The sequence below is a fragment of the Mesorhizobium sangaii genome (assembly GCF_014207355.1).
In the GTDB taxonomy this organism is placed as follows: domain Bacteria; phylum Pseudomonadota; class Alphaproteobacteria; order Rhizobiales; family Rhizobiaceae; genus Mesorhizobium; species Mesorhizobium sangaii.
The window spans coordinates 796,002-910,622 of record NZ_JACHEF010000001.1; the positions used below are offsets into that span (position 1 = coordinate 796,002).

Sequence of the window (114,621 nt, forward strand, 5' to 3'; positions counted from 1 at the left end):
GGACGGAAAACCGTTTCACACTTTTCCTGGAATTGCTCTCTTTGTTTAACGCAATTCCGGACGGAAAACCGTTTCACACTTTTCCTGGAATTGCTCTCTTTGTTTAACGCAATTCCGGACGGAAAACCGTTTCACACTTTTCCTGGAATTGCTCCAATCGATCGCGCGCTGCTGCCTGCAAAATCAAACGGCGCCAGAAGGCGCCGTTGATGTCGATCCGATCTGGCGAGCCGCGATTACCGCGCCTTGCGCTTGCGGCCGAGACCCATCTTCTTGGCAAGCTGGGACCGCGCAGCAGCATAGTTGGGTGCAACCATCGGATAGGTCGGGTCGAGGTTCCACTTTTCGCGGTACTGATCCGGCGTCAGGTCGTAGTGGGTCATCAGATGACGCTTCAGCGACTTGAACTTCTTACCGTCTTCAAGGCAAACGATGTAGTCGTCATGAACCGAGCGCTTCGGGTTGACTGCCGGCTTTTGCTTGTCGGCAGGCGGCTGTTCGGCAGTTCCACCCACGCGCCCGAGCGCGGCATGGACATCGGATATCAGGTTCGGCAATTCGCCGACCGGCACGGGATTGTTGCTGACATAGGCGGCCACCACATCGGCGGTCAATTCGATCAGCGCATCGCTGTTTCTGGAAGGTGTTTCGACAATATCCATGGTCATCTGGCCCCAACAAGAGTTACGTCAGTGTGCGCCCTTTTTTTCAGGCAGGGCATCGCGCGAATTTTATGCAGGTAGAGCTTCTGCGATTCGTGTCGCGTGCACATCAATGACCCTGCTGACCAAGTAAGTCAATTCGGTCTTTGCGCTATATTGAACAATGTTGATCAATTATTCCCGAATTAGCTTCAACCTTTCGTGCATTGTGTAATTTTTCGATATTTCGCCCGCCAACCAGCAACCGCTGACGCAACGTCAGTTCGTCGTTACATTCGCGATAACTCACAAAGCAGCTTTCAATGCTTGATTTTGCTTGGCTATCTCGCGGGCAAGCTTGGTTGCCCACACCTGCCCACAAAACCGCAGGTTGCCGCATGTCCTGCGCAAGCAACCAGGCGACATGCCCGTCATGTCAACTGACTCGGATCAGTCGCCGCCAAGTCAGTCAATGCGGCGTGATGTATTTGCCATAGGCCCAGCCGGTGACGAAGTTGCCGTTCTGGGCAGGGTCGTGCCAGACTTCGCACCAACGATAGCGAACCGTGTGTTCCTGCTTCCACGCCGGCTGATTGGCGATGTCGAGCAGGTTTATCCCGCCGGTGCATCGTCCGGTCATCTGCAGAACGGTTCCGTTCGGATACGCCGCCTGTTTCTGGGATGTGCCCGAGGGGTATTTGCGCACATTGAGCGTGTCACCGAACGGCACGTTGGCCACTTGCCAAGCCGCGAATACGGTCGCATGAGACTTGCCTGTAGAAGCCAGAGTGAGCGAAGCAACAGCAAAAACCGCAGCGGTCCGAGAATAAATATTCATCATCTCTCCTCCCGGCCCATCACCTGGAGCCGACACACCCTTAAGCTGTGGCTCTTGAACCCGCCCTGATGGGCGTGTTCATTCGCCATTCAAGATACTTCCCCCATTCGAGATGCTTCCCCATTCAAGATATCGGCAAAGCGAGACGCAATGACCAAGACTTCCGCATTTCCGCACGTCAGCCCGCCAGCGCCCGAGAAACGGCCAGTTTCCGATACGCATCACGGCATCACGCGAACCGACGACTACGCCTGGCTGCGGGCCGACAACTGGCAGGAGATGTTCCGGGATCCGTCATTGCTCGATACGGGGATCCGCGCCGAGCTCGAGGCCGAGAACGCCTATCAGTCGAAGCTGATGGCCGACACGGCCGAGTTGCAGAAGCAGCTTTTCAAGGAAATGAAGGGTCGCATCAAGGAAGACGATTCCTCCGTGCCGATGAAGGACGGACCCTATGCCTATGGCTCATCCTTCAGGCTTGGCGGCGAGCAGCCGCGTTATTTCCGCATGCCGCGCGATGGCGGCGCAGAGCAGATCCTGCTTGATGGCGACGCGGAGGCGGCGGGCAAGGCCTATTTCCGTCTTGGCGGCGTCGATCATTCGGCTGACCATCGCAAGCTCTTGTGGGCATTCGACGACAAGGGCTCCGAATTCTACACGCTTCGCGTGCGCGACCTTGACGATGGCAAGGAGCTCGCCGACCAGATTCCCGACACCGGCGGTTCAGGCGTCTGGAACGCCGGCGATGACGGCTTCTTCTACACGCGCCTCGACCCCAACCACCGCCCGTCCAAGGTGCTGTTCCACGCGCTTGGGCAAAGCCCTGAAAGCGACCGGCTAATCTATGAGGAAACCGATCCCGGCTTCTTCATGAATGTCGACGGCACCCGCAACAACGAATGGATCATGATCGGCATCAACGATCATGAGACCTCGGAATACCGCCTGATGCGCGCCGACGACCCGTTTGCCGAACCCAAGCTGGTCTCGCCACGCGAGATCGGCCTCCAATATGATCTGGAAGAAGGCGGAGACATCTTCTTCATCCTCACCAATGCCGACGGCGCCAAAGATTTCAAGATCATGACCGCGCCGGCGAACGACCCAGTGCGCGCCAACTGGCAGGAACTGGTGTCGCATGAACCTGGCCGGCTGATCCTGTCGGTGATCGGCTTCAGGGACCACATGGTCCGGCTCGAACGATGGGAAGGCCTGCCGCGCATCGTCGTGCGCGACCGCAGCAGCGGCGAGGAGCATCTTTTGTCCCTCGACGAGGAGGCCTTCTCGCTCGGCCTGTCGGGCTCCTATGAGTACGACACCGAGATCATGCGCTTTTCCTATTCGTCGATGACGACGCCGGCCCAGGTGTTCGACTACAATATGCGCACCCGCGAGCGGGTGCTGCTTAAGACCCAGGAAGTGCCTTCGGGCCATGACCAGGATCACTATGTCACCAGGCGGCTGATGGCGCCCGCCGCCGATGGCGAGCTGGTGCCGATCTCGCTTCTCCACCACCGTGACACGCCGCTGGATGGATCCGCACCTTGCCTGCTCTACGGCTACGGCTCCTATGGCATCACCGTGCCGGCCGCATTCAACACCAACTGGTTCTCATTGGTCGATCGCGGCTTTGTCTTTGCCATCGCTCATGTCCGCGGCGGCAAGGACAAAGGCTATGGCTGGTACGATGACGGCAAGCGGGCGCACAAGATGAACACGTTCACGGATTTCATCGCCTGTGCGCGCCACCTTGTTGCCGAGCGCTACACGGCGCATGACCGCATCGTCGCGCAAGGCGGCTCGGCCGGCGGCATGCTGATGGGCGCCATCGCCAACATGGCGCCGGACTGTTTTGGCGGCATCGTCGCCGAGGTGCCCTTCGTCGACGTGCTCACCACCATGCTCGACGCCAGCCTGCCGCTGACGCCGCCGGAATGGCCGGAATGGGGCAACCCGATCGCGTCCGCCGACGATTACCGAACCATCGCCGCCTACTCGCCCTACGACAATGTCGCCGCGCTCGACTATCCGCCGATCCTGGCGCTGGCCGGTCTCACCGATCCGCGCGTCACCTATTGGGAACCGGCCAAATGGGTGGCACGGCTGCGCGACCGCAAGAGCGGCGACAATCCCGTGCTGTTCAAGATCAACATGGATTCAGGCCACGCCGGCGCTTCCGGCCGGTTTTCGCGACTGGAGGAGATCGCCTATACTTATTCCTTCGCACTGAAGGTGATGGGCAAGGCGCAGCTTACAGGAGAGATTCGCCAATGATCGATCTGTCAACATTGACAGCCTACATCGCGGTTGTGCTCGGCTTTGTGTTCATTCCAGGCCCAGCTACCCTGCTTACCGTCGCGCGGGCAACGAGTTCCGGAACGAAGGTGGGCATTGCGACCGGTGCCGGGATCGCGGCCGGCGACGTGGTTCACACCGTCATGGCCATGGTCGGCATATCGGCGATCATCGCCACTTCGGCGGCGCTGTTCAGCATCGTAAAGTACATAGGCGCCGCCTACCTCGTTTATCTCGGCACTCGCGCGATCCTCGAGAAAACACCGGCCAACCCGGCTGCCGGCGCGCTTGCCATCTCCGCCGGCAAGGCGTTTCGACAGGCTATCCTGACCGAAGTGCTCAACCCCAAGACCGCGCTTTTCTTCCTTGCATTCCTGCCTCAGTTCGTGCGGCCTGAAAACGGGTCGGTGATGCTTCAGTTGACCACACTAGGGGTGATCTTCGTCATGCTGGGTCTACTCAGTACGGTCGTCTTTGCAGTCAGCGCCGGTCGGCTTGGCACTTTCCTGCGCCAAAATCCGAGAGTGCTCAAGTGGCAGGGCAAGATTGTCGGCGGCATCTACTGTGCTTTGGGCGTCCGTCTGGCTTTGCAGCAGCGCTGACACCCAGCGAGGTGTCTGCGCTGCGCCGCCGGCCGCTCATGGTCATCATTTTTTGATTTGCGCATGGTTCCCTTCCAACGCATCTGTTCCAGCTATGTGGAGTGGATTTTCCGCTCGCAATTGCAATGGCTGCGCGCTACCCAATGCGCGGCTTCTGAGAGGCCACCACAGCCCCAATCGCGTAAAGGTCCATTATGCTGCTCGTCGACGTCTATCTCGACAAATCGCCCATCCAGGGCATCGGCGTCTTTGCCAAGAACCGCATTCCCCGCGGCACGCGGATATGGAAGCTCGATCCACGGTTCGACCGGCTGATCAAGGTCGAGACCTATGAGGGCGAGAGCGGGCCGGTTAAGAGCTATCTCGACCGCTATTCCTATCCCGACAGGCGCGACCCGAACTTCATCGTCTTCGAAGCCGACGATGCGCGCTACATGAACCATGCCGACGAGCCGAACTGCGACGTCTCCTCGCCCGAGGAAAGCTTTGCGTTGCGCGACATCGCAGCCGGCGAGGAGCTGACCTGCAACTACAACCATTTCTTCGAGACGGGCTTCGACTTCCTCGGCGACCGCCACCTGACATCCGACGGCTAGAGCACCTGACGAGAGTTATGCGGCGCGCTTCGACTGTTGTTCTAATGCACGTCGTTGACTTAAACCGCCGCGCAGTCTTGGGCGATGTGTGTCAGTTCGCCGTCTTCTTGCGCGCCGGATAGCCGTTTGGATGCGGCGGGACCGCCTTGAGATAGGCGGCGATCGCCGCACGATCCCCCGCGGTCAGTTCGGCCATGTTCTTCTGCACGTCGACCATCGCGCCGCCGACGGCATCGAAATCGGGCGTGAAGCCGGTTTCAAGATAATTGGCGACGTCGGCTTCAGACCAGTTGCCGATGCCGCCCTCGCCCGATGTGATGTTCGGCACGACGCCGCTGCCTTCGGCCGCCACGGCGCCCGCCAGCCACTCGCTCTTCTTCGTCCCGCCCGCAAAGTCGCGCGGCGTGTGGCATTCGCCGCAATGGCCCGGCCCCTCAACCAGGTAACGACCGGCCATCACCGGATCAGGCGTGCCTTCGGGGAGCGAAACAACCGGCTGATCGCTGAGATAGAGCCGTTTCCAAAGGCCGATGCCGCGACGGATGTTGAACGGGAACGCCAACGAATTTCCAGGCGCCTTGCCCGCGACGGCCGGCAGCGTTTTCAGGAAGGCATAGAGATCGGCAATGTCGGACGGTTTCATGCGTGCGTAGGACGCATAGGGAAACGCCGGATAAAGATGCTCTCCCGACGGCGATACCCCCTTCAGCATGGCATTGGCGAGGTCCTCGACCGACCACGCGCCGATGCCGTCCTTGGGGTCCTGCGAAATGTTGGGCGGCACAAAGGTGCCGAACGGCGTCTTGAGCGCGAGGCCACCCACCAGTTGAAGCCGCGCATCGCCCTGCGAACCCGGCTTTGCGTGGCACGAGGTGCAACCACCGGCATAGAAAATGCGCTTGCCTCGGGCCGCATCCCCAGGGTCGAGCTTGGCCAGGGTCCCGCTGTCGACCCTCACTGGCGCCGACAGGACCCACCCTGCAACCGCGCCGACGCCGCCCAGAACGACGAGGGCGCCGACGAGCTTTTTCAGCCGGGGCATCGCCCGCTATCAGCCCTTCTTCACTCGATAGGTCTGGTGGCAGGTGCCGCAATTGGACGCGATGGTGTCAAACTGCGTCTTCAACGTATCGACATCGGCAGGAGCGGCAGCGGCCGCGGCCTTGACGTCGGCGATAAATTTGTCGTTGGCGGCCTTGAAGCCGGCCATGTCTTCCCATATCTTCGGCGCAGCCGTGGTGTCGCCCGTGTCGCTGCCCGCCGGGAACAACGCGTCGACATCGACTTTCTCGGCATTCGCTTGCAATGCCTGCAGCGCAGTCAGCACAGCGGCGGCATCATAGGGCTCCTCGCCCTTGACCACTTTCGACAGGCCGCCGACGATCTTTCCACGCTCCTTCATCAGCGCCTGCCGATCGAGGATCGGGTCGGCAAAGGCCGCCGACGCCGCGAGGGCGAGCATTGAGATGGCGATGACAAGCTTTCTCATTCATTTGGCTCCGTGATGAAGGTATTTCGGGGATGAGGGCATTTCGGGACAGGACGCTAACGGATGCGACTGGCGGAATATTCCATTCGCCTCGGATGATTTTGCTGCGCCACAGCAAAAGAAAAGCCCCGGGGTGCCGGGGCTTTTCTGGAGATCGATCAGGACATCAATCGGGTCGCGCCCAAAGGGACCCGAACGACGCGGCTTGGGTCCTTGTTTCGTGCATGTCGTTGTCCCAAAACCGCTCCGCACTTTTGGGCGACATGAGTCAGGCCTTTTCGTACAGCTCGAGCACATGATCCCAGTTGATCAGGCTATCGACGAACGCCTCGAGATATTTCGGCCGGGCGTTGCGATAGTCGATGTAGTAGGAGTGCTCCCAGACATCGACGCCGAGGATCGGCGACGCGCCATGGACGAGCGGATTTTCGCCATTCGGCGTCTTCGAGATCGCCAGCTTGCCGTCCTTGACCGACACCCAGGCCCAACCGGAGCCGAACTGCGTCGTGCCGGCGGCGATGAAATCGGCCTTGAACTTGTCGTAGCCGCCGAGATCGCTGTCGACTGCCTTCTGCAGGGCGCCGGGCAATTTGTTGCCGCCGCCGCCTTTCTTCATCCACTTCCAGAAATGGATGTGGTTGTAGTGCTGGGCGGCGTTGTTGAAGAGGCCGGCATTCTTGCCGAACGACTGCTTGACCACCTCTTCGACCGACAGATCGCCCATGCCGGCTTCCGCGGCCAGCTTGTTGCCGTTGTCGACATAAGCCTTGTGGTGCTTGTCGTGGTGATATTCCAGCGTCTCTTTCGACATGTAAGGCTGCAAGGCCTCATAGTCGTAGGGCAGAGCGGGCAATTCAAAAGCCATGGGTAGTACTCCCTCGTGGAAAAATCCGGTGTCGATACCGGAGTAAGATAGGTCTGGATTGAGCTGGAACAACTCCGGAATGAAGCGCCGGTTCCTTTCTAAGCGGGTTGCGGAAGCCTGTCACACGGTTTTCCGACAACGAACCCCGCAGCGACAAAAAGGCCAGGTCGGACGCGTCAGCCAGTTGACGTCGAATGCGCCCAATCCCAATAGAGCTCGCGCGCCTTCTTGGCCACCGGCCCGGGTTGCAGGTTGCGCTCCTCGATGCGCGTGATCGGCACCACCTTGGAATGGTTTCCGGTCGAAAAGATTTCGTCCGCTTCCAGGAAATCCCGTATCGACAGCGTCTTTTCGGTGGTCTTGAAGCCATACTCGCCAAGCAGCGTCATGGTGCGCGAGCGGGTGATGCCGGACAGGAAGGTGCCGTTCGGCGCCGGCGTCAGCACATGGCCATCCTTGACCAGGAAGATGTTCGACGTTCCGGTCTCGGCGACGTTGCCCAGCATGTCGAGCACCAACGCATTGTCGAAACCGCGCATCTTGGCTTCGAGAATGGCACGGCCGTTGTTGGGGTAAAGGCAGCCGGCCTTGGCGTTGGTCGGCATGGTTTCGATGGTCGGGCGCCGGAACGGCGACACGGTCACCGAAAAGCCGGTCGGCGGGATCATCGGCGACTCATAGAGGCAAAGGCAAAAACGGGTCGAGGCGGGATCGGCCGGCACGCCCATATAGCCGCCATGCTCGGCCCAATACATCGGCCTGATGTAGACGGCAGTCTTGCCATCGAACTTCTTCAACCCGTCCCAGGTCAGCCCGACGATCTTGTCGGCGGTCATCGACGGCTTGAGGCCGAGCGCGATCGCCGAGGAATTCACCCTGGCGGCATGGAGCTCGAGGTCGGGTGCGACGCCTTCGAACCAGCGGCCGCCGTCGAACACGCTGGTGCCAAGCCACATGGCGTGGCTGCGCGGCCCCAGAATGGCGACGTTGCCCTCGTGCCAATCACCATCGACGAAAGTCCATGTCGCAGATAGTGCCGCAGCCGCCAGTGTCATCGCGTTGTCCAGTCCCGATCGATCTCGTGTGGCAGCCATTGGAAGATGCTTTGGCGGGCGCCGTCAACCGGCATTGCGGAGTTTTGTTGAGGCCAGCGGCGCGTGTGCGGTGCAATCAAAGCTTGCACCTTCTCGCGCCTCGCCTCAAAACTGTTGCCATGCAATACGCCGCCTATGTTTTCGACGCCTACGGCACTCTGTTCGACGTGCATGCCGCCGTGCGCCGTCATGGCGACCAGATTGGGCCTGACGGCCAATTGTTGTCCGAAATCTGGCGCGCCAAGCAGCTTGAATATTCCTGGGTGCGCACGCTGATGGGCGCCTATGCCGATTTCTGGCAATTGACGGAACAGGCGCTCGATTTCGCCTTGCGCAAGGTTCCCTCGGCCGATCCTGGCCTCAGGGCCAAACTGCTGGACGCCTACTGGCGGCTGGATTGCTATCCCGAAGTGCCGGCCGTGCTCAAGGCGCTCAAGGCTTCGGGAGCGAAGCTGGCGATCCTCTCCAACGGCTCGCCCGAAATGCTGCAGGCGGCGGTCAAGTCCGCCGCGCTCGATCAGGTTCTGGACGACATCTATTCGGTCGATACGGTCAGGCGCTTCAAGACCGATCCGGCGGTCTACGACATGGTCACCACCGGCTGGCGCCTCTACCCCAACGCGGTTTCCTTCCAGTCCTCCAATCGCTGGGACATCGCCGGTGCGACCAAATTCGGCTTCCGCACGGTTTGGATCAACCGTTCCAACCAGCCGGAAGAGTACCGGGACTTTCCACCGGCCCTGATCCTGCCTACGCTCGAAGCATTGGTGCCCGGCAGCTAGGTTGCAAAGCTGTGTCCCTGACGCCACAGTGGCGGCGCAGTCACAGCTTCGCCTTTGTTTGTCCACGTTCGGGCCAGAATCGGAACCGCCTATCGCGCCGGGTGTTGTCAGACACCCACGCAGCAGTCGGCGTTTCACGCTTTGTTGCGATTTGACACCTAAAGAAGGCAACCATGTCCATAGCCGAAATCGAATCCTTTCGCCTGAGCCGTCGCGGCTTTCTCAACGCCGCTGCATTGGGCGCCGCTTCGATCGCGGTTTCCGCATGCGCCACCACCGGGCCGGAACCGGTCGAGCCGCCACCGCCGCCAACCTATGTCGAGCCGCCGCTGCCCGACTACGCGACGATGTACGCGGCCGTCAGCGATGGCGGCTTCGACCTTCCGCCAATACCGTTCGAGAGGATCGATCCGCAGTTCCTGCGCCAGATCGTCCCCGATCCGACCGGACAGAAGCCCGGCACCATCATCGTCGACACGACAGGGCATCATCTGTATCTCGTGCGCCAGGGCGGCCAGGCGATCCGCTACGGCGTCGGTCTCGGCCGCGCCGGCTTCGAATGGTCCGGCGACGCCGTCGTCCAGTGGAAGCAGAAATGGCCGAAATGGACGCCGCCGGATGAAATGGTCGCCCGGCAGCCGGAACTGAAGCCATACAGCGCCGACAATGGCGGCATGCCGGGCGGGCTGAAGAATCCGCTCGGGGCGCGCGCCCTCTACCTCTTCCAAGGCGACGTCGACACGCTCTACCGCCTGCACGGCTCACCTGAATGGAAGTCGATCGGCAAATCGGTCTCGTCAGGCTGCGTGCGCCTGATGAACCAGGACATCATCGATCTCTACGACCGCGTGCCTTCGAAGACGCCGGTGATCGTGACCAGCGACGTCAGCCAGCCGATGGTGGCAACGGCCAACCGCCGGGCCATTCCGATCGACGCCGGCGTGCCGGACGGATCGGTCCTGCTCGGGCCGGTGAAAGCCATCACCAACTCGATCTTCTGAGCCGCGGGGTGCGTGGCGGAAGGGCCATGCGAGCATCGTGCGCATTTTCGGACGTGCAGGTTTTGACGAAGGCCGTCAACCTGTCGGGGGTGCCGCGACGCCGGCGTAGTGGCTTCCCAATTGCCAGAAGGGCGGCGAGAACCGCCCGCGCTCCTCTTCAACGAGACTGAAACCCGCCCCGCGGATCAAGAGCAACGGATCGCGATTGAGGTGGCAGCCGCCGGCGATCCGCCCCCACAGCCTGTTGAGGCGCTCCTGCCATCTGCGGCAACGCGGCTCCTCGGCCTGGCCATGCTCGATGAAGATCAGCCGACCCGTCGGCTTCAGGATGCGTCGGATTTCGGCCAGCGCCGCCTCAGGATCCGGAATGGTACAGAAGGCATAGGTCACGACAACCGTGTTGGCGAAGGCGTCGGCCAGCGGCAGGCTTTCGCCGCCGGCCCGGAGGCATTCGACATCGAACGGCATGGAACGGCTCTTCGGTCCGGCCAGGCCGAGCATCGTGCCGTCCGGATCGACGCCGACCAGCCGCTCCACCCTGGCAGCGTCGTAATAGGGAAGGTTCAGGCCGGACCCGAAGCCGACTTCGACGACAATGCCCTCTGCCCGCGGGATCATTCGCCTTCGCATGTGCGCAAATGTGTTGGCCGAACAGCCGGCATGGACGACGTAGGGAGCAATGCAGCGTGCATACCAGGAGAGACAGGTTTGGCACATGGCTTAGCCTCCTTGCCTTGTGTTCTGAGCGCCGACACGGCCCAGAAAAGCGTCCACCGCCGGCGCCACGGTGTCGACATCGAGGAAGGCCGTGACATGGTTCTTGCCCGCGAGCGGCAGAAACTCGCCGCCCGCCAGGTCCGCGAAATTCCGGACGGGCTCGCAACGGGGATCGAGCGTGCCGCTGATTGCCAACACCGGTATCCCCAGCCCCGCGAAGGCCGCCGAGAAATCCAGCCTGTCCTTGGCAAGGCTTGCTTGAACAGCGGTGAGATCGTTGGCCCGGATCCGCCGGCTTGCGGCCTGCGAAAGGTCGGGGGCCAGTTGCGTCAAGAAGGCGAGCCAAGTCTCGAAGTCATTCTTGAGCGCCGCTCGCAGGGAGGTGAGATCCTCCGCGTACGGATGCGCGCCATTGACGATCAGCGCGCTGACGCGGTCCGGGTGGTAGAGAGCCACGGCCAGCGCGACCACGCCGCCCATTGAATGTCCCATCAGTGCAGCATGCTCGACACCGGCACGGTCGAGCACGGCAACGACATCTGCTGCCCGCCTGAGCCCGGAATAGGCGATCGGATTGTGAGGCTTTCCGCTCCGGCCATGGCCGCGGCAATCGATGAGGATCAGCCGGCGCCCGCGCCGCAGCAGTTGGTCGACGTAACCCGCCTCGTGCCAGGACTCGCTGTTTTCGGTCACGCCATGCAGCAGTACGAGCGGCTCGCCGCGACCCAAGTCCTCGTAGGCGATAGAGATGCCGTCCCTGACAACAGCCTCGGACGTGCAATGATAGGCGAGAGTATTGACCAGTGACATTTCTCGCTCCAAGGGAGTTTCCTGATTGGGCCCAATCGGCCCGACCTCCCGGGGTGGATAGGATGCCGGCGTCCCCTCGACGTCCCCGCGCGGCCGCATACGGATCGATGGAGCGATTGGAGTTCCGACTTCTGGGTTTTCCTGAGTTCCGTCTGAACGGGCGGCGGGTGGAACTTGCCTTGCGCAAGGCGGCAGCGCTCCTCATCTACCTCGCCGAGGCCGCCGGGCCTGTGGCGCGTGAGGTCGCAGCCACGCTTCTGTGGCCCGAAACCGACGAGGAAGCCGCACGCGCACGCCTTCGGCGCACGCTGTATAAAATCCGCATCGCGTTCGGCAGCGAGGTTATCGCTACCAGCGGAACATCCCTAAGCCTGCACCCGGCGCTGTCCGTTGAGGTCGACTCCAAGGTTTTCGAGCATGCCTGCAATGTCGGTCCTCTCGACGGGGCAGCCGACATGCACGAGGGCGACTACCTCGCCGGCTTCTCCGTCCCGGATTGTCCGGAATTCGAGGAATGGGTCTTCTTCAGGCGCGAGGCCCTGCGCAGCCGGCTGGTGCAGGCGCTGGAGCGGCTCATCGAAGCGAAGATCGCTGCCGGTGAGCCTCGCAGCGCGGTCGTGCATGCGACGCGCCTGACGGGACTGGACCCTTTGAGCGAAAGTGCGCACCGTCACCTGATCGGTGCCCACCTTGCGGCCGGGGACAGGGCGGCAGCCGAGCGCCAAAGGGAAACCTGTGTTCGATTGCTGCGGGAAGAACTCGGCATAACGCCGGACCCAGCCACGCTTGCCCTGCTGCGCGAGCCATATCACGATGCCGCCCTGGACGTGCCCAGAACGCGCTACGTCGAGGCGGACGGCATCCATATCGCCTACCAGATCGTTGGCAGCGGTCCGATCGATATCGTGCTTGTTCCGGGCTTCATTTCGCATGTCGAGCGGATCTGGGAAGACAGAAGCTGCCGCGCCTGGATCACCGCGGTTTCGCGTCTCGGCCGCCTGATCCTTTTCGACCGGCGAGGCATGGGACTTTCCGACCGTGTCGGTGCCCGCCCGACCGTCGAAGCAACGGCGCAGGATATTCTGGCGGTCATGAACGCGGCCAGCAGCCGTAGGGCCTTGCTCATCGGCGCATCAGAAGGTGGGCCGGGTTGTGTCCGTTTTGCCGTAAACCACTCCGATCGCCTGATCGGTCTTGTTCTCTGGGGGTCCCTTGCGAAAGGCAGCCGCGCGCCCGACTATCCGTTTGCCCTGACAGTCGCGCAATACGATCTGTGGAAGCAACGGCTGCTTGCCAGTTGGGGTGGCCCGGCGGAAATCGAAACTTTCGCCCCGAGCCTGGCCGCAGACCGCCAGGCGCAGACCTGGTGGGCTGGGTTGCTCAGGGCAGCCTCCAGTCCCGGCGCGGTCGCGGGCCTACTGGAAGCGCTGCGTGATACCGATGTCCGTCATCTCCTTGCAAAGGTTTCGGCAAGGACGACGGTTCTGCACCGTTCCGGCGACCGCGCCGTTCGCATCGAAGCCGGGCGCTTCCTGGCGGCCAACATCCCAGGCGCGAAGTTTATTGAGGTTGCCGGTAACGATCACTGGTTCTGGGTCGGCGACCAACAGCCGCTGCTTAATAGCATAGGCGCGTTTTCACGACGTAGCTGATGGCCCAGCCAAGGGCGCGCACTGCTGGGATGATCGGTCCTGCTCGGGCCAGTGAAAGCCATCACCAACTCGATCTTCTGGTCCCGAGTCAGCGTCGCTTCTCTTGGACAGGTGCAAAGCAAGCAGCCCACCGGCATCGGCTCAAGGCACGTTAAGGCAGGGAAGCGGTGGCGAACCGGATGCTCACCTGCCCCTGGACAGGCTGCCCAATATGCCGCGCACGATCGCCCGGCCGACCGACGAACCCACCGAGCGCACCACCGACTTGATCGCGGCTTCCGCCACCGTCTGGCGATTGGACGGGCGCGGCGCCGGCGCTCGCCTGCCACCCGATTGCGGTGCCGGGTCGTCATTGCCGAAGCCGGGAATGGTCCAGCGCGAACCGCCGCTTCCCGCCTGCTGAGCCTGCTCTTCGGCGTCCTGCGCCTCCCTGGCCTTTTTCTGCAGCATCTCGAAAGCCGATTCGCGATCGATGGCCTGATCGTACTGGCCGGCGACCGGGCTTTCCTGGATCAGCTTTTGCCGCTCGGCAGGCGTGATCGGGCCGAGGCGCGAGGCCGGCGGGCGGATCAGCGTTCGCTGCACCATGGACGGAACACCCTTGGTCTCAAGCGTCGAGACCAACGCCTCGCCGGTGCCGAGCTGGGTGATCGCGGTGGCGCAATCGAAGTCGGGATTCGGCCTGAAGGTTTCGGCCGCGGTCTTCACCGCCTTCTGCTCGCGCGGCGTATAGGCGCGCAGCGCGTGCTGCACCCGGTTGCCGAGCTGGGCGAGAACGGTTTCTGGAACATCCAGCGGGTTTTGCGTAACGAAATAGACGCCAACGCCCTTCGAGCGGATCAGCCGAACCACCTGCTCGACACGATCGATCAGCACTTTCGGCGCGTCCTCGAAAAGCAGATGCGCTTCGTCGAAGAAGAACACCAGCTTCGGCCTGTCGGGATCGCCGACTTCCGGCAGCACCTCGAACAGCTCCGACATCAGCCACAGCAGGAAGGTCGCGTAGAGCCGCGGATTCATCATCAGCTTGTCGGCGGCAAGCACGCTGATGGCGCCGCGTCCGTCACGGGTTGTGCGCATGATGTCGGCGATGCGCAAGGCCGGCTCGCCGAAGAAATGCGCCGCACCTTGCTGCTCGAGAACCAGCAACGTGCGCTGGATGGCTCCCACCGAGGGCTTGGTCACATTGCCGTAACGCGAACCCAGTTCGTCGGCGCGCTCGGCGATGTTGGCCAGCAGCGCCTGCAGGTCCTTCATGTCGAGCAGCAGCAGGCCTTCCTCGTCCGCCAGGCGGAAGGCGATGTTCATGATGCCTTCCTGCGCCTCGGTCAGGTTCATCAGGCGCGACAAAAGCAACGGCCCCATTTCGGAAACTGTGGCGCGGATCGGATGGCCCTGCTCGCCGAACAGATCCCAGAAAATGACCGGAAATTCCTGGAAGTCATAGGGGTCTAGCTTGACCTGCTCGGCCCGCTTGACCAGAAAATCCTGTGCCGTGCCCATCATGGCGATGCCGGACAGGTCGCCCTTGATGTCGGCGCAGAACACCGGCACGCCGGCATTGGAAAAACCTTCGGCCAGAATCTGCAAGCTGACGGTCTTGCCCGTGCCGGTGGCGCCGGTCACCAGCCCGTGACGGTTGCCATATTGCAGCAGCAGGTGCTCGGCACGCTGATAGCTGTCGTCCGGCTTGCGGCTGGCGCCGATGAAAATGCTGGTGTCGTCAGCCATATGTCGGGTCTCCGCAAACTGATGTGTTTAAAGCCAGTGGGCTTGCCGCAGGTATAGTGAGGCCCTTGCACAGCGACAATGCCAATCGTTCAAGTGGGGCCAATCGTTCAAGTGGGGCAAATCGTTCAAGTGGGGCCAATCGTTGGAGTGGGGCCATTCGTTCAAGTGGGGCCAATGGTCGAAATCGGCTTTTTGGAACTTGCGGATTTTGCCGGTGTTTGGCAATCGTTCATGGTTCGTCCATCCACGCTACCTATATCTGATGGATTGAATTCCGACCCTGAAAGCGCATTGCATTGCGATATCGGACCGTGGACCGTAGACTGAACTGCTCCAGGCTGGTGCGGCCGCATGAAAGTGAGGAAGACGGATGGGCGCCGGAGCCTTGATCCAGGACGTTGAACCCGAGAATGCCGAGCGCCAGCGATGGCTGGCCCTGGCGGAAAAGGCGTTGGCTGGCGCATCCTTCGAGGAAAAGCTGGTCTCGCATACCGACGACAACATCCGCATCGAACCGCTCTACGACCGCAGCATCGCAGCGGAACCGATCGTGCGCGCAAACCCGAAATTGCCCTGGATCGTCAGCCAGCGCATCGATGATCCGGATATCGAGCGCGCCAGAGCCCAGGCCCTCGAAGACGTAGCGCAAGGCGCGACGGGATTGTCGCTTGTCTTCGAAGGCGCACCGAACGCATTCGGCTTCGGCCTGCCGAGAACGGCGCAGGCGCTGGAGACGGTGCTGGACGGCGTACCGCTCAATCGCATCCAGGTCCGTATCGATGCACATCCCTGGAGTCGCGCCGTGGCCGACTGGCTGGTGGCGTTCCTGAGCAAGCGCCGTTCGGATCCGGCAAAGCTCAACCTCTCCTTCGGCATCGATCCGGCGGCGATCTTCGCCGGAACCGGCCGGCTGCGCATGTCGATCGAGGCGCTGCGGGCCTCGATGCCGCAGTCGCTGGCGCATTTCTTCTCGATGGGCGTTCCGGGCGTGCTCCTGGAGGCGGACGGGCGCGTGTTCCACAACGCCGGCGCCACGGAGGCGCAGGAGCTTGGCATCATGCTGGCTTCTGCCGTGTCCTACCTGAGAATGTTCGAGACGGCGCGGCAGCCGCTTGTCTATGCGGCACCCCATATCGGCTTCGCGCTCAGCGTCGACCAGGACCAGTTCCTGTCGGTGGCCAAGGTGCGGGCGCTGCGCAGGCTTTGGGCACGGGTGCAGGAGGCCTGCTCGATCCCCAACTCCACGGCCAATATCCATGCCGAGACGTCGTTTCGCATGATGACGGCCATGGATCCGGAGACCAATATCCTGCGCACCACAATTGCCTGCTTTGCCGCGGCATCCGGCGGCGCCGATTCGATCTCCATCCTGCCGCACACGATCGCGCATGGCTTGCCGGCGGGTTTTGCCCGCCGCGTCGCCCGCAACGCCCAGCTGATCATGGCCCATGAAAGCCATATCGACCATGTCGGCGACCCTGCCTATGGCTCCGGCGGGGTCGAAGCGCTGACCGCGCAACTGTGCGAGATGGCGTGGGCGGAACTACAGACAATCGAGGCCGAGGGCGGCGTCTTGTCCAGCCTTCAGGACGGACACATCCAGAAGCGCGTTCACGCCGCGGCGGCGCGACGCAACGCAGCCTACCGGGCTGGCGAGCGGGTCATCATCGGCACCACGCTCTACCCGTCGAAAAGCGAACGTCCCGTCGAGACGCTGGCAGCGGAACGGCGGCCCGCCTTCAGCGAAGGCGTTGCCGTGTGCGAACCGCTGTTTCCGGTCCGCATCGACCAATCGATCGGAGCTGCCTCTTGATCCCTGATTTCAGCCAGGTCGGCTGGGCACCGCCACGCCGTGCACCCGTCGAGGTCAAAGGCCAGCGGACGACGCCGGAAGGCCTCATCGCCAAGCATCTGTACAACCAAGGCGACCTCAAGGGGTTGCCGCATCTTGACACATATCCGGGCCTGCCGCCCTTCGTGCGCGGTCCCTACCCAACCATGTATGTCCAGCAGCCCTGGACGATCCGGCAATATGCCGGCTTTTCGACGGCGGAGGAGTCCAACGCTTTCTACCGGCGCAATCTTGCCGCCGGCCAGAAAGGACTGTCGGTCGCCTTCGATCTCGCCACGCATCGCGGCTATGACAGCGACCATCCGCGTGTCGCCGGCGATGTCGGCATGGCGGGCGTCGCCATCGATTCCATTCTCGACATGCGACAGCTCTTCGACGGCATTCCGCTCGGCGACATGACAGTGTCGATGACCATGAACGGCGCGGTGCTGCCGATCATGGCGCTTTACATCGTGGCGGCGGAAGAACAGGGCGTTGCGCCGAAGGATCTCGCCGGAACCATTCAGAACGACATTCTGAAGGAGTTCATGGTCCGCAACACCTACATCTATCCGCCGAAGCCCTCGATGCGGATCGTTTCGGATATCTTCTCGTATACGTCGAAGAACATGCCGAAGTTCAATTCGATCTCGATCTCCGGCTATCACATGCAAGAGGCCGGGGCGACGGCCGACCTGGAACTCGCCTATACGATCGCCGACGGCATCGAATATGCCCGCGCCGGCGTTGCTGCGGGCCTGGATATCGACCGCTTCGCGCCGCGCCTGTCCTTCTTCTGGGCGATCGGCATGAACTTCTTCATGGAAGTCGCGAAGCTGAGGGCCGCGCGCCTGTTGTGGGCGACCTTGATGGCGAAGAATTTTTCGCCCAAGGACGAGCGATCGCTGTCATTGCGCACCCATTGCCAGACCTCGGGCTGGTCGCTGACGGCGCAGGACCCCTACAACAACATCATCCGCACCATGATCGAGGCGATGGCGGCAACGCAGGGCCATACGCAGTCGCTGCACACCAATTCCTTCGACGAGGCGATGGCGCTGCCGACCGACCATTCGGCGCGGATTGCCCGCAACACCCAGCTGATCCTGCAAAAGGAATCCGGCACCACGCGCATCATCGACCCGTGGGGTGGTTCGGCCTATCTCGAACGGCTGACGCATGATCTGGCGGCGCGCGCGCTTGCCCATATCGAAGAAATCGAGGCGCTCGGCGGCATGGCCGCCGCGACCGAACAAGGCATTCCCAAACTGCGTATCGAGGAAGCGGCGGCCCGCACACAGGCACGCATCGATTCCGGCGAGCAGATGCTGGTCGGCGTCAACGCGCATCGCCCCGAGACCGACATCAAGGTCGACGTGCTGAAGATCGACAATGCCGAAGTCAGGGCGCGGCAATTGTCGAAGCTGCAGCGGCTGAAAGGCACACGCGATGTCGGCGCGGTCGAGAGCGCGCTCGATGCACTGACCCGTGCCGCGGAAGGCAACGAAAACCTGCTGGAGTTCGCCATCCGCGCCGCGCGCGCCAATGCCACGGTCGGCGAGATCTCGTTCGCCCTGGAAAGAACCTTTGGCCGCCATGTCGCGACGGTACAGACGATCTCCGGTGTCTATCGAAAGGCACTCGGCGACAATTCCGTCGTCGAAGGGCTGCAGGACAAGCTTGAAGCCTTTAAGAAGAAATCCGGCGGCAAGCCGCGCATCCTCGTTGCCAAGATGGGACAGGACGGCCACGACCGTGGGCAGAAGGTCATCGCCACCGCCTTCGCCGATCTCGGCTTCGACGTCACCGTCGGTGCGATGTTCCAGACACCGGATGAGATCGCCAGGCTGGCAGTCGCGCATGACGTTCATATCATCGGCGCCTCATCGCTGGCGGCGGGACATCTGACGCTGATCCCGGAATTGCGCGACGTGCTGAAAAAGCTCGGTCGCGGCGACATGCTGATCGTCGCCGGCGGTGTCATCCCGCCACAGGACTATGACGCGGTCCTTCAAGCCGGTGCGTCGGAAATCTTCCCGCCGGGCACGGTCATTCCGGAAGCGGCCGATCGCTTGCTGGACCGTCTGCTGAAGGCCTGACGCGGGCTGTTATAATATCTGTTGCAACACAAATCGGCCGTGTTATGATCGGCGTAGCAACAGGATGATCCATCATGAACACAACCATTCGCAAGATCGGCAATTCCGAAGGTGTTATCCTGCCCAAGGAGTTGCTTGAACGTCTGAATCTCAAAGCCGGCGACCAGCTTCAGATTCTCGAAACGGATAAGGACATCGTCCTCAAGGCGGTGGACGACAGTTTCGAGCGGCAGATGGAAGCAGCTCGCAAGGTCATGGACAAGTACAAGGTCGCACTACAGAAACTCGCCGAATGAGCTGGGAGTTTCTGTCACGTCGCGCAGTCGAAGCGATGCATGCCGAGCAATTGCGCAGGCACGGCGGAGCGCAAGGTTTGAGAGATGAAAATGCTCTCGAATCGGCGCTCGCCCGCGCTGAAAACAAGGCGAACTTTGGGGACCCGTCGGTCGAGGATCTCGCCGCTGCCTATGTCTTTGGCATTGCCAGAAATCATGCCTTTGTGGACAGCAACAAGCGTACTGCCATCGTGGCCGCCGGCGCATTTTTGATTGTGAACGGCCATGTTCTGACAGCCGACAACGGGACGCTTTACGAATTCGTCATGGCCGTCGCTTCCGGCGAAATCGATGAAGCCGGAGCCGCGGCTTTCTTCCGCGACCATGTCGTCAAGCTCGAAGACTAGCTGTCCGAGAGCTTGACGATCTCCCATTCCTTGTCGTTGACCACAGCGACGTCGCCAACCTTCTTGCCGAACAGGGCGACGGCCATCGGCGACACATGGGAAATCGTGCCCTTGGCCGGGTCAGCCTCGTCCTCGCCGACGATTTTCCAGTGCACCTTCCTGCCGTCATCGCCCTCGAGCGTGGCGCCCATGCCGAAACGAACCAGGTCGCTCCCCGGCTCCGGCACGGACAGCTCGGCGCTTTCGCGCCTGGCGGTCCAATAGCGCAAGTCGCGCGACACAACCGCGATGCGCTCGCGGTCCGCCTTCCGTTCGGCTTTCGCCAGTACGTCGCGCAGGTCGGCCAGATTCTCCTCGATCATCGCCAAGCCGCGCTCCGTCACCAGGTTGCGGTGCTGGCTGATCGGCCGCTCGCCGACGCCGGCAATGGCGTTTTCGCTGTCTTCCTCGCGTGTGAAAGCTCTGCTCATCCGTTGAACTTAGGCGCGGAGAGCCTGCACGACAAGCCATTGTCGCTGTGCTGGCGAGGAGCGACAGATTGTTTGGCACGATTCCTGCGGTGTCGGGGTTGAACGACAGGATCCTGTGCCGATGTTGAACAGACGAAAGCTGCTAACCGGAACCGCCGGCTTTGCCGTCATGGGTCTCTCGCTTGGCAGGGCGGCGGCCGCCGGCCTGACCGGCATCGAGAAAGCCTCCATGCGGGGTTCGATCAACGCCACCGAACTTGGCGTCTCACCTGGCACCTTTGACGATCAGAGCAAGGCCTTCGCCAAGCTGCTGCGCGACGCCAACGAGCGCGACATGCCGGTGTTCCTGCCGCCCGGCACCTATGTCGTTTCCAACCTCTCGCTGCCCAGCCGCGTGCGTCTGTCCGGCGTGCCGGGCGCAACGCGGATCGTCTATGGCGGCGATGGCCATTTGTTCATGGCCGAACAGGCCGACCATATCGAACTCAGCGGGCTGGTCTTCGACGGCAGTAACCGCTCGATGGGCGACTACGCGCAAGGATTGCTCGATCTGCGCCGGGTCGCGCACCTCATTGTCGACAATTGCCAGATAACCGGCAGCGGCAAGAACGGATTGGCCTTGGAACACGCGGCGGGCCGGGTCGAACGCTCGGACATATCAGGGGCTGCCGATGCCGGCATCTACTCGGTCGAGGCCGATGGGTTGGCCATCACGGGCAACACCGTGTCCGATTGCGCCAATGGCGGCATCCTGGTGCATCGCTGGCAGGCGGCGGAAGACGGCACCATGGTCACCGGCAACCGTGTCGAACGTATCCAGGCACGCAGTGGCGGAACCGGGCAGAACGGCAACGGCATCAACACCTTCCGGGCCGGCAATGTCGTCATCTCGGGCAACATCGTCTCGGACTGCGCCTTTTCGGCGATCCGCGCCAACAGTGCCAGCAATCTACAGATTTCCGGCAACACCTGCTCGCGCTCGGGCGAGACCGCGGTCTATTCCGAATTCTCGTTCGAAGGCGCCATCATCAGCAACAACATCGTCGACGGCGCCGCCAACGGCATCTCGATCGTCAACTTCAACGAAGGCGGCCGCATGGGCGTCTGCGCGGGCAACATCGTGCGCAATCTGTCGACCAGCGGTCCCTACCCCGCCGACCCGCCCGGCTTTGGCGTCGGCATCGGCGTCGAAGCCGACACGACCGTTTCCAACAATGTCATCGAGAACGCGCCGCTCTATGGCATGCAGATCGGCTGGGGGCCGTACCTGCGCAATGTCGTCGCCACGGGGAACATCATCCGCAAGGCTGGAACCGGCATCGTCGTCAGCGTGGTCGAGGGCGCCGGCACGGCCGTCATCTCGGACAATGTCATCGACGGCGCGCTGAACGGCGCCGTCGTCGGCCAGCGCTGGGCCGAGCCGGCGACAAGCGACCTGACATCATCGGACAAGAGCGGCTATGCGCACCTGACCGTCGAGCGCAATCACGTCAGCTGAATGCTGGACTTTTAGTCCAAGGCCACTGTGGGCCTGAGCGCCCCGACCTTGACGCCAATCCGGCTCTTAATCGGACCGTTGGCCAGTTCGAGCAGCTTCGCCGCCAAAGTCTCGTCCGCGCGCAACAATTTGGCAAGAACGGCGGCAACCATGGCTTCGCCGGCGCGGCCGGCGCCATCATCGCATTTGAGTGCGATGCCGAGGCCAAGTTCCGGAATTGCGGCACAGTGAACACCCTCGGCGCCGCCTTTCGCAAAAATCCGCCCTGGTGCGGCTTCCATCAGCGCGACGTCTTCGCGGCCGGTGCCGGCGACAAAGAACGGTTCTGCCATGCAGGCGGTCAGCAGACGCTTTGCGGCCTTGGCTCGCTCGGGGCCAAAACCATTTGTCGTGACCATCCGCGCAAAGCCGAGGGCGAAGCTCCTCAGCGGCACTGCGTAGGTCGGGATCGAGCAGCCATCGGTCGCTCGTTCATCAACACCATGGACAGCGCCCGTCACGGCCTGCATGGCGTCGCGCACCATCTCCTGCAAGGCGTGCCCCGGCTTGACATAGCCGCGGTGCGCAATGCCGGTGTGGACGCAGGTGCAGAGGAAGCCGGAATGCTTGCCGGAGCAATTGTTGTGGAGCGCGTTCGGCGAACCGCCGGCGCGGGCAAGCGCAATCTCCGCGTCATGACTGGAGGGCCAATGCGCGCCGCATTCCAGTGCTGACCCGTCCAGCCCGGCCCTGGCCAGCATGGAACGCGCCAACTCCACATGCGCCGGCTCGCCCGAATGGGAGGCACAGGCAAGCGCCAGTTCGCGGTTGCCGAAGCCATAGGCGTCCGCTGTGCCGCTTTCGACCAGCGGCAATGCCTGGATCGCCTTGACCGCGGAGCGCGGAAACACCGGCCTCGAGGTGTCGCCGATCTCCAGGACCGGCTTGCCGTCGGCATCGAAGACCGCGACTGCACCGCGGTGGGCGCTCTCGACGATCGCGCCGCGCAAGACTTCGATCAGAACCGGATTTGTCATGAACCCTCCCGCAAAATCAACGTGTTACAGCGTCCATTGCGCGCCTCAAAAGGCGCGCGGCGCTGTAATGCGGGCGGTTTACCTGATCCGGTCGAGAATGGAAACGTAGTTGGCGACCGCCGCGCCACCCATGTTGAAGATGCCGCCAAGTTTTGCCTCCGGCACCTGGATGCCGCCGGCTTCGCCGACAAGCTGCATGGCGGTCAAAACATGCATGGAAACACCGGTGGCGCCGATCGGATGACCCTTGGCCTTGAGCCCGCCCGATGGGTTGACCGGCAGGCGGCCATCCCTGGCGGTCTCGCCGCTCATGGCCAGCTTTGCCCCCTCGCCCGGCTTGGCCAGGCCCATCGCCTCATACTCGATCAGTTCGGCAATGGTGAAGCAGTCATGCGTCTCGACGAAGGACAGATCGTCGAGCGACACGCCGGCATTCTTCAGCGCACGGGTCCAGGCCTGTTCGCAGCCTTCGAAGGACAGGATGTCGCGCTTCGACATCGGCAGGAAATCCTGCACATGCTCGTTGGCGCGGAAGGCAACGGCGCGGCGCATCTTCAGTGCCGTCGCGGTGTCGGCAAGGACAAGGGCGGCGGCGCCGTCGGAGACCAGCGAACAGTCGGTGCGCTTCAACGGACCGGCAACGAAGGGGTTCTTTTCGCTTTCCTGGCGGCAGAACTCATAGCCGAAATCCTTGCGCATCTGCGCGTAGGGATTGTCGACGCCGTTCTTGTGGTTCTTGGCGGCGATCATAGCCAGCGCGTCCGACTGGTCGCCATAGCGCTGGAAATAGGCCTGCGCGATCTTGCCGAAGACGCCGGCGAAACCCGCCGGCGTATCGCCGTCCTCAGGCAGATAGGAAGCCTTGAGCAGGTTCTTGCCTATCTCGGGACCAGGGGTCGTCGTCATCTGCTCGGCACCGACCACCAGCACGATGCGGGCAGCGTTGGCGTCGATGGCGCGGATGCCTTGCCTGACAGCCGCCGAACCGGTGGCGCAAGCATTTTCGACGCGTGTCGCCGGCTTGAAGCGCAGCCGGTCGTCGGCCTGAAGCACCAGGCTGGCGGTGAAATCCTGCGCCGAAAAGCCGGCGTTGAAGTGGCCGAGCACGATCTCGTCGACCTCGTCCGGGCCGATGCCGGCATGGTCGAGCGCGTCGGTCGCCACCTTGACGATCAAGTTTTCGAGCGTCTCGCCCTCAAGCTTGCCGAAGCGCGAATGCGCCCAGCCAACGATGCATGCGGTCATGGCGGTCTCCATCCTTGGCGCCAGCTTAGCATGAGGGCTCACGGCGCACTTCAGCTTTATTGTTCAAATATAAACAATCATGCCCACACCGGGAAGGGCCGGAACCGGACAATCGCTTGGTGCAGGCTAGCGGGCGCCGATTTTTTTGTTGATTGACCCGTCAATAAAAAATAATCCTGCTTCAAAGGACCCCAGCGAGATGCCGAAAGTCGGAATGGAACCCCTGCGCCGCAAGGCGCTCATCGACGCGACGATCTCGGCGATCGGCGAACGCGGCTCGCTCGACGTGACCATGTCCGAGATCGCCGGCCGCGCCGGCGTGTCCTCGGCCCTTGCCCATCATTATTTCGGCGCCAAGAACGAGCTTTTGCTGGCGACGATGCGCCATATCTTGGCCGAATTGACCATCGACACGCGGCGCGCCCTTGGTGCCGCCAGCAGCCCGCGCGAGCGCGTTTCGGCGGTCGTGGCGGTCAACTTCTCCGAGCTCCAATTCCAGCCGGAAACCATCGCCGCCTGGCTCGCCTTCTATGTCGAGGCGCAGAAATCGGCGGCGCTGCGGCGGCTGCTCAAGGTCTATGCGCGGCGCCTGCACTCCAACCTGTTGAGCGGGCTGACCGGCATCCTGCCGAGAGCCGAGGCCGATCGCGCTGCCGAAGCGACCGCGGCGCTGATCGACGGGCTCTACATCAGGCGGGCGCTGAAGGACGGCGTGCCCGACGCCGCGACCGCGATCGCGCTGGTCGAGGACTATCTCGAAACGAAACTCGGTGGACGGCAGACACGGTGACAGCCAAGCGACCCAATTTCCTGATCGTCATGGTCGATCAGCTCAACGGTACGCTGTTCCCGGACGGGCCGGCGGACTTCCTGCATGTGCCGCATCTCAAGGCCCTGGCCGCCCGCTCGGCGCGTTTTGCCAACAACTACACCGCATCGCCGCTTTGCGCGCCGGGGCGGGCCTCGTTCATGAGCGGGCAGTTGCCGTCTCGCACCGGGGTCTATGACAATGCCGCTGAATTCGTCTCGTCGATCCCGACCTTTGCCCATCATCTGCGCGCCGCCGGTTACTATACCTGCCTGTCGGGCAAGATGCATTTTGTCGGACCGGACCAATTGCACGGCTTCGAGGAGCGGCTGACCACCGACATCTATCCGGCCGATTTCGGCTGGACGCCGGATTACCGCAACCCCGGCGAGCGCATCGAATGGTGGTATCACAATCTCGGTTCGGTGACCGGCGCCGGCGTCGCCGAGACCACCAACCAGATGGAATATGACGACGAGGTCGTTTTCCTGGCCACGCAGAAACTCTATCAGCTTTCGCGCGAGCAGGACGATGCAGACCATCGGCCCTGGTGCCTCACCGTTTCGCTGTCGCACCCGCACGATCCCTATGTCGCGCGCAAGCAGTATTGGGATCTGTACGAACACTGCCAGGCGCTGGACCCGGAAACCGGGTTCATCGCGCAAGACGAGCAGGACACGCATTCGCAGCGGCTGTACCACGCCAGCGATTATCCGTCTTTCGAGATCACCCCTGAACAAGTGCGTCGTTCCCGGCGCGGCTATTTCGCCAACATCTCCTATGTCGACGACAAGCTCGGCGAACTTCTGGACGTCCTGGCGCGAACCCGCATGCTCGACGACACCGTCATCCTGTTCTGCTCGGACCATGGCGACATGCTCGGCGAGCGCGGCCTGTGGTTCAAGATGAGCTTCTTCGAGGGCTCGGCGCGGGTGCCGCTGATGATCGCCGGCAAGGGCGTTCGCGCCGGACTGATCGAAGCGCCCGTCTCCAATCTCGACGTGGCGCCGACGCTTTGCGACCTCGCCGGCATCGACATCGGAGCGATCGCGCCGTGGACCGACGGCCAGTCGCTGCTGTCGCTCGCCAATGGCGGGCGACGCGCCGCGCCTGTGTTGATGGAGTATGCGGCGGAGGGCTCCTGCGCGCCACTCGTTGCAATCCGCGACGGCAGATACAAGTTCGTCCATTGCGAGCTCGACCCGCCGCAACTGTTCGATCTCGAGGCTGATCCGCTCGAGCGAGACAATTTGGCCGACGACCGGGCCAATGCGGACTTGGTGGCGGCATTCATGGGCAAGGTCCGCGCGCGCTGGGACATGGCCGGCTTCGACGCCGCCGTGCGCGAAAGCCAGGCGCGCCGCTGGGTCGTCTATCCGGCGCTGCGCAACGGCGCCTATTACCCATGGGATTTCCAGCCGCTCCAAAAGGCGTCGGAACGCTACATGCGCAATCACATGAACCTCGACAATCTCGAGGAGAGCAAACGGTATCCACGAGGCGAATGATGGCAGACCTTTTCGTCCCTTCTCTCGACCATCTCAGGCAGGCCTATGCCGTCACCTCGCGGGCGACGCAGATCACGCCGCTGCTGGAATCGGCGGCACTCGCCCGAGAGACGGGCGCCGCCCGCGTCTTCATCAAGCCGGAATCGCTGCAATGGGCAGGCTCCTTCAAGATACGCGGTGCCTATTGGCGGCTGAAGCAGCTTTCGGCCGACGAGGCGAAGAAAGGCGTCGTCGCCTATTCCTCCGGCAATTTCGCGCAAGGGCTGGCGGCCGCCGGCCAGGCGCTCGGCATTCCGGTCACCATCGTCATGCCGATCGATGCACCGGCCGCCAAGCGCGATGCCACGGCTGGCTATGGCGCCCGCGTCGTGCTGACCGATCATGGCGAGCGCGCGCGTGAGGAAGTTGCCGCCGCCAAGGCGCGCGAAATCGCGGAGACCGAAGGGCTGGCCCTGCTGCATCCGTTCGACGATCCGGAGATCGTCGCCGGCCAGGCAGGCGCCGGCCTCGAAGCCCTCGACCAGCTTGCCGCCAAGGATGCCAGCGCCGACCTTTTGTTTTGCTCGGTCGGCGGCGGCGGACTGATCGGCGGCGTTTCGCTCGCCTTTCATTATCTGTCGCCCGCCACCGAGATCATCGGCGTCGAGCCCGAAGGTTTCAACGGCATGGGCTCGTCACTGGCGCATGGCAGCATCGAGACGATGCCGATCGGCCCGAAGTCGATCTGCGACGGACTGATGTCACGACGGCCCGGCGATGCGCCGTTCGCGGCGGTCAAGACCGCCGGCGTTCGCGGCATCACCGTCGACGATCAATCGGTGCGGAGCGCCATGCGGATCGCCTTCGAGCGCATGAAGTTGGTGCTCGAACCGTCGGGGGCTGCCTCGCTGGCGGCGCTGCTCGGCGGCAAGGTGGATGTAAAGGGCAAGACCGTGCTCGTGATGGCAACGGGCGGCAACGTCTCGCTCGCCGATTTCATCACGCATATGAACGATGGGCTGAAATGAACCATGCTTGAAGCGGATTTCGTCATCATCGGCTCCGGCTCGGCCGGCTCGGCCATGGCCTATCGGCTGTCCGAGGACGGCAAGCATTCGGTGATCGTCATCGAATTCGGCGGCACAGATATCGGGCCGCTGATCCAGATGCCGTCGGCGCTGTCGATCCCGCTCAACATGAGCCTTTACGACTGGGGCTTTGCCAGCGAACCGGAGCCGCATCTGGGCGGCCGCGTGCTGGCGACGCCGCGCGGCAAGGTGATCGGCGGTTCGTCCTCGATCAACGGCATGGTCTATGTGCGTGGCCATGCCCGCGACTTCGACCATTGGGCCGAAGAAGGTGCGACCGGCTGGGGCTTTGCCGACGTGCTTCCCTACTTCAAGCGCATGGAGGACAACGACGGCGGCGAGGAAGGCTGGCGCGGCCACGGCGGGCCATTGCATGTACAGCGTGGCTCGCGATGCAATCCGCTTTACGGCGCCTTCGTCGAGGCGGGCCGCCAGGCCGGGTTCGAACTGACCGACGACTACAATGGTTCCAAGCAGGAAGGCTTTGGGCCGATGGAGCAGACCATCCGCGGCGGCCGTCGCTGGTCGGCCGCGAGCGCCTATCTGAAGCCGGCGCTGAAGCGCAAGAATGTTAGCCTGCTCAAGGGTTTTGCCCGCCGGGTGATCATCGAGAATCAACGCGCCATCGGCGTCGAGATCGAAGCTCACAAACAGATTCAGGTCGTTAAGGCACGACGTGAAGTGATCGTCGCCGCGTCGTCGATCAATTCGCCGAAGATCCTGATGCTGTCGGGCATCGGTCCAGCCGAGCATCTCAGGGAAAACGGCATCGCCGTGGTGGCCGACCGGCCCGGTGTCGGCCGCAATCTGCAGGACCATATGGAGCTCTATATCCAACAGGAATCATTGCGGCCGATCACGCTGAACTCGGTGCTCAACCCGTTCTCGAAGGCGCTGATCGGGGCGCAGTGGCTGTTCTTCAAGACCGGGCTTGGCGCCACCAACCATTTCGAGGCGGCTGCCTTCGTGCGCTCGCGCGCCGGTGTCGACTATCCCGATATCCAGTACCACTTCATCCCGGCGGCGGTCCGCTATGACGGCAAGGCAGCGGCGAAGTCGCACGGGTTCCAGGCGCATGTCGGGCCGATGCGGTCGAAGTCGCGCGGCTCGGTGACGCTGCGCTCGCCGGACCCGAAATCGAAGCCGGTGATCCGCTTCAACTACATGTCGCATCCTGACGACTGGACCGAGTTCCGCCACTGCATCCGGCTGACCCGCGAGATCTTCGGCCAGACGGCGTTCGATGGCTACCGGGGCAAGGAAATTTCGCCGGGCAGCCATGTGCAGTCGGACGACGATCTCGATGTCTTCATCCGGGATCACGCCGAGAGCGCCTACCATCCTTGCGGCACCTGCAAGATGGGCCGCGCCGACGACATGATGAGCGTCGTCGATCCGGAATGCCGGGTCATCGGTATCGACGGCTTGCGCGTCGCCGATTCCTCGATCTTCCCGCGCGTCACCAACGGCAACCTCAATGCGCCGTCGATCATGACCGGCGAGAAGGCTTCCGACCACATTCTCGGCCGCACGCCGCTGGCGCCGTCCAACCAGGAACCATGGATCAATCCGCGCTGGCAGGCGTCCGACAGATAGAGCATGATCCGGCGAACGTTCCGCCCAAGCGAAGACGATTTGGAGACCTCCATGCGCGCCCAGCCCACGGCATCGCACTATGTCAACGGACGCTACATCGACGATGAGCAAGGCGCGCCGCTGCCGGTCATCTATCCGGCAACCGGCGAGACGATCGCCATGCTGCGCTCGGCGACGCCGAACGTGCTGGAACTCGCCGTCGAGGCCGCACGGGCCGCCCAGCCCGCATGGGCGCGGCTGAAGCCGGTCGAGCGCGGACGTATCCTGCGCCGCGCCGCCGACATCTTGCGCGCCCGCAACGCCGACCTCGCTCGCATAGAGACGCTCGACACCGGCAAGGCGATCCAGGAGACACTAGTGGCGGACGCGCCGTCGGCCGCGGACTGCCTGGAATATTTCGGCGGCGCGGTCGCCGCCTACAATGGCGAGGCGATAGATCTCGGCGGGCCCTTCGCCTACACCCGACGCGAGGCGCTCGGCGTCTGTGTCGGCATCGGCGCCTGGAACTACCCGATCCAGATTGCCGGCTGGAAATCAGCACCGGCGCTGGCCATGGGCAACGCCATGGTGTTCAAGCCGTCGGAAAACACGCCGCTTTCAGCGCTGGCGCTGGCCGAGATCTACAGCGAGGCCGGCCTGCCCGATGGGCTGTTCAACGTCGTGCAGGGCTATGGCGATGTCGGCGCCGGGCTTGTCGGCCATGACGTCGTCGCCAAGGTTTCGGTAACCGGCTCGGTGCCGACCGGGCGCAAGGTGCTGTCGCTGGCCGGTTCGAAGATGAAGCACGCGACGATGGAACTCGGCGGCAAGTCGCCGCTGATCGTCTTCGACGATGCCGACATCGAGAATGCCATTGGCGGCGCCATGCTCGGCAATTTCTATTCGACCGGCCAGATCTGCTCCAACGGCACGCGCGTCTTCGTGCAGAGCGGCATCCACGACCGGTTCGTCGAGCGCCTTGTCGAGCGGACCAAGAAGATCCGCATCGGCGATCCGCTCGACCCCGAGACCCAGATGGGCCCGCTGGTCTCCAAGGCGCAGCATGAGAAGGTGGTCGGCTATATCGCGGTCGGCAAGCAGGATGGCGCGACGCTGGTCTGCGGCGGCAACGTGCCTTCGCTGCAGGGTTTCGACGGCGGCTTCTTCGTCGAACCGACCGTTTTCACCGGCGTCACCGACTCGATGCGCATCGCGCGCGAGGAGATTTTCGGGCCGGTGATGAGCGTGCTGAAATTCGACGGCGAGGACGAGGTGATCGACCGCGCCAACGACACCGAATTCGGCCTTGCCGCCGGCGTCTTCACGCGCGACCTGCCGCGCGCCCACCGCGTCATCGCCGAACTGCAGGCCGGCACCTGCTGGATCAATGCCTACAATCTGACGCCGGTCGAAATCCCCTTCGGCGGCTTCAAGCAGTCCGGTATCGGGCGGGAGAATTCGCTGGCCGCGCTGGCGCTCTATTCGCAGCTGAAGTCGATCTATGTCGAAACAGGGGACGTGGCGAGCCCCTACTGAGCCCAGCCTACGTCGCCTTTTGCGCCGTGCTGTCCAGATACTGGGTCAGCGCACAAACCAGGTGATAGAAGATGCTGGCCGGCACATCGGTCGCCAGCGAGCGGCCGCGTTCATCGATGCGGTCGATCCACAGGCCGAGCGGCGCCGGGTCGATGTGCCAGCGGAACAGGCGGCCAACGCGTTCCTCGATTTCGGGCTTGAGGTCGGGCCCGCCCGAGCCATCCAGCGCAATTGCCGCCTTGACCGCTTCGGCCTGCGGCCAGCTGCGGGAGACGCGGTCGAGCGGCAGGCCTTGCCTGGAGACGGCGCCATAGGCAAGACCAGTGGCGCGGTTGAGGCCGTTGGCGATGGCCGAGGCATAGAGTTTTCGGGCGAAGCCGCTTAAATCCGCCTGGCCGCTGCGTCCGGCGAAATCGACCAGCAGCGAGGCCCATTCGAAATGGTGGCCGGGCTCGGTCCAGGCCCCCTTCTCGCCGGCGGACGGTTTCCATTCGGCATCGAAATATTCGCCGAGGGTCCAGCTTTCGGCATCGAAGAAATGGCTGCGGAACAGTTCGATGATACGCGCCGCACGGCGCAGATGGGTGCGCTCGCCGGTCGCCTGATACCAGGCGAGAAAGGCCTCGAGCAGATGCATGTGCGGATTGGAGCGTCGCTCGCCCTCCCCGTCCGACGTCTCGAGGAAGCCGGTCAGGCGGCTGTCCTCGAGATATGTGTCGAGGAAAGCTAAGGTTTCCTGACCAAGCCGCAAGGCGTCGGGATTGCCCGACATATGCGCGTGCGCGAGTGCCAGCAGCACGCAGGAATGATCGTAGGCATCCTCGGTGGCGTCGGCGACGGAGCCGTCGACGTTCAGCGTGCGCACCCAGCCGCCTTTGTCGGTGCGGCCATTTTTGGCCACGAAGTCGATGCCGTGGCTGATCAGCCGGTCGGCCGGACCGTCCCAGCCGCGCGCTTTGGCAACGGCGAAGGCATAGACCTGCCTTGCCATGGTGCGCATGCGCTTGGGCTTCATCAGCGGCGAAGCATCAAGGCCGAGCGCTTCGTGAAAACCGCCATGGCGCTCGTCGACGCCCGATGTCGACCAGAGCGGCAAGGTCTCCTGAAACAGCCAGTGATGCACGCGCCGCCGCCAGGCGCCGCTTTCGATGACGCGGTCATGCGCCGGTGTGAACCGGGTTTCCAGCCGGCCCGATCTCTCGAGCTGTTCGACGATCTTCTTGACGTGCTGGCTGTGGCTGACCGGGGCGACGAAGGTGGCGTCTGATGTCGAGACGATGGCAACGTCCTTCATGCCGATCGCCGACAGCAGCCGGCCGTCGCTGCGGATGTAGGAGTTCTCGCAGTCGATGGCGACGACATCGCCGATGACGACATTGCCCTGGTCGTCGGCGGGGCCGACATCGAGCAGCGACTGCCAGGAGCCGAGATCGTTCCAGCGGAAGCCGGCCGGCACCATGGCGATGTCCTTTGCCCGCTCCATGATGGCGTAGTCGATCGAGTTCGACGGGATGGCTCCATAGAGTTCGAGCGGCATATAGAGACCGGACAGATCCGATGTCGCCGCTCTGTAGGCCGCTTCGGTGGCCTGCCAGATATCGGGCTGGAACGCCGCGAAGGCGTCGCGCATGGCGCCGGCGCGAAACAGGAAGATGCCGGTATTCCAATAGAAATTTCCGGCCTGGAGATAGTTTTGCGCCGTCGCAAGGTCCGGCTTTTCGACGAAGCGCGACACGTCGAAGGTGCCGCCACTTTCGGCCGCGACTTCGATATAGCCGTAGCCGGTCTCGGGCTGCGTCGGCTTGACGCCGAACACCACCAGCCGGTCGGCGCGCGCTGCCTCGGCGCCGGCTTCGACACTCTGCCAGAATTGGCGCGGGGTGTTGATCTCGTGATCCGACGGCACCACCAGCACCAGGCTGTCGCCGAATTCGGACAGCGTGCGCAGCGTCGCCAGCGCGACGGCGGCGGCGGTGTTGCGGCCGGTCGGCTCGAACAACGGCCCGCCGCCGGCGAGATCGAGGCCAGCAAGGTCGGCGCGGACGCGGTCGGCATGGCGCTCCGAGGCGATCAGGAAGATGGGCGTGTCGCCCTCCGGCCGCGCCGTCAGCCGGCGCAAGGTCTTGGCCAGCATCGAGCCATCGCCAGACAGATCGTGGAACTGCTTGGGGTTGTCCTCGCGCGACAGCGGCCAGAGCCGCGAGCCGATACCGCCGCTCATGACAAAACTAACGATCCGATCGGTCATTCGGGTCTCGCGCTCAGAGGCAATTTGGCCGGTGCTACTACACAAGCCTTAAGCGGTGTTTATCCCATTGGAAATGCGTTTGGATGCGAGCTCGATAAATGCGCTGACCAGGGGCGAAAGGTGGCGGCTGCTCGGATAGAGGGCATGCAGGCCGCCGGCCGGTGTCGTGTAATCCGCGAGAAGGCGCTGCAGTCGCCCCTCCTTGATCAGCCCTTCGGCCATCGCCTGGGGCAATTGGGCGATGCCGAAGCCGGCGAGCGCGGCCGCAACGACCGCCTGCATTTCATTGGCGGCAAAACGCCCTGTCACCATGACCGTTTCCTGGCCGTGGGGCCCTTCCAGCACCCAATGGGCACCAGAGGCCGAAGTGCCTGCGATGACGCATTGATGGTGCGTGAGGTCCGCCGGCCTTTGCGGCGTGCCGTGCCGCGCGAGATAGTCCGGGCTGGCGCCGAGCAGCCGGTGCGTGGAGCCGAGCTTGCGGGCGATCAGCGTCGAATCCTGAAGGACCCCAGTGCGGAAAGCGAGGTCTATGCCGTCCTCGACCAGGTTGAGCCTGTCGTCGGTGAGGCGGAGCTCGACATTGGTCTTCGGATACAGTGCGAGAAAGTCGACCACGGCGCGGATGAGGAAATGGCCGCCAAAACCGACCGGGGCCGAAATGCGAATCGTGCCCGACGGCTCCGCCCTCGCCTCCGCCAGGCGCAGATTTGCCTCCTCGATGGTGCGCAGGCCTTGGCTGCTCTGCTCATAGTAGAGACGCCCGGCATCCGTCAGGTTGAGGCTACGTGTGGTGCGCTGCAGCAGGCGGACGCCGACTTCGCGTTCGAGCGCGGCAATGCGGCGGCTGACTGTCGTCTTGGGCATGGCGAGCAGGCGCGCGGCAGCAGTGAAACTGCCGGCTTCGACGACGCGAGCAAACACGACGATATCGTTGAGATCGATCATTGTATCTAAGATTGGGACGATGTTTCCCAATTATAGCCAATTATGCATCAATGCGGAAGATCCTAACTTTGCTGCAGCCAAACAAGAAGGAACACACACCATGGCCAGCAAACGAAACATCCTGGTGACCGGCGCGACAGGCCAGCAAGGCGGTGCGGTTGCACGCGCCGTGTTGTCCAGGGGACATCGCGTCAAGGCACTGACGCGCCAGCCCGACAGTGAAGCCGCACGGCAACTGGCGTCTGCGGGCGCCGAGATCGTGGCCGGTGATCTCGCTGACGCGGCCTCCGTCGTGAGGGCCGCAAAAGACGTCGACACCATGTTCCTGATGGGCAACAGCTATGAGGCAGGCATGCAGGAGGAAACCCGTCAGGGGATCATCGCCGCCGACGCGGCCAAGGCTGCCGGCGTCGGACATTTGATCTATTCATCCGTTGCCGACGCCGACAAGAAGACCGGCATCCCACATTTCGAAAGCAAATATCTGGTCGAGAAACATATCGTCGGGCTCGGCATCCCCTACACGATCAGCGCGCCGGCCGCCTTCATGGAGAATGTCGTCGCGCCATGGTCGATCGGCGCGCTCAGCCAGGGCACTTATGCCTTCGCGATGCCTCCCAAACGCGTCCTCCAACTGGTCTCGCTGGCGGACATCGGCGGCTTCGTCGCCGCCTTGGCCGAGCGGCGAGAACAGGTGTTCGGCAAGCGCTTCGATTTCGCCGGGGACGAATTGTCAGGCGAAGAGCAAGCGAAAATCCTGTCCGAGGCCATCGGTCGCCCGATCCGCTATCAGGAAATCCCGCTCACCGTGGCCCGCCAGCAAATCGAGGATGCGGCCCTGATGTTCGAATGGTTCGACCGCGCCGGCTACGACGTCGATATCGCCGCCTTGCGCAAGGATTTCCCCGAGGTCCGCTGGCACAGTTTTGCCGACTGGGCGCGAGCGTTCGACTGGACCGCCCTGGGGCAGACCGCTTCCGCCGGCTGAGTACCCTGTCCCTGACAATCGCGAAGTGACTAGATCCTGCAGCTAGAAAGTCTGGTTGTAGGCGCCGACTTCGGGGCTGCGTCGCAGCACGGCGTCGACAGCGTCGAACATCTGCCGGCGGCGCTGCGACGACACCGGGCTTTCGACGACGACGACAAGCTCCGGCTTGTTCGACGAGGCGCGCACAAGGCCCCAGGTGCCGTCCTCGGCGACGACACGCACGCCGTTGACGGTGATCAGATCAATGATCTTCTGGCCGGCGAAGCTTACGCCATCGCGCTTCATGGCTTGAAAATCGGCAACCACCCGCTCGACCACGCCATACTTCACATCGTCGGCGCAGTGCGGTGACATGGTCGGCGTGCCGAAGGTCAGCGGCAGCGCCCGGTAGAGGTCGGCCATCGAAATGCCGGGACTGCGATCCAGCATCTGGCAGATGGCGATGGCCGTGACCAACCCGTCGTCATAGCCGCGCCCGATCGGTGGATTGAAGAAGAAATGGCCTGACTTTTCGAAGCCGGCGACGGCGCCGAGCTCTGCAACGCGGCGCTTGATGTAGGAGTGGCCGGTCTTCCAATAGTCGGTGACGGCGCCGTTGGCGCGCAGCACCGCGTCGGTGTTGAACAGGCCGGTCGACTTGACGTCGACGACGAAGGTCGAGCCCGGGTGGAGCAGCGAAATATCGCGCGCCAGCATGACGCCGACCTTGTCGGCAAAAATCTCGTTGCCTTCATTGTCGACGACGCCGCAGCGGTCGCCATCGCCGTCGAAGCCGAGCCCGACATCGGCGCCCGTCTCCAGCACCTTGTCCCTGATGGCATGCAGCATCCGCATGTCCTCGGGATTGGGATTGTAGCGCGGGAAGGTGTGGTCGAGTTCGACATCGAGCGGGACGACCTCGCAGCCGATGCGCAGCAAGGCTTCCGGGGCAAAGGCGCCGGCGGTCCCATTGCCGCAAGCGGCGACCACTTTCAGCTTCCGGGTGATGCGCTTGTCGCGGGTCAGATCATCGAGGTAGGTCGCGCGGAAATCGCGGACGAAGTCATAGGAGCCGCCGCCGGCGAGGTCGAAGTCGCCAGCCAGCACAATGTTCTTCAAGGAACTCATCTCCTCCGGGCCGAAGGTCAGCGGCCGCGCCGCGCCCATCTTGACGCCGGTCCAGCCATTCTCGTTGTGTGAGGCGGTGACCATGGCGACGGACGGCGTATCCAGTGCGAACTGGGCGAAATAGGCCATCGGCGACAGCGCCAGGCCGATATCCCTCACCCTTGCACCAGCGGCCATCAGGCCGGTGACCAGCGCCAGTTTGATCGACAGCGAATAGGAACGGAAATCGTGCCCGGTGACGATATCGGGTCCGGCGCCGAGACGGCGGATCAGCGTGCCGAGCCCCATGCCCAGCGCCTGGACTCCGATCAGATTAAGCTCCGGCGGCTGCGTGGACCCTGCATGACCGAACCACCAGCGCGCGTCGTATTCGCGAAAACCCGACGCCTTGATCAGCGCCTCGGTTTCGAACTCGAAGCTGTTGGGGCGGGCTTCGCCAACGATTTTTGGGGGCAAGACAGCAAAGCTCCAGGCGGCAGAAATACGATCCATCCAGGCGGGGATTTAGCACACAAGGCTTTAAGCCCGGTTTATTCCGGGTGGAAATCCGGGCTTTCCGGGAATGCCCAACGAAAGACGACAAAATGCGACAGAACCACTGCCATTGCCGCTTGCAGGAACGAAGTGCGGCGGCTATAAGCCCGCGGTCTGGTCACGGAGTGTAGCGCAGCCTGGTAGCGCACCTCGTTCGGGACGAGGGGGTCGCAGGTTCAAATCCTGCCACTCCGACCAGAAAAAACAATGTGTTAGCGCATCCCGACTTTGGCGCCCCCACCGACAGCCAGCAGCGTTCAAAATCGATTTCGCGACTGAGCGCGTTGTCGAGCGAACTGGTGAAGCCGTACGGCCCTGCCGATCACCGAATCGATGAGCGCACGATCCTTGTCGACATAGGCCTGCAGGGCCTTCTTCACGGTTTCAAGCGGGCCGGTCATGGCTGTAGGTTCAATTGGCCGTCTTGTTCGCCTGTTGTCTCACTGCATCTATCAAGTCTCGTGTCGCTTGAGCAACCTTGGCAACTGGTAGTCGATGAACGCAGTAGACGCCGCCCGGGTTGTCGGGTTTGCACAATCCGGGCGCAACACACTGGCAAGGCAACGGCGGCTCAACGGTGCGGTGAAGCACCCCAAAAGGCCCCCAGATGTCGGGGGGCGTCAGGCCATACAGGCCCACAACTGGAGTTCCGACTGACGCAGCCATGTGCATTGGGCCGCTCTCGTTTCCCAGAAAGATAAATGCATCCGAAAGCAATGCTGTTAGTGTCTCAAGCGAGGCTTTGCCAACAACGCTCACCAATGGTGACACTGCCACATTCAAGATAGCTTGCGCGGTTGCGCTCTCATCAGGTCCACCAATCAGCAATGACCGCAGGCCCTTGGTTGCATAAACCTCGTCGATTACTGCAGCGAACCGTTCAGGTTGCCAACACCGCCCTTCGAACCTTGCTCCAGCGTGTACTGCGACGAAAGCCTTTACGGCCAGATTGCTTTGCGCCAGAATCTGGGTAGATGCGCTTCGCCCGACTGGTGTGGGTTCTAGCCTCGGTGTCACTTCTCGCAATTCTATCCCAAGCGCTTCAAGCGGGGACAGATATCGGTACAAGTAGTGCACGCCTCCATAGCCGAAGGTTTCAGCAAATATATTAGCAGGCTGAACTTCCCAAAATTTCAGGGGCTTTTCCGGGGGATTGTAACCAACGCGCAGGGGGGCGCCGATTGACCTGTGCAGTATCCGTGATGTCTTCGAGTCAGTTAAATCAATGGTGAGATCGAATTTTCGGCGGCGCAGGTCAGCGACCAGGCTTGAATATTCCTTCACTCGCTGAGGCAGACTTCTACCAGCACCTCGACGGTCGAATCCGATAGCCTCGTCTGCGATATTCTGGCTGACTACGAAGTCTCGCAGGCCAGAAGCGCAAAGCATGGCTATCGCAGCGTTTGGGTAAGCGAGGCGCAGATTTCGCACGAGCGCCGAGGTCAGAATGACATCCCCGATGTACTTCGTCTGAATAACGAGAATGGACTTGATAGCCAGCCGATCAGCCATCGAGATATTCAGCACATCGACCTCACGAAGGGCGGCGGGTCAAATTGGTCATTGGTGGGCGCCCAACGTCCAATCGAGCTCACGGTTCCGGCTAATGGATATCTCTCTTTTCGTCAGCGAAGCAAGGTCGTCTGTCGTCGTCATGGCATCTGTCCCTGCCACAAGGGCAATCCACTTTCTGCCGCGAAGTCCCTATCCTCTGCGTAGATTGGCTCGCCTCTTTTCACCACCCGTCGAAGCAAATCCGCATCTTCGTCGGCATGATATCGAAAGGCATTTCGGGTGTCGTATCCATGCCCGGCTTGGGACAGGGAAAACCCGCTGACGACAACAGGAGCGAAACCGGCGAAACGCGCCAGCATGATCGCGAAGGCTCCGGTGGAGATTTTCCGGTGCCAGCCGCGGGACACATGATATTTGCCGCTAAGCCGCCAGACGATGTTGGCAAGCTGCCATTTGGTAAGCGCCTGCAAGGTGTCATAACGATAATCAAAGGTGCGACAACCGGCTTCCAGCTTGTCCTCAACGTCCGGCCAAACCGGGACGATCAGATGCTTTGCCTGCCGTCCTTTCAACAAATCACGCTTGTAAAAATCCTGCTCGTCCTGGCCGACCAAAATGCCGCGGCGGATCAGGGCGATGTCGGGAACTGGTAGACCGAAGGTTTCCGCCAAAAGCTGGGAAGCATTGACCGTCACCAGTCCCCAATCGGCATCATGTCCCTGCGGGAGGCGAAAATTCGGCGCTGCCCCCATCACCAAGGCGGGGCCCGTGACACTGGGCAAGCGAAGAATTGGCTTTGAGAAGGTTGGCAAGAGATCTGAAAGCGGAGTTTTCATGCGGGAATCTGAACCGCATGTTCCTCAAACGCGCGCAGAATGCTCTCTTCTCGGCTCCACAATTCGTCCCATTGCGTAGCGCCGGACCAGCCAGCAAACCAAGGACCGCCGAGCGTATAGTGCGCCAGCGAGACATCGGCGGGGTCGAGTTCGGTAGCCGAAGCCCCTACGAGGTAGTTCCATGCCAGGGGCAATTCCCCGATCTCATGGTCCTCAAGCCATTTGAAGGCGTGGAGGTCACGTCCGGGCCACGTATTGAGCATCTCGTTGGTCAGCCGTTTGTTGGCCGGATGATCCAGATTCCACAAAACGACCGACGACCAGTTTTTGCGGCGATAGAACGTCTGCGTTTGCCCGTCCATCTTGACCGCTTCGGATTCGCGTTGCTGGTGCTTAACCGCCATAATCGCGTAGGAAGGATCGACCAGGTCGAGCAGCTTGACTGGATCCTTCAGAAACAGGACGTCACAGTCGCAGAACATGGCCCAGCCGCCTTGCCTCATAAACGGAACGGCAAAGCGCGATATGGCAAACTCGGTCGACATCGGCGCCTCGGAAATCGGGCACCAGAGCTTGCCATCACGTACCACCATCGGTCGCTTCATGATTCCTTGGGCTTCAAGGTCTTTGAGCACGAGTGGCTGTATCTGCAACGGCGTGCTTGTCCGCCGGTAGGCGCTCCATCGCGCTACGTCTAGAACTCGGGATTCGCGTGGGTCATACCCAATGTAGATTGGTATCACGTGGCAGCTCTATAATTTGATGTGAATTTACGCGACTTAAGCATGGCAGCACTGCAAGCGGAAGACCCGAAGTACGGCCGATCAGTTCGTCGCGGTGGCGACCGTCCACGGTGAACGGCACCCCACTGCGCTATCGGGAAGGTCTCGACGTAGAAGCGGGGCCGCAGCCTCCGCGTCCTTGTCGTACCAGAGGCGAATCGCGGAATCACCTTGAAGAAAAACTTCGCTACCCATACCATATCAGGCCATGGTGAAATCTGATCAGGAGGTCAGTGGAATCGGTCGGGTTTTTGAGCCAGTGCAAGATAGGGAGGATAATCATGGCTTCCGAAGTACAGGCCAACAATGGCGTTAACGTGGAGGCGCTGCTCGCCGCAAAGGAAGCGCTTTCCAACGCTCCGGAAGCCGCGCAATTCAAGTGGCGCGCGGCTTGCGAATGGAAGGATGGCACCCACAGCCACTCGACGGTCGAGAGCTTCTACGGTCTCGGCCAGGACCAGCATCGCAAGACCACGTTCGCATTCGATGCCGACCATCCGGAGGTCTTCGCTTCCTTGGATAAGGGCGCCACGCCCGTCGAATACGTGCTGGTCGGGTTGGCGAGTTGCCTGACCGCCGGCATCGCCGCGGTTGCCCAGAACCGCAACATCCAATTGAAGTCGGTGAAGGCGACCATCGAAGGCGACATGGACCTCGCCGGCATACTCGGCATCGATAGCGACGTCCGCAACGGCTTCAGCGGCATCACGGTGAAGTACAACATCGACGCCGACGCCAAGCCCGAGGACATCGAGGCTCTCGTCGCTCAGTCGCAGAAGCGATCGGCGGTTTATGACATTGTCACCAATCCGACGAACGTCACGGTCGTGGTGAATTGAAAGGCACTTCGAGCCGTAGACTCTGAGAGGGCGCGATTAGTTCCGTCACCACCGTGATCGTCGGTGCAGGGCACGCGGGGCTCGCGATGAGCCGCTGCCTCGCGGAGCGTTCGATCGACCATGTACTGCTGGAGCGCGGCGAGATTGCCCATACCTGGCGCACCGAGCGGTGGGATTCGCTGCGGTTGCTCACCCCGAACTGGCAGAGCCGGCTACCGGGCTTCCGCTATGATGGCGACGACCCCGATGGCTACCGGACGATGCCAGAGGTGATCGATTTCCTTGGGGACTATGCCAAGGCGATCTCGGCTCCGGTCAGAACCCACACGACCGTCACCTCGGTTCGCAGCGACGGGGCGGGATATCTTGTGCGCACGGATCGCGGCGAGTGGCGGTGCCGGACCGTGGTGCTGGCGTCGGGCGCGTGCAACATCGCGCGCCTGCCCGATTTCGCCGTCCGCGCGCCGCCGTCGATCACCATGCTGACGGCGCAGTCCTACCGCAATCCGGGTCAGGTCGCCGACGGTGGCGTGTTGGTGGTGGGCGCGTCGGCGAGCGGCACCCAGATCGCTCAGGAACTGCAACGTTCGGGGCGCCAAGTGACCCTGTCGGTGGGCGAGCACATCCGGGCGCCCCGCGTCTATCGCGGCAAGGACCTGGAGTGGTGGATGGACGCCGCCGGCGTGCTCGACGAGCGCTACGACGAGGTAGACGACATCAGGCGGGCACGACGGGTTCCTTCGCTGCAGCTTGCCGGCACGCCCGACCGCACCACCCTCGACCTCAATTCGCTGGTCCACCTCGGCGTCCGGCTCGTCGGTCGTCTCGCCGGCATCACCGAAGACGGCAAGGCCCAGTTTGCAGGGTCGTTGCGCAACATGTGCGCGCTTTCCGATCTGAAGATGGCCCGGCTGCTCGACCTCATCGACGAATGGGCGCGCGACAACGGCCTGGACACGACGGTCGGGCCGCCGGATCGCCCGCCGCCGACCCATGTCGAGGACAACCCGCCGCTCGGCCTCGACCTCGCCAGCGGCGCGATCAGGACGATCATCTGGGCCACCGGCTACCGTCCGGACTATTCGTGGCTGGAGCTGCCGGTCCTCGACCGCAAGGGTTACGTCCGTCACGACGGCGGGGTTGCTGAACATCCGGGCATGTACCTGATGGGGATGCAGTTTCTGCGCCGCCGCAAATCTGCGCTGATCGATGGCGCTGGCGACGACGCGCGTGATCTCAGCGCCCATCTGGCATCGTACCTGGGGTAGAATTCAATCCAAGACCAGGGGCGGTTGCCGCGACACCTCCGAATTCGGTGACCTGCAATCATATTCCCAGGTGCAACTTCGGCTTCCAGAAGGGGCGGAACAACTCGATCTTTGGACAGCGGTTCATTACCACTTTCAAGCCTGCTTCCTCCGCCAACCGGGCGGCAGCGTCATCGCGCACCCCAATCTGACCCCACAGAACCTTGGCATTAATGGCGATGGCCTCCTCAGCAACGTCCAACAGATCTTCGGAACGGCGAAAAACCTCAACCATATCCACAGGCCGGTCGATGGCCGCCAGCGACGGGTACACCTTAAGCCCTCGAATTTCATCCAGGCCGGGACTGGGGTTGACGGGGATCATATCGTAGCCGATCTCGTGCAGCACCCGGAGTACACCATAGGAAAACTTGGTTTTATCGGGGCTGGCCCCCACCATCGCGATGGTTTTGACCGATTTCAGAATTCCTTGCAGATAAGCCTCCGGATAGGGCTCATCATGGTTCATATGGGTCATTTCTCTTCGTCCAACGGGGTCGCAATATCGGCTTTCAATTCATGCGCGGCCAGGGGGTCAAGGAAGGGGTTGCGGTAGAGCTTGTCGTGGCTTTCAACGCCGACCTCCAGCGTGCAGTCGCTCAAAGGGCGCGCGACGCAGAGGATTATGTAGCCATTGTTGATCTGGCGGTTGTTCAACGCCCGCTGCGCTTGTTGATTGACTTTGCCGCTGATTATTTTGGCCGCACAGCTTATGCAGCCGCCATACTGGCACCCATAGGGCAGATCCACGCCCTGCTCGCGCAAGCTTTGCAAGAGGGGCTTGCGGTGATCGACGTCAAAGGCCGCACCGCCTTGATTGGCGAGAGTGATGGTGAAGCTGGTCATACCCAGATGTCGCTCGTGCAATCACCGCCGGGATAACGGGTTTCGTGGCAGCGGCTTGGTCCATTTGGTTCCTTGCCAAAATCGACAACAAATCGCGGATCGATTTCCATGCCGCCGTTTTCCGTATCGCAGTTGACCATCAGCATGCATCCGCCATTGGTGCGGATTTCCGGATAGAACTGGTTGTCCCAGGTCGAGAAAAGTGAGGTCGTCACATACAGGCGCTTGCCGTCGAGGCTGAGCTGGATCATCTGGGGCCCGCCAGTCACTTTCACGCCATTGACCTCAGGCGCACGGCCGAGAAGTCCGCCCATCCACACTTGTCCGGTAAGCTTGGCATTGTGAGGGTCCGAGATGTCGTACTGACGGATGTCGCCGTGCAACCAGTTGCACAAATAGAGGTATCTATCGTCCATGCTGAGCAGAATGACCGAGATCACGCCCGGTATCGGGATCGGCCATTCGGGATGCGGCTCATTGTCGACATCAATAATTTTTTCCCATTGCCAAGCGCCCGCCGCATCCTTCCACCAATGGATGATATTTGCTGAAAGGGCCGCGCCAACAAAGCCGTGACTGCTATCGGGATTGTGGTGGAACCGCACTTCCAGTGGGATCAGGCCATCTTCTCCGAGATAGAATGTTTGCTTCGGCTCCTTCTTTTCAAAATCCCAGAAATGGATCTCTCGGCCATATTTCAGATGGCCAACCTCTTCCAGGTCAAAGCCCGGCATGAAGGTGTTGGGAGCGGCCCACTCCGAACTGACCATTACGTTGTGTCGCGGCTGGTACCAGAAGTCATAACCAAACTTGATGCCGCCCATGGAGTTTTCCCAACGGCCGACGATCTCGAACTCCTTGCTGAGCTGCAAATAGCCGCCGGGGGCATTGCCCTGAGCGTCGCCAAGCATGGAAACGATGATGTCCGAGCCAAGGCAATGCACCGTGTGCGGTGCCGACAAGTTGGTCCTGGTTTTGATGTCAGCGCCGCTTATGACTTTGAATAGTGTCGGATTGCGAGGATCGGTACCGCAATCGACAATGTGCAGGTTGGACGAGCGCACACCCGGCACAATCAAATACTTCCGCTCCATGCTCGCATCGCCATGGCACGACGAACAGGCATTCCAGCCCGAGTGATGAAGCTCATCGCCAATGCCCGGCATTTGCAGGCGTGAAATCACTTGGCTGTAGGTCGAACTCTCGGGGTCGACATCAATGGTGCACAAATAGTCCGGCTTCTGAATGCCCGTGCCGGTGTAGATGGCAATCGTATAGAGCAGCTTTTCGCGAGGTGCGGTCATCGCCTCGGCTGGAGAAGCATAGCCCGGTCCGCAGCAATGATTGGTCATGGGTGGGTCCCCAATTTGAACAGATCACTGGCCAACCCCAAAGGGTCAAGCTGGAATGTTAGTGCATGCTTGGCTTTGGCGCTACGGCCGCGGTGGCTGCCTGGGGACGGGACACAAAGATGGACAGACGTCGTCAGCGGTGACGGGAAGCACCGGAAATCCGAGCTTTTGCTGGCGGACCCGCTCGTTCGGTCGCAGGTTCAGATCCTGCCACTCCGACCAGAAAAGACAACGTGTTAGCGCATCCCGACTTTGGCGCCCCATGAACTCCCTGCCATCGTGTGGACTTCGGCCGATAGCGGCGCTTTTGCTGTGTCCGCTTCGACTGATCACATTACGATTAAAGGCCGACGGGCCGACGAAAATCGACGGGCACAGACCTCGTCGCGTTTATCGAAGGCCAAAAAAGCTCAATATCGCTATCACGATGACCACTGCTCCAACGAGCCAAATGATATTGTTCATGATCGTTCTCCTGTTGCCTGGGGAAGCCCGCGCCTCTGGAGGAGTATGCGGGCCGACCAGCCTTTGTGCCGGCTAGTCGTCGGCAGACGCCGAGCCACGGTGCCTGCTGTGAGAAATAGAACTGTTAGCCCCGCCTAATGTTCCGTCGCCTAGGGAGATGAAGCAAAGACCTGTCGAATTGCTATTACATTAGCCGCAGAGCATATTTATCCTGACGCTGGCAACGGAATGCCGGTCAGGTCCGGAGCCATCATGCGCAGGTTCGTTCTGACGACGGCAGTTGCGCTTGCCTGCGGCTGCTCGCCCTCGCAAGCAAACGACGAGCGGTCATGCAAGATAGTGGCGGCGGCAGCGCGGCTCTCTGGAAAGACCAACTGCGGCGAAGGTGATGTCGTTATTATCTCTGGCATGAGCGCCAAGGAACTGCCGGGGGCAGTAGCCAGATATTGCGATTTTTGGGGGCAGATCGTTGTGCTGCCCGACGTGAGCGAGACTGACGCGTCGAGACGCATCGTTCTTTGCAAGTACCATCAGCGAGAGGCCGCCCCTTCTCAGCCCTAGGCGATGCGATCGCCCGTATTTCGACTTGCCGCAAGTGTTTCAGGCCCAAGAAGGCCGGAACCAAAGTGATCATAGGCAGTTATCCAAACGAAGGGCTAACTTCAGGAAATGGATAAACTGCAATGAAAACAATGATCATGTGCGCGTTGGCGCTTTCCATCGGCTTGCCGGCGATAGCTTCGGCAGCCGAGGCCGATGTGGTTATCAGAACCCACCATCGACACCACAACAGCGTCAGGATCATCAACGAGGACGGTCAGCGCTTGCATCACCGCCGCCATGGCGAAGTTGCGTTCTACGATCATGGCCGCCGGCATCATTATCGAGACACCGTCGTTGTAAGGCGACATCATCGCCCAGATACGGTCGTCGTGACGGGCTCCGTTTCCACTCACCGTCACTACCGTCACCACCCCGTGGTAATCGAAAACGACGGCTACTGATCGCCCGCCGCCTGCCTAACCGCACACTAAAAGAAAGCCCGCCCCAGCGTCAGCCGGGACGGGCTTTCCCGTTTACCAGTCATTGTTTTAGTGCACTCGACGGACATCAACTTCGAGTGACCGAGAACGTTCCTGAAATTTGCGGGAACCCCCGTGTGTTCTTGGGCGATGGGTTCGGCTCTGCGATGGGTTCCGCAGCGATCGGAAACTTTGACGAAGATGGCCGTCGGCTCTAGGTAGTTCGTTGCATATGATAGAGCCAGTGAATGGCGATGCCGGGGTGAGGACATGAATCTGATTTCTACGACAGCCTCGCCACCGGTCCTTGTGATTACCCTATTTCTGGTCGCCGGCTGTTCCTCGATCGGCCGATCCGTCGATCCGGCGAAATACGACAGCATGAGCTGCACCGAGCTCAACAGGGCGCTGGGCGGCGTCGCTCGTGACATCTCGCAAACCGCGGTCACCCGCGGCAAGGTGGCCAACGCCAGCGTCCCGCGCTGGCTGCTGGGCGGCGCACGCGTGAAAACCGTGGTCACCGACCGTGAAACGGCCAGGATCGACCGCCTGAAGCAGCAGGAAGAGGCTCTCGTCAGCGCCAGGGCACGCAGATGCACCTTGCCATCGCAGTGAGCTTGAGCCTCAGGCGCTCAGTCTGAAGCGTGTGACGTCGATCGCTGCGGCCATCAGCGTCTGTGTGTAGGCGTGCTGGGGATTGCTAAAGATCGCCTCCGTCGGCCCCTCCTCAACGATCTTGCCTTGCTTCATGACGATGATGTAGTCGGCCATGGCGCGCACGACCGAGAGATCGTGGCTGATGAAGAGGTAGGACAGTTCGTGGTCGGCCTGCAGCTTGCGCAACAGTTCGACGATCTGCTTCTGCACCGAGCGGTCGAGCGCCGAGGTCGGCTCGTCCAGCACCACCAGCTTGGGCTTCAGGATCATGGCCCGGGCGATGGCGATGCGCTGCCGTTGCCCGCCGGAGAATTCGTGCGGGTAGCGGTTGCGGGCGTTGGGATCGAGGCCGACTTCGTTCAAGGCCTCGACCGCGCGTTGATCGCGCTGCTTGCCCGACAGGTTCGGCTCATGCACCAGCAATCCTTCGGTGATGACCTGGCCGACGGTCATGCGCGGCGACAGCGAACCGAACGGGTCCTGGAAGACCAGCTGCATCTCGCGCCGCAGCGGCCGCATCGCCTGTCGGTTGGCAGTGGAAATGTCGCGATCGCCGAAACGGATGACGCCATCGCTCGGCAACAGCCGCAGCAAGGCGCGGCCGAGCGTCGATTTGCCCGATCCGGATTCACCGACAATGCCGATGGTCTGGTTGCGCTGCAGCCGGATCGAGATGTGGTCGACGGCGCGCAGCATCAGCGGCTCGCCAGCAAGAAACCCGCCGCCGATCCTGAATGTCACTTCGACATTCCTGCCTTCGAGCACCACCGGGGCACTGGCGGGCGGGGGCGCCTTGCTGCCGGTCGGCTCGGCCGCCAGCAGCATTTTCGTATAGGCATGCTGCGGATTGACGAAGATGGCCTCCGCCTCCCCCTCCTCGACGACCTCGCCCTGGCGCATGACATAGACGCGGTCGGCGAAGCGCCGGACGATGCCGAGATCGTGGGTGATGAAGACGATCGCCATGCCGAGCTTGCGTTGCAGCTCGGCCAGAAGCATCAGGATCTGCGCCTGGATGGTTACGTCGAGCGCCGTTGTCGGCTCGTCGGCGATCAGGATGTCGGGGTCGTTGGCAAGCGCCATGGCGATCATGACGCGCTGGCGCTGGCCGCCCGACATTTCGTGCGGATAGGATTTCATCCGCCGCTCCGGATCGGGGATGTGCACGAGGCGCAGCAGCTTGAGCGCTTCTTCGTGCGCCTCGGCGGCATTCAGGCCCCGATGCCGGCGAATCGGTTCGATCAGCTGGTTGCCGATCGAATAGAGCGGATCGAGCGAGGTCATCGGCTCCTGGAAGATCATGCTGATCTTGGCGCCGCGGACCTTGTTCAGTTCGGATTTGCTCAAGGTCAGAAGGTTGCGGCCGCGATAGTCGACACTGCCGGTGGCTTCGCCATTCGATGCCAGCAGGCTCATCGCCGCCATCATCGTCTGGCTCTTGCCGGATCCGGATTCGCCAACCACGGCAACGGTTTCGCCCGCATCGACGTGGATGTTGATGCCCTTCACCGCCTCGACCGCGCCGTCGAGCGTGCGGAAGCGGACGCGCAGGTCCTTGACGCTGAGGATCGTTTCGGAAGCAGCCATCTCAGCGGTCCTTGGGGTCGAGCGCGTCGCGCAGGCCGTCGCCGACGAAATTCAGGGCGAACAGCGTCGAGACGAGGAAGAAAGCGGGAAACAGGAGCAGCCAGTTGGCGGTGCCGATGTTCTTGGCGCCGACCGAGATCAGCACGCCCCAGCTGGTCATCGGCTCCTGCACGCCGAGCCCGAGGAACGACAGGAAACTCTCCAGGATGATGACCTGTGGCACCAGCAGCGTCATGTAGATCACCACGGGACCGAGCAGGTTGGGAATGACGTGGCGCAGCAGGATGCCGCGCTGGCCGACGCCCATGGCTTCCGCCGCCTGGACATATTCCTGGCGGCGGATCGACAGCGCCTGGCCGCGCACGATGCGGGCCATGTCGAGCCACAGCACGGCGCCGACGGCCAGGAACATCAGCACGAAGTTGCGGCCGAAGAACACCACCAGCATGATGACGAAGAAGATGAACGGTAGCGAATAGAGCACATCGACGATGCGCATCATCACCTCGTCGACCTTGCCGCCGGCAAAGCCGGCCGCAGCGCCGTAGACCACGCCGATGACCACCGCCACGACGCCCGCGAGCAGACCGATGGCCAATGAGATGCGCCCGGCCATCAGCGTGCGCGACAGCAGATCGCGGCCGGTGTTGTCGGTGCCGAACAGGAAATACTGCTGCTTGACCGAGGCGCTCATCGTCACTTCGAGCCCGTCTGGCGACTTGCTCTCGATCTTGGTGTCGTCAAAGGCGTCGGAACGGTCGAGATAGCGGATGTTGCGGTCGTCGATCGGCTTGGTCGACTTGACGGTGACGAAGACCTGATTGCCTTCCTGCCGCCATTCCTTGATGTCGACCCGCATGCGCTTGATCGCTTCGGTGAGCGCCGTCTCGATCATCTCGGCCTTGGGATAGGGCGACAGGCTTGGCGGCATGCGCACATAGTCGGCATAAATGGTTGTGTATTGATGCGGTACGAACCAGGGCCCGAACACGCTGACGACACCGATCAGGGCAAGGTAATATAGACTGAACATGGCGGCGCGATTAGCCTTGAGGCGCGCCCAGGCATCTCCCCAGAGCGAGCGGCCGATGACGGCGGGAGCCGTGGCTGCAATGTCAGTCATAGCGCACCCTCGGGTCGACGACCGCGTACATGACGTCGACGATCAGGTTGAAGACGATGGTGAAGATGGCGATCACCACCACCGTTCCCATCACCAGCGTGTAGTCGCGGTTGAGCGCGGCATCGACGAAATAGCGGCCGACGCCCGGAATGGAGAAAATCGTCTCGACGATGACCGAGCCGGTCAGCAGCGCCGCGGCTGCGGGGCCGGTGAAGGAGACGATGGGCAGGATGGCGCCGCGCAGCGCGTGCTTGACCACCACCGACCAGTCGGACAGGCCGAGGGCGCGGGCGGTGCGGATATGATGGGATCGCAAGGATTCGATCATCGAGCCACGCATGAGCCGGGCGACGATGGCGATCTGCGGCAGAGCGAGCGTCAGCACCGGGCCGACCTTGTTGATGAAGGCGCCATCGCCCCAGCCGCCGATCGGCAGGAGCTTCCAGGTCAGCCCGAACAAAAGCTGGATCACCGGTGCGATGACGAAGGTGGGGATGGTGCTGCCGGCGGTCGCCAGCGCAATCACCGTATAGTCGCCAAGCTTGTTCTGGTTGAGCGCGGCAACGGTGCCGAGCACGGAACCGAGCAGAAGTGCAAGGAAGAGCGCCGAGGCGCCGAGCTGAACCGAAATGGGCAGGCCCTTGGCGAACAGCTCAGTGACGGTGAAATCCGGCATGTTGTAGCTCGGGCCGAAATTGCCGCGCAGCAGATTGCCGAGATAGTGGACAAATTGCAGCCAGAGCGGGTCGTTGAGGCCGAACTGGGCTTCGAGATTGGCCCTGATCTCGGGGCTTAGTCCCCGCTCCTGGTTGAAAGGGCCACCTGGCGCGACGCGCATCAGGAAAAACGCCATGGTCACGATGACGAACAGCGTCGGAATGGCGGTCAAAAGCCGCCTTAATACATATCGCAGCATCGGTGCCCCGCTTGATCCAGAGCAGCGCGCGTCCATTTGGACGATTGCGCTCTAGCTTTCAAATCTTCGCACCGACATGCCGAAAATCGATTCCGGTTCCCGGGCCGATGCGATGGCAAACCAGCGCCGCCGCGCATTGGATGCGCGGCGGCTTGGCCAGGGATCAGTCCTTGCTGACGAAGCGCGACGGATGCACATCCATCACGTTGTCGACGAAGCCATGCAGCTTCGAGGAAACGATATCGTGGTAGCTGTAGTAGAGGAGCGGAATCTGGCCGACGTCGTCGACGAGGATGCGCTCGGCGTCGGCGAGTTCCTTCATGCGCTCTTCGGGCTTGCCGCCGGCGGCGGCAGCCTTGTCCATGGCCTCTTCGTATTTCGGGCTGTTGTAGTTCGAATAGTTGTTGCCGCTCGCCTTGCGCGAGATGCCGAGGAAGGTTTCCGGATCCTTGTAGTCGGCGATCCAGGCGGCACGCGCCACGTCATAGTTGCCCTTCTGCTCGAGGAAGGAATAGTGGGTTTTGGTGTCGGTGTTGAGCAGGGTGACGTCGACGCCGAGCGGCTTCAGCTGTTCCTGTATGGCGACCGCGGTGTTCTTGTGGTTTTCCGAGGTGTTGTAGCGGATCTCCATCTTCAAGGGATGCTCGGGCGTATAGCCGAGTTTTTCGAGGACCTTCTTGGCCGCGTCCTCACGGTCGATCTGCGGCATCTCGGCATACTTGGCCATTGCCGGCGTGTAGCCCTCAATGCCGGGAGGCACCATCGAATAGCCAGGCAGCATCGAGTTCTGCCAGACCTTTTCGGCGATGAAATCGCGGTCGATCGCCATTGAGATGGCGTTGCGCAGCTCGACATTGTCCCAAGGCGCCTTGTCGGTCTTAATCGCGTAATAGTAGGTGCCGAGATACGGCCCGACGTGGATCTGATCGCCAAACTTGGTCTTGAGGTCGGCGAGCTGTTCCGTCGGCAGATCGTCGTAGCTGTCGAGTTCGCCAGCCTCGAAGCGCTTCATCGCCGATGAGCGGTCTTCGGTCGGAATGTAGTTGACCACGTCGAACTTGACGCTCGCGGCGTCCCAGAATTTCGGATTCTTGACCAGCTTCATGTGGTCGTTGGGAACCCACTCAGCCAGCGTATAGGCGCCGTTGGACACCAGATTGCCCGGCTTGATCCAGTCGGCGCCGAGCTTTTCGATGGAGGCCTTGCTGACCGGATAGGTCGCCTGGTGGGTGAGCATCTCGAGGAAGTAAGGCGTCGGCGCCTTCAGCGTCACCTCCAGCGTGTTGGCGTCGATCGCCTTGACGCCCATGTCCTCCGGCTTGCCCTTCTTGGTGTTGACTTCCTCGGCGTTCTTCACAGGATAGAGCATGGAGGCATATTCAGCGCCGGTCGCCGGATCTTCCAGGCGATGGAAGGCGTAGACGAAATCATCTGCCGTCACCGGGCTGCCATCCGACCACTGGCCGTCCTTGCGCAGCTTGAACGTATAGACGGTGCCGTCGTCCGATACAGTCCAGCTCTCGGCGGCACCTGGAATGAGGTTGGCCTTCTGGTCCTGCATCACCAGGCCCTGGAACAGGTCGCGCAAGACATTGGCTTCATAGACGGTCGAAGTCTTGTGCGGATCGACCGATTCCGATTCGGCGGCGGTGCCACGGTTATAGACGCTCTCGGCGAAAGCCGGCGTGTAGAAGGTGCCTGCGGCCAGCGTCATGGTGGTGGCGAACACAGTCGCCTTCAGCATGTTTTTCAGCATGAAGTTCTCCCTGTCGGCGCTGCCGTCGGCGCGCCCTTAAGTGTTGACGCCCCGGAGCCGATGTCTGACCCCTTTGAGCGCGCCGCCGGTTCCCTTCCTGCGGCTGGTGCCCAGACACTAACGCGGAGAATTTTTATTTCAACAGACTCTCTGGGTCACCCAAAGTAAGGCGGGACGAAAACTGTGTCGTGACGGCCGAAACACCAGCCGAAACCAGAAGCTTGACTTGGTTTCCTCACCTCGACGCCATTCTTCACCGGGAACATGTGGCCGCGCCAGTTTGCCGGAATGTGTTAATGCGTTCTTAAGCAACCAGAGGTTACATTACGGCTACCTTCTATACGATTCTATCTCAGACGCGTGGCAGTCATGAGTACCCGGTCAAGTAAATCAATAAGAATCCGGCAGATAACACGGAACTTTCAAGAAGAATCCGGTACTTCGGCGGTTGAGTTCGCCCTGCTCTCGCCCATCTTCATCCTCCTGCTGCTCGGAATGGTTGCATACGGTATATATTTTGGCGCCGCCAATTCGATCCAGCAGATCGCGGCGGATGCGGCCCGCACCGCAATTGCCGGACTGAACCAGACCGAGCGCCAGACGCTGGTCGCCAGCTTCGTGACCAACAATGCCGGCGGATATCCCTTCGTGGATGCCAGCAAGTTGACCTACCAGGCCAACGACAGCACGGCCGACGGAAGCCAGTTCGTGGTCTCCATACAGTACGATGCCCGCAACCTGCCGATCTGGAATCTCTTCCCGGGCATCGCCATGCCGGGCAACACGATCAAGCGTCAGTCAACGATAAGGGTCGGGGGCATCTGAATGCTGCTGCGGGCCTGCAATGCGATCGGCCAGCTCGCCCGATCGATGCTGGCCGACAGACAGGCTAATTTCGCCGTGATGACGGCCTTGAGCGCGCCGGTCGCGCTGGCGCTGGCTGCGGTGGCCATCGACGAAGCCTCGATCTATGCCGAGCGCCGCGAAGCCCAGGCAATGGTGGACCTTGCCGCGATCACGGCCGCATCGAACATCCCGAACGTCGACGCCGCTGTCGTGACCACGCTGACCGACAACGGCATGCCGGGCATAGTCGTTCAAGGCTCGGGAGAAACGATCGCGCCGGCCGTCGGCAAAACCGTCGTGTCGGTCACGCCCGGGCGCTACGCCGCATCAACCGCCACCGTCAGCCAACGCTTCCAGTCCGGCGTAACGCCCTACAATGCCGTCCACGTCACCCTGAAGAAAATCCCTGCCCGCTATTTCGCGAGTTCGCTGCTCCCCACTCCCGTCATCGGCACCGAGGCCACCGCCAGCATGACACCGCAGGCGACGTTCTCGGTTGGGTCGAGGTTGCTCAGCGTCAACGGCGGCATTCTCAACGCGCTCCTCAGCGGGCTGCTCGGCGGCAACATCTCGCTCAGCGTCATGGACTACAACGGGTTGATCTCGGCCGATGTCAGCGTGCTCTCGTTCATAGACGGGCTTGCCACACAATTGAGCCTGACCGGCGTCACCTATTCGGACGTGCTGGCATCGAAAGCGACCGTCGGCCAGATCGCCACCGCCATGGCCAACGTGCCCGGGCTTGGCAATACGGCCAAGGTGGCGCTGCAGTCGATCGCGTCCAAGTCGACCAGCACTTTCAAGATCCCGCTCAACAAGCTCGTCGATCTCGGCTCCGTCGGCAGCCTGGCCCTCGGGCAAAGGCCAGCCGGCCTTGGAGTGGACGCCAGCGCCATGGGCATGCTGACCGCTGCCGCCGTGCTGGCGAACGGCACCAACCAGGCCCAGGTCAATCTCGGAGCCACCGTACCCGGGCTTCTGTCCACCGCGCTGACCATTGCCATTGGCGAGCCGATGCAATCCTCGCCATGGCTTGCGGTCGATGGCATCGGAACCGTGGTGCGCACCGCCCAGACGCGCATCAAACTTGTGGCCAGCGTCGGTGTCGGCACGCCCGGTCTCGGCGGCGGTATCAGCCTGCTGGCCGTCAATCTGCCGCTCAATGTGGAAGTCGCCTATGCCGAAGCCAAGCTGACCGACATCACCTGTCCGACCGGGCCTTCCAGCATCAATGTTTCCATGGCCGCGCACCCGGGTATCGCCTCGCTGCATCTGGCCAACAGCAACAGTTCAGGCTTGGGCGACTTCAGTCAGCCGCAGACGTTCACCGACGCAGAGATCGCCGATGTGAGCCTCCACCTGCTGCTGATCAACATTCCGCTGATACAGGTGATGGGTTCCGCCGCCACCGCGATCACCAACAACAGCCCGACGACGCTGACCTTCAATGCGACCGACATCGCCAACAAGACGGTCAAGACCGTTTCGACGCGCAACATCTCGCAGTCGCTGACCACGTCGCTGGTCGGCAACCTGTCGCTTTCGGTCAATGCGCTCGGTCTCGGGATCGATCTGACCGCCCTGCTCGCAACGGTCAAGCCAGCAGTCGTGGCCGTGCTGAACGGCGTAACGGCGCCGGTCGACGACCTGCTCTACAACGTGCTTTCAGCGCTTGGCGTCGGCGTCGGCCAAGCCGATGTGCGCGTCACCGGTGCGACCTGCGGGCGCGCGGTTCTCGTTCAATAAGGCATTTGCAGCCCAAGTGGATCACTTGCGTCGCAAGCGGCGGCTGAGACGCCAAATCAGCTCAGCTGACCAAGGAAACAGCCAATCGCCGACAGCGAGATCTGGCCCTCTTCAACAACCCCGGTGCCACCGTCAATAGCCACGACAGCTCCGGTGTCCAGCGGCAACGGCCAATACGCCGGCTCCTCGGCGAAGTTGAAGACACAGAGAAGTTTCTCACCGCCGTCTTCGCGGATGAAGGCGAGAATTTCGTCTTCCGCGTCGAGAAACCGGATCGAACCGCCGACCAGTGCCGGATGGCCTCTGCGCAAAGCGAGCATGCTCCGATAGAAGGCGAGCACCGAGGCCGTGTCGGCGTTCTGGACGTCGACCGCGCGGGCGCGATGGCTGGCCGGTATAGGCAGCCACGGCTTGCCGGTGGAGAAGCCCGCATTGTCGGCACCGGCCTCCCAGACCATCGGCGTGCGACAACCATCCCTGCCATTGACGCCTGGCCAGAAGCGGATGCCGACGGGATCGCGCAGATCCTCGAAGGCGAGTTCCGCCTCCTCCAGGCCGAGTTCCTCGCCCTCGTAGAGACAGATCGATCCGCGCAGGCAGGAGAGCAGCATGATCGAGAATCTTGCGACCGTGTCGGGATCGCTGCCCGGCCTCGTCCAGCGGCTGACATGGCGCACCACGTCATGGTTGGAAAACGCCCAGCAGACCCAACCGTCGGACACGGCTGCCTCGAAGGCTTCGACGCAGCCCCGCACATGCGCCGCCGAGAACTGTGGGCCAAGCAGGTCAAAGGTGTAACACATATGGAGCTTGTCGCCGCCGGTGGTGTAGGCGGCGAGCGTCTGCAGCGAGCGGCCTTCATCGCCAATTTCGCCGACGGCGGCGCGGTCCTCGTACTCGTCGAGCAGCGCCCTGAAGCGCTTGAGGAACACCAGGTTTTCCGGCTGTGTCTTGTCGAACAGATGTTCCTGGTAGAGGTAGGTGTTGGTCTCGCTGTTGGTGCCGGCGACGCTCGACGCCAAGGGTGGATTGCTGCGCAGCCAGCGGTCATGGACATAGTAGTTGACCGTGTCGAGCCGAAAGCCGTCAACGCCACGCTCCAGCCAGAACCGCACCGTTTCCAGAAGCGCGTCCTGGACCTCCGGATTGTGGAAATTCAAATCCGGCTGAGAGGCGAGGAAATTGTGCAAGTAATATTGCCGGCGGGTCGAATCCCACTCCCAGGCCGGGCCACCGAAGACAGAGAGCCAGTTGTTGGGCGCGCCGCCATCGGGCTTGGTATCGGCCCAGACATACCAGTCGGCCTTGGGGTTGTCGCGGCTGGCGCGGCTTTCGACGAACCATTCGTGCTTGTCGGATGAGTGCGACAGCACCTGGTCGATGATGACTTTCAGGCCGAGCCGGTGCGCCTCGGCGACCAGCGCATCGAAATCCTCCATGCCGCCGAACATCGGATCGACGGCGCAATAGTCCGACACGTCGTAGCCCATGTCAGCCATCGGCGACTTGAAGAAGGGCGACAGCCAGATGGCGTCGACACCAAGCGAGGCGACATGCTCCAGACGGTTGGCGATGCCGCGTAGATCGCCGCTGCCGTCGCCGGTCGTATCCTGGAAGGAGCGCGGATAGATCTGATAGATGACGCAGCCACGCCACCATCCGATCCGGTCACCTGCCGCCATTGCGCTTCTCCCTTGTGCCGGCCCGTGCGGCTGCGCGTTCGATCATGAAGATCACCGTCCGCCCCGATACCGGCCGCTCGATGTCGGCCGCCTCAGCCGTTTCGATGGCCGGCTCCCAGAAAAATCCCTCGCGCTGCGGCAGCGTGAACATGCAGGCCCGACGATCGCCGTTGACGAGCACCGCGAGACGGCGTTCGTCATCGGTTGCGCCCCCCAGGATCATGACCAGACGGTGCCGCAGCGGATCCTGCCAGCTGTGTTGGTCGAGCGGCGAGCCTGTTTCGGTCAGCCATGCGACGTCCGGCATGTCGGAATCAGCTGGTGGCTGGCCCGTGAGAAAGCGCGCATCGGAGAGTGCCGGCACCGCTCGGCGCAGCGTCGAAAGCAGCGCCGTGTAACGCTCCAGCCCCTGGTCGCGCCCTGCCCAGTCGAGCCAGGTGATCTGGTTGTCCTGCGCATAGGCGTTGTTGTTGCCCTTCTGGCTGCGGCCGAATTCGTCGCCGGCCGTCAGCATGATGGTGCCGCGCGAGGCAAACAAGGTGGCGAGCAGCGCGTGCTGATCGTTGAGGCGCGCCATGGCTACGGCCGGCTTGTCCGCATCACCTTCTACGCCATTGTTCCAGGACAGATTATCATTGTGGCCGTCCCGGTTCTGCTCGCCATTGGCCTCGTTGTGCTTGCGCTCGTAGCGTACGATGTCGGCCAGCGTCATGCCATCATGGGCGGCGATAAAATTGACCGCGCGGCTGGCGCTTTGTCCGTTCGTGGCAAACACATCGGACGAACCGGCGAGCCGGGTCGCCAGTGCACCGACCACGCCGGCGTCGCCGCGCCAGAAGCGTCTGACGTCGTCGCGATACTTGTCGTTCCATTCGAGGAAAGGCGGCGGAAAGTTGCCGAGCTGATAGCCATCGGGACCGATGTCCCAAGGTTCGGCGATCAGCACGCGATCGGCCAGCAGCGCGTCCTGGCCCATTGTCTTCAGCAACGGCGCCTCGGCGTCGAATGTGCCTTCGACGCGTCCCAGAATGGGCGCCAGGTCGAAACGGAAGCCATCGACACCGGCATCCCGGACAAAATGGCGAAGGGTGTCGAGGACCATTTCCCCAGTGATCGGGTGGTCGCATGCCACCGTGTTGCCCGTCCCGGTGTCGTTGACCAGCCTGCCGTCCGGCGTGTGCCGGTAATAGGCCTGGTTGTCGAAGCCGCGTAGCGACAGCGTTGGCCCGAGCCGGTCGCTCTCGCCGGTGTGGTTGAAGACAAGATCCAGAATGACGCCGATGCCGGCCTGCCGCAGCGCGGCAACCGTGTTTCGCAATTCCATGATGCCGCCCGGTGCAAGGCGTGGATCAAGCGCCATGAACGTGACGGGATTGTAGCCCCAGGCGTTGCGCAGCCCGAGCGGCGGCAGGTGCCGCTCATCGATCGACGCCGTCACCGGCATCAGTTCGACGGCACTGACGCCAAGCTTTTTCAGGTGCTCGATAACCACGGGATGAGCGAGAGCAGCGACCGTGCCTCGCAACTTCTCCGGAATGTCCGGATGCAGCATGGTGAAGGCGCGCACCGGCACTTCGTAGATCAGGCCGCCGGGCTGGAACAGCGGCGGCACAGCCGGCACGGGTTTTGGCAAGGCTGCGGCAACCGCCTTCGGCATCAGCGGCGCGGTATCGAGGCCCTCGCCCCGGCGCCGGGTCAACCGCCAGTCATAGGCGTACGGCCTGTCGATTTCGAGGGCGTAGGGATCGGTCAACAATTTTTCGGGGTCGAACCACAGGCCGCGATCCGGCGCATAGTCGCCATCGGCGCGAAACCCGTAGCGGATACCGGGGCCAAGACCAGCGACGAAGAGCGCATGCACGCCGTCGCCTTCGGGCTGTAGCTCAAGCCTTTCGATTTCCCGGTTGCCCTGGTCGTCAAAAATCGAGACCCAGAGCCGGCGGGCGGCTTGCGACCATGCGGCAAAGCGAATGCCGCCCTCCGAAACAAGTCCGCCAAATCGCGGCCGCTGATCGGCCGGCATCGCAGATTTCATTAAGTGATGACACTCGGCTTGGCGCGGCCGGTATGGCTGCGAATCCCGGCAATATCATCGGCCGCCGATATCAGATCGGCAAGGGCGGCCTGGGTATCGAGATCGTGCCGCGACTTGTCCGGCTCGTAGCGCTCGATATAGACGCGCAAAGTCGCGCCCGACGTGCCAGTGCCCGAAAGCCGGAAGACGACGCGCGAACCGCCCTCGAACAGCACCCTTATGCCCTGGTGTTCGCTGGTCGAACCATCGACCGGATCGTGATAGGCAAAGTCGTCGGCACTGGCGATCGTCATGCCGCGCACCTTGGTCCCCGGCAATGAGCCGAGCTTGGCGCGGAGTTCGTCGATCAGCGCGTTGGCACGGTCACTCTCGACCTCCTCATAATCGTGGCGCGAATAGTAATTGCGGCCATAGGTCGCCCAATGCTCGGTGACGACCTGCTTGCAGCTTTCGCCGCGCGCGGCGAGGATGTTGAGCCACAGCAGCACCGCCCACAGGCCGTCCTTTTCGCGGACATGGTTGGAGCCGGTGCCGGCACTTTCCTCGCCGCAGATCGTCGCCATGTCGGCGTCGAGCAGGTTGCCGAAGAACTTCCAGCCGGTCGGTGTTTCATAGATGCCGATGCCGAGTTTTTCGGCGACACGATCGGCCGCGCCGCTGGTCGGCATCGAGCGGGCGATGCCCTTCAGGCCTTCGCTGTAGCCGGGCGCCAGGCGGGCGTTGGCGGCAAGCATGGCGACCGAATCCGATGGGGTGACGAAAATGCCCTTGCCGATGATCAGGTTGCGGTCGCCGTCGCCATCGGATGCGGCGCCGAAATCCGGCGCGTCCGGCCCCATCATCTCGTCATAAAGATGCTTGGCATGGACGAGGTTCGGGTCCGGATGGTGACCGCCGAAATCGGGCAGCGGCTTGAAGTTGCGGCAGGTGCCGTTGGGCGCGCCAAGCCGGTTTTCCAGGATCTCCTTGGCGTAAGGGCCGGTCACCGCGTGCATGGCGTCGAAGCGCATGCGAAAGCCGTATTTGAAATTGGCGCGGATGGCGTCGAAATCGAACAGGCTTTCCATCAGCTCGGCATAGTCGGTGACCGGATCGATGATCTCGACCGTCATGCCGCCGGCCTTGACCGTGCCGATCTTGTCGATGTCGATCGCCTCGATATCGGTGGTCTTGAAGCTCGCAATCGTCTTGGTCTTTTCGAAGATCGCGTCGGTCAGCTTTTCCGGCGCAGGACCGCCATTGCCGGCATTGTACTTGATGCCGAAATCCTCGTGCGGGCCGCCCGGATTGTGGCTGGCCGACAGGATGATGCCGCCGAAGGTCTTGTATTTGCGGATGACGTGCGAGGCGGCCGGCGTCGACAGGATGCCGCCCTGCCCGACCATCACCTTGCCGAAGCCGTTCGCGGCGGCCATGGCGATCGCCTTCTGGATCACCTCGCGGTTGTAGAAGCGGCCGTCGCCGCCGATCACCAGGGTCTTGCCCTTGAAACCGTCGAGCGCGTCGAAGATCGACTGGATGAAGTTCTCGGCGTAGTGCTCCTGCTGGAACACCGGCACCTTCTTGCGCAGGCCCGACGTACCGGGTTTCTGGTCGGAATAGGGTTTGGTGGGGACGGTCCGTATCATGCTTCAGGCAACCCTTTTCGAAAGCAGCAAGCGATAGAGTTCGACATATTTTTCGGCGCTCTTGTCCCACGAGACATCGGCTTTCATGCCCTGGCGCTGCAACGATTCCCAGACCGCCGGGCTGGCATGTGCGTCGACGAGCCGGCGAATGGCATGCAGCAAGGCGCCGGCATTGTTGGGCGCAAACTGGAAGCCGGTCGCGACGCCTGCCGAAACGGCAGCCTCGTTGGCATCGATGACCGTATCGGCCAGGCCGCCGGTGCGGGCAACTAGCGGCACGCAGCCATAGCGCAGGCCGTAAAGCTGCGTCAGCCCGCAGGGTTCGAAGCGCGAGGGAATGACAATGGCGTCGCAGCCGCCTTGCATGATGTGCGACAGCCCTTCGTCGTAGCCGATGACGACGCCGATGCGGCCGCGATGCCTGGCCGCGGCGGCAAGCAGCGCGCCTTCGAGGCCGGCATCGCCCGAACCCAGGATGGCCAGCCGCGCGCCCCTGGCAACGATGCCGTCGACGACCATCGCCAGTATGTCCATACCCTTTTGCCAGGTCAGGCGGCTGATGACGCAGACGATCGGGCTGTCGTCGCGCTCGAGGCCGAAGCGATCCTCCACGGCAGCCTTGTTGGGCGCGCGCGCCTTCAGCGTCGCCGCCGTATAGGCGGAGACCAGATGCTTGTCTGTTTCCGGGTCCCAGATGCCGGTGTCGATGCCGTTGACGATGCCATAGAGATCGCTGGAGCGCATGTTGATGAGGCCGTCGAGACCCATGCCGAATTCCGCCGAGCGGATCTCCTGCGCATAGGTCGGGCTGACGGTGGTGATTGCCCAGGCTGCCTGCAGCCCGGCCTTGAGGAAGCCGACGCCGCCATAATATTCGACGCCGTCGAGCGCCATCGCCACCGCCGGCAAACCAAGTTCGCCGAAGATGCCGGCGCCGAACTGGCCCTGGAAGGCAAGGTTGTGGACGGTCATCATCGAGGGGACGCCGACCGCCTTGCCGTAGCGCATGTAAGCCAGCGTCATCGCCGACTGCCAGTCATGGGCATGGACGATGTCGGGCTGATAGCCCGAGATGGCCCCGCCGGCGATGTCACCGCCGACCTGGCTCAGTGCCGCAAAACGTCGCCAATTGTCAGGCCAGTCGACGCCGGTCGCATTGCCATAGGGGCCGCCGGGACGGTCGAACAGATGCGGTGCGTCGAGCACGAACAGTTCGAGCCCGGCGAGCTGGACGGAATGGACGGAAGCCTTGGCGCCCTGCAGCAAGGGATATTGCAGAACGGCCTTCTTTTTCTTGAAGGCCGCCATCACGGTCGGAAAGCCGGGAATGAGCGTGCGCATAGTCACGCCCTTGGCCGCCAGCGCGATTGGCAGGGCACCGGTTACGTCCGCAAGCCCGCCGGTTTTGATCAGCGGAAAAATCTCGGGCGTGACCGACAGAACCTGCATGCGCCTACAATCCGATCCTGTCTGTCCTAGAGCCCTTTGTCTTGACCCAATTCCGGACGGAAACCCGTTTCACACTTTTCCTGGAATTGCTCTAAAGCGCCAGCTTGTCGATCATATCCTGGGTGACCAGGCAGATGCCCTTTTCAGAAACACGGAAGCGCTTGGCGTCGAGGACGGGGTCTTCGCCGACCACCAGCCCTTCCGGTATCCTAACACCATGGTCGATGACGACGCGCTTCAACTTTGCGTTCCGACCGACATGAACGTCGGGCAGCATGACCACTTCTTCCAGCGTCGAATAGGAATTGATGCGCGCACCGGTGAAGATCAGGCTTCTCTTCAGCGAGGCCCCCGAGACGATGCAATCGCCCGAGACCAGCGAGGAAACGGCGGAGCCGCGGCGGCCATCCTCGTCATGCACGAACTTTGCCGGCGGCTTCAATTCGGCATAGGTCCAGATCGGCCAGTCGCGGTCGTAGAGGTCGAGCTCCGGCGTCACGTCGGTCAAATCGATGTTGGCTTCCCAATAGGCGTCGACCGTTCCGACATCGCGCCAGTAGGCCTCGTTCTCGGCGGTCGAACGGACGCAGGACTTGGCGAAGCGGTGGGCGATCGCCTTACCGTGCTGGACGATGTAGGGAATGATGTCCTTGCCGAAGTCGCGGCTGGAGCCCGGCTCGGCGGCGTCGCGCCGCAGCTGCTCCATCAGGAACTTGGTCTTGAAGACGTAGATGCCCATCGACGCCAGGGCGAACTCCGGCCTGTCGGGAATGCCGGGCGGATCGGCCGGCTTTTCGACAAAGGCGATGATGTTGTCCTTGGCGTCGACATGCATGACGCCGAAGCCGACGGCTTCCATGCGCGGCACTTCGAGGCAACCGACAGTGACGTCGGCATTGGCGTCGACGTGCTGGCGAAGCATCAGCTCGTAGTCCATCTTGTAGATGTGGTCGCCGGCGAGGATGACCATGTATTCGGGCCCGTAGGCCTCGATGATGTCGATGTTCTGGTAAACCGCGTCAGCCGTACCTTCATACCACTGCGTTTCCGAGACGCGCTGGCTGGCCGGCAGGATGTCGAAACTCTCGTTTCGTTCGGGCCGCAGGAAGTTCCAGCCCCGCTGCAGATGGCGGATCAGCGAATGCGCCTTGTACTGGGTGGCGACGCCGAGGCGGCGAATGCCGGAATTGAGCGCGTTGGAGAGCGCGAAGTCGATGATGCGCGTCTTGCCGCCGAAATAGACGGCCGGCTTGGCGCGTCGGTCGGTCAGCTCCTTGAGGCGGCTGCCGCGGCCGCCGGCCAGTACATAGGCCATGGCATCGCGCGCCAGCGGCTGGGTCCGTTTCAACTCTGCCATCTCTACCCTCCCAAGTTACTCAGTCTCGACATGTTACCCAGTTTCGGGGCTCAGTCCGCAACCAGTTCGAGCATGATTGTCGACAGCGGCGGCAGAAGCATCGTTGCCGAGATGCCTCCTCCCTCCGCCCGCGCCTCGACCATGCCGCCATTGCCCTTGCCGGAACCGCCATATTCCGAAGCATCGGTGTTGATGATTTCGCGCCAGTTTCCGGCCGTGGGCAACGGCACGCGATAGTTGTCGCGCGGCACCGGCGTGAAATTGCAGATGACGGCCACCGGGCTGCCGCCCGGTGCGCTGCGCAGCCACGCAAAAACCGAATTCTGGCTGTCGTCGACGATCAGCCAGGAAAACCCTTCCGGTTCGCAGTCGCGGCCATGCAGCGCCGGGCGCGAACGGTAGAGATAGTTGAGGTCGCGCACAGTCTGCCAGACACCGCGATGCGGGCGGAACTCAAGCAGGTTCCAGTCGAGCGCGCGTGCCTCGCTCCATTCGCGGCGCTGCGCGAACTCCTGCCCCATGAACAGCAGCTTCTTGCCGGGATATCCCCACATGAAGGCGTAATAGGCGCGCAGCGTCGCGAATTTCTGCCAGTCGTCGCCGGCCATCTTGCCAAGCAGCGTGCCTTTGCCGTGCACGACCTCGTCATGCGAGAGCGGCAGCACGAAATTCTCCGAGAAGGCGTAGGTCAGGCCGAAGGTGAGATCGTTGTGGTGGTGCTTGCGAAAAATCGGCTCCTTGGAGAAATACTCCAGCGTGTCGTGCATGAAGCCCATGTTCCACTTGAAGCCGAAGCCCAGCCCGCCTTCATGCACCGGTGCCGAGACCTTCGGCCATGAGGTCGATTCCTCGGCGATGGTCATCACGCCCGGATGGTGGCCGTAGACCTCCTTGTTCATCTTCTGCAGGAAGGTGACCGCCTCGAGGTTCTCGCGGCCGCCCTTCTCGTTGGGGATCCATTCGCCCTGCTTGCGCGAATAGTCGAGGTAGAGCATCGAGGCGACAGCATCGACGCGAAGCCCGTCGACATGATATTTCTCGGCCCAGAACAACGCGTTGTTGACGAGGAACGACACCACCTCGCGGCGGCCGAAATTGTAGATCGCGGTGTTCCAGTCGGGATGAAAACCCTTGCGCGGATCGGCGTGCTCGTAGAGCGCGGTGCCGTCGAAATGAACAAGGCCGTGCTCGTCGACCGGAAAATGCGCCGGCACCCAGTCAAGAATGACACCGACGCCGGCGCGGTGGGCGCCATCGACGAAGCGGGCAAAGCCGTCCGGATCGCCGAAGCGGGCCGACGGCGCATAGAGTCCGGTTGTCTGATAACCCCACGACGGATCGTATGGGTGTTCGGAGATCGGCATGAACTCGATGTGTGTGAAGCCGGTCTCGACTGCATAGGGGATCAGCCGGTCGGCCAGTTCATCCCATGACAGGAACGTACCGTCGTCGCGAAGCTGCCAGGACCCGGCATGGACCTCGTAGATCGAGATGGCTTCGCGCCGATGATCGGCCTTGCGCCAGTAACTGCGATGGGCCTCGTCGCCCCACGGATGCGCCGGTGGCACCGCGGTCACCGAGGCGGTCGCCGGCCGCAATTCGGACTTGAAGGCGAACGGATCGGCCTTCAGCGGCAGCCTGACGCCATCGGGGCCGATGATCTCGTATTTGTAGGGCCGGCCGGCGCCGATATCGGGGATGAATACTTCCCAGATGCCGGTGTCGCGGCGGTCGCGCATCGAATGCCGGCGGCCGTCCCATTCGTTAAAATCGCCGACCACCGAGACGCGCCGCGCATTGGGAGCCCAGACGGCGAAATGCACGCCCGTGGCGCCCTCGTGCTCGATGACATGCGCGCCGATTTTGTCGAACAGCCTGAGATGCGAGCCCTCGGCGATGTAGTAATCATCCATCGGCCCGAGCACCGGACCGAACGAATAGGGATCCGTCAGCCACCAGTCGCCGCCGGCGTTCCTGGCATGATAGCGCAGCGGCTGACGCTTGCGGATCGACAGCTTGCCTTCGAAAAACCCACCGTCGTCGCGCCTCGACAGTTCACCGGCGATGTTGCCGGTCAGCGTATAGGCGGTGACGAACTCCGCGTGCGGGACAAAGCAGCGGGCAAACAGGCTCTTGCCGACCTCGTGGACGCCAAGGATTGCGAAGGGATCGCCATGCGTGCCGGCAACAATCGCCGCGACATCGCTGGCTGCCGCCAGTCCGTCCGGCCCGCTTGTCGCAGCGGTCGCGCGCGGCTTCTTCATCAGGCAGCGTCCCTCCCCGGGTACCAAGCGTTTTGTTTTAGGGGTGTGCATTTCACACCCCGGGACCACATTGTTCGCGGCCTTATGCAATCACATCAGACAGGCACGTTCCAGATTTCTTTCGCATATTGGCGGATCGTGCGATCGGAGGAGAACCAGCCGACACTCGCTACGTTGCGGATTGCCTTGGCGTACCAGTCGGGACTGTTGCGCCAAACGGCATCGACTTCGCGCTGCATCGCGGTGTAGGCGTCGAAATCGGCGGCGACCATGAACCAATCGCTCTGATAGAGACCGTTGATCAAGTCGCGGTAACGCTCCGGATCGTCCGGCGAGAAGACGCCCGACGATACAGCGGCCACTGCCTGCGCCAGTTCGGGCGATGCTTCGATCACAGCGCGCGGGTTGTAGCCATTGTTGCGCCGCTCGGCGACCTCGGCCGTGGTCAGGCCGAAGATGAAGATGTTGTCGTCGCCGACGCATTCCTTGATCTCGACATTGGCGCCGTCGAGCGTGCCGATGGTCAGCGCGCCGTTCAGCGCGAACTTCATGTTGCCGGTGCCCGACGCTTCCATGCCGGCGGTCGAGATCTGCTCGGAAAGGTCGGCTGCCGGCATCATGATCTCGGCCAGGCTGACATTGTAGTTCGGCACGAACACCACCTTCAGCAACCCGCGCACGGCCGGGTCGCGGTTGATGACCTTGGCGACGTCGTTGGCGAGTTTGATGATCAGCTTGGCGTTGTGATAGCTGGGTGCCGCCTTGCCGCCGAAGAATTTCACGCGCGGCATCCAGTCACGCTCGGGGTGCGAGCGGATCTGGTCGTAGAGCGCAATCGCTTCGAGGATGTTGAGGAGCTGGCGCTTGTATTCATGAATGCGCTTGACCTGGATATCGAACAGAGCCGAGGGATCGACCTTGATGCCGAGCCGGTCGGCGACGAGATTGGCCAGCCGCACCTTGTTGGCACGCTTGACGGCGGCGAACTTGTCGCGAAAGTCGGCATCGTCGGCGAAGGCATCGAGACCCTTGATGGCGTCGATGTCGTCGAGAAAGCGGTCACCGATCGCCTCGCGGGCGAGCGACGTCAGCCCGGGATTGCACTGGATCAGCCAGCGCCGCGGCGTGATGCCGTTTGTCTTGTTGTTGATGCGGTCGGGGTAAAGCCTGTGGAGGTCGGCAAACACCGTCTCCTTCATCAATTCCGTATGCAACGCCGAGACGCCGTTGATCGAGTGCGAACCGACAAAGGCCAGGTTGCCCATGCGCACCCGGCGGTCGCCGTTTTCCTGGATCAGCGAGATGCGGCTGATCTGCTCATCGGAGAACTGGTTGGAAGCACGCGCCTCCAGAAGCACCTCGGCGTTGATCGCATAGACGATCTGCATATGACGCGGCAAAAGCCGCTCGAACAGCGGCACCGGCCAGCTTTCCAGCGCCTCGGGCAGCAGCGTGTGGTTGGTGTAGCCGAAGGTGCGCTTGGTGATGCTCCAGGCCTGGTCGAAATCCATGCCGTGGACGTCCATCAGCAGTCGCATCAGCTCCGGCACCGCGATGGCCGGATGGGTGTCGTTGAGATGGATCGCCGCCTTGTCGGGCAGCGACAGCAGATCGCCATACTGGCTGAGATGACGTTGCAGGATGTCCTGCAACGAGGCGGTCGAGAAGAAGTACTCTTGCCGGAGCCGCAGCTCCTGCCCGGCCTTGTGCGAATCCGCCGGATAGAGCACGCGCGACAAGGCATCGGCCTTGTTGCTTTCGGCGAGCGCGCCGATGTGGTCGCCGGCATTGAACTTGTCGAGCAGGATCGGATCGACCGGCATGCCCGACCACAGCCGCAGCGTGTTGACCCGGTTGGCCCGCCAGCCAACGACTGGCGTGTCATAGGCGACGGCCAGGACGTGCTCGGTCGGCTTCCAGACATGGCGCTCGAGCCGGCCGTCCTTCGAGGTGATCGATTCCACCGAACCGCCGAAACCGACCTCGAAGGAGCGTTCGCGGCGTTCGAACTCCCAGGAATTGCCGTGATCAAGCCAGGTCTCAGGCAGTTCGACTTGCCAGCCGTCGTGAATCTCCTGGCGGAACATGCCGTTGGCGTAGCGGATGCCATAGCCATGCGCCGGAATGTCGACAGTTGCCATGCTTTCCATGAAGCAGGCCGCGAGCCGGCCGAGACCGCCATTGCCGAGCGCCGCGTCGGGCTCGAGCGCGGCGATGAGGTCGAGGTCGACCCCAAGCGACGACAGCGCCTTGCGCATGTTGTCCATCAGGCCGAGATTGGAGAAGGCGTCGCGCATCAGCCGGCCGATGAGAAACTCCAGCGACAGGTAATAGACGCGCTTTTCCTGCTGAGCGTAGGCCTCCTGTGTCGCCTGCATCCAGTGATCGACGATGCGGTCGCGCACGACCTTGATCGACGCGGTCAGCCAGTCGTGCTGCGTGGCAACGGAGGTGCCCTTGCCGACCCGGTATTTGAGGGCCATCAAGACTTCTCTTGCGAGCGTCTCAGGGTCAGGATTTTCGAGCAGTGGCGGGAGGGGTTCGGATGTCATCGCGCTCGTCATACTGTCTCTCGTGCGGTTGCCATGATCATAACGGCTTTCATAGTTCCTCCCAGCCTATGCTAGCCGATACCGCCGCATGTTCAATCGATTTAGATGAGCCTGCTCCAGCTTACCCTGCGGCAATTTGACAATTCAGGCCGCCAGCGCCGCCTCCGGTGGGGCCTTCGCTCCCGTCATGAAGGCGACGGCGTCGGACATCGTATATTGCTTGGGATCGATGACGGCGAGGCGACGGCCGAGGCGATGGATGTGAATGCGGTCGGCCACTTCGAAGACATGCGGCATGTTGTGAGAGATCAGCACGATCGGCAGGCCGCGTTTTTTCACATCCAGGATCAGTTCGAGCACGCGGCGGCTCTCCTTGACGCCAAGGGCTGCCGTCGGCTCGTCCATGATCACCATTTTCGAGCCGAATGCGGCGGCGCGTGCCACCGCCACGCCCTGGCGCTGGCCGCCTGAGAGCGTCTCTACCGCCTGGCTAATGTTCTGGATGGTCATCAGGCCCAGTTCGGTGAGCTTGTCGCGGGCGCGCTTTTCCATTGCCGGACGGTCGAGCATGCGCAGCCATTGTCCCATGAAGCCCGGTTTGCGGATTTCGCGGCCGAGGAACATGTTGTCGGCGATCGACAGCGCCGGCGACAGCGCCAGATTCTGATAGACGGTCTCAATGCCGGCTTCGCGGGCCTCCATCGGCGACTTGAAAGCGATAGGTTTGCCATCGAGGCGGATCTCGCCCTCATCGGGCGTGACTGCACCGGAAATCGCCTTGATCAGCGACGACTTGCCGGCGCCGTTGTCGCCGATGACGGCAAGGATTTCGCCCGGATAGAGGTCGAAGTCGGCGTTGTCCAAGGCGGTGACGCGGCCATAGCGTTTTACGAGCCCGCGAGCGGTGAGAATCGGTTCCTGAGCCTGGGTCATGCCGATATCTTCCTGATCCACTGGTCGATGCCAACCGCCACGATGATAAGGGCGCCGACGGACAATTGCGTCCATTGCGGATCCGTGCCCCAGAGCCTCAGACCAAGCGCAAACACGCCGACGATAAGGGCGCCGAAGATGGTCCCGAGAATGGAACCGCGCCCACCGAACAGCGAGGTACCGCCGATCACCACGGCGGTGATCGAGTTGATGTTCTCGAACTGACCTGCTTGTGGCGAAACCGATCCGATGCGTCCAATCAAGGCCCAGCCGGCAATGGCGCAGATGATGCCTGTGAGGGTATAGACTGCAAGCAGCATCCGGTCGACGCGAACACCTGACAATTCGGCCGCCTCAGGGTCGTCACCCACCGCATAGACATGCCGTCCCCAGGCGGTGTGGTTGAGCACGTACCAGGCGATCGCCGCCATGACCAGCATCAACAGCACGCCATAGGTGAACACGGCGCCGCCGACCTTGAACGAATTGCCGAAGAACTGCAGCAACGGTGCATTTGTTTCGAGATCCTGGCTGCGGATGGTCTCGTTGCCCGAATAGATGAAGTTGACGGCCGCATAGATCGACCAGGTGCCGAGCGTGACGATGAAGGGCGGCAACTTCACCCTGGCGATGAGGATGCCGTTGATAAAGCCGCACAGCGCCCCGACCAGAAGCCCGACGGCGACGGCAACCGGGGCCGGGACGCCGTAATGCATGGCGAACTGACCCATGACGACCGAGCTCAGCACCATGATGGCGCCGACGGACAGGTCGATGCCGGCGGTCAGCACCACGAGAGTCTGGGCGATGCCCACCATGCCGGTAATCGCCACCTGCTGCAGGATCAGCGTCAGAGTGAACGGCGAAAAGAAACGTCCGCCGACGACGATGGCAAAAAGGATCACCGAAAGGAGCAGGATGATCAACGGCACCATGGCCGGGCTTTTATGCAGCCGATGCTGGATGCTCTCCAGCGGCGTGCGCGAATGGGTATCGAAGGAAGCGACGCTGGTGTCGCTTGCGGCCAAAGTCTTCTCGAACTCCTGTGCTCCGCTGGCCTTGGTGGTTTCAACGCTCAAAACGGCCTCCCGCCTTTTGCACGAGGCGGCTGTGGCCGCCCCGCGCATTTCTTCTTATCGTTGTCTCAAGATTGAGCCGATCGGAGGGTCAAATCAACCCCAGCACTTGGCGAGGCCTGCCTTGGTGTCGATGGACTCGATGCCGGCTGCCGGTTTGTCGGTGATCAGCGTCACGCCGGTGTTGTAGAAATTCAGGCCGGGCGACGGCTCGGGCTTTTTGCCACTATCGGCGAAGGCTTTGATCGCCTCAATGCCGAGGGAGGCCATCAGCAGCGGATATTGCTGGGAGGTGGCTCCGATCACACCCTCGGCAACGTTCTTGACGCCGGGGCAGCCGCCATCGACGGAAACGATCAACACGTCCTTTTCTTTGCCGACCGCTTTCAAAGCCTGATACGCGCCGGCCGCTGCCGGTTCATTGATGGTGTAGACGACGTTGATGTCCGGATCCTTCTGCAGGCAGTTCTCCATGGCGGTGTGACCGCCATCCTCGTTACCGCTCGACAGATCGTGGCAGACATTGCGCGCATCGGTCTCGTCACCGATCTTCTTGGGATCACCGAGGTCGATGCCGAAGCCCTTCATGAATCCCTGGTCGCGCTGCACGTCGACCGATGGCTGGCTGGCAATCAGGTCCATGTAGGCGATATGGGCGTCCTTGGCCTTGTCCCCCAAGGTGACCTTGGCCCAGGAGCCGATAAGCTCGCCGGCCTTGAAATTGTCGGTTGCGAATGTCGCGTCCGCCGCGTCGGCCGGCTCAAGCTGCGTATCCAGCGCGATCACCAGCATCCCGGCATCACGGGCCTTCTTCACCGCCGGCACGATTGCCGCCGTGTCGGTGGCGGTGATCAGAATGCCCTTAGCGCCGTCGGCGATACAGGATTCGATCGCCGCAACCTGACCTTCATTGTCGCCTTCCGCCTTGCCGGCATAGGACTTGAGATCGACGCCGATTTCCTTGGCTTTCGCCGTGGCGCCTTCCTTCATCTTGACGAAGAACGGATTGGTGTCGGTCTTGGTGATCAGGCAGGCGCCGACACCTGCCGCGGATGCGGACGACGCAAACGCCATCAGACCAAGCGCGGCAGCGGCAAACACGGTCGATTTCAGAAGTTTTGTATTGGTCACGACTTTCCTCCCAATGGAACCATTCCGGATGCCGGCCAACCGGCATCTACAGCGCATCCTACGAAATTCTCCCAGCGCGGACGCCACCCCAAGAGACACTAGAGCGAAGGCTCTGTCAATAATTAAATCACTCTTATTTATTATTGACAGCCTTGCTTCGTTCACCCATTCTGGCCCAAAAGCATTGCCGGGAAACGACGGGAGGAACAGGGTGGAGACCGCCATTGCGAGGCACGGTTCGCCCGAGGTGAATGATAGCCTCATTCACCGTGGCACCAACCAGAGCGGCATGCGGGACCACAACGAGCGGTTGGTGCTCTCGCTGGTGCGCCAGCACGGCAGCCTGGCGAAGTCCGACATCGCCCGCATGACCGGGCTTTCTGCGCAGACGGTTTCGGTCATCATGCGCGAACTGGAGGAAGAAGGCCTTCTGCTGCGGCAGGCGCCGTTGCGCGGCAAGATCGGCCAACCCTCGATCCCGATGGCGCTCAATCCCGACGGCGCCTACTTCATTGGCCTGAAGATCGGTCGCCGCAGCGCCGAACTCGTGCTGATCGACTTCCTTGGCCAGGTCCGTTCGATGCTGCAGCATTCCTACCGCTACCCGGCGCCACGCGAGACAGTGGAGTTCGTCACCACCGGCATGAAGAAGATGCGTGGCGAGCTGACGCCCGCACAGGACAAGCGCATCGCCGGTTTGGGCATCGCCATGCCGTTCGAATTGTGGAACTGGGCCGATACCGCCGGCGCCCCGCGCGATGCCATGGACGAATGGCGTCATCGCGACATAAGGGCGGACATCCAGGCACAGTGCGATTTTCCGGTTTACCTGCAGAACGATGCGACTTCGGCCTGCGGCGCTGAACTCGTCTTCGGCCAGACCGGTGCTGCGCGCGACTTCGTTTATTTCTACATCGGCGCCTTTGCCGGTGGCGGCATCGTGCTGAATGGCCGGCTTTTCGGCGGGCCAACCGGCAATGCCGGAGCACTCGGCTCGATGCCCGTGCCGGGGCCGGATGGCAAGCCGACCCAGCTGATCGACGTGGCGTCCATCGCCATGCTCGAAAAGGCTCTCAATGCGCGCGGCGTCGAAGCTTCGCATCTGTGGACATCGCCGGAAGACTGGGGCGAGATCGGTCCCGAACTCGATGACTGGATTGCCAGCGCCTCGCGGGCGCTCGCCTATGCCATCGTTGCCGCGTCCTCGGTCATCGATTTCGAGGCAGCGGTGATCGACGGATGGATGCCGAAGGCAGTGCGCCGCCGGCTGGTCGACGCCATCATCGCAGCCATCGCCACGATCGACGGAGAAGGCTTGAAGCTCCCTGCCGTCCGCGAGGGAACCGTCGGCATCCACGCACGGGCGCTCGGTGGCGCCAGCCTGCCGCTCTCCGAACGCTTCCTGATCGGTTCGACGACTATTTCCAGGAGCGCCTGATGCTGATCGGAATCCCGGCGCTGCTTGGTCCGGAGCTTCTGGCGACATTGCGCGCCATGGGCCATGGCGACGAGATCGCGATTGTCGACGGAAACTATCCGGCAGAAGAGCAGGCAAACCGGCTCATCCGAGCCGACGGTCATCATCTCCTGCCGGTGCTCGACGCGATCTTGAGCGTCCTGCCGGTCGACGATGCCGTGCCAGAGGCGCTGTTTCGCGCCTCGGTCAAAGGTGATCCCTCGCTTGCCGATCCCGTGCATCACGAGATCGAGGCGCTGTGCGCAAAACGCGCGCCCGGCCGCAAGGTGGTTGCGCTGGCCGGCGCCGACTTCTATGCACGGGTCAAATCGGCGCATGCCATCGTCGCGACAAGCGAGCCGCGGCTCTACGCCAACATCATCATCCGCAAGGGCGTGATCTATCCGCCGGAGGCCAGGAAGCCATGATCCTCTGCTGCGGCGAAGCCCTCATCGATATGCTGCCGCGCATGACGACCAACGGCGAGCCGGCCTTTGCCCCCTATGTCGGCGGCGCCGTCTTCAACACGGCCATCGCGCTCGGGCGGCTGGGGGCGCCTGCCGGGTTCTTTTCCGGCCTGTCGTCGGATCTGTTCGGCGGTCAGTTCAGGGATGCGCTTGGGGCGAGCAAGGTCAGCTCCACCTATGCACACACTTCGACACGGCCAACGACGCTGGCCTTCGTCAAGCTGGACAACGGCCAGGCGACCTACACGTTCTATGACGAAAACACCGCCGGCCGCATGTTGACCGTCGACGATCTGCCGCAGCTCGGCAACGAGATCGAGGCCATGCTGTTCGGCGCCATCAGCCTGATCTCCGAGCCGGCCGGCAGTGCCTATGAGGAGTTCATGCGGCGCGAGCATGAAAGCCGCGTCATGATGCTCGACCCCAACATCCGGCCGAACTTCATCCCGGACAAGGCCAAGCACCTCAGGCGCATCCGCGCCATGATGGCGATGGCCGATATCGTCAAACTGTCGGACGAAGACCTGAACTGGTTCGGCGAAGCCGGCTCGCACGAGGATGTCATCCGCAACTGGCTCGACCGCGGCCCGAAGCTGATCGTCGTCACTCGTGGCAGCGAAGGCGCCATCGGCTACACCAAGGAACACGCCGTCACGGTGATGACGGAAAAGGTCAAGGTGGTCGACACGGTCGGCGCCGGCGACACATTCAATGCCGGCATCCTCGCCTCGCTGCAGGAACAAGGCCTGCTGACAAAGACGGCAATCGCCGGCCTTTCGCAGGACGCCATCGGCAAGGCACTGGCGCTTGGCAACAAGGCAGCGGCCGTGACCGTGTCGCGGGCCGGCGCCAATCCGCCCTGGCGGCATGAGATCGCCTGACTAGGTCGCGATGGCCTCAGGACAGATCAGTCTTCTCGATCACTTTATGTTTCGCAGGGCCGATCTCAGGGATTATCAAGGTAGGATCGGGCCCGACGAAGGCCGGATTTCCGGCATCTCGCGAAGACACGCCGGAAAATACAGGTAACAGACTGCGACACTTGCGCAATTCGCGGTTTTGCTGCCGCGGCTTTCTCGGCCGGCGCAACTCTGATACCAGCGGCCGGTTATCTGGCTAACCCGTTTTGAGGCCGACATGCAGTTCATCGATCTTGGCGCGCAGCGCGAACGAATCCGCGACCGACTGAAGGCCGCGATCGACCGCGTCGTCGAAGAAGGCCGCTATATACTCGGCCCGCAAGTCACGGAATTCGAGAACAAGCTCGCCGCCTATGTCGGCACCAAGCATGTCGTGGCTTGCGCCAACGGCACCGATGCGCTGCTGTTGCCGCTGTTTGCGGCCGGCGTCGGACCGGGTGACGCCGTGTTCGTGCCAAGCTTCACTTTCGCCGCCACCGCCGAAGTGGTGGCGTTGGCCAAGGCAGAGCCGGTGTTCGTCGATGTCGACCCGCATAGCTACAACATCGATATTGCCAGCCTCGAGGCGGCCATCGCCATGATCAAGAAGGAAGGCCGGCTGAAGCCGAAGGCGATCATTCCCGTCGATCTGTTCGGCCTTGCCGCCGATTACGATGCCATCATGGCAATCGCCAACCGCGAAGGGCTGATGGTGATCGAGGATGCCGCCCAGTCGATGGGCGGCTCAAGCGACGGCAAGATGTGCGGCTCGTTTGGCGCGGTCGGCTCGACCAGCTTCTACCCAGCAAAGCCGCTTGGCTGCTATGGCGACGGCGGCGCGATGTTCACCAATGACGATGCGTTGGCCGAGCAGCTCAGGTCGTTTGCCTTCCACGGCAAGGGCGAGACGCAGTACGACAATGTCCGCGTCGGCATCAATTCGCGGCTCGACACCCTCCAGGCGGCGATCCTGATCGAGAAGCTGGCCATCCTCGAAGACGAGATGGTGGCCCGCCAGGTGGTGGCCAACCGCTACGCCGAAGGGCTTGGCGACATCGTCACCGCGGCCCGCAATCTGGACGGCAGCCGATCGGCCTGGGCACAGTATGCGATCGAGACGCCCAAGCGTGACGGACTGAAGGCGCATCTCGGCGAAAAGGGCATTCCGTCGGTCATCTACTATGTGAAGCCGCTGCATACCCAAGTCGCTTATCGCGACTACCCGCGCACGCCGACCGGCCTTGCCGTGTCGGAGGACCTGCCGAAGCGGATCCTGTGCCTGCCGATGCACCCCTATCTCAGCGAAGCCGACCAGGACCGGATCATCGAGACCATCCGCAACTATATCGGCTCGAATTCGGCGCAGGCCGCAGCCGAGTAAGCTGCCGGCCCGCCTCAGCTGCGGCTGGCCTCGCCTGCCTTGCTGCTGGCGCCAACCTTGCCACTGGCAATGAAATGCGGATTGGCGAAATCTGCGTCATCGCTCTGCTTGCGCTTGCCGTAGACCAGGGGCTGGCCGTCCAGCGTGCGCGTCATCCCGCCGGCCGCGCGCAGCACGGCATCGCCCGCCGCGGTGTCCCATTCCATGGTGCGGCCGAAGCGCGGATAGACATCCGCTTCGGCGCTGGCGAGAAGACAGAATTTCAAGGACGAGCCGACCGAGACGATCTCGGCAGCACCGAGGTCGCGAATATAGGCTTCGGTTTCCGGCGTGTTGTGGGAGCGGCTGGCGACGACGGCCAATGGTTCCACGGCCGTCCGCACCGAGATCGGCCGGCGGGCTGTGACCTGGTAGTCGTCGTCGACCTCGATGGCTTCCGCCCTGCCTGGCCGGCCCGAGAAAAAACGGCCGCTGCAGGGCGCGAAGACGACACCGACTTCGGGTACGCCATGGCGGACCAGCGCGATGTTGACGGTGAAATCGGTGCGGCGGTTGACGAATTCCTTGGTGCCGTCGAGCGGATCGATGAGAAAGAAGGCCCCGTCCAGGTCCGGCGGCACGATGCCGGCGGATGCTTCCTCCTCGGCCACGCAGGGGATGTCGGGAAATGCGGCCCGCAGTCCGGCGAGAATGATCTTCTCGCTCTCGCGGTCCGCCTCGGTCACCGGCGAGGCGTCGGACTTGCGGTCGACCGCGCAGCCGGCATGGAAGACACGCATGACCTCGCGTCCGGCGGCCAGGGCCAGCCGCTCGAAGATGTCGAGCATCAGCCTGTCGTCAGATGCCGCCGCCGTTGTCGTATTGGTCTTCGGCAATGTCGCGCTCGTTCAGCCAGTGTTCCAGGGCGTCTACCATCTGCTCGGCTGATTTGCCGAGCGTCTTCAGATGTATTTCCGGTTTTTCCGGCGCTTCGTAGGGTGAATCCACGCCGGTAAAGTTCTTGATCTCGCCATTCAGTGCGCGGGCATAGAGGCCCTTCGGATCGCGCCTGGCGCATTCCTCGAAGGGCGTGTCGACAAACACCTCGATGAATTCGCCGTCGGCCATCAATTCGCGCGCCATGCGCCGCTCGGCGCTGAACGGCGAAATGAACGAGACAATGACAATCAATCCGGCATCAGCCATCAAACGCGCCACTTCGGCGACGCGGCGGATGTTCTCGACGCGATCGGCGTCGGTAAAACCAAGATCGCGGTTGAGACCGTGACGGACGTTGTCGCCATCCAGGATATAGGTGTGGCGGCCGGTGGCGAACAGCTTCTTTTCGAACAGGTTGGCGATGGTCGACTTGCCGGAGCCCGACAGTCCGGTGAACCAGAACACGGCGGGCCGCTGGTTCTTCATGTCAGCGCGGACGCGCTTGCCGACATCGAGCGATTGCCAATGGATGTTCTCGGCCCGGCGCAGCGAGTGCAAGATCATGCCGGCGCCGACCGTGGCGTTGCTGATGCGGTCGATCAGGATGAAGGCGCCAGTGGTGCGGTTCTCGGCGAAGGTATCGAAGGCGATCGGCGTCCGCGTCGAGATGTTGCAAATGCCGACTTCGTTCATGTCAAGCGACTTGGCCGCCTCATGGGCGAAGTCGTTGACGTTGATCCGGTACTTCAGGTCGGTGACGGTGGCGCTGGTCTGATCGGTCTCGGTGCGCAGGATGTAGGAGCGGCCGGGCAGCAGCGCATGCTCGTCGAACCAGACGATGTTGGCGGCGAACTGATCGGCGACCTGCGGCCGCGCGGCCGGCGAAACCAGCATGTTGCCGCGTGAGATCTCGACCTCGTCGTCCAGAACCAGCGTGATGGCCTGGCCGGCGGCGGCCCGGGCTAGGTCGCCGCCATAGGAGACGATGCGCTTGACGCGTGAGGATTTGCCGGACTTGGCGACGACGACCTCATCTCCTTGTGCAACCGAACCGGACGCGATCGTGCCGGCAAAACCGCGAAAGTCGAGATTGGGGCGATTGACATACTGGACCGGGAAACGGAACGGCAATTCGACCACTGCTTCCTCGACCGAGACGGTTTCAAGATGCTCGATCAGCGTCGGACCGGAATACCATGCCATGCTGTCCGAGCGGCTGGTGACGTTGTCGCCGTAGCGGGCGGACATCGGGATCGGCACGATGGTCTGGAAGCCGAGATCCCGCGAGAATTGCCCATAGGCCTCGGTGATGCGTTCGAAGACCGCCTGGTCGAAGCCGACGAGATCGATCTTGTTGACGGCCAGCACGATGTGCCGGATGCCGAGCAGCGAGGCGATGATCGAATGGCGTCTCGTCTGCGGCAGCACCCCTTGCCGGGCATCGATCAGCACGATGGCCAGGTCGGCGGTCGAGGCGCCGGTCGCCATATTGCGCGTGTATTGTTCGTGGCCGGGCGTGTCGGCAACGATGAACTTGCGCTTCGGCGTGGCGAAAAAGCGGTAGGCGACGTCGATGGTGATGCCTTGCTCGCGCTCAGCCTCGAGACCGTCGACCAGAAGCGCGAAATCGATGTCGTCGCCGGTCGTGCCGTGCTTGCGCGAATCACGCTCGAGCGCGGCGAGCTGGTCCTCGAAAATCTGCTTGGTGTCCGACAGCAGGCGGCCGATCAGCGTCGACTTGCCGTCATCGACGGAACCGCAGGTCAGGAAGCGCAGCAGCGATTTCTTCTCCTGCGCCGCCAGATAATCGCGGACGCCGTCGGTGGGTGCGAGGCTCTTTGCCATGATGTGGCGCATGGTCAGAAATACCCCTCGCGCTTCTTCTTTTCCATCGAGCCGGCTTCATCGCGATCGATCAGGCGACCCTGCCGTTCGGAGGTGCGCGCGGTCAGCATTTCGCCGACGATGGCTTCCAGCGTGTCGGCATCGGATTCGATGGCGCCGGTCAGCGGATAGCAGCCGAGCGTGCGGAACCGCACCAGCCGGTTCTCCACCGTCTCGCCGGGACGCAGTTTCATGCGCTCGTCGTCCCGCAGGATCAGCATGCCGTCGCGCTCGACCACCGGCCGCTCCTTGGCGAAATAGAGCGGCACGATCGGGATGTTTTCCTGCAGAATATACTGCCAGATGTCGAGCTCGGTCCAATTCGACAGCGGAAAGACGCGGATCGACTCACCCGATGCGATGCGGGTGTTGAATATCTTCCACATCTCGGGTCGCTGGTTCTTCGGGTCCCACACATGCTGCGCGTTGCGGAAGGAGAATATGCGCTCCTTCGCGCGCGATTTCTCCTCATCGCGACGGGCGCCGCCGAAGGCTGCGTCAAAACCGTATTTGTCGAGCGCCTGGCGCAACGCCACGGTCTTCATCACATGGGTATGGGTGTTCGAACCGTGATCGAATGGGTTGATGTTGTCACGCACGCCGTCTTCGTTGACATGAACCAGCAGATCGAAACCGAGTTTCTGCGCCATCTGATCGCGAAAGGCGATCATCTCGCGGAATTTCCAGGTCGTGTCGACGTGAAGGAAAGGGAACGGCGGCTTGGCGGGATAAAACGCCTTCATCGCCAGATGCATCAGCACGGAAGAGTCCTTGCCGACGGAATAGAGCATCACCGGCTTGGTGAAGGCAGCCGCAACCTCACGGAAGATATGGATGGACTCGGCTTCAAGCCGCTGAAGATGCGTAAGCGCAATGGTCATGGACTGTAAGCGTTCTTTCGTGCCTTCCAACAGAAGACCTTGCCTCAAATCATCGAGCTTTTGGCGCGCGGTTCAAGCCTTGCCTCTGGACAATCTCTTTCGTGCCGGCGTTCTAGCAGATCGCCGTTGGAGAGAACAATGCAGGACTGGCCTCGCGGCGCACGGATCGGGAATGAATTTTCCATGGGCGCGCCAAAACCCGGAAATTCCTGCTCACAGGGCAAGCGGGCAAGAAAAGCCGGGGAAAATATTGCCTGGCTGAACCCGCAAATTGCCACGTGAATGCCTTGGCCAGGCCACCGTCGGTGGCCATCGATTTCTGGCGGCAACCCCACCTTGCCGCACTATCGAAAAAGGGGCCAAGCCGCTATACCGGCTGCTGAAGACGAGCACGACGCATGATGGAACACGTGCAATTTCGAGGCGATATCCGTTGCCGCCGACGACACCTATCGCTCCCAGAGAATTGTGACCTAGAGCATTGAACCGGTTTTCATCCATAAGACAGCAATTCACTGCCTCGCGGGTGAATGTCTACTTCTCCATCCTTTGCTTCTTTTTTCCACCGGTTCTGGGATCGCTGGTCAGTTTTGTGTTCAATGGCGGAGCCCTCGCCTCCCTCGCGATGATTGGCGCCGGGAAAAGGCGCTTCAACATCGACCGGCCCATGATCTGGCTGACGGTCGCGATCTATGCCTATTGCGCGGCCAACCTCATGGCCTCCATCGTCAACAACTCGCTTGCCAGAGATGCGCCACACCTTATCCCGCTCGTCACCTTCCTGTTTTTTCCCGTCTCCTATTCGACCTGGAGCGTCACGCAGAAAGCCACGCTTGCCCGTACCATCGTGCTCAGCAGCATGGCCGCCTGTTTTGTCGCGCTGCTGATGGCCGTCATCCAGCAATATTGGATGGGTGTCAGGGCCGAGGGCGGGGCCGGCAATCCGATCGTCTTCGCAACCGTCGTCTGCCTTGCCGTGGTGGTCTGCGTGGCCGGTGCCTTGTCAGGCATAGAGCGAGCCCGGAACCCCCTCTTCTACGCCGCACTAGCCGGAACGATCGCCATCATCTATTCCGGTTCGCGTATTGTCTGGCTGGCGCTGCTGATTGCCGGCATCGCCGTTTTGCTGATCAACCATCGGAGGCTCAGAGGCAGGAATGCCGTTCGCGTGCTGTTGCTGCTGACGGCAGTCGGCGTCGTCATCGCCGCATTCGGCTTCCAGGCGATATCCGGGCGTGTCGACTTTCTGCGCTCCGATTGGGATGCGCTCGGAACCCACGACAACTACGACACCTCGGTGGGGATACGTGTTGCCCTTTGGGAGATCGGCCTCAAGGCATTCCATGACATGCCGGTGTTCGGACATGGCGTGGGTGCCAGCCAGCTTTTGATCAAGCAGGGCTTTCATGACCAGTTCGCAATGGACACAGGCTTCAACCATTTCCACAACGGCTTCCTGACCGCCTTGGTGCAGGCAGGAATTCTAGGCGCCGTGACGCTGGCGGCGATCTTTGTCTTTGCCGCTGGAAATGCCGTCCGGGTCTTGCGAAACAGTGGCGATCCGGTCGAGCGGTTCGGCGCGACCATGATTGTCATCGTGGTGATCACTTATCTCACAGCCGGGATGACGGGGATCCTGATCGGCCATGACATTCTGGACTCGGTGCTGATGGTCTTCCTGGTGTGCGGGACATATCTTGCCTCCGGACGTCAGGCTCCATTGGCGGAAGGGCAAGCACTTCCAACAGTGACGGAAGAGCAGGCGCTTCCACCAGCCACCCAAGAGCTGTCGCGAGCAGGGCAATGAGAGTCCTGGTGACAGGTGCGACGGGTTTCATCGGACGTCTTGTCGTGCGCCACCTTCGTGACGCCGGTGCCGAGCTTCGCCTCGCCTCCCGTCACCCGGAGAGGCTGGGTTCGGGAAGCGAAGCTGTGGCGATGCCCGATTTCAATGCGCCTGCCGCGGACTTCCTGGCGCTGACCAGGGATGTGACCCATGTCGTCCATTGCGCCGGGCTCAACAATGATCAGGGCGACGCCACCGAAGCCGATTATCGGGCGGCCAATGTGGAATTGAGCGCGCGGCTGTCGCAGACAGCGGCCGCGCAGGTCAGCGGACGTTTCATCCACCTCTCGTCGATCCGGGCCGTGATCGGCGCTCGCGTCAGCGCGACGATCGACGAGAACACGCTTCCTGCCCCGCAATGCGTCTATGGGCGCTCGAAGCGCGAAGCCGAAATCAAGGTTCTCAACGCCTATGCGTCGCTCGGCCGTTCCGATGCCGCCGTGTTGCGCCTGCCTCCGGTCTATGGAAACGGCATGAGGGGAAACCTGACGACGCTGATGCGCCTGGCTGATACGGCGCTGCCGCTGCCGACGGGCGCCTTGACGGGAATCCGCTCGCTGATGTCCTCGGAAGCCGCGGCGCGAGCGGTGTCGCACCTGCTGAGCCATTCGGGGTCACTTCGTCCGACCTATATGGGCGCCGATGTGCCACCGGTCGCGATCGCGGCCGTCATTGCCGCCTTTCGCAGGGGTTTCGGACGGCCGACGCGCCTGATCACGGTGCCTGCCGGCCTGATGCGGCCGGCCGCGGCCGTGCTGGGCAAGCGGGCGTTTTGGGACAGCATGACCGCGACGCAGATATGCGACCCTTCGCTGCTGATATCGCAGGGCTGGGCACCTGAAACCGGTACGCTGGAGCGGCTGGCCGAATTGGCGCGGCTTCCTGAACCTCGGCTTGTTGGTTGACCATGATCTCTTCCCAAAACCGGCTTCCGGTTTTTGGGATCATGCCCTGCTCAGCTTCGATAGAGCGTTCCAAACAAGATCCGAAGGTCGAGCCAGAACGATGCCGTGCTGAGATAGGAGGCATCCGTTTTGGCCAGAAGCTCGGGGTTCGACATGTCGATGCCCCTGATCTGGGCGAGGCCCGTTATGCCCGGAAGTGCTGCCAAGACCCCCAGCCGCCTGCGACACTCGATCAATTCCGTTTGCGTCGGCAGACAGGGACGCGGCCCGACCAGGCTCATCTCGCCCTTCAGAACGTTCCAGAACTGCGGCAGTTCGTCGAGCTTGAATTTCCGCAAGACCTTGCCAACCGAGGTGACGGAATTCGTAGGCGCCTCGTGCGTGGGCAATGACGGCGTTCCGACATACATCGTCCGCAATTTGTGACAGCGAAAAAGCAGGCCGTCGCGGCCGACCCGCGTCTGCGAAAAAATGGCCGGACCGGGTGATGATGCCCGAACGGCAAGGAAGGCGAGCAGCAGAACAGGCGATGTGACCACCAGCAGCAGAGCCGCGCCGGCAAGGTCGAAGATTTGCTTGGTTGCCTTCATGAACGGCCGATTGCGCTCCCTGCCAAAGCCCCGAGCAACGCCGCAGACGAAGCCCGTCAGTATGGTCGACGTAGCATGAGGTCATCTCCTGGCCAAGCACACATGCCGCCGTTCGATGCTCAGATGCGACCCAGGATGAATGCGAGATAGAGCCCCAGGGTGCCGGCAAGTGTCTGCCGATAGACACCGCTTTTGCGCAAGCCGTCCAAACGCTGGAAAAGATTGCCCTGCCGCCCTTTTGTGAACAGATCGACGCACGCTGCTGCATCCTCGGTCAGCAGGTCTCGGTTGACGGCAAGTCCGTCAAGATTGCAATCCGTCCAGCCAGCAAAGTCGCCCTTGAACAGACGGCCAAGCCGGGAAACCCTTGCCCGCCACGACACGTTGGCGCCAACCAGGTTTGCCGCATGCTGGCGGTAGCGCACCAGCGGCCGCGGATCGTAGCGGACGATGCCGCCGGCTGCGGTCACGATGAGATAGGCCCACCAGTCGTGGCTGACGAACTCGGTTTGCGCGGAGGCCCTGGCCAGCAGGTCGCGGGCGGCGGCGTTGAGCAGGATGGTGTTGCCGCCGGCGATGCTTTGCACAAGCGCATTGCGAAAGGATGGCGGCCGACGAAACAGTGGCGAATGGCCGACAAGGCTTCCGGTTTCGGTCATGGTCGCGGTTCGCGAGCAAAACATCAGCGGGGTTTTCGCGTCATAGGCCTGCATCCAACTGACAGCGCTCTCCAGCCGGTCGGGCTCCCAGATATCGTCCTGGTCGCAGAAGGCATAGCAGTCCGCATCGATACGCCGATCAAGGATCATCGACCGGAAATTGGGGGCGAACCCCTGCCGCGGCCCTTTCACCACGGTGATTTGACCCTTGGGCCAGCGGGATCTCCACGTCTCGATGATGGCGATCGTGTCATCAACGGAGCCATCGTCGGATATCCACAGGTCGATCAGAGGGTGCGACTGCGCGAGCAGGGATTGCAGTTGCTCATCGATGAAGGCGGCGCCGTCTTTCGTGCCCATCAGGACTGCGATGCGCGGATCTTCTTTGCTCACGAGCTTCAAACACCCTGCAAATGCCTGGAATGGCCAGAGCGGTTCATCGTTTCACGCGAACACAGAACCGCTCAATTTCTTCGTTTCAACGCAATTCCGGGCCGGGAATTGATTTGTCCAATCCACGATCAATATCGCTTTCTGGATTGGGTTAGGTCGCTTGCCGGGCCGTTTTCGGGATCACGTCCTGATGAATGCTTCCCCTGGCCTTCTTGGCCTGGTCGAGGCCCGCCAGCACGGCCAGCGCAGCATCCTTGTCCTGGTTCTTCACCGACTGCTGCAGCGCTGTCAGCGCGGCCTGGACATCCGACCATTCCACGACATCCGTGCTCAGGCCAAATATCTTCGAAATGCCGAGTTCGACGAGTTCCTCATCCTCGCCATGCAGCATTTCGTGGAGTTTTTCGCCCGGCCTTATGCCGGTGAACCGGATCGGGATGTCCGTGTAGGGGCTCTTTCCGGACAGGCGGATCATTGTTTCGGCCACTTCAAGAATCGGCACCGGCTTGCCCATGTCGAGCATGTAGACGGCATAATCTTCCCCGCTCTGCCGAGATGCGGCATCGGCGGCCGACATGATGACGAGATCGACGGCTTCGGCGACTGTCATGAAATAGCGTGTCATGCGCCGGTCCGTGATGGTGACCGGTCCTCCGGCCTCGATCTGCGCCTGGAATATGGTCGCCACCGAACCGTTGCTGCCAAAGACATTGCCGAAGCGAACGGCGACGAACTTGGTGACCGATCGACGCACGCCCGGCTCGCTCGCGGGGGGGCCATGCAAGGCGCTGATGATCTGTTCGGCAGCGCGCTTTGTCACGCCAAGCACCGATGAGGGATCCACCGCCTTGTCGCTCGATATCAGGACAAACTGGGCAACCCCGCATTTGGCGGCGACTTCGGCACAGACAAGCGTGCCGAAAACATTGGTCTGGATGGCCGAATCCCAGTTTTCCTCGAGCAGCGGAACATGCTTGAGCGCCGCGGCGTGAAAGACGATGTCCGGTCTGAACTCCGTGACGACACGGGTTATCTGGCGCCGATCCGCGACATCGACGATGCGGACCTTGAGACGGTCGTGGTCCTTCTCGTCGATGTACTGGCTCAACTGGAAGATGCCGAACTCGGAGTTGTCGGCGACGAGCACCGCCTCCGCCCCCAGTTCCAACGACCGTTTGACCAATGTTCGGCCGATCGACCCGGCACCGCCCGTCACCAGAACGCGCTTGCCGCCGACAAAGGCCCCGATACGCTCGACATCCGAAGGCACTGTCGGGCGGCGCAGGATCGTTTCCATCTCGACGGCGTCGAGAACCAGTTTTCCCTGCTGTTCCAGTTCCGAAAGACCGGAGAACTGCACCACACTTATGTCGCCGTGCCGGGCGATGCGGACTAGTTCCGAATACTCCTCGATCTCGTGCTCGGCGCCGCTGCCGAAAATCAGCAAATCCAGGCTTTCGGTGCCGGTCGTATAGTCCTCCAGGAGGTCGATCAGCCGCGGCCGGGTCGCCACCACGGGAACACCTTGAATCCGCGTGCCCAATTGTACGCCGCGCTCGGTCGCCATGATCCCGGCGATGGAATAGTCCGCGGGCTCCGCCGTGCGCGTGAAGCGAATGATCAGGTCGGCTTCGCCGAGCCGGCCAACGAATAACGCCTGCTTGGCCTGCGGCTTGCCGGTCTTGGTGCTCAGAATGCCCCAGCTCGCGCCGTCACGCAGGAAGCGGTAGAACAGGCGGGGCGCCGATATGATCGTGAAGGAGACGAGGAAGAAGACGATGAACTGACGCTCGTTGAGCCCCTGCACAGGCTGAAAAGAACGAACCAGCATCGAAGTGGCGTACAGAGCCAACGTCAAAATCGCACAGCTCTTCAGGATATTGAAAAAGTCCGGCGTCGAGGCGAAGCGCCAGACGGTCTTGTAGAGACCACAATATCTGAACAGGAAATGGCTGATGACGACAATGCCCCCCCAGGTCCCCAAACCCTGGTTGGAGAGCGGATCGAACGAAAGATTCGACCGCGAAAGCACAAGGCTGAGCGCCACGGCGACCAGGACCATGACCACGTCCTGGACCATGATGAAGGCGCGCCGCATTTCCGGCCTGCGTCCGAATACAGCTTCGAGGTAAGAATTCATTGGACGGCACTAGACTCCAGGCTCACGGACATGAACATCACCAAGGTGCGAACACGAATATGCTTCGTGGCCGATCACTCTTTCAAAGTGCTGTCCCTGGCCGCCCTGTTGTATCGCATACTGCGGGCTCGACATCATAGCTAGATGTTTTTTCAAGGGAGCGCGAGGGCAAGGGATCGGACCCGACGCCCAACTCGCGACATTAAAACGCAGTGCGTTGCCATAAGCACGTCGCAATGGCTATTAAGAGCTCCGTGGTGGTTCGTCACGGGCCTTGAAGCGATGAAGCGCCGGAAAAACCAAGCGCTGGAAAAAAGCAGATTGCGATACTCCCAACGATGATTGCGGCACTAAACGGCGCTTTTGACGATATCTCCAAGGCCGTGCGGTTGCACCGGGTCTGGGTCGCGCTCGCCCATGAGGACATCGGCGACCAGCACAGGCGCACGACCCTGGGACCGCTTTGGATGCTGGTCAATTATTTTGCGTTCGTGGGCACATTTGTCTTTGTTTTCGTGACCAAGGACGCCAGCGACCCAAGCTATATTGCCTATGTAGCCATCGGCATGCTGGTGTGGTTCTATCTCACCGAAACCATCACCATGAGTGTGTCACTCTTCCAGCGCGAAGCGAGCTTCATTCAAGGCACGACGCTGCCGTTGTTCGTGTATGTGATGCGATTGACGATGCAATGCATAATTCGGGCTGGTTATTCGTTGGCGGGTTGCGTTCTTATTCTGCTGCTGGGTAGCTACGGCATCAACTCAAACTGGCTGATGTCATTGCTGGGTCTGTTGCTCATCATCTTGGCAACTCCTGCACTGGTCACGGTTTTTGCGTTCTTGGGCGCTTTCTTTCCCGATAGCGAATTCATCGTCGGCAACATGATGCGGGTGGGCATGTTCTTCACGCCGGTCTTTTGGGTCTATAGCGGGCAACAGGGCATTCAAAAATATGCCTATCATTGGAACCCCTTCACCTATTTCCTGGAGAGCGTTCGCGAACCCATCACCGCAGGCATATTTCCGATGCACGCCCTGGCGGTGACAGGCTATTTCTGCCTCGGCCTCTGGGCGCTTGCATTGCTGCTGCTGGGCCTTTATCGCAAGCGCATCGTTTTCCTGATCTGAGCTCCATGACCTCCATCAAACTGAACAATGTCAGCCTCGTTTATCGCCTGTTCGAAAAGTTGACGCTTTCGGCGCCTGGCCGGCGTCGGAGTGCGCTCGGCGGCAACATAGCAAGGTCGGGCACCAAGCAGGTCGTGCAGGCGCTCGACGATGTCAGCTTCGAACTCAAGGCGGGCGACCGGTTGGGGCTCGTCGGCCCGAATGGCGCCGGCAAGACCACCCTGCTCAAGGTCCTCTACGGAATCTACCAGCCATCGGCTGGTACGGTATCGATCGCGGGCAAGGTCGATGCCCTTTTCAACATCAGCATAGGGTTTCGTCCCGAGGCCACCGGGCGCAGAAACATCGTGTTGAGGGGGTTGATCAGCGGTTGGACGCTGGCCGAAATCGAAGAGAAGGTGGAAGAAATAATCGATTTCAGCGAACTGGGCGATTTCATCGACCTGCCGTTCAAGGCTTACAGCCAAGGTATGGCCGCACGGCTGGCATTTGCGGCCGCGACCGCGCTTGAACCTGAAATTCTGCTGATGGATGAATGGATTGGCGCCGGCGACGCGTCATTCCAGGAAAAAGCCAAGCGACGCATGGACGAACTGGCGGAAAAGGCCGGCATCATCGTGCTGGCCAGCCACGACGATGCGCTCATCCAGCGCGTTTGCACGAAGAGAATGGTGCTTAGAAACGGCCGGGTGGAGTCGCTGACTTGAGCCGCTGCTGAGAGTTCGAGGATTCGCCGACCGTATCTAAAGTGCGAGCGTGTCACCTGACACTGAAAGCATAGATGGAATTTCAGTCGCAGAAAAATAATGCCGAATTCGGATGACAAAATGGATATACACAGCCCCTCTTTTGAGGCTCTATCCGAATTGGCGGATGACAACCCTTCAAATTACTTCGATGTAGAAAACGATCGATCAAAATTAATTGCATTTTACTTGCCGCAGTTTCATCGAATAGTTGAAAATTCAGAGTGGTGGGGACCCGGATTCACCGAATGGAACAACGTTTCAAGGGCAAAGCCGAATTTCGAAGGGCATGTTCAACCCAATATTCCTCGTGATCTGGGATATTACGATCTCGGAAACGTTGAAACGATGCGCGAGCAAGCTGATCTCGCGAGAATATATGGAATAGGTGGGTTTTGCTTTTATCATTATTGGTTTAGCGGTCGACGAATATTGTCGACTCCGGTAGATAACTTTTTGAAGTCCGATATAAGTATGGATTTCTGCCTTTGTTGGGCAAACGAAAACTGGACGCGGACGTGGGATGGCGACACAAAGAGCGTCCTATTGGCTCAGGAATATGCTGACGGAGATGCCGAGGCGTTCTTTGATTCGATAGCCGACGCCCTGGGCGACGAACGGTACATTAAGATTTCAGGCGAACCATTACTTCTGGTCTATCGCGCCAAGGCAATACCCAACGCGGAAAAATGGTTCGCTATCTGGAGAAAGCGGGCCCAACAGCGCGGATTCCCTGGATTGCACATTGCCGTTGTGGATTTTTACGATATTTCACATCCAAATGAGGTCGGGGCGGACTCTCTCGTGGAGTTTCCTCCACACAAGTTCAATGGCCCTCAAAGTAGGCCCGATGTACTCCCCAAGATAACAAATTCGGATTTTAAAGGCGGCATAATAGACTACCAAAGGATTGTATTGCAAAGTGCACTCCGTGATGTGCCGCGTTTCAAATTATTTAGGGGCATCATACCATCCTGGGACAACACGCCCCGACGGCAAGACACACCCACAATCGTCTTGAATTCCAACCCACGCCTGTATGGCGCGTGGCTCAGGTATCTCCGGGCATATGTTCGTTCTGAATCGCCAGAGGAATCCGGAAGACTTATCTTTGTCAACGCATGGAACGAATGGGGCGAGGGATGCTACCTTGAACCCGATCAAAAGAACGGCCTGTCATATTTGGAGCAGACGCTGAAATCTTCTTTCTATCGCAAGGGAGAAGATGAAGAGAGAGGGATTGATAGCGCCCGGAAGCAGCTCTTCGATGTATTGACGGATGAACAAGGTTCGGATCCGACAACTGGGAAGTCATCTTTAGTGAAGCGACGTGCCAAACTCGCTTTATATACTCCCCCAAGCTCTTTCTCTCAGAAAATCTCCTTCGCACTTCGTAGCCGCCCACTGATGCACAAGATTGCCAAATTTGTCTACGTGGCATCATTGCGGTTGAGAGGTAGATAGTGGCAATTGACGTTGCAATTGTAGCGCATTTTGACCCCAACGACAGAATTGAGAGCAATTTCTGCGATTTTCTTGCGTGCCTTCGGAGTGTCTTTGACAAGGTAGTGCTGATTACCACAAGCGAAATTGGTAACTTGCCACCTATTGATGGGATAGAAGCAATCAAGAGACCTAATATTGGGTACGATTTCTACAGCTATAGAGTTGGCGTAGAGCGAGCTCTTCGCTGCAATGATTTGGAGCATATTGCCCTAATAAACTCGAGCGTCGTCTTGCTAGATGCACATCGACTTTCTGACGCGCTTCGAAACATGATAAAGCTGTGTGACTCTTATGACGCCGTCGGAGCAACGAGTTCGCGCCAATTTGGGTGGCATATTCAGTCTTACATGATGGTATTGGGCAGAGGTGTATTTTCATCCGAGTGGTTTCAGCGTTTCTTTAGCAACATCTCCCCCATGAATACAAAAATGGAGATGATTTTAAATTACGAGATAGGGTTTTCATCTGCGTTGGTGAAAAACGGGGTTAAAGTCGCGACGCTTCTCTCACCCGCGTCAAAGGCTGCGGTGAATTGGTCCCACATATCTGCTAGCTCGATTGCACAACAGTTCGGTTACGTGAAGATGGAGGTCTTGAGAGACAACCCGCATGAGATAGATGTTCAGGGCATTCGCGATTCCGCGACCGAAGAGAGGCTCAAACAGGTCGATGAAATGGTCGAGCGAGCCAGAGGGCATTACCAGGTTGGCGAAGATAACCTGTTCACATTGAAAAGACCGGAGAAGCTGCCTCTTTCAACGATGAAGACGGCGCGCTGGAGATTGCCGCATCGAAGTGGGGTGTTAACAGCGGTCGTCGTTCATTTGTATTATATTGAGATGATCGATGAAATTTGCGACTATCTTGAGAATATAATTGTACCGTTTGACGTATTTGTCACGACCCCATTCGAGGGGGATGTCGCACCCATTATAGATCGATTTGCTGAGGTTGGCGCCAGCGTATCAGTATATCTAACAGAAAATCGCGGCAGAGATATCGGCCCGTTCGTCTCACTTTATCGTTCAGGAGACTTGGATGGATATGACGCGATCCTTAAAATTCACTCCAAGAAGAGCACATATAGCGACAGAGGCGACGAATGGCGTAATCGCCTCTATCGAAGCTTGGTTGGTGATTCCCTGATCGCACTAAGGGCAATTGATCTATTGCGATCGGGGGAGATCGGGATTGTGGGGCCCCACGACTATTATCTTACTAACGAAGAATATTGGGGCGCAAATCGCGACGCTGTGCGTGACCTCCTTACTGCGATGGATGTGCACAGCGCTGGAGACGAACCTGAACTTGGTTTTTTTGCTGGTTCCATGTTTTGGTTCCACCCAAGCGCTTTGCGTTCTCTTCAAAGGATTGATGAGGAAAAGCTGAGATTCGAGCCAGAAAACGGAATTCAAGACGGTACCCTTGCACATGCCGTGGAACGGGTGTTTTGCACGATAGCGCGCAAGGCTGGTTACCGCACGACTAGCGCCGCGCTGAAAGGTTATGAAATTCACCATACCGAGACGGAGAAGAATAATGTGCCAGTTTTGTAGCCTCGCGAGATGAGATCCGGCTTGCTACATTCTGTCCGCAAAATCGTCCGGCGCCTAAGGGATGTAGCTGTCGTGAAAGGTGTGGGTATGATTGACCCGGTATACCGCCACGCCGGTCGTTGCCCTGTGTGTGAACAGGATGTCGAGTTTCGCTCGCCAAAAACCTGGTACCGAGATTATCTGGTCTGTTCGGGCTGCGGTTCGATACCTCGAGAAAGAGCGATCGCACACGTGCTCTCTGGGAGCTTCCCGGCTTGGCGGCGGATGTCGATTCATGAGTCGTCGCCGTCGGATCGTGGCATTTCCCGAAAGCTCAGTCAGCAGTGCACTGATTACATTGCCACTCAGTTCTTTCCGGAAATGCGCTTAGGGTCTATTGCAAGCGGGTTTCGAAACGAGAACCTGGAGGCGCAGACCTTTGATGATCAGCGGTTCGATTTGGTCATTACTTTGGACGTAATGGAGCACGTGAGCCAGCCCGAATCCGTGTTGAAAGAGGTGGCGCGTACGCTGAAGCCAGGCGGCGCATACGTCTTCACGGTTCCAACATACAAAGGCAAGATCGATAGCGAACGCCGGGCACTCTACAAACCTGATGGCTCGATCGACCACTTGGTGCCTGAGCCCGAGTATCATGGCAATCCGATCAGTGACGCAGGATCTTTGGTGACCTTCCACTATGGCTACGACCTTCCCGAACGAATTTATTCCTGGTCTGCAATGGACGTGGAAGTTCGGCGTTTCCATGATCACCACCATGGGATCATTGGCGATTTTACGGAGGTTTACATCTGCAGAAAACTAACCTGAGACCCCAGTTTCCTCCCTTTTTTCGGAGGAAACTTCGGGCTCAAGTCAAGTCAATGTGTGCGCCTTTTCCGCTACAGAATTACGCCGAGAATTGGCTTCAGGACCGCCCTTATGCCGCGATAGATCGGTCTGAGTATTCTGAACAAGATAGGCGATCTGAACTTCAGAGAGCTCTTGATGGCGAAATTGAGTCTAGCCAGAGCGTGTTTCACCGACGTCTGCGGCCCTGACATCAGCGCCGTCTGCGTCGCTGATGTCATTGGAATCTGCATCGTTGACGCCCCCAAGGGATAACCGGCGTTCTTCCACTCAGACAACAGATGAGCGTGCCACGGAAAGTCGTGCAGTGGCAGCATGCCGACAAGCTTTTGCATCTTGAACTCCAGCATGCTGTAGTTGTGCGCCATCTGATGCGCGCACATAATGTGCTGCGTGGTAAATCCGGCATCCTGGGCAGAGTAAGTGATCAGCCGCTCCAGCACGTGAGCCAAGCCTCCGTCAATATGATCAGGCTCGGCATTGAACTCTTCCCATTTCCACTTGTGTTCGAACATTTTGCGCAGCGCGCGCGGCCGGAACCAGAACATGGTGCCATAGGCTGCGACCGGAGTGGTGTCATCGAATTTGACGTCGATGTTCAACAGGCGCGCCGTTTCCTCGGCCCTCGGCTTGTTGACAAACCAGGAGTGCCCCATGGTCGGGTACGAGATATGAAAGATCGGCGGAATGGCGACGCCGACTGAAGGATTGTCGTGAAACATGTCCAAAACATTCTGCACGTAACCCCGGGTATTCAGCAGATTGTCGAGCATGTGCCGCTTGAACAGATTGCCTCTCGACGACTGAACTTGAGGCGATTTTTTTGTATGCAAACGGCAGACGAGGTCGTAGCGATCGTCGATGAACAGATCTCGGAACGAGATGAAAAGCGACGACATGTCACGACCGCGGTTCTGTTCGACAACGCGGACAATGGCCTTCTTCACGCCAGGGCGCTTTGCCAAGGCGGCTTCGATCTCGGCCTTCTTTTCCGGCGTATTCGTGGTGGCAATGAAGTCATAGGGAACCGGAATGTTCTCGGTCAACGCCAGCAGCTCGTCGAGCAACTCGGTGTAGTAAATATGCGCGCAGACGGCCACCTTGCCGTAGTCGGCAGCAGCGTCATCATCCTTGATCCGCTTGTCCGGCAGGACGCTCATCAGCGCAGCGTTGCTGTTGAGGTTCCTCAATTCCGAAACGCGCAGAACATTGCGCCAAATCAAATTAACGTCGTAGTCGGATGTCTCTTTAAGTATCCGCAAAGCGCGCGGCAAATCGACGGCATTGTGCTCCAAAAAAGTCGGATCATGAAAAAACGTTCGCCGCTTCAGCAGAGGGAAGCGGTTGATGATTGTTTCGTCTACGTTGATGAACGCCGGATAGTGCGAGCCATACTTATCCGGATCGACATAAGCTTCTGCGGAATAGCCAAGATCCGTAAAATGCTTGGTAAACTGCGACTCATGGAGCAGAACAGCATCGGTGTAGGTTTTTATGTCCGGCAGGTTCTCCCAATATCTTTTGAAGGCGCGTGACTTCAGCATCTCGTTGCGAATAGCAATGAAGTTTGCCGTGAGATGACGGGGCAGATGGCCTGTTCCGGTAAATGGGTTTGGTGTCATTTCCCGATGGGCAGAGGCGCCCCAGAAATCAGTGTTCCGCCCTTCCATTTCCGAAAACATTTCTGAAAAAGGGAAAAGAGGTCCGTAGCAAGTATCGTTCAGCAGGATAAGTTCGTCATACTTGGAAAGCTCATCAAAGCCGATGGCTTCCATTCCGGCCTTGTATCCACCGACATCAAACCCCTCGTTCTCACGAATCAGGAGCTGATCACATACTTTTGCTACCGCGACTTCAGAATGTTTTGAAAGATTGCCGTTGGAAACAACAACAATCCTCTCAACCAATTCTCTCAGCTTCGTCAGTAAAAATATGACATAGTCGTCTGCGATGCCGCGTTCATTATAAAGCGAAAACACAGCGACACGACGCAATACAGAGCTCATTCGTCGTCCCCTCGAGAAATCCAGATTTTCCAAACCAGCAGAGCCCAAATTTTAGCCGAGCTGTGTATCTATCCATTCGGAAAGCTGGTCGATCCCCTCGCCCACACTTTTCAAAGGTCGCCATTCCAATTCGCGGACCGTCCTGTCGATGTTGGCGACAGCGCACCGCACGTCGCCGTTGCGGAACATGCCGTTGACGTGCGGCTCCGGCGCCCCATACCGCTTTGCGATGATCCTCGCCAGATCGAGAACCGTGGTCTTGTAGCCAGTGCCAACATCATAGGCGAACGATTGCGACAGATTTGTTCTCGTGGCCTTGTCGATCGCCGAGGCGACATCGTCGATGAAGACAAAATCCCTTCCGATATCCCCGTCTTCGTAGATCGGGATGCTCTTGCCTTCCTTGGCCATCCTGATGAACAACGACACAATTCCTGTGTAGCTGTTCGTCAAGGACTGGCCAGGACCGTATACGTTCTGAAGGCGGAGCACGTTGACGGTTGTTCCGAACGAAAGCGCCCAAGCTCGCAATATCTGTTCCTGGGTTAGTTTGGTGGCTCCGTAGATGCTGGTTGGATTCGGTATCGTTTTTTCCGCGTCCATCGGCAGCGGCTCGAGCCCGGGAAAATCCCACTCCGCGCGTTCAAGCTGCTGCTTCGATCTCTGACCGGGATAGGTTACCTCTCCTGGATTTCTGGACCGCCAAGCCCCTTCTCCGTAGACTGCGCGGCTCGAAGCCAGGACAAAGCGCTCGGGAACATGCGATACCGTGGCGAAGGCATCCAACATGCGGGTTGTGCCAAGGACATTTGCTATCGCGTGGCGAGAGGCCTCTGTGAGCGACTGTCCCGTGCCTGTTTCAGCGGCCAGATGCACCACAACTTCAGGTCGGGTGGTTTCCAATGCCTGCGCCCAGGTGGAAGCCTCCGTCACATCGGCAACCATGAGCTCAACGCGAGGATCAAGTTCGGCGGGACGCTTCCGCTCAGCGTGAATCTGCGGATGCAAACTGTCGATGACAACTACGCGATCGAAGTGATCTGCCAATTTGGTGGACAACGCGCATCCAATGAATCCGGCTCCACCGGTAACCATACATGTCTTGGACATACAAGCAGCATTCCGTGTTCCATTAACCAGGCTGTTCGTTATCAGCGTCGACCTCATTTGAACAGGTACAGAGCATCTCTCCGGTGGAATTGGATTTGAGGTGTCGCATTCGGGCAGTCACGCCCAATGCCACGGGCTAATCTGGTTCTGCGGTCCATTTTCGATAGCCAAACTCGCCAGCCGACAACAGAACATCGCCCAGAAGGGTGATAATCCGATGCGTAACCGCAACGGCGGTGGCCGCAGCCGCCGGTATGCCGATCGACGAAAGGCCGGCGATGAAAACCGCTTCTCTCACGCCCAAACCGCCGGGAGCCCCGGGCACAACAAAACCAAGCAACCAGCCGGCGGCTGAGACCCCGATGACCATCTGCCACTCGATCGTGGGTCCGTACAGCACATGGACAAGGAGGACGACGATCAAGCCATTGGCAAGGAAAAACAGGCCGTAGCAGGCGACGCTGATCGCGGCCATCGAAAATGCGAGGTGTTTTCGGCTCTGCTTGAAATATCGGCCCGCAACGAGGGGGGCCAGCATAAGGGCCGCCAGGCCGGCACCAATATAGACTGCCGATGCCAGGTAGCGGCTTATTCCGTAGTCCTCGCCGATTTTGAGCAGGAAGGAGAAGGAGAAAAGCAGGGCCACGCTTCCGGAAGCGAGGACCATCAAAACGATCTCCATCACCTGTGCGTAAGAAAGCGCATCCTTTGCAGCACCATATCGAGCCGCCAGGACAAAGCGTCCGACAAGATGGATGACGTTGGTCGGCAGATATTTGTAGACTTGGGTCCGCGCGAAAACGCGCATTGCACGGACCGCGGAGATTGCCTTTTCTCCGACCGAGACCAACAGGGTGAACCAGGCAAAGCCCACCAGTTGCAGAGCTAGCGCATAGAGAAGCGCACAGGACACGACCACGGCGACGAACCGAGGACGCTGCAGCATCTCGGCGAGCTGATCGGCGTATCCGTAGACAGAGCGTATGACAAAGTACATTGCCGCAATGGCAATGACGGCACCGCCCGCACGAATGATCCTAGAGTTCGGCACGAGCGCCGATCGGCTTCACAGGCAGCCTGCCGTCGGAACTTGCAATTTCGGCAACAATGCCCGGGTCGCGATTGCCACGCGTCGCAACAATCAACTCGGCGACCATGCCAAACAGCGTGAACTGCACCCCGACGATCATCAAGAGCGTCGAAACAAGCAGCAACGGACGGCCGCCAATGGCTTCACCGCCAAACCACCGCGCACAGAGAAACAGGAAAATCGCAAAGCCGATCGAGAAGACGGCCACACCCAGGCCACCGAAAAGATGGCCAGGGCGCGAATTGAACTTCGTGATGGTCACGACTGTGAGCAAATCCAGGAAGCCCTTCAGCAGGCGACCAACCCCATATTTGGATTTTCCAAATCGGCGCGGGTGGTGCTGAACGACGATCTCACTGACCTTGAAACCAGTCGCGTAGGCCAAGGCTGGAACAAAGCGATGAAGCTCGCCATAGAGGCGAATATTGTCAAAGACCTCGGAGCGGTAGGCTTTGAAGCCGCAGTTGAAATCGTGCAGGCTGACGCCGGTGACCTTCGCCGTCACCCGATTGAACAGCTTTGAAGGCAGCGTCTTGCCGAGCGGATCGTGGCGTACCTGCTTCCATCCCGACACGACATCGGAGCCGGCTCGGATTTCGTCCAGAAAACGTGAAATTTCCTTCGGGTCGTCCTGCAGGTCGCCATCCATCGTGACGATGATGTTGCCCGACGCGTTGGAGATCCCTGCCTGGAGCGCGGCGGCCTTGCCGAAATTCCTCCGAAGCCGAACGCCTTTCACATGGGGGTAAGCCCTGGTGGCGGCCAGGATCTCCTTCCAGGTATTGTCCCTGCTCCCGTCGTCGACAAAGATGACCTCCTCGAGCGAGGCGGCATCGATCTGCTCAAAGGCCGCCTCGATCTGGCCGATCAAAGCCTGAACAGTGTCTTGCTCGTCCTTTACAGGCACCAGTATCGAGACTGTCTGCACGTCAGGCCCTCTGCGTCAAAATGGAGGTCTGGCTGGGGAATGGCAATGCGGGCGCAAGCCCCCGTGTCACGCGCTCCTGCAGGCCGCAAGAATCGATGGCCTGGCGATATTCGGGCCTGTTGCTGTTGTCGAACAGAATCATACCGCCCGGGGACAGGCGGCGAACGGATTTCGCCAAGCAGGAAACCCTTGCCCGGCCGTCGATCACAATGAGGTCGAAGGTGCCGTCGACCCAGTCAATCGATGACACGTATTGATCGAAAGAGCATTGCGTATATCCCTTTCGATTGGACCTGGCCTTGCTGGAAGCAGAGGCGGCTACCGGCTCCACAACTCGCACGGCGATGTTGGGATAGGCGCCAAAAATGCCGCCCATGGTCTGCGCGAACGGAGCGTCATGCTCGACGGAATCGACAGTGCCGCTTCGTTTGGCCAACCAAACTGTACTGGCGCCGGCACCAAATTCATAAACGCGAGCCTTGTGATTGCGCGAGGCCAGAAAGATGTTCACGGCATCAATGGCGGAGAATGTCCACCACGGCATGTCGAGCCGAACCAGGTCAGCGCTGTCGTATATGCCGAACAGACTTCTGATCCAGAGGGCAAAGCGGTTGTTCGACCGCTCCAACGCCGCAAGCAATCCGCAGCGCTCAGCTACTTTCCGGGCGAATCTTACGACGCTTACATAGGTACTTTTCAAAACTGAAATCCAACCCCAGGTGCCTGCAATCTCGTCCACCCAGACGGCGTAAGCAAAACTGCATATATCGATCGAGTAGCAGGGCTAGCAGGCACACGTCGAAGATCTATGTAGCCGCTCCAGCCATAGTCGTCACGTCCTCGCCCGAGGAACTTCGCCACGTCCGGCCGATGCGCCCCTCCCAATCCCAACCCCACGACCGTTCCCGTGCCGTCAACGAACGCAATGCAGCGGTAGGTGGTAAGAATATCGCTGCCCAGCAGTGGGGGCCATTTGTTCGACGTGTCCGCGACCCAACCGGAGACGCGTCCCCACTGCGGATCTTCTATTTTGGACACCGCATCAATGTAGCCCGTCAAGCTGTTCGGTTGGGTGGGGATTGCCAGTTCGGCGCCGAGCGAGGGGCAGCCAAAATCTCTCCCGTTGAACGGGACGTGATTGAATTTCTTCAGATTGCCTTCGACATTGTAGTAATCGACCCCAGCCAATGTAACGTATTGCATCAAGTCGGGGTCTTTGACGCCGAGCGACAATGCCAATGTTGCGAGATCTTTTCCTTCAGCCCTGACAAGAGCGTCATTCAGCCTCGGCATGCCGTTGACGACGATCAGTGCGGCTACCGCCGCGAATATGGCGATCGACAGACGACGCTTGAAATCAACTTGCCACACCAGACACGAAACAGCTCCAAACAGTCCGACCCAAAAAAGCGCCGGAAGGGTTGCATATCTGCTGGCTAAGGCTGCCGCGTCTCCTCCCATGTTCGATCGACCAATAGCGGCCAGCACGCCCGACATGACGGCATAGGCCATGATCGCAATCCAGAAGGCTGATCGGTACCTGCTTTCGCCCGGCCGCAAAAGGCAAAACCCAACGATCAAAGCGGCCGCTGCGATCCCGATTGCGCCCAGCGGAATTGCGGCTGCTTCGGTTGTTACGATGCCGCCGCCAATGAATGTCAGGCAAAAAAGCGCAATCCCAATTGGATCGAAACTGCGTGCGGCGTGATAATCGGGGACTTTCTGATTCATCGCGACAAAAATCACGACGGCCAAGCCCGCAGCGAAAATCAAGATGCCGAGCCGCCGTGTCTTGGCAGTGCAAAATCCTTGGATGCCGATCACACACAATGCGGTCAGGCCCGTGCTGTAAAATTGCGTGGCAAAAACAGCCAACGCTATCGCAGCGACATAACCTATCGGCATCTCTTTTTCGGTCGACTGCCAAAAAGCCAATACAGCCAGCACGGTGAAGAGATTTGCGCCGATCCAGGCTACTCCACTCATGCCAACAAAGAAATTGTGTGCCGCAAGCGGACTGAATACAAATATCGATACCGCTATCCCGATGACAAATGCTTCAAACCAGGATCGCGCAAAGAGCGACAGTGCGCCTGAAAAAACCAACGCTATGAGAAGGGAGAACGCGACAACAGTGACCGACAGGCCGATATTGTCCCCTTGGGTAAGATGGAAATTCAGCAGATAAAACAGTTTTGCGCCAGCAATGATATGCTCGTTTGCCGTTACATACAGGTCCTTCAGCGTCGGTACCCCGTCCAGCGATCCGACCATTGAAGGGAGAATGCCCCAATAGTCGTTATCCGGAACACCTCTCGCCTGCACCGTCAGGAGGAGCGCAACCACGAACACCGCTATCGGACCAACAAACGCAATCGCGAAAGCGGGGGCTGAACGGCTGACAGAGAGGGTGCGAACGGTGGCCGACATTAGTCCTGCGTTTGCTGGGTATTGCCTTGCGTTGGCGTAGGTGGCAACTCGCATACACGGCCAGACTGCGCAACAAAAATTCGACGACTTGGCAAGCGGACCGCCGGATAGGTGCGGTGTGCGTCTCAAACGCCACAAGTCGGCGCGACTGGAAAGATCAGCCGTCGCATGAATGAGAAAGCATATCCGGTGGCTTGATGTTGCCCCTGTTCTGAAGAAACGGATTCCTGATGGAGAGGCCAATAGCAGAGCTGGCTCTCTCCAATTGAATTTCGCTTTCAACGAAAAACTGCGGCGATCCTCTTCAGCAACCGCGTGATAATCGCAGAGAGCGCTCGCAGGGGGCTGGTTATTCGCCAGCTCGTTGAGTCCTTGAACTCTTGAACGACCCGTTCACTTTGCTCCATTCTTTCCTGAAGCGCTTGCGTACGTGCGATCTCATTGTCGCGCTCGGTCTGCAGCGCACTTGCAGTCGCGTGCGCAGCCGATATCTCTTCAGCTCTCTCGACGAGATCCGCCTCCATCCGTGCGATCTGGGCGTGACCGCTCTGGAGCTGTTCGCGTATCTCGGCTACCTCGTCGGTGAGTTCCTCTATCTGCGCCCCGCGGCTCGTCACCAACGCCCTGTTGGTCGCAATTTCCTCTTCCATCGTCGTCGACGCTAGAGACCATGGATTTCCGGCTTGATCGAACGCTTTGCTTGTCGTGCCGCCAAGAGTAATCATTTCGCTCTCGGCGAGCGCAACCCGGCCTTGCACATTGCGAGTCCCGAGAACATTTTCCGGACTTGGTCGCTTGGTTACAATACAGAGCGAGTTCAAAAACTCGACGGAATGAATGGAGGCCAGCGAGGCCTCCCCGAATACAACTTTATACCTATCGGAGAACGCGGCTAAAGCATCCGCCCGAAAGCGGGGCAGTCCCCAATGCTCATGGTTGACCACATCGAGCAGGCGCTTGAAGAACGACATCGACGAAAGAGGATCATAGAGACCGCCCTCGAATTCCTGCCAGTAGCTGCAATGCAAATCTTCCGCTATGAAAACCCCGCCATCAGAAAGATGAGGGAAATAACGGGCGAAAGAGCGCACTATGTCTGACGATGTATGCGATCCGTCATCGATTATGATGTCGAATGTCGCGGATTTCGCGACAATTTTTCTTTCAATTTCATCAGTATTGGCATCACCGACAACCACAGCGATCTTCTGATCGTCGAAAACCAGACCGCTGCAGGCCGTGTCGATATCGCAGCCGAGAATGAGTTCCGAATTCGGGAAATATCGCGGCCAGATTTCGAGCGAACCACCGTTTTGGACGCCAATTTCCAGGAGACGAACCGGCTTATTCCGATAGCCCTGAAAGACGCGGTCATATGCATCCAGATAGCTGGACCATTTGTCCGACACTTTGCCGCTATGGGCATTGTACAGGTCGTGAAGCGAAGGGGCGCGCGCATTGACCGGGGTGGCATGCGCCTCGGTCCGAACAATCGCCGGCACCTCGCCGACCGCCTCCGGGCCGACCGCGTCTGGGCCGACCGCGTCCGGGCCGACCGGCTGAGAGCCAGCCTCTGCACCGCGCATGTCTTTCGAAGATTGGTCCTTCTTCATGCCTCAGGCCCATCCCGTCTTTCAGACCAGGACACGACGCGCCACCGCTTCAGTCGATAGCCGCCAGTCCGGCGCATTCCATCCAAAGACGGAGGCGAATTTCGCGCTCGATAGCCGGGAGTTGGCGGGGCGTCGCGCCTTGGTCGGGTAGTCCATCGTAGCAATGTCCCGGACTCGCGCCCAAGGGCCACCAGACACTCGGCTTGTGTCCAGGATGTGGCGGGCAAAGCCGCTCCAGTTGGCCTCGCCAGTGCCAGCCAGATGATAGACACCGAACGCAGCGAAGCTCTTGTTGCCATGCAGCGTCGCCGCCGCATGCAGGACGGCGTCGGCGATATCGAGCGCGGAGGTGGGATTTCCCCACTGATCGGCCACCACCGAGATCTCATCCCGGTCGGCGGCAAGCCGCAGCATGGTCTTGACGAAATTCTTGCCGAACGGGCTGTAGACCCATGCCGTGCGCAGGATCAGATGGCGCGGATTGGCGGCTGCCACCGCCTGTTCGCCGGCGAGCTTTGAGGCGCCATAGACGCTGCGCGGTGCGGTTGCGTCGGTTTCGACATAGGCACCAGACGCGCTGCCATCAAAGACATAGTCGGTCGAAAGATGGATGACGGGAACGCCAAGCTGCGCAGCGGCTTCGGCCACCTTGCCAGCGCCGACAGCGTTCACAGCAAATGCCAGATCGGGCTCATCCTCGGCCTGGTCCACGGCGGTGTAGGCAGCAGCCGACACGACGATATCCGGCTTCGCGGCCGCAATGGTGTCGATGACGGTGTCGGGCTTTGCCAGGTCGAGCTCCGGACGGCCAATGGCGATGACTTCCACGCCGGGGTGCCTCTGGCCGGCCTCCAGAAGGCTTGACGCGACCTGGCCTTCGCGCCCGGTGACAACGAGCCTCACGCGGCCCCCTTGCGCGCTTCGCCCAATCTCTCACCGGCATAGCGCTCTTCGCGGATCGGCCCCCACCACCATTTGTTTTCGAGAAACCAGTCCACGGTTCTCGCCAGGCCACTGTCGAAATTCTCCTTCGGCGCCCAGCCAAGCTCGCGACCGATCTTGGAGGCGTCAATGGCATAGCGGCGGTCATGGCCCGGACGATCGGTGACGAAAGAGATCAGATCGCGATAGCTCTTGCCGCCGGCCCGAGGACGCCTGATGTCGAGGAGATCGCAGATCGTCTCGACGACGCCGAGGTTCGTGCGCTCCGAATTGCCGCCGACATTGTAGCTCTCGCCCGGCGTGCCCTTGGTGGCAACCAGCTCCAGCGCACGCGCATGGTCCTCGACGAACAGCCAGTCGCGCACGTTGGCGCCGGCGCCATAGACCGGCAGCGTTTTTTCGTCGAGCGCATTCAGGATGACCAGCGGGATCAGCTTTTCGGGAAAGTGGTAGGGTCCGTAATTGTTCGAACAATTGGAAAGCACGACCGGCAGGCCATAGGTTTCGTGCCAGGCCCGCACCAGATGGTCCGACGCCGCCTTCGAAGCGGAATAGGGCGAAGACGGCGCGTAGGGCGTTTCCTCGACGAACAGACCGCCGTCGAAGGGTAGATCGCCGAACACTTCGTCGGTCGAGACATGATGGAAGCGGAAGCGGCTTTTCCTGTCGTCGGGAAGGCCACGCCAATATTCCAGGGTCGCATTCAGAATCTTGTAGGTGCCGACGATGTTGGTCTCGATGAAGGCGCCGGGTCCGTCGATCGATCGGTCGACATGGCTTTCGGCGGCAAGGTTCATGACGATGTCGATTTCGTCCCGATGCAGAATGTCGAGAACCGCCCTCTCGTCACAGATATCGGCATGGGCGAAGCGGTAATTGTGTGCATTCTCGATCGGCCGCAGCGAGGCCAGATTACCGGCGTAGGTCAGCTTGTCGAGATTGGTCACGCGATAGGCCGGGTTGGCGCACAGATGCCGGCACACCGCCGAGCCGATGAAGCCGGCACCGCCTGTCACTAGGAAATTCATGCTGCTGTCCTCATGCAACCCATCAGGCGAACACTTCGGCGGCGGCCAGCACCGGCGCCTTGAGGTCCTTGTCCGAAAGCTGGAATCCGCCAGCCAATGACGGCCATTCGATGCCGATGGCAGGATCGTCGAAACGGATCGAGCGGTCGTGCTCGGGCGAATAGGTGTCAGTCACCTTGTACAAGACTTCGGTGTCCGGCACGAGCGTCACGAAGCCATGCGCAAAGCCCTTCGGCACCAGAATCTGGTTGCCCTTCTCGGCGGTAATTTCGAGCGCAACCCATTTTCCGAAGGTTGGCGAGCTGCGGCGAATGTCGACCGCCACGTCCAGCAGCGCACCCCGGACGACACGCAGCAGCTTGTCCTGGGCTCGCGGCGCAAGCTGGTAGTGTAGCCCGCGCAGAACGCCTGCCGCGGCGGAATAGGAGTGATTGTCCTGTACAAAACTCAAGCCGATGCCGGCCTGCGAAAAGCGCTCGGCATGATAGGTTTCGACAAAGAAACCACGCGCATCGCCATGTCGTTTCGGAATGATTTCCAGCACGCCGTCGATGCCAAGGGACCTGACCTCCAGCATTTACTCCTCCAACCGCTCGACAACGCGCCGGCGCAGATAGGCGGCATACTCGTTTTTTCCCAGGCGTGTGGCGCGCTGGAGGACATCGTCCGCCGTCAGCCAGCCCTGTTCGAAGGCGATTTCCTCCGGGCAGGCAACCTTTATGCCCTGGCGATGTTCGATCGTGCGCACGAACGACGACGCTTCGTGCAAGCTGTCATGGGTGCCGGTGTCGAGCCAGGCATAACCACGCCCCAATCGATGCACATGCAACTGGCCACGCTCGAGATAGACATTGTTGACCGCCGTGATCTCAAGTTCGCCACGCGCCGAAGGCCGGATCGCCGGGGCAATGTCAACGACATCGTTGTCATAGAAATAGAGGCCGGTGACGGCCCAGTTGGATTTCGGATTCTCTGGCTTTTCCTCGATCGTCAGGGCTGTTCCGGTGACCTTGTCGAAGGAAACGACACCGTAACGCTGGGGATCTTCGACATGATAGGCGAACACGGAAGCCCCCGTCTCGCGCGCTGCCGCTGCACGGCAGAGCTGCGACAGGCCTTCGCCGAAATAGATGTTGTCGCCGAGGATCATCGACACGCTGTCCTTGCCGATGAAATTCCGACCGATGATGAAGGCTTCCGCAAGTCCGTTGGGTTGCGGTTGCTCGGCGTAGGACAAATCAAGCCCGAACTCCGATCCGTCGCCAAGCAACTCGCGGAAAACCGGCAGATCACGCGGCGTTGAAATGATCAGAATCTCGCGGATACCCGCGAGCATCAAAACGCTCAGCGGATAATAGATCATCGGCTTGTCGTATATCGGGAGGATTTGCTTGGAGACTGCCAACGTTAGCGGATAGAGCCGCGTTCCGCTGCCTCCAGCAAGGATAATTCCTTTCAAGAAGTTCTCCTTGACATGCCTAAACCCCTAGCCCCGACATAAACCGCGCTCGTGCTTAGGTTCCACGCAATGGCTTGTCAATCTCGGCGATCGACAAACAGCCGGGCTAATGGCGCGCCAAGCGCGCCTCAGCTAGCTCAGTCCGAAATACGCCTGGTACCAGTTCACGAACCGCCCTACCCCATCGGCAACCGTCGTCATCGGGCGGTAGCCGACCGCCTGCTCCAGCGCCGATGTGTCGGCAAAGGTATCGGGCACGTCCCCGGCCTGCAGCGGCAGCAGTTCGATGATGGCTTTCCTGCCAAGTGCGTTTTCCAGCGCCTCGACATAGGCGGTGAGCTTCACCGGTTTGCTGTTGCCGATGTTGAAGATGCGCCAGGGGGCGCTGCTGGTGGCCGGATCCGGACGGCTGGAGTCCCAGGCGTCGTTGCGGATAGCCGGGCTATCGCTGGCCCGGACGACGCCTTCGGCGATGTCATCGACATAGGTGAAGTCGCGCGTGTGGTTGCCGTTGTTGAACAGCTTGATCGGCTCGCCGGCAAGAATGCTTCTGGTGAACAGGAAAAGCGCCATGTCCGGACGCCCCCAGGGACCATACACCGTAAAGAAGCGAAGCCCGGTCGTCGGCAGCCCGAACAAATGGCTGTAGCTATGCGCCATCAGCTCATTGGCGCGCTTGGTCGCGGCGTAGAACTGCAGCGGATGATCGGCCGGCCGATGCTCGGAAAACGGCATGTCGGTGTTGGCGCCATAGACACTCGAGGTGCTGGCATAAGTCAAATGCGCAACGGCGCTGCTGCGGCAGGCCTCGAGCATATTGGTGTAGGCGATGATGTTGCTTTCGACATAGGCATGCGGGTTTTCCAGGCTGTAGCGAACCCCGGCCTGGGCGGCGAGATGGATCACCCGGTCGAATGTGTGGTCGGCAAAGCAGCCATCGACCACGCCTTTGTCGGCGAGATTGCCGCGGATGAAATGATAGCCCGAATTGCTCTTGCGGCTGGCTTCCTCCAGCAGCCGCAGCCTCGCCTCCTTGATCTGCGGATCATAGTAGCTGTTGACGCTGTCGATGCCGACAACCTCGTCGCCGCGCTCCAGCAGGCGCTTCGATACGTGATAGCCGATAAAGCCGGCGGCGCCGGTGACCAGGACCTTCATCAGAAGCGCCCGTCCAGTCCTCGATCGCTCCCGGGGTTCAGGAGCGCTTCAGCAGCGACCACACGGCCGGCACCAGGCTTGCCGCCAGGGCAACCTTGATCAAATCGCCGACGATGAACGGCACGACGCCGAACTGCCACGACTTTTCGGGACCGATCAGCAGCGCCAGCCAGGCAAAGCCCATGGCCATCATGACGACTTCGGCAACCAGCATCGCGCTAAAAAGCTTGACCGGGTGGCGGTCCCAGCCCCGATCGGCGGCCCAGCCGACAATCGCCGCCATGGCCACGAAGCCCAAGAGATAGCCGCCTGTCGAGCCGAGCATGTAAGCAATGCCGATACCCTTTTCCGGGGTGCTCTGGAAGACCGGAAAGCCCATCGCGCCCTCTGCCATGTAGAGCAGCAAGGTGGCGACGCCGAGACGCATGCCGAAGGCGGCGGCGATCAGCAGCACGGCCAGCGTCTGCATCGAAATATCGACCGGGCCGAGCATCACCTTGGTCTTGGCCGACAGGGTCAGCAGCAGCGTTCCGGCGATCGCCAGGAAAAGCTGCGTTGCCAGCCGCGCCGCGCCCTCTTGCGGCAAAGCCAGAGACACAAGCGGACGCATCGTTGTTGCAATTGCCATCGTATTTCCCCAATCCGATTGCCGCTATCTCATGTTCGCGGCCTCGCGTTCTCCTATATTGGCTTGTGTGTTATGCGGCAATCGGTTTTGCCGTCCTCTCGAACAAGGCACCGATGCACCTGCCATGGCTCTCAAATTCGAAACCGGCTTCGATCCCGCCTATGGCAAGGCGGTGAGCGTCGCGCCTGATATCCAGCGCATCACGGCCCGCAATCCAAGCCCCTTCACCTTTCACGGCACCAACAGCTACATCGTTGGCCGCGATACGCTGGCGGTGATCGATCCTGGGCCGGACGACGAGGCGCATCTGCAAACCCTGCTCGATGTGATCGCAGGTCGGCCGGTCAGCCATATCTTCGTCAGCCACACGCACCGCGACCATTCCCCGCTGGCGGCCCGGCTGAAAGAGCGCACCGGCGCCGACGTGCTGGCAGAAGGACCGCATCGCCCCGCAAGACCCCTGCATATCGGCGAGACCAATGCGCTCGACGCCAGTGCCGACATTGCTTTCGTTCCCGATATCGCATTGCCCGACGACAGCGTGGTCGACGGCGACGGCTGGTCGATCAGGACGGTTCTGACCCCGGGCCACACCGCCAATCACGCGACATTCGCGCTGGAAGGAACCGGGATCCTGTTTTCGGCCGATCATGTCATGGCATGGGCGACGTCCATCGTCGCGCCGCCGGATGGGGCGATGGCCGACTATATGGCCTCGCTGGACCGGCTGATCGAACGCGGGGACCGCCTGTTGCTGCCGGGGCATGGCGGGCCGGTGCCCGCACCGCGCGGTTTCATGCGCGGGTTGAAGACGCATCGCAAGATGCGCGAGCGCGCCATCCTGGAGCGGGTCAGAGCCGGCGATAGGACGATCGTGGACATGGTCAAGGCGATCTATCGCGATACCGACCCGCGGCTGCATGGCGCTGCCGGATTGTCGGTGCTTGCCCATCTTGAGGACCTGGTGGAGCGCGGTCTGGTCGTGACAGACGCAGCACCGGCCATCGACGGCAATTTCACGCCGGCCAGCTAGGCCGCCAATCTCATTCGGCCGGAGCAGCACCCACCTGGCCGGCGACTTCCTGGTCGAGTTCGGCGAGAAAGTCGACAATACGAGCGGCATTGTCGCCGAGGTCGTAGCGGCCGTAGCGAGAGGCCGACCGCATGTCGACGATGATCGAGTCCCCGTCGTCGGTCACGCGGATCGCGACGTCGGCGGGAAGACCGACGACAAAGCCCTTGGCCACCGCGGTAATCGTCACCTCGGTTTGCCCTCTGAGGTCTGGATAGGGTTCGGAAAGGTCCCAATCACGCCGGTCGAGCACGGTCTCGACGGCATCCACGACGGTGTCGAACGGTAGATCGTAGCTGCGTGCGCTGACCAGCGGATAGCTCTCGGTCTGCAGCCGCTGTTCGCCAGGCGTGGCTGGGGAGAGCACATTCATGTCTTTGGTCCGGTCGCTCACGTCGAGCGCGGGTGGATTGTCGAAATCCGTCGAGATATCCCTCAGCGGCGGATAGATCGTCGCCCAGTAGGCGGCAACGCCATATGGCGCGAGCACCAGCAGCGCCAGCAAGGCGCCGACTGTCAGGTCACGACCACCAAGGTCGCCGAAGTTCCACAGCCGCGAAAAGGCAAATCCTGCAAACAACAGCGCCAGGGCCGCCAGCAGCGCCACGATCCCCATCACCCACAGGAAGACAGGCGTTTCGACGAGGTCGAAGCGATGGCCGACGAAAGCGGTCAGCAGCAGCACCGCCGAAAAGGCGGCCGTGCGTCGCGACCATCCGGCCGCCTTCGAGGTCTGCCGTTCAGGAATACTTGCCATCGATTGCCGCACCACCCCAACCCGAACGGAGACTTGGAGCGGTTCGGCGTTTCACGGAAACGACAAATCGCTCTATCTCTTTGTTTTGACGCAATTCCCAGAATTGCTCTAGAACCTTTTGCCGACGGCTTGAAGCCGAAAGACGCAACATTCCCCGTCAATCCGTCGGCAAGCGATAGTCCCGGAATTGCTGACGCAAGGTGATTTTCTGGATCTTGCCGGTGGCGGTGTGCGGTATTTCGCCGACGAAGGCGACATCGTCCGGCATCCACCATTTGGCGACCTTGCCATCCATGAAGTCGAGAATGTCCGCCTTGGTCGGTTCCTTGCCTGGCTTGCGAACGACGACCAGCAACGGCCGCTCGCCCCACTTCGAATGATGGACGCCGATGGCTGCTGCCTCGGCGACATCGGGATGGCCGACAGCCAGGTTCTCGAGATCGATGGTCGAAATCCATTCACCGCCGGACTTGATGACGTCCTTGGCGCGATCGGTGATCTGCATGTAGCCGCCGGCGTCGATGTGGGCGACGTCGCCGGTGTCGAACCAGCCGTCCTCGTCGAACTGCTCCGAGCCAACACCGCCATAGTAGGCGCGGGCAACGGCCGGTCCACGCACCTTCAAGCGGCCAAATGTCTTGCCATCCCAAGGCTGCGCGTTGTCGTCGTCGTCGGTCACCTTCATTTCGACGCCGAAGGGCGGGTAGCCCTGTTTCTGCTGGACGTCGAGCCGGGCTTCACCCTGGAGACCGGCATAGTTCGGCTTCAGGGTGCACAGCGTGCCGAGCGGCGACATTTCGGTCATGCCCCAGGCGTGGATGACCTGGACGTCGTAGTTCTGCTGAAACTTGGTCATGATCGCGCGCGGGCAGGACGAGCCGCCAATGACGACCTTGTTCAGATAGGGAAGCTTCTTGCCGGTCTCCTCCAGATACTGCAGCAGCATCATCCAGACGGTCGGCACGGCGGCGCTGAAGGTCACCTTCTCGGTGTCGAGCAATTCATAGATCGAGGCGCCGTCCATCTTGCAGCCGGGCATGACCAGCTTGGCGCCGATCATCGGCCCGCTCTGGCCGAGACCCCAGGCATTGGCGTGGAACATCGGCACGACCGGCAAGATCGTATCGCGTGCCGACAGCCCCATGGCGTCGGGCATGGCGGCGATCATGGCGTGCAGCACGTTCGAGCGGTGGCTGTAGACGACGCCCTTCGGATCGCCCGTGGTCCCCGACGTGTAGCACATGCCGGCGGCCGTGCCTTCGTCGAAGGTCTTCCAGGCGAAGTCGCCATCCACCTCATCAAGCCATTCTTCATAGGCAACCACATTCGGCAACGTCGTCTGCGGCATGTGCGCCTTGTCGGTCAGCACGATCACCTGTTTCAGCGACTTGACGGCGCCGGCGATCTTCTCGAGCAGCGGCACGAAGGTCAGGTCGACGAAAACAGCCTTGTCCTCGGCATTGTTCATGATCCAGACGATCTGCTCGGGAAACAGGCGTGGATTGAGCGTATGGTAGATAGCGCCGATGCCCATGATGCCGTACCAGGCCTCGATGTGGCGCGCCGTGTTCCACGCGAGTGTGGCGATGCGGTCGCCCAGGCGATAGCCGTCGCGTTCCAGCCGCTGGGCGACCTTCAGGGCGCGGCGATGGATGTCCGCGTAGCTGGTGCGCACGATCGGCCCCTCGATCGAGCGCGACACGATCTCGCGCACGCCATGCTGCCGCTCGGCATTGTCGATCAGCTTATGGCAAAGCAGCGGCCATTCCTGCATCAGTCCCAGCATTCGTTCCTCCCCTGCGCTTTGCGTTGTGCTTTTCGTGCCATTGTGGAGCGAACCGGCGGATTGTCCAGCCACCAGCACCGGCAAGCGCAGCATTGATCGGCATGATGGAGAAGACCGCCACAATCCGGCCATCGTCGGCGTTAAGCTTCGTTAACGGGCAGGGGGCGATTGGCGACTGAAAGAGGTTCGCATGGACGCGCAGCTCGACGACAAGGCCCTTGAGAATTCGCTTGCCGAAAGTCTGGCCGATCTGGGGCCTGATACAAAGACTGTTTCCGAAGACGAATTTGTTGAAGTTGTCGGCGGCGCGCTCGAAGCGGTCGGCGGTACGCTGCTGTTCAAGATGTGCGTCCAGAACGAAGGCGAAGGCCAGCACGTAGCGGCCGCATCCATCGGCGACGGTGGCAACCGTCAGTTCCTGCTGCTCACCTTGCCAACTGGTGGTGGCCCCCTGAAGGTCGAGACCACCTCGAGAAGCAGCAACCCGGTGGCCGGTATCGCAGCCGCCTATGCCGGGCTGATGGATGCGTTCAAGACCGCTGCCTGACTATCAGACAAGGCCATCTTCGAAACCGTGATCGGGCTACACCCGGCCTGGGCTAATGGTTTGCGCGTTGCGTGGCGACAGCAGGCCTTGCGGAAGGCGCTTGCGCGACACACCTTAAAGCCGAGGCACCTTAAGGCTGAGGCAAGGAGAACCCGCATGGACCAGATCGTCAACCCGGCACCCGGTTTCCAACGCAATCCCGACAAGGTCATCACCATCGAGCCCTATGTCGGCACGGTTACGGTGCGTGTCGGAGACACGGTCATAGCTTCATCAGCGAAGGCCAAGGTGCTGACCGAGCCCCCCTACCCCGCGGCCTTCTACATTCCGTTCGCCGACATCGATTTCGGCAAGCTCAGCAGCACGGAACACTCGACCCACTGTCCCTACAAGGGCGATGCCAGCTATTGGAGCGTGCTGCCTGCGGGCGAGACCGGCCAGAACGCGATGTGGGCTTACGAGCAGCCTTTCGATGAAATGGCCGAAATCCGCGACCACGGCGCATTCTACGCCAGCAAGGTCAGCATCGAAGCCAAACCGGCCTGAGCATTTCGACCCGCCTCTGAGGTATATCGAGAGTCAGGTCGGACCCGGCATCACCTGAATATCACCTAGTCCGTGGTGCCGTGATTGCCGAAGCCGTCGGCATCGTCGAGCCGCACGAAGGTCAGGCCCTTGGCCTTGAGCGCCAGCAGCCCCTGCACCACGCCTTCGCCGGCCGCATGGGTCGGCTGGTTGATGTGCGAGATAATGACGTCTCCGTCCTTGGCGGCCGCGATGCGCCGTGCGGTTTCCTTGGCGCCGAGCAATGAACCACCGTCGCCGTTTATCGAGAATCCCGCGATCTTGAAGCCAAGCTTGCGAATCATGGCGATTGCCGACGGGCTATATTCGGCGGTCGCGCCACGAAACCATTTCGGCGCCGGCTCGCCTGTCTTGGCAAGGGCGGCGGCACCCGACTGGACCTCGGCCAACACGGCGTCAGGGCTGCCGGCACTACGGATGCCGTAGATCTTCTGCGGCGTGTCGACCGCCGGGATATGATGGCCGCCGTGATTTTCCAGCTCGAACAGGTCGGGATGCGCCCGCATGATCTCGACCGCGGCAGCGTTTCGCTTCAGCCAGATGCCGGTCACGAAGATGGTGGCGGGTATTTTGTTTTCGACCAGCGCCGAAAGGATCCTGTTGTCGGTCTGTCCACCGCAGGCATCGAGCGTGAGCGCAACGCGGCCGGCTCCGCTCGCTTCCGGCCTGATGTGCAATGTCGGCTCGACCAGCGGTGCGGCATGGCCGCTGGACACCACGGCCAACGACATGGCGATCACGCAGAGATTTTTTTGCAGCAGGCGCATCAAACCGAATTCCCGACCGGTGCTTTCAACCAGCCATCCCAAGACCCGCATGAAGGCGAAAATCGGGATGGTGCATAGCCGAAAAGCGCCCGGCGCGACAATTTGACTGTCCGTGTTGCGAACGGCTTGTTCCGCGACCAGCGATAGCCGTCGTCCGCGCGGCGCATGAACTCAGATGGCGCGTTCGAGCTTCACGTCCGTGCGCAAAAGGAGTTCCCGCACCGCATCGACGACAGGTTGGACCTCCAGCCGCCAGACGCAGTAGGCCCGGGCGAAATCTGGCCGGCCGCATCGGTCGCTGGCCACGCAGTCGCAAGGCATCGGCGGTTGAAGCGCGATATTGGGCACGCCAACGGGGCCCCACTGCGACGGCGGCGTCAAGCCGAACAGCCCGACAACCGGGATTCCGGCTGCAGCCGCCATGTGCATCGGGCCACTCTCATTGCCGAGAAACAGCCGGGCCTGTTTCAGCACCGCCAGCAACGTCTCGAGCGACAGCGCGCCAACGAGATTGACGACGGGCGACGCCGTCCTGGCGACGATACGTTCGGCAATCCCTCGCTCGTCGGGGCCGCCCACCAGAACGACGCCCAAACCGGTTTCGCCGGCAATCTCGCCAATTGCCTCGGCAAACCGCTCCGGCTGCCAACGTCGCCCTTCAAAGCTTGCGCCCGCGTGAACGGCGATGAAAGCGTTTGGATGAAGATGATGCTTCCCCAGCAGCGCCAACGCATTTGACGTCTCGGGCGGCAGCGGTTGAAGGTTTGGAACCGTCACATGGAGAGCGACGCCAAGCGCCTGGAGCGGCGAAAGATAGCGGTAGACGAAATGTTCACCACCAAAGCCAAATGGCTTGGCAAACACATTGGCGGGCTGCCGCTCCAGCAGACGCAATGGCCTCTCGGTGGGATTGTAGCCGACACGGGTCTTTGCATTGACCAGCCCGGTGAGCATGCGCGACGTCTTTGAATCGGCCAGGTCGATCGTCAGATCGAAGTGGAAGCGGCGCAGCGCCCGAACGACGCCGTAGAGCTCTTTGCCGCGCTGTATGGGGGTGCCGCGCAGGTGGGCACGCCTGAACGTGACCACCTCGGAGGCAATGTTATGGGCGACCACGAAGCTCGCGAAGCGCGCCTCGCACAGAAACACCAGCCTGGCATCGGGGAATTCGAGCCGCAGGTTTTCTGAAAGCACCGAGGCGAGAACGAGATCTCCAATGAACTTCGTTTGAATGACCAGGATCGAGCGAATCGGCGCGGGTGCAGTCTGCAACATCTGTTTCCCAGGAATGTCCGCAAAATGGGCGCGAACAATGTCGAAATTACGCAATGACTACGCAATGCCGTCAGCACGTTCGTGTGAATTGCCTTACAAAACAGTAAGTTCGACCAGGATGGATCCGATCCGCGGCCGGCCTTAGAGCAACTCACCGTTCACGGAAACGGCGAACCTCTAACTCTTTGCTTTGACGCAATTCCCGAAGCAAAACCGTATCACACTTTTCCTGGAGTTGCTCTAGCTCTTTGCTTTGACGCAATCCAGATCGAAACTGCTTCACACTTTTCCTGGAATTGCTTTCGCAACGAACACCGCCGCCTGTGCGGCCGCTAACCTGGCAATCGGCACGCGATAGGGCGAGCAGGACACGTAGTCGAGGCCGACCTCTTCGCAAAACCGGATCGAGGCCGGATCGCCGCCATGTTCGCCACAGATGCCGAGCTTGATGTCGGGCCGTGTCGCCCTGCCCTTTTCGGCGGCCATGCGCACCAGTTCGCCGACGCCGTCGATGTCGAGCGAGACGAACGGATCCTGATCGATGATGCCCTTCTGGCGGTAGGTCTCCAGGAACGAGGCCGCATCGTCGCGCGAGATACCGAATGTGGTCTGGGTCAGGTCATTGGTGCCGAAGGAGAAGAACTCGGCCGATTCCGCAATGACATGGGCGCGGATCGCAGCGCGCGGCAGTTCGATCATCGTGCCCGTGAGATAGTCGATCTTGACGCCGGTTTCCTCAATGACGCTTTTGGCGACGGCATCGATGCGCGCCTTGACGTAGTCGAGTTCCTTCACCAGGCCGACCAGCGGCACCATGATTTCGGGTACTACGAGTGCGCCGGCCTTCTTGCCTGCCTCGACGGCGGCCTCGAAAATGGCGCGCGCCTGCATCTCGGCGATCTCGGGGTACGAAACCGCAAGCCGGCAGCCGCGATGGCCGAGCATCGGGTTGAATTCATGCAGCGCGTCGGTGCGCTGGCGGAGCTTGTCGGGCGAAACCTTCATGGCGGCGGCAACCTCGGCCACCTCCTCCTCGGTCTTCGGCAGGAATTCGTGCAACGGCGGATCGAGCAGGCGTATCGTCACCGGCAGGCCGGCCATGATCTCGAACAGTTCGAGGAAATCCGAGCGCTGCATCGGCAGCAGCTTGGCGAGTGCCGTGCGCCGGTCCTTCTCGGTGTCGGCCAGGATCATCTCGCGCATGGCAACGATGCGGTCGCCATCGAAGAACATATGCTCGGTGCGGCAAAGCCCGATGCCTTCGGCGCCGAAGGAGCGCGCCATGCGCGCATCGAGTGGCGTTTCGGCATTGGTGCGCACCTTCATGCGGCGCACCGCGTCCGCCCACTCCATGATGGCGGCGAAATCGCCGGACAGTTCAGGCTGCAGCATCGGCACGGCACCCTTCAGGACCTGGCCATTGCCGCCGTCGATGGTGACGATGTCGCCCTTGCGGAAGGTCGCCCCCATCGCCATCAGCGTGCCGGCCTTGTAGTCGACGCGCAGCGAGCCTGCGCCAGACACACAGGGTTTGCCCATGCCGCGCGCGACGACCGCGGCGTGGCTGGTCATGCCGCCGCGCGTGGTCAGGATGCCTTCGGACGCATGCATGCCGTGAATGTCTTCAGGACTGGTCTCGATGCGCACAAGGATCGCCTTGCGGCCTTGCGTCTTCAGCTCCTCGGCGTCAGCAGAGGAGAAGACGATCTCGCCGGTGGCAGCACCGGGGGAGGCCGGCAGCCCGACGCCGATGACGTCGCGCGCTGCCTTGGGATCAATGGTCGGGTGCAGCAGCTGGTCGAGCGAGGCTGGATCGATGCGGGCGACCGCCTCCTCCTTCGTAATCAGCTTGTCCCTTGCCATTTCGACGGCGATCTTCAACGCCGCCTTGGCGGTGCGCTTGCCGGAGCGCGTCTGCAGCATCCACAATTTGCCGCGCTCGATGGTGAATTCGAGGTCCTGCATGTCGCGGTAGTGCTTCTCCAGACGGTCGGAGATGGTGACGAAAGACTGGAACGCGTCCGGCATCAGCTTCTGCAAGGACGGCTTGTCCGATCCGGCGGCAATGCGCGCCGCCTCGGTGATGTTCTGCGGCGTGCGGATACCGGCAACGACGTCCTCGCCCTGCGCGTTGACCAGGAACTCGCCATAGAGCATCTTTTCGCCGGTCGACGGATTGCGGGTGAAGGCAACGCCAGTGGCCGAGGTTTCGCCCATATTGCCGAACACCATGGCCTGGACATTGACAGCCGTACCCCAGCTTTCGGGGATGTCGTGCAGGCGGCGGTAGGTGATGGCGCGGTTATTCATCCAGCTCGAAAACACGGCGCCGATGGCGCCCCAGAGCTGCTCATGGGGATCCTGCGGAAACGGCTTGCCGAGTTCTTCCTCGACCTTGGCCTTGTAAAGCGCGATGACGCCTTGCCATTCGACAGCCGTCAGTTCGGTGTCGAGCTCATAGCCGAGCCCGCCCTTCTGGTCCTCCAGGATTTCCTCGAACACCTCATGGTCGAGGCCCATCACGACATCGGAATACATCTGGATGAAGCGGCGGTAGCTGTCATAGGCAAAGCGCGCATCGCCCGAATCGGCCGCCAGCGCCTCGACCGTCTCGTCGTTCAGCCCGAGATTGAGCACGGTATCCATCATGCCGGGCATCGAGGCGCGGGCACCCGAACGCACCGATACCAGCAGCAGTTTCGACGGATCGCCGAACCGGCGGCCGGTCAGCCGTCCGATGTGATCGAGTGCGACCGCGACATCGGCTTCCAATCCTGCGGGATAGGTCCGGCCATTGGCGTAGTAAGCGTTGCAGACCTCGGTGGTGATGGTGAAGCCCGGCGGCACCGGCAGGCCCAGACTGCACATCTCGGCCAGATTGGCGCCTTTGCCACCCAGCAGATTCCTGTCGCCGGCACGGCCTTCCGCCGCACCATCGCCAAAGGTGAAAACCCATTTGGTCATGCTTGCTCTCCGGTTGCAGGAGATTGGAAAGATTGGCGAAACGCAAAGTTCCGCCGAGTCCGACTGTGGAGCGATATGATGCTGCAGTGCGAAAGGCAAGGCGTCGGCAAAGTTGTCCGGCCGCTACAATCGATTAAGCAAAGCTCTGTCCAAGGATGCGGCAAAAAGACTTGCCATCCGGGGACTTTTGCGATAGAACATAACGGGAACAAAGGTGCTGCATGAAATTACCCGGAAAACTCGACTATCTGGAAATGCCGGCGACCGGCGGAACGCTGGACCGGCTCAAGGCCTT

99 protein-coding genes, 1 tRNA gene and 1 pseudogene (1 of these 101 cut by a window edge) are annotated in these 114,621 nt (G+C 61.1%); 42 read left to right on the forward strand and 59 right to left on the reverse strand.

Annotation, left to right across the window (positions count from 1 at the left end; all coding sequences use genetic code 11):
* Positions 1–210 (forward strand): annotated as a pseudogene (locus HNQ71_RS34600) (hypothetical protein); the annotation flags it as partial.
* Positions 211–236: 26 nt separating this feature from the next.
* Here the strand turns inward: HNQ71_RS34600 and HNQ71_RS04075 are convergent.
* A complete protein-coding gene (locus HNQ71_RS04075) occupies positions 237–662 on the reverse strand; it encodes a Ros/MucR family transcriptional regulator (protein ID WP_013532660.1) in 426 nt (141 codons plus the stop codon).
* A gap of 448 nt (positions 663–1,110) precedes the next feature.
* Complete coding sequence (locus tag HNQ71_RS04080; RefSeq protein ID WP_246461178.1) at positions 1,111–1,482, reverse strand: SH3 domain-containing protein; 372 nt, start codon at positions 1,480–1,482, stop codon at positions 1,111–1,113.
* Between the two features lie 147 nt (positions 1,483–1,629).
* Between HNQ71_RS04080 and HNQ71_RS04085 the strand changes: the two genes are divergently transcribed.
* From HNQ71_RS04085 to HNQ71_RS04095, 3 genes are all read left to right on the forward strand, one after another.
* Positions 1,630–3,753, forward strand: a complete 2,124-nt coding sequence (locus HNQ71_RS04085; protein ID WP_184871289.1) for a S9 family peptidase — start codon at positions 1,630–1,632, stop codon at positions 3,751–3,753.
* Positions 3,750–4,376 (forward strand): LysE family translocator, encoded by a 627-nt coding sequence (locus tag HNQ71_RS04090; protein ID WP_184871290.1) that lies wholly within the window; start codon positions 3,750–3,752, stop codon positions 4,374–4,376. The genes HNQ71_RS04085 and HNQ71_RS04090 overlap by 4 nt, the downstream gene beginning before the upstream one ends.
* 194 nt (positions 4,377–4,570) lie before the next feature.
* Entirely contained in the window at positions 4,571–4,972 is a 402-nt protein-coding gene (locus tag HNQ71_RS04095; RefSeq protein WP_184871291.1) for an SET domain-containing protein, read from the forward strand.
* Positions 4,973–5,063: 91 nt separating this feature from the next.
* On the opposite strand, the gene HNQ71_RS04100 is transcribed toward HNQ71_RS04095, so the two are convergent.
* The 4 genes from HNQ71_RS04100 to HNQ71_RS04115 form a co-directional block, all read right to left on the reverse strand.
* Complete coding sequence (locus tag HNQ71_RS04100; protein WP_184871292.1) at positions 5,064–6,014, reverse strand: cytochrome c; 951 nt, start codon at positions 6,012–6,014, stop codon at positions 5,064–5,066.
* 9 nt (positions 6,015–6,023) lie between these two features.
* Complete coding sequence (locus HNQ71_RS04105; RefSeq protein ID WP_184871293.1) at positions 6,024–6,461, reverse strand: c-type cytochrome; 438 nt, start codon at positions 6,459–6,461, stop codon at positions 6,024–6,026.
* A gap of 268 nt (positions 6,462–6,729) precedes the next feature.
* Positions 6,730–7,326 (reverse strand): superoxide dismutase, encoded by a 597-nt coding sequence (locus HNQ71_RS04110; RefSeq protein WP_095089869.1) that lies wholly within the window; start codon positions 7,324–7,326, stop codon positions 6,730–6,732.
* 176 nt (positions 7,327–7,502) lie between these two features.
* Positions 7,503–8,381, reverse strand: coding sequence for a branched-chain amino acid aminotransferase (locus tag HNQ71_RS04115; protein WP_184871294.1), 879 nt, complete (start codon positions 8,379–8,381; stop codon positions 7,503–7,505).
* Positions 8,382–8,539: 158 nt separating this feature from the next.
* Here HNQ71_RS04115 and HNQ71_RS04120 point away from each other — a divergent pair, with 158 nt between their 5' ends.
* Positions 8,540–9,202 carry a haloacid dehalogenase type II gene (locus HNQ71_RS04120; protein WP_184871295.1) on the forward strand — a complete coding sequence of 221 codons (663 nt, stop codon included), beginning with the start codon at positions 8,540–8,542 and terminating at the stop codon, positions 9,200–9,202.
* 173 nt (positions 9,203–9,375) lie between these two features.
* On the forward strand, positions 9,376–10,203 hold the full coding sequence (locus HNQ71_RS04125) for a L,D-transpeptidase (protein ID WP_184871296.1): 828 nt from the start codon (positions 9,376–9,378) through the stop codon (positions 10,201–10,203).
* A 75-nt stretch (positions 10,204–10,278) separates the two neighbouring features.
* Here HNQ71_RS04125 and HNQ71_RS04130 read toward each other — a convergent pair whose 3' ends face one another.
* Both HNQ71_RS04130 and HNQ71_RS04135 read right to left on the reverse strand, forming a co-directional pair.
* Positions 10,279–10,821 carry a class I SAM-dependent methyltransferase gene (locus tag HNQ71_RS04130; RefSeq protein ID WP_246461179.1) on the reverse strand — a complete coding sequence of 181 codons (543 nt, stop codon included), beginning with the start codon at positions 10,819–10,821 and terminating at the stop codon, positions 10,279–10,281.
* Between the two features lie 102 nt (positions 10,822–10,923).
* A complete protein-coding gene (locus tag HNQ71_RS04135) occupies positions 10,924–11,730 on the reverse strand; it encodes an alpha/beta fold hydrolase (protein ID WP_184871298.1) in 807 nt (268 codons plus the stop codon).
* A gap of 107 nt (positions 11,731–11,837) precedes the next feature.
* On the opposite strand from HNQ71_RS04135, the gene HNQ71_RS04140 reads away from it, so the two are divergent.
* Positions 11,838–13,382 (forward strand): bifunctional AfsR/SARP family transcriptional regulator/alpha/beta hydrolase, encoded by a 1,545-nt coding sequence (locus HNQ71_RS04140; RefSeq protein ID WP_184872228.1) that lies wholly within the window; start codon positions 11,838–11,840, stop codon positions 13,380–13,382.
* Between the two features lie 183 nt (positions 13,383–13,565).
* Here HNQ71_RS04140 and HNQ71_RS04145 read toward each other — a convergent pair whose 3' ends face one another.
* On the reverse strand, positions 13,566–15,113 hold the full coding sequence (locus HNQ71_RS04145; RefSeq protein WP_184871299.1) for a helicase HerA-like C-terminal domain-containing protein: 1,548 nt from the start codon (positions 15,111–15,113) through the stop codon (positions 13,566–13,568).
* A gap of 370 nt (positions 15,114–15,483) precedes the next feature.
* On the opposite strand from HNQ71_RS04145, the gene HNQ71_RS04150 reads away from it, so the two are divergent.
* From HNQ71_RS04150 to HNQ71_RS04165, 4 genes are all read left to right on the forward strand, one after another.
* The gene (locus HNQ71_RS04150) at positions 15,484–16,926 is read left to right on the forward strand and encodes a methylmalonyl-CoA mutase subunit beta (protein ID WP_184871300.1); all 1,443 of its coding nucleotides are present in this window, start codon (positions 15,484–15,486) and stop codon (positions 16,924–16,926) included.
* Positions 16,923–19,043, forward strand: a complete 2,121-nt coding sequence (gene scpA, locus HNQ71_RS04155) for a methylmalonyl-CoA mutase (RefSeq protein ID WP_184871301.1) — start codon at positions 16,923–16,925, stop codon at positions 19,041–19,043. Before HNQ71_RS04150 ends, scpA begins: the two co-directional genes overlap by 4 nt.
* Positions 19,044–19,117: 74 nt before the next feature.
* Complete coding sequence (locus HNQ71_RS04160) at positions 19,118–19,339, forward strand: AbrB/MazE/SpoVT family DNA-binding domain-containing protein (RefSeq protein WP_184871302.1); 222 nt, start codon at positions 19,118–19,120, stop codon at positions 19,337–19,339.
* Complete coding sequence (locus HNQ71_RS04165) at positions 19,336–19,725, forward strand: type II toxin-antitoxin system death-on-curing family toxin (protein WP_184871303.1); 390 nt, start codon at positions 19,336–19,338, stop codon at positions 19,723–19,725. Before HNQ71_RS04160 ends, HNQ71_RS04165 begins: the two co-directional genes overlap by 4 nt.
* Here the strand turns inward: HNQ71_RS04165 and greA are convergent.
* On the reverse strand, positions 19,722–20,195 hold the full coding sequence (gene greA, locus HNQ71_RS04170) for a transcription elongation factor GreA (RefSeq protein WP_184871304.1): 474 nt from the start codon (positions 20,193–20,195) through the stop codon (positions 19,722–19,724). The two genes, HNQ71_RS04165 and greA, sit on opposite strands and share 4 nt — an antisense overlap.
* Before the next feature lie 121 nt (positions 20,196–20,316).
* On the opposite strand from greA, the gene HNQ71_RS04175 reads away from it, so the two are divergent.
* The gene (locus tag HNQ71_RS04175) at positions 20,317–21,693 is read left to right on the forward strand and encodes a TIGR03808 family TAT-translocated repetitive protein (protein WP_184871305.1); all 1,377 of its coding nucleotides are present in this window, start codon (positions 20,317–20,319) and stop codon (positions 21,691–21,693) included.
* Between the two features lie 11 nt (positions 21,694–21,704).
* On the opposite strand, the gene HNQ71_RS04180 is transcribed toward HNQ71_RS04175, so the two are convergent.
* Positions 21,705–22,709: an asparaginase gene (locus tag HNQ71_RS04180; protein WP_184871306.1), complete on the reverse strand. Its 1,005-nt coding sequence runs from the start codon at positions 22,707–22,709 to the stop codon at positions 21,705–21,707.
* A 78-nt stretch (positions 22,710–22,787) separates the two neighbouring features.
* Positions 22,788–23,954 carry an acetyl-CoA acetyltransferase gene (locus tag HNQ71_RS04185; protein ID WP_184871307.1) on the reverse strand — a complete coding sequence of 389 codons (1,167 nt, stop codon included), beginning with the start codon at positions 23,952–23,954 and terminating at the stop codon, positions 22,788–22,790.
* Between the two features lie 199 nt (positions 23,955–24,153).
* On the opposite strand from HNQ71_RS04185, the gene betI reads away from it, so the two are divergent.
* From betI to betB, 5 genes are read left to right on the forward strand one after another with little or no spacing between them, the layout of a single operon-like run.
* Positions 24,154–24,744 (forward strand): choline-binding transcriptional repressor BetI, encoded by a 591-nt coding sequence (gene betI, locus HNQ71_RS04190; protein ID WP_184871308.1) that lies wholly within the window; start codon positions 24,154–24,156, stop codon positions 24,742–24,744.
* On the forward strand, positions 24,741–26,270 hold the full coding sequence (gene betC, locus HNQ71_RS04195) for a choline-sulfatase (RefSeq protein WP_184871309.1): 1,530 nt from the start codon (positions 24,741–24,743) through the stop codon (positions 26,268–26,270). The genes betI and betC overlap by 4 nt, the downstream gene beginning before the upstream one ends.
* Positions 26,267–27,277 carry a threonine/serine dehydratase family protein gene (locus tag HNQ71_RS04200; RefSeq protein WP_184871310.1) on the forward strand — a complete coding sequence of 337 codons (1,011 nt, stop codon included), beginning with the start codon at positions 26,267–26,269 and terminating at the stop codon, positions 27,275–27,277. The genes betC and HNQ71_RS04200 overlap by 4 nt, the downstream gene beginning before the upstream one ends.
* A 3-nt stretch (positions 27,278–27,280) precedes the next feature.
* Complete coding sequence (betA, locus tag HNQ71_RS04205) at positions 27,281–28,933, forward strand: choline dehydrogenase (RefSeq protein ID WP_184871311.1); 1,653 nt, start codon at positions 27,281–27,283, stop codon at positions 28,931–28,933.
* A 51-nt stretch (positions 28,934–28,984) separates the two neighbouring features.
* Positions 28,985–30,448 (forward strand): betaine-aldehyde dehydrogenase, encoded by a 1,464-nt coding sequence (betB, locus tag HNQ71_RS04210; protein WP_184871312.1) that lies wholly within the window; start codon positions 28,985–28,987, stop codon positions 30,446–30,448.
* A 7-nt stretch (positions 30,449–30,455) separates the two neighbouring features.
* On the opposite strand, the gene HNQ71_RS04215 is transcribed toward betB, so the two are convergent.
* Positions 30,456–32,696: a mannose-1-phosphate guanylyltransferase/mannose-6-phosphate isomerase gene (locus HNQ71_RS04215; RefSeq protein WP_184871313.1), complete on the reverse strand. Its 2,241-nt coding sequence runs from the start codon at positions 32,694–32,696 to the stop codon at positions 30,456–30,458.
* A 48-nt stretch (positions 32,697–32,744) separates the two neighbouring features.
* On the reverse strand, positions 32,745–33,644 hold the full coding sequence (locus HNQ71_RS04220; protein ID WP_184871314.1) for a LysR family transcriptional regulator: 900 nt from the start codon (positions 33,642–33,644) through the stop codon (positions 32,745–32,747).
* A 100-nt stretch (positions 33,645–33,744) separates the two neighbouring features.
* On the opposite strand from HNQ71_RS04220, the gene HNQ71_RS04225 reads away from it, so the two are divergent.
* Positions 33,745–34,632, forward strand: a complete 888-nt coding sequence (locus HNQ71_RS04225) for an NmrA/HSCARG family protein (protein ID WP_184871315.1) — start codon at positions 33,745–33,747, stop codon at positions 34,630–34,632.
* 42 nt (positions 34,633–34,674) lie between these two features.
* On the opposite strand, the gene HNQ71_RS04230 is transcribed toward HNQ71_RS04225, so the two are convergent.
* On the reverse strand, positions 34,675–36,195 hold the full coding sequence (locus tag HNQ71_RS04230; RefSeq protein ID WP_184871316.1) for a phosphomannomutase/phosphoglucomutase: 1,521 nt from the start codon (positions 36,193–36,195) through the stop codon (positions 34,675–34,677).
* 199 nt (positions 36,196–36,394) lie between these two features.
* Here HNQ71_RS04230 and HNQ71_RS04235 point away from each other — a divergent pair.
* Positions 36,395–36,471, forward strand: a tRNA-Pro gene (locus HNQ71_RS04235).
* 213 nt (positions 36,472–36,684) lie between these two features.
* On the opposite strand, the gene HNQ71_RS04240 is transcribed toward HNQ71_RS04235, so the two are convergent.
* From HNQ71_RS04240 to HNQ71_RS04250, 3 genes are all read right to left on the reverse strand, one after another.
* Positions 36,685–37,785 (reverse strand): glycosyltransferase family 9 protein, encoded by a 1,101-nt coding sequence (locus tag HNQ71_RS04240; RefSeq protein WP_184871317.1) that lies wholly within the window; start codon positions 37,783–37,785, stop codon positions 36,685–36,687.
* Between the two features lie 140 nt (positions 37,786–37,925).
* Positions 37,926–38,624, reverse strand: a complete 699-nt coding sequence (locus HNQ71_RS04245; protein ID WP_184871318.1) for a hypothetical protein — start codon at positions 38,622–38,624, stop codon at positions 37,926–37,928.
* Positions 38,621–39,259 carry a hypothetical protein gene (locus HNQ71_RS04250; RefSeq protein WP_245331086.1) on the reverse strand — a complete coding sequence of 213 codons (639 nt, stop codon included), beginning with the start codon at positions 39,257–39,259 and terminating at the stop codon, positions 38,621–38,623. The genes HNQ71_RS04245 and HNQ71_RS04250 overlap by 4 nt, the downstream gene beginning before the upstream one ends.
* 428 nt (positions 39,260–39,687) lie before the next feature.
* On the opposite strand from HNQ71_RS04250, the gene HNQ71_RS04255 reads away from it, so the two are divergent.
* Both HNQ71_RS04255 and HNQ71_RS04260 read left to right on the forward strand, forming a co-directional pair.
* Positions 39,688–40,245: an OsmC family protein gene (locus tag HNQ71_RS04255; RefSeq protein WP_095089778.1), complete on the forward strand. Its 558-nt coding sequence runs from the start codon at positions 39,688–39,690 to the stop codon at positions 40,243–40,245.
* A 53-nt stretch (positions 40,246–40,298) separates the two neighbouring features.
* Entirely contained in the window at positions 40,299–41,513 is a 1,215-nt protein-coding gene (locus HNQ71_RS04260; protein ID WP_343068031.1) for an NAD(P)-binding domain-containing protein, read from the forward strand.
* 58 nt (positions 41,514–41,571) lie between these two features.
* Here HNQ71_RS04260 and HNQ71_RS04265 read toward each other — a convergent pair whose 3' ends face one another.
* Genes HNQ71_RS04265 through HNQ71_RS04275 form a run of 3 tightly spaced genes read right to left on the reverse strand, consistent with a single transcriptional unit; the run spans position 41,572 to position 43,750 of the window.
* Positions 41,572–42,021, reverse strand: coding sequence for a CoA-binding protein (locus HNQ71_RS04265; RefSeq protein ID WP_184872230.1), 450 nt, complete (start codon positions 42,019–42,021; stop codon positions 41,572–41,574).
* Between the two features lie 5 nt (positions 42,022–42,026).
* Positions 42,027–42,398 carry a 2Fe-2S iron-sulfur cluster-binding protein gene (locus tag HNQ71_RS04270; protein ID WP_184871319.1) on the reverse strand — a complete coding sequence of 124 codons (372 nt, stop codon included), beginning with the start codon at positions 42,396–42,398 and terminating at the stop codon, positions 42,027–42,029.
* Positions 42,395–43,750, reverse strand: coding sequence for a selenium-binding family protein (locus tag HNQ71_RS04275; protein ID WP_184871320.1), 1,356 nt, complete (start codon positions 43,748–43,750; stop codon positions 42,395–42,397). The genes HNQ71_RS04270 and HNQ71_RS04275 overlap by 4 nt, the downstream gene beginning before the upstream one ends.
* A 717-nt stretch (positions 43,751–44,467) precedes the next feature.
* Between HNQ71_RS04275 and HNQ71_RS04280 the strand changes: the two genes are divergently transcribed.
* From HNQ71_RS04280 to HNQ71_RS04290, 3 genes are all read left to right on the forward strand, one after another.
* The gene (locus HNQ71_RS04280; protein WP_184871321.1) at positions 44,468–44,776 is read left to right on the forward strand and encodes a hypothetical protein; all 309 of its coding nucleotides are present in this window, start codon (positions 44,468–44,470) and stop codon (positions 44,774–44,776) included.
* Between the two features lie 122 nt (positions 44,777–44,898).
* Positions 44,899–45,219, forward strand: a complete 321-nt coding sequence (locus tag HNQ71_RS04285; protein WP_184871322.1) for a hypothetical protein — start codon at positions 44,899–44,901, stop codon at positions 45,217–45,219.
* 288 nt (positions 45,220–45,507) lie between these two features.
* A complete protein-coding gene (locus HNQ71_RS04290; protein WP_184871323.1) occupies positions 45,508–45,852 on the forward strand; it encodes a hypothetical protein in 345 nt (114 codons plus the stop codon).
* 9 nt (positions 45,853–45,861) lie between these two features.
* Here HNQ71_RS04290 and HNQ71_RS04295 read toward each other — a convergent pair whose 3' ends face one another.
* From HNQ71_RS04295 to HNQ71_RS04310, 4 genes are all read right to left on the reverse strand, one after another.
* Positions 45,862–47,481, reverse strand: a complete 1,620-nt coding sequence (locus HNQ71_RS04295; RefSeq protein WP_184871324.1) for an ABC transporter ATP-binding protein — start codon at positions 47,479–47,481, stop codon at positions 45,862–45,864.
* Between the two features lies 1 nt (position 47,482).
* Positions 47,483–48,604 (reverse strand): ABC transporter permease, encoded by a 1,122-nt coding sequence (locus HNQ71_RS04300; protein ID WP_184871325.1) that lies wholly within the window; start codon positions 48,602–48,604, stop codon positions 47,483–47,485.
* On the reverse strand, positions 48,597–49,520 hold the full coding sequence (locus tag HNQ71_RS04305) for an ABC transporter permease subunit (protein WP_184871326.1): 924 nt from the start codon (positions 49,518–49,520) through the stop codon (positions 48,597–48,599). Before HNQ71_RS04305 ends, HNQ71_RS04300 begins: the two co-directional genes overlap by 8 nt.
* A gap of 163 nt (positions 49,521–49,683) precedes the next feature.
* Positions 49,684–51,276 carry a peptide ABC transporter substrate-binding protein gene (locus HNQ71_RS04310; RefSeq protein ID WP_184871327.1) on the reverse strand — a complete coding sequence of 531 codons (1,593 nt, stop codon included), beginning with the start codon at positions 51,274–51,276 and terminating at the stop codon, positions 49,684–49,686.
* A gap of 369 nt (positions 51,277–51,645) precedes the next feature.
* On the opposite strand from HNQ71_RS04310, the gene HNQ71_RS04315 reads away from it, so the two are divergent.
* Both HNQ71_RS04315 and HNQ71_RS04320 read left to right on the forward strand, forming a co-directional pair.
* Positions 51,646–52,101: a TadE family protein gene (locus HNQ71_RS04315; RefSeq protein ID WP_210333732.1), complete on the forward strand. Its 456-nt coding sequence runs from the start codon at positions 51,646–51,648 to the stop codon at positions 52,099–52,101.
* Positions 52,102–53,868, forward strand: a complete 1,767-nt coding sequence (locus tag HNQ71_RS04320) for a Tad domain-containing protein (protein ID WP_184871328.1) — start codon at positions 52,102–52,104, stop codon at positions 53,866–53,868.
* 56 nt (positions 53,869–53,924) lie between these two features.
* Here HNQ71_RS04320 and bglA read toward each other — a convergent pair whose 3' ends face one another.
* The 10 genes from bglA to HNQ71_RS04370 all read right to left on the reverse strand — a co-directional run bounded on the left by bglA (position 53,925) and on the right by HNQ71_RS04370 (position 69,918).
* The gene (gene bglA, locus HNQ71_RS04325) at positions 53,925–55,550 is read right to left on the reverse strand and encodes a beta-galactosidase BglA (RefSeq protein ID WP_184871329.1); all 1,626 of its coding nucleotides are present in this window, start codon (positions 55,548–55,550) and stop codon (positions 53,925–53,927) included.
* A complete protein-coding gene (glgX, locus tag HNQ71_RS04330; RefSeq protein ID WP_184871330.1) occupies positions 55,537–57,573 on the reverse strand; it encodes a glycogen debranching protein GlgX in 2,037 nt (678 codons plus the stop codon). Before glgX ends, bglA begins: the two co-directional genes overlap by 14 nt.
* A gap of 11 nt (positions 57,574–57,584) precedes the next feature.
* Positions 57,585–59,213, reverse strand: coding sequence for an alpha-D-glucose phosphate-specific phosphoglucomutase (locus tag HNQ71_RS04335; protein WP_184871331.1), 1,629 nt, complete (start codon positions 59,211–59,213; stop codon positions 57,585–57,587).
* A 3-nt stretch (positions 59,214–59,216) separates the two neighbouring features.
* A complete protein-coding gene (gene glgA, locus HNQ71_RS04340; RefSeq protein ID WP_184871332.1) occupies positions 59,217–60,662 on the reverse strand; it encodes a glycogen synthase GlgA in 1,446 nt (481 codons plus the stop codon).
* Positions 60,663–60,753: 91 nt separating this feature from the next.
* Positions 60,754–62,019: a glucose-1-phosphate adenylyltransferase gene (glgC, locus tag HNQ71_RS04345; protein ID WP_184871333.1), complete on the reverse strand. Its 1,266-nt coding sequence runs from the start codon at positions 62,017–62,019 to the stop codon at positions 60,754–60,756.
* Positions 62,020–62,069: 50 nt separating this feature from the next.
* Positions 62,070–64,283: a 1,4-alpha-glucan branching protein GlgB gene (gene glgB, locus HNQ71_RS04350; RefSeq protein WP_184871334.1), complete on the reverse strand. Its 2,214-nt coding sequence runs from the start codon at positions 64,281–64,283 to the stop codon at positions 62,070–62,072.
* A gap of 95 nt (positions 64,284–64,378) precedes the next feature.
* Positions 64,379–66,847, reverse strand: coding sequence for a glycogen/starch/alpha-glucan phosphorylase (locus tag HNQ71_RS04355; RefSeq protein WP_184871335.1), 2,469 nt, complete (start codon positions 66,845–66,847; stop codon positions 64,379–64,381).
* 132 nt (positions 66,848–66,979) lie between these two features.
* Positions 66,980–67,768: an ATP-binding cassette domain-containing protein gene (locus HNQ71_RS04360; protein ID WP_184871336.1), complete on the reverse strand. Its 789-nt coding sequence runs from the start codon at positions 67,766–67,768 to the stop codon at positions 66,980–66,982.
* Positions 67,765–68,847, reverse strand: coding sequence for an ABC transporter permease (locus tag HNQ71_RS04365; protein ID WP_246461181.1), 1,083 nt, complete (start codon positions 68,845–68,847; stop codon positions 67,765–67,767). Before HNQ71_RS04365 ends, HNQ71_RS04360 begins: the two co-directional genes overlap by 4 nt.
* Positions 68,848–68,940: 93 nt before the next feature.
* A complete protein-coding gene (locus HNQ71_RS04370) occupies positions 68,941–69,918 on the reverse strand; it encodes a sugar ABC transporter substrate-binding protein (RefSeq protein ID WP_246461320.1) in 978 nt (325 codons plus the stop codon).
* A 268-nt stretch (positions 69,919–70,186) separates the two neighbouring features.
* Here HNQ71_RS04370 and HNQ71_RS04375 point away from each other — a divergent pair, with 268 nt between their 5' ends.
* The 4 genes from HNQ71_RS04375 (at position 70,187) to HNQ71_RS04390 (ending at position 74,178) form a co-directional block, all read left to right on the forward strand.
* Positions 70,187–71,413 (forward strand): ROK family protein, encoded by a 1,227-nt coding sequence (locus tag HNQ71_RS04375; RefSeq protein WP_184871339.1) that lies wholly within the window; start codon positions 70,187–70,189, stop codon positions 71,411–71,413.
* Positions 71,413–71,859 carry an RbsD/FucU family protein gene (locus HNQ71_RS04380; RefSeq protein WP_184871340.1) on the forward strand — a complete coding sequence of 149 codons (447 nt, stop codon included), beginning with the start codon at positions 71,413–71,415 and terminating at the stop codon, positions 71,857–71,859. Before HNQ71_RS04375 ends, HNQ71_RS04380 begins: the two co-directional genes overlap by 1 nt.
* Positions 71,856–72,779 carry a carbohydrate kinase family protein gene (locus tag HNQ71_RS04385; RefSeq protein WP_184871341.1) on the forward strand — a complete coding sequence of 308 codons (924 nt, stop codon included), beginning with the start codon at positions 71,856–71,858 and terminating at the stop codon, positions 72,777–72,779. The genes HNQ71_RS04380 and HNQ71_RS04385 overlap by 4 nt, the downstream gene beginning before the upstream one ends.
* Positions 72,780–73,035: 256 nt before the next feature.
* Positions 73,036–74,178 carry a DegT/DnrJ/EryC1/StrS family aminotransferase gene (locus HNQ71_RS04390; RefSeq protein WP_184871342.1) on the forward strand — a complete coding sequence of 381 codons (1,143 nt, stop codon included), beginning with the start codon at positions 73,036–73,038 and terminating at the stop codon, positions 74,176–74,178.
* A gap of 14 nt (positions 74,179–74,192) precedes the next feature.
* Here HNQ71_RS04390 and cysQ read toward each other — a convergent pair whose 3' ends face one another.
* From cysQ to cysD, 3 genes are read right to left on the reverse strand one after another with little or no spacing between them, the layout of a single operon-like run.
* Positions 74,193–75,005 (reverse strand): 3'(2'),5'-bisphosphate nucleotidase CysQ, encoded by an 813-nt coding sequence (gene cysQ / locus HNQ71_RS04395; RefSeq protein WP_184872233.1) that lies wholly within the window; start codon positions 75,003–75,005, stop codon positions 74,193–74,195.
* 10 nt (positions 75,006–75,015) lie between these two features.
* Positions 75,016–76,953, reverse strand: coding sequence for a sulfate adenylyltransferase subunit CysN (cysN, locus tag HNQ71_RS04400; RefSeq protein ID WP_184871343.1), 1,938 nt, complete (start codon positions 76,951–76,953; stop codon positions 75,016–75,018).
* A gap of 2 nt (positions 76,954–76,955) precedes the next feature.
* Positions 76,956–77,861, reverse strand: a complete 906-nt coding sequence (cysD, locus tag HNQ71_RS04405; protein WP_184871344.1) for a sulfate adenylyltransferase subunit CysD — start codon at positions 77,859–77,861, stop codon at positions 76,956–76,958.
* 138 nt (positions 77,862–77,999) lie between these two features.
* On the opposite strand from cysD, the gene HNQ71_RS04410 reads away from it, so the two are divergent.
* From HNQ71_RS04410 to HNQ71_RS04420, 3 genes are all read left to right on the forward strand, one after another.
* Positions 78,000–78,143 (forward strand): hypothetical protein, encoded by a 144-nt coding sequence (locus HNQ71_RS04410; protein ID WP_184871345.1) that lies wholly within the window; start codon positions 78,000–78,002, stop codon positions 78,141–78,143.
* Positions 78,144–78,342: 199 nt separating this feature from the next.
* Positions 78,343–79,668 (forward strand): O-antigen ligase family protein, encoded by a 1,326-nt coding sequence (locus HNQ71_RS04415; RefSeq protein ID WP_184871346.1) that lies wholly within the window; start codon positions 78,343–78,345, stop codon positions 79,666–79,668.
* Positions 79,665–80,612 (forward strand): NAD-dependent epimerase/dehydratase family protein, encoded by a 948-nt coding sequence (locus HNQ71_RS04420; RefSeq protein ID WP_184871347.1) that lies wholly within the window; start codon positions 79,665–79,667, stop codon positions 80,610–80,612. Before HNQ71_RS04415 ends, HNQ71_RS04420 begins: the two co-directional genes overlap by 4 nt.
* Positions 80,613–80,662: 50 nt before the next feature.
* On the opposite strand, the gene HNQ71_RS04425 is transcribed toward HNQ71_RS04420, so the two are convergent.
* From HNQ71_RS04425 to HNQ71_RS04435, 3 genes are all read right to left on the reverse strand, one after another.
* Positions 80,663–81,202 carry a sugar transferase gene (locus HNQ71_RS04425; protein WP_184871348.1) on the reverse strand — a complete coding sequence of 180 codons (540 nt, stop codon included), beginning with the start codon at positions 81,200–81,202 and terminating at the stop codon, positions 80,663–80,665.
* A 119-nt stretch (positions 81,203–81,321) separates the two neighbouring features.
* A complete protein-coding gene (locus HNQ71_RS04430; RefSeq protein ID WP_184871349.1) occupies positions 81,322–82,254 on the reverse strand; it encodes a glycosyltransferase in 933 nt (310 codons plus the stop codon).
* 151 nt (positions 82,255–82,405) lie between these two features.
* Complete coding sequence (locus tag HNQ71_RS04435) at positions 82,406–84,394, reverse strand: nucleoside-diphosphate sugar epimerase/dehydratase (RefSeq protein WP_184871350.1); 1,989 nt, start codon at positions 84,392–84,394, stop codon at positions 82,406–82,408.
* Positions 84,395–84,732: 338 nt separating this feature from the next.
* Between HNQ71_RS04435 and HNQ71_RS04440 the strand changes: the two genes are divergently transcribed.
* The 5 genes from HNQ71_RS04440 (at position 84,733) to HNQ71_RS34695 (ending at position 90,142) form a co-directional block, all read left to right on the forward strand.
* Entirely contained in the window at positions 84,733–85,524 is a 792-nt protein-coding gene (locus HNQ71_RS04440) for an ABC transporter permease (RefSeq protein WP_184871351.1), read from the forward strand.
* Between the two features lie 134 nt (positions 85,525–85,658).
* Positions 85,659–86,231 (forward strand): ABC transporter ATP-binding protein, encoded by a 573-nt coding sequence (locus HNQ71_RS04445; protein WP_343068037.1) that lies wholly within the window; start codon positions 85,659–85,661, stop codon positions 86,229–86,231.
* Between the two features lie 120 nt (positions 86,232–86,351).
* Positions 86,352–87,734, forward strand: coding sequence for a glycosyltransferase WbsX family protein (locus tag HNQ71_RS04450; RefSeq protein ID WP_184871353.1), 1,383 nt, complete (start codon positions 86,352–86,354; stop codon positions 87,732–87,734).
* Positions 87,734–89,332: a rhamnan synthesis F family protein gene (locus HNQ71_RS04455; RefSeq protein ID WP_184871354.1), complete on the forward strand. Its 1,599-nt coding sequence runs from the start codon at positions 87,734–87,736 to the stop codon at positions 89,330–89,332. Before HNQ71_RS04450 ends, HNQ71_RS04455 begins: the two co-directional genes overlap by 1 nt.
* A gap of 72 nt (positions 89,333–89,404) precedes the next feature.
* Positions 89,405–90,142 (forward strand): methyltransferase domain-containing protein, encoded by a 738-nt coding sequence (locus tag HNQ71_RS34695; protein ID WP_210333734.1) that lies wholly within the window; start codon positions 89,405–89,407, stop codon positions 90,140–90,142.
* Between the two features lie 71 nt (positions 90,143–90,213).
* On the opposite strand, the gene HNQ71_RS04465 is transcribed toward HNQ71_RS34695, so the two are convergent.
* The 13 genes from HNQ71_RS04465 to HNQ71_RS04525 form a co-directional block, all read right to left on the reverse strand.
* A complete protein-coding gene (locus tag HNQ71_RS04465) occupies positions 90,214–92,187 on the reverse strand; it encodes a rhamnan synthesis F family protein (protein ID WP_246461183.1) in 1,974 nt (657 codons plus the stop codon).
* A 51-nt stretch (positions 92,188–92,238) separates the two neighbouring features.
* Positions 92,239–93,354, reverse strand: coding sequence for an NAD-dependent epimerase/dehydratase family protein (locus HNQ71_RS04470; protein WP_343068038.1), 1,116 nt, complete (start codon positions 93,352–93,354; stop codon positions 92,239–92,241).
* A gap of 79 nt (positions 93,355–93,433) precedes the next feature.
* Positions 93,434–94,348, reverse strand: a complete 915-nt coding sequence (locus HNQ71_RS04475) for a lysylphosphatidylglycerol synthase domain-containing protein (protein ID WP_184871356.1) — start codon at positions 94,346–94,348, stop codon at positions 93,434–93,436.
* Positions 94,335–95,315: a glycosyltransferase gene (locus HNQ71_RS04480; protein WP_184871357.1), complete on the reverse strand. Its 981-nt coding sequence runs from the start codon at positions 95,313–95,315 to the stop codon at positions 94,335–94,337. The genes HNQ71_RS04475 and HNQ71_RS04480 overlap by 14 nt, the downstream gene beginning before the upstream one ends.
* A gap of 1 nt (position 95,316) precedes the next feature.
* On the reverse strand, positions 95,317–96,015 hold the full coding sequence (locus HNQ71_RS04485) for an O-methyltransferase (protein ID WP_184871358.1): 699 nt from the start codon (positions 96,013–96,015) through the stop codon (positions 95,317–95,319).
* Positions 96,012–97,745, reverse strand: a complete 1,734-nt coding sequence (locus HNQ71_RS04490; RefSeq protein WP_184871359.1) for a hypothetical protein — start codon at positions 97,743–97,745, stop codon at positions 96,012–96,014. Before HNQ71_RS04490 ends, HNQ71_RS04485 begins: the two co-directional genes overlap by 4 nt.
* Before the next feature lie 278 nt (positions 97,746–98,023).
* Positions 98,024–99,358: a class I SAM-dependent methyltransferase gene (locus HNQ71_RS04495; protein WP_184871360.1), complete on the reverse strand. Its 1,335-nt coding sequence runs from the start codon at positions 99,356–99,358 to the stop codon at positions 98,024–98,026.
* Between the two features lie 21 nt (positions 99,359–99,379).
* The gene (gene rfbD / locus HNQ71_RS04500; protein WP_184871361.1) at positions 99,380–100,261 is read right to left on the reverse strand and encodes a dTDP-4-dehydrorhamnose reductase; all 882 of its coding nucleotides are present in this window, start codon (positions 100,259–100,261) and stop codon (positions 99,380–99,382) included.
* On the reverse strand, positions 100,258–101,328 hold the full coding sequence (rfbB, locus tag HNQ71_RS04505) for a dTDP-glucose 4,6-dehydratase (protein WP_184871362.1): 1,071 nt from the start codon (positions 101,326–101,328) through the stop codon (positions 100,258–100,260). Before rfbB ends, rfbD begins: the two co-directional genes overlap by 4 nt.
* A gap of 22 nt (positions 101,329–101,350) precedes the next feature.
* The gene (gene rfbC, locus HNQ71_RS04510) at positions 101,351–101,905 is read right to left on the reverse strand and encodes a dTDP-4-dehydrorhamnose 3,5-epimerase (RefSeq protein WP_184871363.1); all 555 of its coding nucleotides are present in this window, start codon (positions 101,903–101,905) and stop codon (positions 101,351–101,353) included.
* Complete coding sequence (rfbA, locus tag HNQ71_RS04515; protein WP_184871364.1) at positions 101,906–102,787, reverse strand: glucose-1-phosphate thymidylyltransferase RfbA; 882 nt, start codon at positions 102,785–102,787, stop codon at positions 101,906–101,908.
* A gap of 132 nt (positions 102,788–102,919) precedes the next feature.
* Entirely contained in the window at positions 102,920–103,945 is a 1,026-nt protein-coding gene (locus tag HNQ71_RS04520; protein ID WP_184871365.1) for an NAD-dependent epimerase, read from the reverse strand.
* Between the two features lie 37 nt (positions 103,946–103,982).
* Positions 103,983–104,573, reverse strand: coding sequence for a biotin transporter BioY (locus HNQ71_RS04525; protein ID WP_184871366.1), 591 nt, complete (start codon positions 104,571–104,573; stop codon positions 103,983–103,985).
* A 124-nt stretch (positions 104,574–104,697) separates the two neighbouring features.
* On the opposite strand from HNQ71_RS04525, the gene HNQ71_RS04530 reads away from it, so the two are divergent.
* Complete coding sequence (locus HNQ71_RS04530; RefSeq protein ID WP_184871367.1) at positions 104,698–105,606, forward strand: MBL fold metallo-hydrolase; 909 nt, start codon at positions 104,698–104,700, stop codon at positions 105,604–105,606.
* Positions 105,607–105,616: 10 nt separating this feature from the next.
* Here HNQ71_RS04530 and HNQ71_RS04535 read toward each other — a convergent pair whose 3' ends face one another.
* Both HNQ71_RS04535 and HNQ71_RS04540 read right to left on the reverse strand, forming a co-directional pair.
* Positions 105,617–106,402, reverse strand: a complete 786-nt coding sequence (locus HNQ71_RS04535) for a DUF1499 domain-containing protein (protein WP_184871368.1) — start codon at positions 106,400–106,402, stop codon at positions 105,617–105,619.
* A 157-nt stretch (positions 106,403–106,559) separates the two neighbouring features.
* Positions 106,560–108,188, reverse strand: coding sequence for a fatty-acid--CoA ligase (locus HNQ71_RS04540; protein WP_184871369.1), 1,629 nt, complete (start codon positions 108,186–108,188; stop codon positions 106,560–106,562).
* Positions 108,189–108,378: 190 nt separating this feature from the next.
* Here HNQ71_RS04540 and HNQ71_RS04545 point away from each other — a divergent pair, with 190 nt between their 5' ends.
* Complete coding sequence (locus HNQ71_RS04545) at positions 108,379–108,735, forward strand: hypothetical protein (RefSeq protein WP_184871370.1); 357 nt, start codon at positions 108,379–108,381, stop codon at positions 108,733–108,735.
* Positions 108,736–108,891: 156 nt separating this feature from the next.
* A complete protein-coding gene (locus HNQ71_RS04550) occupies positions 108,892–109,281 on the forward strand; it encodes a DUF427 domain-containing protein (RefSeq protein WP_184871371.1) in 390 nt (129 codons plus the stop codon).
* Positions 109,282–109,346: 65 nt separating this feature from the next.
* Here the strand turns inward: HNQ71_RS04550 and HNQ71_RS04555 are convergent, their stop codons facing one another.
* The 3 genes from HNQ71_RS04555 to ppdK all read right to left on the reverse strand — a co-directional run bounded on the left by HNQ71_RS04555 (position 109,347) and on the right by ppdK (position 114,326).
* A complete protein-coding gene (locus tag HNQ71_RS04555; protein ID WP_184871372.1) occupies positions 109,347–110,087 on the reverse strand; it encodes a polysaccharide deacetylase family protein in 741 nt (246 codons plus the stop codon).
* Between the two features lie 171 nt (positions 110,088–110,258).
* Positions 110,259–111,362 carry a glycosyltransferase family 9 protein gene (locus HNQ71_RS04560; RefSeq protein WP_184871373.1) on the reverse strand — a complete coding sequence of 368 codons (1,104 nt, stop codon included), beginning with the start codon at positions 111,360–111,362 and terminating at the stop codon, positions 110,259–110,261.
* Positions 111,363–111,641: 279 nt separating this feature from the next.
* Positions 111,642–114,326, reverse strand: coding sequence for a pyruvate, phosphate dikinase (gene ppdK, locus HNQ71_RS04565; RefSeq protein ID WP_184871374.1), 2,685 nt, complete (start codon positions 114,324–114,326; stop codon positions 111,642–111,644).
* A 221-nt stretch (positions 114,327–114,547) separates the two neighbouring features.
* On the opposite strand from ppdK, the gene HNQ71_RS04570 reads away from it, so the two are divergent.
* A protein-coding gene (locus tag HNQ71_RS04570; RefSeq protein WP_184871375.1) for a VOC family protein crosses the window boundary here: on the forward strand, positions 114,548–114,621 show its 5' end (the start). Its footprint extends 271 nt past the window's final position; only the first 74 of its 345 coding nucleotides appear in the window; its start codon is at positions 114,548–114,550; its stop codon lies beyond the right edge, outside the window.

What these genes read in the sequence shown, in the direction of transcription:
- HNQ71_RS04075 (WP_013532660.1), bottom strand. Translation starts at nt 662, where the DNA reads ATGGATATTGTCGAAACACCTTCCAGAAACAGCGATGCGCTGATCGAA.
- HNQ71_RS04080 (WP_246461178.1), bottom strand. Translation starts at nt 1,482, where the DNA reads ATGATGAATATTTATTCTCGGACCGCTGCGGTTTTTGCTGTTGCTTCG.
- HNQ71_RS04085 (WP_184871289.1), top strand. Translation starts at nt 1,630, where the DNA reads ATGACCAAGACTTCCGCATTTCCGCACGTCAGCCCGCCAGCGCCCGAG.
- HNQ71_RS04090 (WP_184871290.1), top strand. Translation starts at nt 3,750, where the DNA reads ATGATCGATCTGTCAACATTGACAGCCTACATCGCGGTTGTGCTCGGC.
- HNQ71_RS04095 (WP_184871291.1), top strand. Translation starts at nt 4,571, where the DNA reads ATGCTGCTCGTCGACGTCTATCTCGACAAATCGCCCATCCAGGGCATC.
- HNQ71_RS04100 (WP_184871292.1), bottom strand. Translation starts at nt 6,014, where the DNA reads ATGCCCCGGCTGAAAAAGCTCGTCGGCGCCCTCGTCGTTCTGGGCGGC.
- HNQ71_RS04105 (WP_184871293.1), bottom strand. Translation starts at nt 6,461, where the DNA reads ATGAGAAAGCTTGTCATCGCCATCTCAATGCTCGCCCTCGCGGCGTCG.
- HNQ71_RS04110 (WP_095089869.1), bottom strand. Translation starts at nt 7,326, where the DNA reads ATGGCTTTTGAATTGCCCGCTCTGCCCTACGACTATGAGGCCTTGCAG.
- HNQ71_RS04115 (WP_184871294.1), bottom strand. Translation starts at nt 8,381, where the DNA reads ATGACACTGGCGGCTGCGGCACTATCTGCGACATGGACTTTCGTCGAT.
- HNQ71_RS04120 (WP_184871295.1), top strand. Translation starts at nt 8,540, where the DNA reads ATGCAATACGCCGCCTATGTTTTCGACGCCTACGGCACTCTGTTCGAC.
- HNQ71_RS04125 (WP_184871296.1), top strand. Translation starts at nt 9,376, where the DNA reads ATGTCCATAGCCGAAATCGAATCCTTTCGCCTGAGCCGTCGCGGCTTT.
- HNQ71_RS04130 (WP_246461179.1), bottom strand. Translation starts at nt 10,821, where the DNA reads ATGATCCCGCGGGCAGAGGGCATTGTCGTCGAAGTCGGCTTCGGGTCC.
- HNQ71_RS04135 (WP_184871298.1), bottom strand. Translation starts at nt 11,730, where the DNA reads ATGTCACTGGTCAATACTCTCGCCTATCATTGCACGTCCGAGGCTGTT.
- HNQ71_RS04140 (WP_184872228.1), top strand. Translation starts at nt 11,838, where the DNA reads ATGGAGCGATTGGAGTTCCGACTTCTGGGTTTTCCTGAGTTCCGTCTG.
- HNQ71_RS04145 (WP_184871299.1), bottom strand. Translation starts at nt 15,113, where the DNA reads ATGGCTGACGACACCAGCATTTTCATCGGCGCCAGCCGCAAGCCGGAC.
- HNQ71_RS04150 (WP_184871300.1), top strand. Translation starts at nt 15,484, where the DNA reads ATGGGCGCCGGAGCCTTGATCCAGGACGTTGAACCCGAGAATGCCGAG.
- HNQ71_RS04160 (WP_184871302.1), top strand. Translation starts at nt 19,118, where the DNA reads ATGAACACAACCATTCGCAAGATCGGCAATTCCGAAGGTGTTATCCTG.
- HNQ71_RS04165 (WP_184871303.1), top strand. Translation starts at nt 19,336, where the DNA reads ATGAGCTGGGAGTTTCTGTCACGTCGCGCAGTCGAAGCGATGCATGCC.
- greA (WP_184871304.1), bottom strand. Translation starts at nt 20,195, where the DNA reads ATGAGCAGAGCTTTCACACGCGAGGAAGACAGCGAAAACGCCATTGCC.
- HNQ71_RS04175 (WP_184871305.1), top strand. Translation starts at nt 20,317, where the DNA reads ATGTTGAACAGACGAAAGCTGCTAACCGGAACCGCCGGCTTTGCCGTC.
- HNQ71_RS04180 (WP_184871306.1), bottom strand. Translation starts at nt 22,709, where the DNA reads ATGACAAATCCGGTTCTGATCGAAGTCTTGCGCGGCGCGATCGTCGAG.
- HNQ71_RS04185 (WP_184871307.1), bottom strand. Translation starts at nt 23,954, where the DNA reads ATGACCGCATGCATCGTTGGCTGGGCGCATTCGCGCTTCGGCAAGCTT.
- betI (WP_184871308.1), top strand. Translation starts at nt 24,154, where the DNA reads ATGCCGAAAGTCGGAATGGAACCCCTGCGCCGCAAGGCGCTCATCGAC.
- HNQ71_RS04200 (WP_184871310.1), top strand. Translation starts at nt 26,267, where the DNA reads ATGATGGCAGACCTTTTCGTCCCTTCTCTCGACCATCTCAGGCAGGCC.
- betA (WP_184871311.1), top strand. Translation starts at nt 27,281, where the DNA reads ATGCTTGAAGCGGATTTCGTCATCATCGGCTCCGGCTCGGCCGGCTCG.
- betB (WP_184871312.1), top strand. Translation starts at nt 28,985, where the DNA reads ATGCGCGCCCAGCCCACGGCATCGCACTATGTCAACGGACGCTACATC.
- HNQ71_RS04215 (WP_184871313.1), bottom strand. Translation starts at nt 32,696, where the DNA reads ATGACCGATCGGATCGTTAGTTTTGTCATGAGCGGCGGTATCGGCTCG.
- HNQ71_RS04220 (WP_184871314.1), bottom strand. Translation starts at nt 33,644, where the DNA reads ATGATCGATCTCAACGATATCGTCGTGTTTGCTCGCGTCGTCGAAGCC.
- HNQ71_RS04225 (WP_184871315.1), top strand. Translation starts at nt 33,745, where the DNA reads ATGGCCAGCAAACGAAACATCCTGGTGACCGGCGCGACAGGCCAGCAA.
- HNQ71_RS04240 (WP_184871317.1), bottom strand. Translation starts at nt 37,785, where the DNA reads ATGGCTGATCGGCTGGCTATCAAGTCCATTCTCGTTATTCAGACGAAG.
- HNQ71_RS04245 (WP_184871318.1), bottom strand. Translation starts at nt 38,624, where the DNA reads ATGAAAACTCCGCTTTCAGATCTCTTGCCAACCTTCTCAAAGCCAATT.
- HNQ71_RS04255 (WP_095089778.1), top strand. Translation starts at nt 39,688, where the DNA reads ATGGCTTCCGAAGTACAGGCCAACAATGGCGTTAACGTGGAGGCGCTG.
- HNQ71_RS04265 (WP_184872230.1), bottom strand. Translation starts at nt 42,021, where the DNA reads ATGAACCATGATGAGCCCTATCCGGAGGCTTATCTGCAAGGAATTCTG.
- HNQ71_RS04270 (WP_184871319.1), bottom strand. Translation starts at nt 42,398, where the DNA reads ATGACCAGCTTCACCATCACTCTCGCCAATCAAGGCGGTGCGGCCTTT.
- HNQ71_RS04275 (WP_184871320.1), bottom strand. Translation starts at nt 43,750, where the DNA reads ATGACCAATCATTGCTGCGGACCGGGCTATGCTTCTCCAGCCGAGGCG.
- HNQ71_RS04280 (WP_184871321.1), top strand. Translation starts at nt 44,468, where the DNA reads ATGCGCAGGTTCGTTCTGACGACGGCAGTTGCGCTTGCCTGCGGCTGC.
- HNQ71_RS04285 (WP_184871322.1), top strand. Translation starts at nt 44,899, where the DNA reads ATGAAAACAATGATCATGTGCGCGTTGGCGCTTTCCATCGGCTTGCCG.
- HNQ71_RS04290 (WP_184871323.1), top strand. Translation starts at nt 45,508, where the DNA reads ATGAATCTGATTTCTACGACAGCCTCGCCACCGGTCCTTGTGATTACC.
- HNQ71_RS04295 (WP_184871324.1), bottom strand. Translation starts at nt 47,481, where the DNA reads ATGGCTGCTTCCGAAACGATCCTCAGCGTCAAGGACCTGCGCGTCCGC.
- HNQ71_RS04300 (WP_184871325.1), bottom strand. Translation starts at nt 48,604, where the DNA reads ATGACTGACATTGCAGCCACGGCTCCCGCCGTCATCGGCCGCTCGCTC.
- HNQ71_RS04305 (WP_184871326.1), bottom strand. Translation starts at nt 49,520, where the DNA reads ATGCTGCGATATGTATTAAGGCGGCTTTTGACCGCCATTCCGACGCTG.
- HNQ71_RS04310 (WP_184871327.1), bottom strand. Translation starts at nt 51,276, where the DNA reads ATGCTGAAAAACATGCTGAAGGCGACTGTGTTCGCCACCACCATGACG.
- HNQ71_RS04315 (WP_210333732.1), top strand. Translation starts at nt 51,646, where the DNA reads ATGAGTACCCGGTCAAGTAAATCAATAAGAATCCGGCAGATAACACGG.
- HNQ71_RS04320 (WP_184871328.1), top strand. Translation starts at nt 52,102, where the DNA reads ATGCTGCTGCGGGCCTGCAATGCGATCGGCCAGCTCGCCCGATCGATG.
- bglA (WP_184871329.1), bottom strand. Translation starts at nt 55,550, where the DNA reads ATGGCGGCAGGTGACCGGATCGGATGGTGGCGTGGCTGCGTCATCTAT.
- glgX (WP_184871330.1), bottom strand. Translation starts at nt 57,573, where the DNA reads ATGCCGGCCGATCAGCGGCCGCGATTTGGCGGACTTGTTTCGGAGGGC.
- HNQ71_RS04335 (WP_184871331.1), bottom strand. Translation starts at nt 59,213, where the DNA reads ATGATACGGACCGTCCCCACCAAACCCTATTCCGACCAGAAACCCGGT.
- glgA (WP_184871332.1), bottom strand. Translation starts at nt 60,662, where the DNA reads ATGCAGGTTCTGTCGGTCACGCCCGAGATTTTTCCGCTGATCAAAACC.
- glgC (WP_184871333.1), bottom strand. Translation starts at nt 62,019, where the DNA reads ATGGCAGAGTTGAAACGGACCCAGCCGCTGGCGCGCGATGCCATGGCC.
- glgB (WP_184871334.1), bottom strand. Translation starts at nt 64,283, where the DNA reads ATGAAGAAGCCGCGCGCGACCGCTGCGACAAGCGGGCCGGACGGACTG.
- HNQ71_RS04355 (WP_184871335.1), bottom strand. Translation starts at nt 66,847, where the DNA reads ATGACGAGCGCGATGACATCCGAACCCCTCCCGCCACTGCTCGAAAAT.
- HNQ71_RS04360 (WP_184871336.1), bottom strand. Translation starts at nt 67,768, where the DNA reads ATGACCCAGGCTCAGGAACCGATTCTCACCGCTCGCGGGCTCGTAAAA.
- HNQ71_RS04370 (WP_246461320.1), bottom strand. Translation starts at nt 69,918, where the DNA reads ATGGCGTTTGCGTCGTCCGCATCCGCGGCAGGTGTCGGCGCCTGCCTG.
- HNQ71_RS04380 (WP_184871340.1), top strand. Translation starts at nt 71,413, where the DNA reads ATGCTGATCGGAATCCCGGCGCTGCTTGGTCCGGAGCTTCTGGCGACA.
- HNQ71_RS04385 (WP_184871341.1), top strand. Translation starts at nt 71,856, where the DNA reads ATGATCCTCTGCTGCGGCGAAGCCCTCATCGATATGCTGCCGCGCATG.
- HNQ71_RS04390 (WP_184871342.1), top strand. Translation starts at nt 73,036, where the DNA reads ATGCAGTTCATCGATCTTGGCGCGCAGCGCGAACGAATCCGCGACCGA.
- cysQ (WP_184872233.1), bottom strand. Translation starts at nt 75,005, where the DNA reads ATGCTCGACATCTTCGAGCGGCTGGCCCTGGCCGCCGGACGCGAGGTC.
- cysN (WP_184871343.1), bottom strand. Translation starts at nt 76,953, where the DNA reads ATGCGCCACATCATGGCAAAGAGCCTCGCACCCACCGACGGCGTCCGC.
- cysD (WP_184871344.1), bottom strand. Translation starts at nt 77,861, where the DNA reads ATGACCATTGCGCTTACGCATCTTCAGCGGCTTGAAGCCGAGTCCATC.
- HNQ71_RS04410 (WP_184871345.1), top strand. Translation starts at nt 78,000, where the DNA reads ATGCAGGACTGGCCTCGCGGCGCACGGATCGGGAATGAATTTTCCATG.
- HNQ71_RS04420 (WP_184871347.1), top strand. Translation starts at nt 79,665, where the DNA reads ATGAGAGTCCTGGTGACAGGTGCGACGGGTTTCATCGGACGTCTTGTC.
- HNQ71_RS04425 (WP_184871348.1), bottom strand. Translation starts at nt 81,202, where the DNA reads ATGAAGGCAACCAAGCAAATCTTCGACCTTGCCGGCGCGGCTCTGCTG.
- HNQ71_RS04435 (WP_184871350.1), bottom strand. Translation starts at nt 84,394, where the DNA reads ATGAATTCTTACCTCGAAGCTGTATTCGGACGCAGGCCGGAAATGCGG.
- HNQ71_RS04440 (WP_184871351.1), top strand. Translation starts at nt 84,733, where the DNA reads ATGATTGCGGCACTAAACGGCGCTTTTGACGATATCTCCAAGGCCGTG.
- HNQ71_RS04450 (WP_184871353.1), top strand. Translation starts at nt 86,352, where the DNA reads ATGGATATACACAGCCCCTCTTTTGAGGCTCTATCCGAATTGGCGGAT.
- HNQ71_RS04465 (WP_246461183.1), bottom strand. Translation starts at nt 92,187, where the DNA reads ATGAGCTCTGTATTGCGTCGTGTCGCTGTGTTTTCGCTTTATAATGAA.
- HNQ71_RS04470 (WP_343068038.1), bottom strand. Translation starts at nt 93,354, where the DNA reads ATGAGGTCGACGCTGATAACGAACAGCCTGGTTAATGGAACACGGAAT.
- HNQ71_RS04490 (WP_184871359.1), bottom strand. Translation starts at nt 97,745, where the DNA reads ATGTCGGCCACCGTTCGCACCCTCTCTGTCAGCCGTTCAGCCCCCGCT.
- HNQ71_RS04495 (WP_184871360.1), bottom strand. Translation starts at nt 99,358, where the DNA reads ATGAAGAAGGACCAATCTTCGAAAGACATGCGCGGTGCAGAGGCTGGC.
- rfbB (WP_184871362.1), bottom strand. Translation starts at nt 101,328, where the DNA reads ATGAATTTCCTAGTGACAGGCGGTGCCGGCTTCATCGGCTCGGCGGTG.
- rfbC (WP_184871363.1), bottom strand. Translation starts at nt 101,905, where the DNA reads ATGCTGGAGGTCAGGTCCCTTGGCATCGACGGCGTGCTGGAAATCATT.
- HNQ71_RS04520 (WP_184871365.1), bottom strand. Translation starts at nt 103,945, where the DNA reads ATGAAGGTCCTGGTCACCGGCGCCGCCGGCTTTATCGGCTATCACGTA.
- HNQ71_RS04525 (WP_184871366.1), bottom strand. Translation starts at nt 104,573, where the DNA reads ATGGCAATTGCAACAACGATGCGTCCGCTTGTGTCTCTGGCTTTGCCG.
- HNQ71_RS04530 (WP_184871367.1), top strand. Translation starts at nt 104,698, where the DNA reads ATGGCTCTCAAATTCGAAACCGGCTTCGATCCCGCCTATGGCAAGGCG.
- HNQ71_RS04535 (WP_184871368.1), bottom strand. Translation starts at nt 106,402, where the DNA reads ATGGCAAGTATTCCTGAACGGCAGACCTCGAAGGCGGCCGGATGGTCG.
- HNQ71_RS04540 (WP_184871369.1), bottom strand. Translation starts at nt 108,188, where the DNA reads ATGCTGGGACTGATGCAGGAATGGCCGCTGCTTTGCCATAAGCTGATC.
- HNQ71_RS04545 (WP_184871370.1), top strand. Translation starts at nt 108,379, where the DNA reads ATGGACGCGCAGCTCGACGACAAGGCCCTTGAGAATTCGCTTGCCGAA.
- HNQ71_RS04550 (WP_184871371.1), top strand. Translation starts at nt 108,892, where the DNA reads ATGGACCAGATCGTCAACCCGGCACCCGGTTTCCAACGCAATCCCGAC.
- HNQ71_RS04555 (WP_184871372.1), bottom strand. Translation starts at nt 110,087, where the DNA reads ATGCGCCTGCTGCAAAAAAATCTCTGCGTGATCGCCATGTCGTTGGCC.
- HNQ71_RS04560 (WP_184871373.1), bottom strand. Translation starts at nt 111,362, where the DNA reads ATGTTGCAGACTGCACCCGCGCCGATTCGCTCGATCCTGGTCATTCAA.
- ppdK (WP_184871374.1), bottom strand. Translation starts at nt 114,326, where the DNA reads ATGACCAAATGGGTTTTCACCTTTGGCGATGGTGCGGCGGAAGGCCGT.